Genomic DNA, 112,104 nt, shown 5'->3' with positions numbered 1-112,104 from the left:
TTATTACCGTGGCTGGGACAAGGATCGAGAACTCAGTGAAGTGCTCGCCTCTTCCTTGCAACGAGATCAGCACATGGGCCATACCCAGGCCGGACCACAACGCGCTGATTTGCGCCTGAGACTCGGCGCTCATAACGCCGCCGATATTTTGTCTCGGGGCCAGCAGAAACTTGTGGTCTGCGCGTTGCGTATCGCCCAGGGACATTTGGTCAGCCAGGCGCGGCGCGGCCAATGTATTTATCTAGTGGATGACTTGCCATCCGAGTTGGATGAGCAGCACCGTCGCGCACTTTGCCGCTTGTTGGAAGACTTACGCTGCCAGGTATTTATCACCTGTGTAGATCACGAATTATTGAGGGAAGGCTGGCAGACGGAAACGCCAGTTGCTTTGTTCCACGTGGAACAGGGCCGTATCACCCAGACCCACGACCATCGGGAGTGAAGGCATGAGCGAAAATCAAACGTACGACTCCTCCAGCATTAAAGTGCTGAAAGGGCTAGATGCCGTGCGCAAGCGTCCCGGTATGTACATTGGCGACACCGATGATGGTAGCGGCCTGCACCACATGGTGTTCGAGGTGCTCGATAACTCGATCGACGAGGCACTCGCCGGCCACTGTGATGACATTACCGTAATCATTCACCCAGACGAATCCATCAGTGTTCGCGACAACGGTCGCGGCATCCCAGTCGACGTGCATAAAGAGGAAGGCGTATCCGCCGCCGAGGTCATCATGACCGTCCTGCACGCTGGCGGTAAGTTCGACGACAACTCCTACAAAGTATCCGGCGGCCTGCACGGTGTAGGTGTTTCTGTGGTTAACGCCCTGTCCGAAGAGCTGATCCTGACTGTTCGCCGTAGCGGCAAGATCTGGGAACAGACCTATGTTCACGGTGTTCCTCAAGCTCCGATGGCCATCGTCGGTGACAGTGAAACCACCGGTACCCATATCCACTTCAAGCCGTCGTCCGAAACCTTCAAAAACATCCACTTCAGCTGGGACATCCTGGCCAAGCGGATTCGTGAACTGTCGTTCCTCAACTCCGGCGTCGGCATCCTCTTGAAGGACGAGCGTTCGGGCAAGGAAGAGTACTTCAAGTACGAAGGCGGTCTGCGTGCCTTCGTTGAGTACCTGAACACCAACAAGACCCCGGTCAACCAGGTGTTCCATTTCAGCGTTCAGCGTGAAGACGGCGTGGGCGTGGAAATCGCTCTGCAGTGGAACGACAGCTTCAACGAGAACCTGTTGTGCTTCACCAACAACATTCCGCAGCGCGACGGTGGTACCCACCTGGTCGGCTTCCGCTCGGCGTTGACCCGTAACCTGAACAACTACATCGAGCAGGAAGGTCTGGCCAAGAAGAACAAGGTTTCGACCACCGGCGACGACGCCCGTGAAGGTCTGACCGCGATCATTTCGGTTAAGGTGCCCGATCCTAAGTTCAGCTCGCAGACCAAGGACAAGCTGGTTTCTTCGGAAGTGAAAACTGCCGTGGAACAGGAGATGGGCAAGTACTTCTCCGACTTCCTGCTGGAGAACCCGAACGAAGCCAAGGCCGTCGTTGGCAAGATGATCGACGCCGCGCGTGCTCGTGAAGCAGCGCGCAAGGCGCGGGAAATGACTCGCCGTAAAGGCGCGCTGGATATTGCTGGTTTGCCAGGCAAACTGGCGGACTGCCAGGAGAAGGACCCTGCCCTTTCCGAACTGTACCTGGTGGAGGGTGACTCTGCAGGTGGTTCGGCCAAGCAAGGTCGTAACCGTAAGACCCAGGCCATCCTGCCGCTCAAGGGTAAGATCCTCAACGTCGAAAAAGCACGTTTCGACAAGATGATCTCGTCTCAGGAAGTCGGCACGCTGATTACTGCACTGGGCTGTGGTATCGGTCGCGAAGAGTACAACATCGACAAGCTGCGTTATCACAACATCATCATCATGACCGATGCTGACGTTGACGGTTCGCACATCCGTACCCTGCTGCTGACGTTCTTCTTCCGTCAGTTGCCGGAGCTGGTCGAGCGTGGCTACATCTATATCGCCCAGCCGCCACTGTACAAGGTCAAGAAAGGCAAGCAGGAGCAGTACATCAAAGACGACGAGGCCATGGAAGAGTACATGACCCAGTCGGCTCTGGAAGATGCCAGCCTGCACCTGGACGAATCGGCACCACCGGTTTCCGGCGTCGAGCTGGAGCGCCTGGTCAACGAATTCCGTACCGTGATGAAGACCCTCAAGCGTCTGTCGCGCCTGTATCCACAGGAACTGACCGAGCACTTCGTCTATCTGCCGGCCGTGTCCCTGGATCAGCTGGGCGACCACGCTGCCATGCAGGAATGGCTGGGCAAATTCGAAGAGCGTCTGCGCACCAGCGAGAAGTCGGGTCTGCTGTACAAGGCCAGCCTGCGTGAAGACAAAGAGCGTAATGTCTGGCTGCCGGAAGTGGAAATCACCTCCCATGGCCTGGCCAGCTATGTCACCTTCAACCGTGATTTCTTCGGTAGTAACGACTACCGTACCGTCACCGCCCTGGGCGCCCAGTTGAGCACCCTGCTCGGCGAAGGTGCCTATGTGCAACGTGGCGAGCGCAAGAAGGCGATCACCGAGTTCAAGGAAGCGCTCGACTGGCTGATGACCGAAAGCACCAAGCGTCACACCATCCAGCGCTATAAAGGTCTGGGTGAGATGAACCCGGACCAGCTGTGGGAAACCACCATGGACCCAACCGTGCGCCGCATGCTCAAGGTGACCATCGAAGACGCGATCGCTGCCGATCAGATCTTCAACACCCTGATGGGCGATGCAGTTGAGCCACGTCGTGAGTTCATCGAAAGCAACGCCCTGGCGGTGTCTAACCTGGACTTCTGATCAGGTGTAGGTTCGCCGAAAAGCTGCAAAAAAAAGCCCGCTTACGCGGGTTTTTTTTTGCGTTGATTTCCACTTGGTTCAGCGCGCGTCCTCCTCGTCCTTTACTTCAGTCCAACTGCTGTCGGGGTCGAAACGCGTAAACGCAGCCGCTAACTTGGCACTGTCTCGGCCGAGATCTTTTTGGAACAATTCGCCGTCGTGGCTGATCATGAAGCTCATCACGCCAGTGTCTCCGTAGTCCGTCGGCCAGGCGATCACGGCAAAACCGCGGGTCATGCGATCGCCGATCTTGTAGTTATAGGCGCCGCCCGGCGCCGAAGGGCCTTGGGCCGTGAGGATGCGATAGTGATAGCCGTGCCAGTCGTCACCCTTTGCGGCATCACCGAACAGCGGCCCGAGCGGACTTTCTTCGACGCCCTCCTCCTCCGGCCAGTACAAGCCGTCGAACTGCCCGTCACTACTGATGAATTTCTGCGCGTATTCGAGGACCCCATCGCCATTGCGATCAACCTCGGCGTAATCCATCTGCGCATCGTGATAGGCACGCGCTGCTTGAATGGTCGCCAGTTCGTTGCGCCCGATGCGGCGCAGGCGGATTTCCTTGGCGCCGGCTTTGGTGTCGAAGGCCCAGCCGCCAGCGCTGTGTCTGATGGGAATCGGGAATACCCAGGGCGTGTTGCCGACGACCAGGTGCGCACGCTCCGGGCTGTCGGCCTGAACCTGATGTTTTTCCTTGTAGAGGGCGAGAAAGGCGTCGACATCTTTACGGTCGACGTTCTTGGTCGGGATGTAACTTTTCCAGTCGTTGCCAAGCAAGTTCGCCAATTTTTGGTCATCGGCCTTTTCGCTACCAAGCGCCTGCACCAGCGCTTCGCCGGCAGCCTGCGCGTTGGGGAAATGCTTTTGAGCGTAACTGCTGGACGTCCAGAGCAGGAGCAGAACCAGCGCAATTCGACTTGCAGCATTCATGACTGACTCTCCTCTCAACGGCGACGGCCGCCGCCGCTGGATTGCATCCGCACGGGTCGTTGTACCTGATGGCCCGCAGACGCTGCGGGTCGGCTGGCGCTCCGTTGGCTGACCTGGCCACGATTGCTCGCGATGCGTGTCTGCGATGGGTTGCGCACACCGGCCAACGCATTGTTGCGGGGTGCCTGGGCGATAGCATGTTGCTGGCGGACTTGCTGGCGTACCTGTTGGTTGCGCACTGGCTGCTGTTGCTGGCGTTTCTGCACGGTCGCTTGCGCACGCTGGCGGGCCTGACCGTCATTCTTCAGTTGGCGGTCGGCCACCTGGGCGCGTTCGCGTGCGCTGCCGGACTGGTTGATGCCACGTTGTTCCAGGCTTTGTTGGGCTCGCTCGCGGTCGGCACTCTGCACACGTTGGCGGGCTTCAAGGTTACTGGTTGCCGGTGCTTCGATGCCACGCTGTGCGAGGCTTTCACGGGCTCGCGCGCGGTCTTCGACGCGGGCCGGCGTGTCACCGCGGTAGGCGGTGCGCTGTGCGCTGCCGGGTAGGCGCCGGTCGAACTGGGCTCGGCTGGCTTGGTCGCGGTACGGAACGCCGTCGCGATACGCAGGGTTATGGCGCCAGTTGTTCTGGTTGGCATCGAGCCTGCGGTTGACGTTGTTGATATTGTTGTAGCGATTGACGTCGATATCGACGTCATGGTCATCCCAGTCACAATCCCCCCACAGCGAATTGACGATTGCTACGCCAGCCCCGAAAGCCAGGCCGGTGGCCAATGCCGTACCGATGGCATATCCCGGTGACGGCGGGTAATACGCCGGTGGGGAGGATGGATAGGGCCAACTGCCGTACACCACTGAGGGGTTGTAGCTTGGGACGTATACAACCTGCGGGTTGGTCGGCTGGATAACGATGGTTTGTGCCGGCGCGGCACCTTGCACCACCGTGGTCGTGCCGCCTGCGGGGGCGCTTGACGGTTGCACGATAACGGTCTGTTGCTCGTTGGACTCCAGGTGGCCAGAGGCCTTGGCTTTAGCTCGCAGGCGCTGTACCGAGTTCATGACCGCGTCGGGCTGGGCGAGGAAGGCATCGCCGACTCGCTGTACCCAGACCGGGTCCTGGCCAAGGGTGGCCAGCACCTGTGGAAAAGCCACCAACGATTGCACGCTCGGGTCCCAGGGTTGGTCGGCGACCTGTTTGACTGCGGCATCACCACTGACGTTCGGATGCGCCTTGGACCAGGCAACCGCGTCGGCGACATTGCCTGGATAGGTGGTGGCCATCAGCACCTGAGCCAGCAAAGCGTCCGGATACAGCGCCAACGGCGCCAGCATTTGATCAAGCTGTTCGGTGCTGAACACTGCCTCGCTTGGCGTCGTCGGAGCGGCTGGTGCGGCTGGTGCGGCTGGTGCGGCTGGTGCAACAGGTGCGGTCGCTGCGGGCGCCGTGGCCGTTGCCTTGGGTTGCGCATCCTCATCGGAACAGCCGAAGAGCGCGAGCATGGCGATGGTGAGCAGGATCGCCCGGTGAAGGCAGGCAGACATGACGATGCTCCTGTGGGAGAAAAGACAGAGCGGAACGTCAGGCGCCCTTACACCCAACGGTTTACCGACTCGGCGATCGACGTACGCAAAGCCCTCCGCTGCGGCTGAGCAGTATCAGCGTAGAAGAAAAAATGCCCTGCCGGATGATCACGATCAAATGAAACCGTGTGTTTATCTTCGGTTCATGCCCTGCGGGATCAAAGCCCAAGTTCACGTAAGCGGCGGTAGAGGGTCCGCTCACTTAAGCCCAGATGCCGGGCCAACTCGCTGCGCGAGCCGTCAAAGCTCTCCAGGGCCTGGGCAAGCTGCCCAAGGTTTTCTTTGCTGCGCCGCCGCACTGACGCTTGCGGATTGTCCATCCCGCTGCGCAGGTCTGCCGGCAAGTGCTCGGCACGGATTACGCCGTCATCAGCAAACAACCGCGCCCGCTCGAGGATGTTACGCAGCTCGCGGATGTTTCCGGGAAAACTGTGCAGGCCCAACAGCTTTAGTACTTCGCCATCGACCTGAGGTGCCGTCTTGCCAGCCATTCGTTGCAGCAGGCTGTCGATCAGCAATGGCAGATCATCAACCCGCTCACGCAGCGCGGGTAAGCGAATGGGGAAGCCGCTGATGCGGTAATAGAGGTCTTCACGAAAGCTTCCGGCCGCCACCATTTCCTTCAACGGCTTGTGGGTGGCCGAGACCAGTCGGAAGTCCGAGTGGACGGTACGCAAGCTACCGACTGGCCGAAAGCTGCCGGACTCGATCAGGCGCAACAGTTTCACCTGCATGGCCAGCGGTACTTCGCCGATCTCATCAAGAAACAAGGTGCCGCCATGGGCCGCTTCGGCAAGGCCGATCTTGCGTTGTAGTGCACCGGTGAAAGCGCCCTTCTCGTAACCGAACAGCTCGCTTTCGAACAACGACTCGGTCAGGCCGGTGCAATCGACCACGACTAGCGGGCCGCTGGCGCGCGGGCTGCCAAGGTGTAACGCGCGGGCGAAGAGTTCTTTGCCGGTACCCGACTCACCCTGCAGCAGCACCGGAATCTGAGCAGGCGCTGCTCGCTGCAAACTGGATAACGAGTCTGTGAACGCTACTGAGCGCCCTACCAGGCCTTGTTGCTGTGGCTGGGCTGACGCCACGGCGATGCTGGTCAGACGCTCGACGAAGGCCACCACTTCACCGTGCTGATCCAGGATCGGGCGCAACTCAACGTCAACGTGCTCAGGCCCGCGTGGTGTGTGATGAACATGCAACACGCGTTCAGGCGCGCGGCTGTCCCAGGCCTTGCGCATCGGGCACAGCTCACCGGCCTGATCGCATGGCACCGCATAATGATGGGAAACCCGATGACATTTACCGCCGATCGGCGGCTGGCCTTCCACCGCGAACTGTCGTCGATAGGCAGCATTGGCGGCGAGGATGTTGTAGTCGGTATCCAGCACGATGGCCGGTTGAGCGTCGTGTTCGAGATACGACACCAGCGCCTGTACGGCAGGATCGGGAATAATTGGTGAAGAATAAGACATAAGGCACCAGGAGAAGCAGGCGAGCAGCTTAACTGAAGGCGAGAGGCACTGCCAAAAACTGCCAGAGACTGCCAATGCCTGACAGCCGGAACGGCAGTCCGCGTCAGGGCGAATCCCTGACAGCCAATGAAATCGGTGCTGGAGCGCAAAAAACGGTCAGTGCAACGATGGCACGCATCTTGATGACAGCCTGACCCATGCGCGCAAGGCTCAATGCCCTGGCACACGGAATTATCTGGAGAGCGGTAATGATCATCGGCGGCAACTTGTATGTGGAAGCGTTGTTCGACAGCGTAACTTCGACCATCAGCTATCTACTGATGGATCGTGGCAGCGGTGATTGCGCGTTGATCGACAGCGTACTGGACTACGACCCCAAGTCCGGTCGAACCGACAGTGCCTCGGCAGACAAGCTGATTGCCCGGGTTAACGAACTAGGCGGCAAGGTTCAATGGATTCTGGAAACCCATGTGCACGCTGACCATCTGTCTGCTGCGGCGTATCTCAAGCAGGCCCTGGGTGGCCAGATTGCCATCGGTAGCCAGATCACCCAGGTGCAGAAAGTCTTCGGCACGCTGTTCAATGCCGACAGTGGCTTCGCCCGCGACGGCAGCCAGTTCGATGTGCTGTTCGACGATGAACAGCTATTCACCATTGGCAACCTGCAGGCGCGTGCCCTGCACACCCCTGGGCATACGCCGGCGTGCATGACCTATGTGGTGGAAGTCGATGGCCAGAGCATCGCCTTTGTCGGCGACACCCTGTTCATGCCTGACTACGGCACGGCCCGTTGTGATTTTCCCGGTGCCAGCGCCCGCACCTTGTACCGTTCGATCCAGCGTATTCTCGCCCTCCCCGCTGATACCCGATTGTTCATGTGCCACGACTACCTGCCGGGTGGCCGCGAGCTGCGCTACATGACCACGGTGGCCGAACAGCGCGCCAGCAATATCCATGTTCGCGAAGGCATCAGCGAAGACAGTTTTGTGGCCATGCGCGAGGCCCGCGACGCCACCCTCGACATGCCGGTGCTGATTCTGCCTTCGGTGCAGATCAACATGCGCAGCGGCCAGCTACCCGAACCTGAAGACAACGGTGTGCGCTATCTGAAGATCCCGCTCAACGTGCTCTGAGCTGTACCCAGAATTATTATTAAAGGAACACCTTGCCATGCCTGCTCACACCACATCGTCGAAAGGCGATCATCACAAGGTCCTGATTGTCGGCGCGGGGGCTGCCGGTATCGCCGTGGCTTCAAGCTTGATGTGCCGCGACCCGTCGCTGGATATCGCCCTCATTGACCCGGCCGACACCCATTACTATCAGCCCGGCTGGACAATGGTCGGTGCCGGAATCTTCAATGCCCCCAGTACCGCGCGAAGCATGGCGTCGACCATCCCTTCCGGGGTTCGCTGGATCAAGGCCAGCGTCGAAAGCTTCGACCCTCAGGCGCAAGCGCTGACCCTGGATGATGGACGCTTGCTGAGCTACGAGCAGTTGGTGGTGTGTCCTGGTCTGAAGCTTGACTGGAAGGCCATCGATGGCCTGAGCGAAACCCTCGGCCGTAATGGTGTGACTTCCAACTATCGCTATGACCTGGCGCCCTACACCTGGCAGCTGGTGCAGAACCTGCGCGAAGGCCGTGCGCTGTTCAGCCAGCCGCCAATGCCGATCAAATGCGCAGGCGCACCACAGAAAGCCTTGTACCTGTCGTGCGATCACTGGTTGCGCACGGGGCGTCTGGGTAACATCCAGGCGCAGTTCTTCAATGCTGGCGCGGTGCTGTTCGGGGTGGCGGATTATGTTCCTGCGCTGATGGAGTACATCGACAAGTACGCGGTGGACCTGCAGTACTCCCATCGTCTGGTCGCAGTCGATGGCCCGGCCAGGCAGGCCACTTTTGTTCGAACCTTGCCCGATGGCAGTAGCGAAACCCGGGTTCAGCCGTTCGACATGCTGCATGTGGTGCCGCCACAAGTGCCTGCCGATTTCATCCGCAATAGTCCCTTGGCCGATGCTGCTGGCTGGATAGATGTCGATCCGGCGACCTTGCGTCATCGTCACTTCGCCAACATCCACGCCCTGGGTGACGGGATCAATACGACCAATGCCAAGACCGCTGCAGCCGCGCGCAAGCAGGCGCCGGTGGTGGCCAATAACGTGCTGGTCGCCTTGGGGCGGCTGCCGAAGCTGGCGCACTACGATGGTTACGGCTCCTGTCCGCTGACCGTCGAGCGCGGCAAGATCGTACTGGCCGAGTTCACCTATGGCGGCAAGCTGGCGCCGAGCTTCCCGCGCTGGCTGCTCGATGGGCGCCGCCCGACCCGCCTGGCCTGGCTGCTCAAGGCGCAGATCTTGCCGCCGCTGTACTGGCGCTGCATGCTCAAGGGCCGCGAGTGGCTGGCCAAACCGCAGACAGTCGTTGCTGAGGTTCAGCAGTGATCGAACAGCCATTTCTCGCTGCAGGACTAGGAGCGATCATTGGTGCGGTGCTGGCGCTGACCGGGGCTGGCGGCGGCATTCTGGCCGTGCCCTTGCTGGTCTTCGGTCTTGGTCTGTCGATGGTCGAGGCGGCGCCGGTCGGACTGCTGGCCGTCGGCATGGCCGCGGCGGTCGGTGCCGTCCTGGGGTTGCGCCAGGGGGTGGTGCGCTACCGGGCTGCGGCTTTTGTAGCGCTGATCGGTATCGTTGCTGCCCCGTTCGGACTGATGCTGGCGCACCAACTGCCCAACGCACCGCTGGCCCTGGCCTTTGCGGCAGTGCTGGTGTATGCCTGTGTGCGCATGCTGCTCAAGGCGCGCCGCGAGCTGCGCGGTGAGCCGCCACTGGGCAAGCGCCTGGTCATGCCCTGTGTGCTCAACCCGCTGCAAGGCCGCCTGCGCTGGACCCTGCCCTGTGCCCGAGCGTTGGCGTTTACCGGTACGTTGTCCGGGCTGCTCTCGGGATTGCTCGGTGTCGGCGGCGGCTTTGTGATCATCCCGGCACTGAGTCGTTACACCAACCTGGACATGAAAAGCATCGTCGCCACCTCGCTGGCAGTGATTGCCCTGGTGTCCACCGGCAGCGTGATCAGCGCCAGCGTCGGTGGGGTGATGCACTGGAGCGTGGGAGCACCGTTTGCCGGCGGTGCCGTGTTGGGGCTGCTGGTGGCCCGGCAGTTTGCCGGTCGCCTGGCCGGTCCACGGCTGCAGCAACTGTTCGCCACTGTCGGGATCTGTGCGGCAGTACTGTTGGCGGTGAAAACCCTGGGCGCTTGAGCCCTACTCTGCCAGCAAGGCGTCCTGCTCTTGCGCGCACAGCGCCAGGAGGAAATCCCAGACCACCCGCAAGCGTACTGACTTGTGCAGTTCGCGGCGGGTGCAGATCCAGTAGCTGCGCTGGATGGTTTCGCCGGGCAGTACCCGGACCAGCGCCGGGTCATGCCGGGCCATGTAGTTGGGTAGTACGGCAATCCCCAAGCCGGCACGCGCAGCCTGCTGCTGGGCGATTACGCTTGTGCTGCGAAACACTACATTCGGGGCGCGGCAGAAGCTGTTGAGGAACAGCAGTTCCTGGCTGAACAACAGGTCGTCGACATAGCCGATCCAGCTGTGCCTGGCCAGGTCTTCGCGGTGATGCAGCGCTGGTGCCTGCGCCAGGTACTCGGGGCTGGCGTACAACGCCAGGCGGTAATCGGTGAGTTTGCGGGTGATCAACAGGTCGGCATTCGGTCGTTCCAGGTGGATGCTGATTTCCGCCTCGCGGTTGAGGATGCTGACGAAGCGCGGCACCGCAACCAGTTCCACCTCCAGCCCCGGATAGCGTTCGAACAGGCTGCCCATGCGCGGGGTGAAGAACATGATGCCGATGCCTTCGGTGACGCCCAGGCGAATCTTGCCTAGCGGGGTGATGGCCTGAGTGATTTCTTCCTGGGCCAGCAGGGCGACGTTTTCCATGGCTTCGGCGTGCTTGAGCAGGGCCTGGCCGGAAGGTGTCAGTTCGTAGCCTTGAGCGTGCTGGACGAACAAAGCGGTGCCCAGACTCTGCTCGATATTGTCGATATGCCGGGCCACGGTGCTGTGGGTGGTATTGAGGCGCTTGGCAGCTGTCAGCAGGCGGCCGCTACGCTGCAACTCGAGAAAAAACCGCAGATCATTCCAGTCGAACATGCTTTTCCTTGTGAATCAGGTGTTCACGGACGTTGTGTTAAAACGCACAGCACTTGAGTGAAATCTAACGTTTTCATCTCGAAATTAATCAATAACATGGACCAGGACAAGAATAATAATCAGGCGCGAGGTTGCCCATGCCATCAGCCGATCCTGTCTACGATTACGTGGTCGTCGGTGCCGGTCCTGCCGGATGCCTGCTGGCCAATCGTTTGTCTGCCGACCCAAGCTGTCGGGTATTGCTGCTCGAAGCGGGCGGTAAAGACAACTATCCGTGGATTCATATTCCGGTGGGTTACCTGTATTGCATCGGTAACCCACGTACCGACTGGTGCTTCAAGACCGAAGCCCAGCCTGGCCTCAACGGGCGTGCCCTGGGTTATCCACGGGGCAAGGTGCTCGGCGGCTGTTCCTCGATCAACGGCATGATCTATATGCGTGGCCAGGCCGGTGACTACGACCGCTGGGCTGAGCAAGGCAACGCCGGCTGGGCCTGGAAAGACGTGTTGCCGCTGTTCAAGGCCAGCGAAAACCATTTCGCTGGTGCCAGTGATACACACGGCGATGAAGGCGAGTGGCGGGTCGAACAGCAACGTTATTCGTGGCCGATCCTCGATGCTTTCCGTGCAGCGGCCGCCCAGAGCGGAATTGAAAGCGTCGCCGATTTCAACGGTGGTGATAATCAGGGCTGTGGATACTTTCAGGTCAACCAGCGTTCCGGGGTTCGCTGGAACTCGGCCAAGGCCTTTCTTCGCCCGGCTCGTAACCGCCCTAACCTTACCGTACTGACTAATGTGCTGGTCGACCAGGTGATCCTCGACGCCGGTCGTGCCTCGGCGGTAAGAGCGCGCTGGCAAGGCGAATGGCAAAACTTCAGCGCCCGCCGCGAGATCATCCTCTGTGCAGGTTCGGTGGGCTCTCCCGGTATTCTGCAACGCTCCGGTATCGGCCCGCGTGGATTGCTGGAAAGCCTGGGGATAACTGTCCGGCACGAATTGCCGGGAGTTGGCGGCAACCTGCAGGACCACCTGCAACTGCGGCTGATCTATCAGGTCAGCGGTGCACGTACCCTCAATCAGGTCGCCAACAGTGCCTTGGGCAAGCTGGGCATGGGCCTGCGCTATCTGTATGACCGCAGTGGTCCGCTGGCCATGGCGCCGAGCCAGCTGGGGGCGTTTGTCCGCTCCGGGCCGGAACAGGCCACGGCCAACCTGCAATACCATGTGCAGCCGCTATCGCTGGAGCGCTTCGGCGAGCCGCTGCACCGCTTTCCGGCGTTTACCGCATCGGTGTGCAATTTGCGCCCGGCGAGCCGTGGGCGCATCGATATCCGCTCGGCCAACCCGGACGATTCACCGCTGATCGATCCCAACTACCTGAGCGACCCGGAAGATTTGCGCGTTGCCGCCCAGGCCATTCGCATCACCCGCAAGATCGTCCAGGCCCCTGCCCTGGCGGCGTTCAGCCCACGCGAATACCTGCCCGGGCCAGACCTGCAAAGCGAAGAACAGCTGCACGAAGCGGCAGGCCAGATCGGTACCACCATTTTCCATCCGGTCGGTACCTGCCGGATGGGCAACGGCCCGCTGGACGTGGTCGATGACCAGCTGCGCGTGCACGGCGTGCCGGGGCTGCGTATCGCTGATGCCTCGATCATGCCGCAGATAGTCTCCGGCAATACCTGCTCACCCACCTTGATGATTGCCGAAAAGGCGGCGCAACTGATTACCCGGGGAATGTTATCCACAGCTCGGATCGATGAAGAAAACGCAATACCGACGCCCTGACCAGGGTGCGTAGCAACAACGACACCGGACGCGGTCTGCCGGCGTCGACAGTGGAACAACAAGAATAATCACTGGGGCCTTGAGGCCGAGGACAGCAACGATGTCGGATTACATTCAGGAGCAGGGCGCGGCGACGGTCAGCAACAGTCGCCGTGAAGAGCGCAAGATCATTTTCGCGTCATCCCTCGGGACAGTGTTCGAGTGGTATGACTTTTTTCTCTATGGGGCACTGGCGGCGGTCATCAGCAAGCAGTTCTTTGCCGGGGTGAACGACACCACTGCCTTTATCTTCGCCTTGATGGCGTTTGCCGCGGGCTTCCTGGTACGGCCGTTCGGAGCACTGGTGTTCGGTCGTCTGGGGGATATGATCGGCCGCAAGTACACCTTCCTGGTGACCATCGTGCTGATGGGCCTGTCGACCTTTGCGGTCGGCCTGCTACCGACTTACGCCAGTATCGGCATCGCCGCACCGATCATTCTGGTGATCTTGCGTATGCTTCAGGGCCTGGCGCTGGGCGGTGAGTACGGCGGCGCGGCAACCTATGTGGCTGAGCATGCGCCACCGGGCAAGCGCGGCTTCCATACCGGCTTCATCCAGTCGACGGCGACACTGGGTTTGCTGCTGTCGCTGCTGGTGGTGCTCGGCAGCCGCTACATCAGTGGTGACCAGTTCGAAGTCTGGGGCTGGCGCTTGCCGTTCCTGCTGTCGATCGTGCTGCTGGCGATCTCCACCTGGATTCGCATGAGCATGCACGAATCGCCAGCCTTCGTGAAAATGAAGGCCCAGGGCAAAACCAGTAAAGCGCCGATTCGTGAGTCCTTCGGTTCCTGGGCCAACCTCAAGATCGTCCTCACTGCCCTGTTCAGCATCAACGCAGGACAAGCGGTGACCTTCTACACCGCGCAGTTCTATGTGCTGTTCTTCCTCACCCAGATGCTCAAGATGGACCCGGCCCAGGCCAATACCCTGCTGATTATCAGTGTGGTGATCGGCGCGCCGTTCTTCGTGTTCTTCGGCTGGCTGTCGGACCGCATCGGACGCAAGCCGATCCTGATGCTCGGCCTGTTGCTGGCTACCCTGCTCTACTTCCCGCTGTTCAAAGCCCTGAGCCATTACGCCAACCCGCAGATCGATGCTGCCAGCCGCCAGTCACCGATTGTGGTCATGGCCGATCCACAAAGCTGCACCTTCCAGTTCGACCCGGTCGGCAAGGCGCGCTTCGACAGTCCATGCGACAAGGCCAAGACCTTCCTGGTCAAGCAGGGCCTGCCCTACAGCTCTGAATCCGCCGCTGCCGGTAGCGAAGTGGTGGTGACCGTCGGTGACCAGCGTATCGACGGCTTCGATGAAGTGGCGCTGCGGGCTGCGATCGAAAAGGCCGGTTACCCGGCCAAGGCGGATCCTGCCAGCGTCAACGAAACCATGGTGGTGGTGCTGATCGTCGCCATGATCCTGATCGCGACCATGACCTACGGCCCGCTGGCGGCGGTGATGGTCGAGCTGTTCCCGACCCGGATCCGCTACACCTCGATGTCACTGCCCTATCACATCGGTAACGGCTGGTTCGGTGGATTCCTGCCGACGGTGTCGTTCGCCCTGGTGGTGTACACCGGCGACATCTTCTATGGGCTGTGGTACCCGGTGCTGATTACCGGTATCAGCCTGGTGGTCGGGCTGTTCTGCCTGAAAGAAACCCGTGATGTGGACATCGATAAGGTCTGATTTCCACAGGTACAAAAAAACCGGCGTAAGCGCCGGTTTTTTTATGCCGCGGAAAAACTTATGCACGATTTCAGGAAAACAGTCATACAGAGAAATAAGTAATTAAATTAATCACTTAGCGAATTTTTCAGCGAAAGATCCAAATACTGTACACAAGTTATCCACAGATCGTCAGGCAACGCCTTGCGCGGCGTTCGGGGCTTGAGCCGGCAACGAACCCATGTCGCGTTGAGTCTGTTCGTTCCAGGCCGCTGCCCGGTCGTTGAGCTCGGCAATCGCGCGAGGGCCAGTGCCTTCAGCGTACATCGGCGCACCGATCACCACTTCAATGGTGCCAGCCCGCTTGTTCCAACCCTGCTTGGGCCAGAACTTGCCCGCGTTGTGGGCAATCGGCAGGACCGGCAGACCAGCATTCACCGCCAGAGCGGTGCCACCGCGGGAGAATTTGCCGATCTGGCCGAACGGCACACGGGTGCCTTCCGGGAAGATCAGCACCCAGACGCCGTCCTTGAGCAGCTTGTCGCCTTCGCTGGCCACTTGCTTGAGCGCAGCCTTGGGGTTGTCGCGGTCAATCGCGATCGGCCGCAGCATGGCCATGGCCCAGCCGAAGAACGGCACGTACAGCAGTTCACGCTTGAGTACCTGGCTCAACGGCGAAAAATACGCCGAGAGGAAGAACGTCTCCCAGGTGCTCTGGTGATTGGAGAGGATCACACAGGGCTGCTTGGGGATGTTTTCCGCCCCGCTGACCTTGACCTTGATGTTCAGGAAGACCCGCACCAACACCAGCGCGAAACGGCACCAGTAGACATTGATGAAGCGATAACGGGCGCTGAATGGCAGAAACGGCGCAATAAAAAAGCTCAGGGTGCACCACAGCAAAGAGCTGGTACCCAGCAGCAGGTAAAAAAGAAAAATTCTGATCGCCTGCAGGATCGACATAGCGGCATGTACCGTTGCGGGCTTGCCCGCCTAGTAAAAGTGCGCCTGGTTCGCAGACGCCCTATTTGTGGATAAGTTCTCTGGCGATGGCTGCCAGATCATCGAAAATCAACGTGCCTTCGGGAATTCCCTTGCTCAGGGTTTTCTCGCCTTTTCCGGTTTTTACCAGAATCGGTTGAGCATCGACGGTCAATGCGGCTTCCAGGTCACCCTTACTATCACCGACAAACCACAACCCGGCCAGATCTGCCTGGTAATGCGCGGCAATGGTTCGCAGCATGCCCGGCTTGGGCTTGCGGCAGTCGCAGCCTTCATCCGGGCCGTGAGGGCAATAGACGATCAGGCCAACCTCGCCACCCTGCTCGGCCACCAGCATGCGCAGGCGCTCATGCATGGCCTCGAGGGTTGCCAGATCGTAGTAGCCGCGAGCGATGCCGGACTGGTTGGTGGCGACCGCCACCGTCCAGCCGGCTTTGCTCAACTGCGCGATCGCTTCGATCGAACCGGGGATGGGTATCCACTCGTCCAGCGACTTGATGTAGGCGTCGGAGTCCTGGTTGATCACTCCGTCCCGATCGAGAATCAGCAGCTTCAAGACTTACCCCAGCAGCGAAATGTCGGCCACGCCCAGGAACAGACCGCGCAGGCGGCTGAGCAAGGCATAGCGGTTGGCCCGCACATTGGCGTCGTCGGCGTTGACCATCACCGCCTCGAAGAAGGCGTCGACCGGTTCACGCAGGGCAGCCAGACGTGCCAGCGACTCGCTGTACTGACGCGCAGCGGCCATCGGTTGCACCGCCTGGTCGGCTTGCTGGATCGCCGAGTACAGGGAGAACTCGTTGGCATTGTCGAAGTACTTCGGCTCGACCGTGGTCGCCACCGCGCCTTCGGCCTTGCTCAGCAGATTCGACACGCGCTTGTTCACCGCGGCCAGGGCAGCGGCTTCAGGCAGCTGACGGAAGGCCTGTACGGCCTGTACGCGCTGGTCGAAGTCCAGGGCCGAACCAGGCTTGAGGGCACGTACCGACAGGTAAGTGGCAACGTCGATGCCTTCGTCTTCGTAACGGGCACGCAGACGGTCGAAGACGAACTCCAGCACCTGGTCAGCCAGGCCGGCGGCTTTGACCTTGCTACCGAACTGGCTGACAGCGAAGTTCACCGCTTCGTTCAGGTCCAGGTCCAGTTGCTTCTCGATCAGGATCCGCAGCACGCCCAGCGCTGCGCGACGCAGGGCATAGGGGTCTTTGCTGCCGGTTGGCAGCATGCCGATACCGAAGATACCGACCAGGGTGTCGAGCTTGTCGGCGATGGCCACGGCCGCACCGGTCAGGGTCGACGGCAGTTCGGCACCGGCACCGCGCGGCATGTACTGCTCGTTCAGGGCCAGGGCGACATCTTCCGGTTCGCCATCGTTGAGCGCGTAGTAGTAGCCGGCAACACCCTGCATCTCAGGGAATTCACCGACCATCTCGGTGGCCAGGTCGCACTTGGACAGCAGGCCGGCACGGGCTGCGCGCTGAGCGTCGCCACCAATGCGCTGGGCAATGAATGCGGCCAGCTTGGCAACGCGCTCGGCCTTGTCGAAGACGCTGCCCAGCTGAGCCTGGAACACCACGTTCTTGAGGCGTTCGTTGAAGCTTTCCAGGGGCTGCTTCTTGTCTTGCTTGAAGAAGAATTCGGCGTCGGTCAGGCGTGGGCGCACGACCTTCTCGTTACCTTCGACGATCTGCTTGGGATCGCGGCTTTCAACGTTGGCGACGGTGATGAAGCGCGGCAGCAGCTTGCCGTCGACGTCCAGCAGGCAGAAGTACTTCTGGTTGTCCTGCATGGTGGTGATCAGGGCTTCCTGCGGCACTTCGAGGAAACGCTCCTCGAACGAGCAGACCAGCGGCACTGGCCACTCGACCAGCGCGGTCACTTCATCGAGCAACGCTGGCGGCACGATGGCGGTGCCTTCCTGCTGCATGGCGAGTTCGGCGGTACGCTTGCTGATCAGCTCGCGACGCTCGGCGAAATCGGCCAGCACGTAGGCTTTGCGCAGGTCTTCCAGGTAGTTCGCCGGGGCGCTGATGCGCACGTCTTCCGGGTGGTGGAAGCGGTGACCACGGGAATCACGACCGGCCTTCTGGGCGAGGATGGTGCAGTCGACGACGTCGTCGCCGAGCAGCATCACCAGCCATTGGGTCGGACGCACGAACTCTTCTTTGCGCGCACCCCAACGCATGCGTTTCGGAATCGGCAGGTCGTTCAGCGAGTCTTCGACGATGGTTGGCAGCAGGCTGGCGGTGGCCTTGCCCGGGATGTGCTGGGAGAAGCGCAGCTTGGCGCCGCTCTGATCGATTTCCGCCAGCTCTACGCCGCACTTCTTGGCGAAGCCGAGGGCAGCCTGGGTCGGGTTGCCTTCAGCGTCGAAGGCGGCCTGACGGGGCGGGCCGTCGACGTTGATGCTGCGGTCCGGCTGCTGGGTGTCCAGCTGACGGATCAGCACGGCCAGACGGCGTGGTGCAGCGTAGACCTGCTTGCCGGTGTAGTTCAGGCCAGCGGCCTGCAGGCCTTTCTCGATACCGGCGAGAAACGCCTCAGCCAGGGCGCTCAGGGCCTTTGGCGGCAGTTCTTCGGTGCCCAGTTCAACCAGGAAATCTTGAGCACTCATTGTGCAGCCTCCAGCTTGGCCAATGCTTCATCACGCAATTCAGGGGACGCCATCGGGAAGCCCAGCTTGGCGCGGGCCGTCAGATAGCTTTGCGCCACGGCCCGGGCCAGGGTGCGTACGCGCAGGATGTACTGCTGACGTGCAGTCACCGAGATGGCGCGGCGGGCGTCGAGCAGGTTGAAGGTGTGGGATGCCTTGAGGACCATTTCATAGGTCGGCAGTGGCAGTTCCAGCTCGATCAGGCGATTGGCTTCGCTTTCGTAGAAGTCGAACAGTTCGAACAGTTTCTCGACGTTGGCGTGTTCGAAGTTGTAGGTCGACTGTTCCACTTCGTTCTGGTGGAACACGTCGCCGTAGGTCACCTTGCCGAACGGACCGTCGGTCCAGACCAGGTCGTAGACCGAGTCGACGCCCTGCAGGTACATGGCCAGACGCTCCAGGCCATAGGTGATTTCACCGGTAACCGGCATGCACTCGATCCCGCCCACTTGCTGGAAGTAGGTGAACTGGGTGACTTCCATGCCGTTGAGCCAGATTTCCCAACCCAGACCCCAGGCACCGAGGGTCGGCGACTCCCAGTTGTCTTCGACGAAACGGATGTCGTGCACCAGCGGGTCGAGGCCGATGGCCTTCAGCGAGCCCAGGTACAGCTCCTGGAAGTTCGCCGGGTTTGGCTTGAGCACCACCTGGAACTGGTAGTAGTGCTGCAGGCGGTTGGGGTTTTCGCCATAGCGACCGTCAGCCGGGCGACGGCTCGGTTGTACGTAGGCGGCGTTCCAGGTTTCCGGGCCGACGGCGCGCAGGAACGTGGCGGTATGGAAAGTGCCGGCGCCTACTTCCATATCGTAGGGCTGAAGCACCACACAACCTTGCTCGGCCCAGTAGTTCTGCAGGGCGAGGATCAAGTCTTGGAAGGTACGCACGGCTGGCGTAGGCTGGCTCACGAAATTCACCTGTTTCTAGGGCTGCGAATATAAAGAGCGGGAGTATAACCCGATTCGCCCACGCCTCTACCCTTGGAGCCTTATGCCACGTTGCTTTTGGTGTACCGACGATCCGCTTTACCAGGCGTACCACGATCAGGAATGGGGCACGCCGCAGCGTGAACCGGGGCAATTGTTCGAAATGTTGTTGCTCGAAGGCTTCCAGGCCGGGCTGTCGTGGATCACCGTGCTGAAAAAGCGCGAACGTTACCGTGAGGTGTTGTTCGGCTTCGACCCGCAGCGCCTGGCGCAGATGAGCGACGAAGAAATCGAGGAACGCATGCTCGATCCCGGCATCATCCGCAACCGCCTCAAGCTCAATGCTGCGCGGCGCAATGCCAAGGCCTGGCTGGCTTTGCAGAACCCTGCGGAGTGGCTGTGGTCGTTTGTCGGCGGTGTGCCGAAGATCAATCATTTCAGCCAGCGCAGTGACGTCCCGGCCGTGACCGATGAAGCCAAGGCGATGAGCAAGGCCCTGCAGAAAGCCGGCTTCACTTTTGTCGGCCCGACCATCTGCTATGCCTTCATGCAGGCCACCGGCATGGTCATGGACCACACCACCGATTGTGATCGCTACGCCGCTCTGCTGCGCTGAGGGGTACAATGGCCGGCTTGCAGAAAGAGGAACCAGCCTGTGGATAAATTCAAGGGCGCCTTGATGGTCGGGGCGTTGCGATTGTTTGCCAAGCTCCCTTGGGGCGCGGTACAGCGGGTCGGCGCGGCCATCGGCTGGCTCATGTGGAAGGTGCCGAACAGCTCGCGCGAAGTGGTACGCATCAACCTGGCCAAGTGTTTTCCGGAGATGGACCCGGTTGCCCGTGAGCAACTGGTCGGCCAGACCCTGATGGACATCGGCAAGTCCTTTACCGAAAGCGCCTGTGCCTGGATCTGGCCAGCCCAGCGTTCACTCGACCTGGTGCGCGAAGTCGAAGGCCTGGAAGTGCTGCAGGCCGCCCTGGCCTCGGGCAAGGGCGTGGTCGGCATCACCAGTCACCTGGGCAACTGGGAAGTGCTCAACCACTTCTATTGCAACCAGTGCAAACCGATCATTTTCTACCGTCCGCCCAAGCTCAAGGCGGTTGATGACCTGTTGCGCGAACAGCGCGTGCAGCTGGGTAACCGCGTGGCGGCTTCCACCAAGGAAGGCATCCTGAGCATCATCAAGGAAGTGCGTAGAGGCGGTCAGGTCGGTATTCCGGCAGACCCGGAGCCGGCCGAATCGGCGGGAATCTTCGTGCCGTTCTTCGCCACCAAGGCGCTGACCAGCAAATTCGTGCCGAACATGCTCGCTGGCGGCAAGGCAGTCGGGGTGTTCCTGCATGCCTTGCGCCTGCCCGACGGTTCCGGCTTCAAGGTGATTCTGGAAGCGGCGCCCGAGGCGATGTACAGCGAAGACACCGAAACCTCGGCGGCGGCCATGAGTCAGGTGGTCGAGCGCTATGTGCGGGCTTATCCGAGCCAGTACATGTGGAGCATGAAGCGCTTCAAGAAGCGTCCGCCGGGTGAGGCGCGCTGGTATTGATGGCCCTATCGCTGGCAAGGCCAGCTCCCACAGGATCGTGTTAAGCCACCACTTGTGGGAGCCGGCCTTGCCGGCGATGGACCGCGAAGCGGTCCTAAACAGCCTTGTCGAGCTTCTTCAGAAACACCGTCATCTCTTTCTCGGCCTGCTTGTCACCGTGGGCCTTGGCCGCTTCCAGCCCTTGTTCCCAGGCCAGACGCGCCGCCGCTTTGTCACCCTGCAGCTGATGCGCCTTGCCCAACAGCTTCCACGCCGCCGAATACTTCGGATCGAACTCGACACAGCGTTGCAGATGAACAGCCGCTTCGGCGCCGTTGCCTTCATCCAGCCAGGCCTTGCCCAGGCCGAAGCGCAGCAGGGCGTTATCCACACCCTTGGCCAGCATCTTTTCCAGTGATTCGCGCATCCCGGCTCTCCCTTAGAAGAAGCTCAACCCGACATGGAACAGCTTCTCGACATCACGGATGTACTTTTTATCCACAACGAAGAGGATCACGTGGTCACCGGCCTCGATCACCGTGTCGTCGTGGGCAATCAGTACTTCTTCATCGCGAATGATCGCGCCGATGGTGGTTCCGGGCGGCAAGGCGATGTCTTCGATGGCTTTGCCGATCACCTTGCTGGATTTCGAGTCGCCATGGGCAATGGCTTCGATGGCCTCTGCCGCACCACGGCGCAGTGAGTGCACGCTGACGATGTCGCCGCGGCGCACGTGGGCGAGCAAGGTGCCGATGGTGGCCAGCTGCGGGCTGATGGCAATATCGATATCGCCACCCTGGACCAGGTCGACGTAGGCCGGGTTGTTGATGATGGTCATCACCTTGCGCGCGCCCAGGCGTTTGGCCAGCAGCGAGGACATGATGTTGGCCTCGTCATCGTTGGTCAGGGCCAGGAAAATGTCGGCTTCGGCGATGTTTTCTTCGAGCATCAGGTCGCGGTCCGAGGCACTGCCTTGCAACACCACGGTGCTGTCCAGGGTATCTGAGAGGTAGCGGCAGCGCGCCGGGTTCATCTCGATGATCTTCACCTGGTAGCGGCTTTCGATCGCCTCGGCCAGACGCTCGCCAATCTGCCCGCCACCGGCGATGACCACGCGCTTGTTGGTCTCATCGATACGCCGCAGTTCCCCCATCACCGCGCGGATGTGGGCTTTGGCCGCGATGAAGAACACCTCGTCGTCGGCCTCGATCACTGTATCGCCCTGGGGCAGGATCGGCCGGTCACGGCGGAAGATCGCTGCCACGCGGGTGTCGACGTTGGGCATGTGCTCGCGGATCTGGCGCAGTTGCTGGCCGACCAGCGGACCGCCGTAGTAGGCCTTGACCGCCACCAGTTGGGCCTTGCCTTCGGCGAAGTCGATGACCTGCAGGGCACCGGGATGCTCGATCAGGCGCTTGATGTAGTGGGTTACCACCTGCTCGGGGCTGATCAGCACGTCGACGGGGATGGCGTCGTTGTCGAACAGGCCGGCGCGGGTCAGGTAGGCCGACTCACGCACCCGGGCGATTTTCGTCGGGGTGTGGAACAGGGTGTAGGCGACCTGGCAGGCGACCATGTTGGTCTCGTCGCTGTTGGTTACCGCCACCAGCATGTCGGCGTCGTCGGCGCCGGCCTGGCGCAGCACGGTAGGGAACGAGGCGCGGCCCTGGACGGTACGGATGTCCAGGCGGTCGCCGAGGTCGCGCAGGCGCTCGCCATCGGTATCGACCACGGTAATGTCGTTGGCTTCGCTGGCCAGGTGCTCGGCCAGCGTACCGCCGACCTGCCCTGCGCCCAGGATGATGATCTTCATCCGCTCTTCCCTTCTCTTGTTATCCGCGCGCGGCGGCGATTTTGATCAGCTTGGCATAGTAGAAGCCGTCGTGTCCGCCTTCCTGGGCCAGCAACTGGCGACCATGGGGCTGGCGCAGGCCGGCCTGGGTCGCAAGGTCCAGCTCGCGGGCACCCGGCGTGCGGGCGAGGAAGGCCTCGATCACTTCGGTGTTTTCCGTCGGCAGGGTCGAACAGGTGGCATACAGCAGGATGCCGCCGACTTCCAGGGTTGGCCACAGAGCGTCGAGCAGTTCACCCTGCAGGGCGGCGAGGGCCGGGATATCGTCGGCCTGACGGGTCATCTTGATATCGGGATGACGGCGAATCACCCCGGTGGCCGAGCAAGGTGCATCGAGCAGGATGCGCTGGAAACCCTTGCCGTCCCACCAGCTGGCGGTGTCGCGGGCATCACAGGCAATCAACTGGGCATCCAGGCTCAGACGGTCGAGGTTTTCCCGGACCCGGGTCAGGCGCTTGGCTTCGAGGTCGATCGCGACCACGGACTCCAGTTTCGCTTCGGCTTCGAGCAGGTGGCAGGTCTTGCCGCCGGGCGCGCAGCAGGCGTCGAGGACGCGCTGGCCGGGCGCCAGATCAAGCAGGTCGGCAGCCAGCTGCGCGGCTTCGTCCTGAACGCTTACCCAGCCCTGATCGAACCCCGGCAGACCGCGCACATCGCAGGCCTGGGCGAGGAGGATGCCATCAACGCTGTACTGGCAGGCAGTGGCTTCCAGTCCCGCTTCGTGCAACAGCTCCAGATAGGCTTCGCGGCTGTGATGACGGCGGTTGACCCGCAGGATCATCGGCGGATGGGCATTGTTGGCGGCGCAGATGGCTTCCCACTGCTCCGGCCAGAAGGCCTTGAGTGATTTCTGCAACCAGCGCGGGTGGGCAGTGCGCACCACCGGATCACGCTCCAGCTCGGCAAGGATCTCACTGCTCTCGCGTTGCGCGCGGCGCAGTACGGCATTGAGCAGAGCCTTGGCCCAGGGCTTTTTCAGCTTCTCGGCACAGCCTACGGTTTCACCGATGGCGGCATGGGCCGGGACGCGGGTGTAGAGCAGTTGATACAGGCCGACCAGCAGCAAGGCTTCGACATCGGCGTCGGCCTTCTTGAACGGCTTTTGCAGCAGACGCTCGGCCAGCGCCGAGAGCCGTGGCTGCCAGCGTGCGGTGCCAAACGCCAGGTCCTGGGTCAGGCCACGGTCACGCACTTCGACCTTGTCCAGTTGCGCGGGCAGCGAACTGTTCAGTGAAGCCTTGCCGCTGAGTACTGCCGCCAGGGCGCGGGCGGCTGCCAGACGTGGATTCATTGACCGAGCACCGTGCCGCTGGCGAATTTCTCGCGACGACTGTTGAACAGATCGCTGAAGTTCAGCGCTTTGCCACCGGGCAATTGCAGGCGGGTCAGGCACAGGGCCTGTGCACCGCAGGCGACGATCAAGCCGTCTTTGCTGGCGCCGAGGATTTCACCTGGCGCACCGCTGCCTGTGGATAAGCTGGCAGCGAGTACTTTCACTGCTTCGCCGTTGAGGGTGCTGTGACAGATCGGCCAGGGATTGAAGGCGCGAATCAGGCGCTCCAGCTCAACCGCTGGACGGCTCCAGTCCAGGCGCGCTTCGTCTTTGTTCAGCTTGTGGGCATAGGTGGCCAGGCTGTCGTCCTGGACTTCACCCTGCAGCGTGCCAGCAGCCAGCCCGGCCACGGCTTCAAGCACGGCTGGCGGGCCCATTTCGGCCAGGCGGTCGTGCAGCGTGCCGCCGGTATCAGTGGCGCTGATCGGGGTGCTGACCTTGAGCAGCATCGGGCCGGTATCCAGACCGGCCTCCATGCGCATTACGGTTACACCGCTTTCATTGTCGCCGGCTTCGACCGCGCGCTGGATCGGCGCGGCACCGCGCCAGCGTGGCAGCAGCGAGGCGTGGCTGTTGATGCAGCCCAGGCGCGGAATATCCAGCACCGCTTGCGGCAGGATCAGGCCATAGGCGACCACCACCATCAGGTCCGGCTTGAGGGCCGCCAGTTCAGCTTGAGCGTCAGCATTGCGCAGGGTCGGCGGTTGCAGGACCTGGATACCGTTATCCACAGCCAGTTGCTTGACCGCGCTGGGCATCAGTTTTTGCCCGCGCCCGGCCGGGCGGTCCGGTTGGGTGTAGACGGCCACCACTTCATAAGGGCTGTCGATCAAGGCCTTGAGGTGTTCGGCGGCAAACTCAGGGGTGCCTGCAAAGACAATGCGCATGGCGTTCTCGCTTAAAAAGAAAAAGGCTTGCCGGAGCAAGCCTTTGGAAAGAGGAGATCAAGCTTGCTGGCGATGCTGCTTTTCCAGCTTCTTCTTGATCCGGTCACGTTTGAGCGTCGACAGGTAATCGACGAACAACTTGCCGTTGAGGTGATCGCATTCGTGCTGGATGCACACCGCCAGCAGGCCTTCGGCAATCAGCTCGTAGGGCTTGCCATCGCGATCCAGCGCCTTGACCTTGACCCGCACCGGGCGGTCGACGTTCTCGTAGAAGCCGGGTACCGACAGGCAGCCTTCCTGGTACTGGTCCATTTCGTCGGTCAGCATCTCGAGCTCGGGGTTGATGAACACCCGCGGCTCGCTGCGATCTTCGCTCAGGTCCATGACCACGATGCGCTTGTGCACGTTGATCTGGGTTGCCGCCAGGCCAATGCCCGGGGCTTCGTACATGGTTTCAAACATGTCATCGATCAACTGGCGAACGCCGTCATCGACTTCGGTCACCGGTTTGGCGATGGTGCGAAGACGCGGGTCCGGGAATTCGAGGATGTTCAGAATGGCCATAAGCGTATGAGCTGCACTGTGCGATGAATTACAAACATGAGTACACATAATAAAGGGATTCGGCGCATTCGGCACCTGGCAAAGGTCAGCTAAGGTTTCAGGCAGCCCCCAGGCATGCCACCAAGGGACATTTTTCAACCGGTTGTCAAAGTATTATCAACAGAGTTATCCACAGCTTGTGCAGGGTGCATTCAACTCGTTCGATCAAGGATGATCGTTATGCCAGATCCAGCTTACCGTGCGTGTTCCCCCGCCGAACTCGAGGCGCGATTGCGCCTGCATCGTTTGCCCGGGCTCGGTCCGCAACGATTTCACGCGCTCCTGCAGGCGTTCGGCAGTGCATCGGCAGCGCTCAGTGCCCCGGCCAGTGCCTGGGGCTCGCTGGGCCTCCCCGGGGTGAGCGCCGAGGCCCGGCGCAGCCATGAAGTACGCGACGGCGCAGCGGCTGCATTAGCCTGGCTAGAGCGGCGCGATCAGCATTTACTGATGTGGGACGACCCCACCTACCCCGCTTTACTGGCTGAAGTGGATAGCGCTCCACCCCTGCTGTTCGTGGCCGGTAACCCGGCGTTGCTGGAGAAACCGCAGCTGGCGATTATCGGCAGTCGTCGGGCATCGCGTCCGGCGCTGGACACCGCCGGGGCCTTTTCCCGACACCTGGCCCGGGGTGGATTTGTCATTACCAGCGGCCTGGCCCTGGGAGTCGACGGTGCCGCTCATCAGGCTGCTCTGGATGTCGGTGGGCAGACGATCGGGGTGCTGGGTACCGGGTTGCAGAAATTTTATCCACAACGGCATCGGGCGCTGGCTGCGGCGATGATCGAGCAAGGCAGTGCCGTGGTTTCCGAGTTTCCTCTCGATGCAGGGCCGGTGGCGGGTAACTTTCCCCGGCGCAATCGGATCATCAGTGGCCTGTCGCTGGGAGTGCTGGTGGTCGAGGCGAGCCTGGCCAGTGGCTCGCTGATCACCGCACGGCTGGCGGCTGAGCAAGGGCGAGAGGTCTATGCCATTCCGGGTTCGATCCATCATCCGGGGTCCAAAGGCTGTCACCAGTTGATTCGCGATGGTGCCTTGTTGGTGGAAAACGTCGAGCAGATTGTCGAGACTCTGCAGGGATGGCAGCGTTTGCCATCGGTAGAGGGTGGCGAAGCTGCCGGCAGCCAGCATGTGCTTGAAGATTTGCTGCTGGCGGCGCCACAAACCAGCGAAGCGCTAGCCAATAGCAGCGGTTGGCCGCTGCCCAGGGTACTGGCGGCATTGACCGAGCTTGAAGTGGCCGGACGGGTTTGCAATGAAGCTGGACGTTGGTTTGCCCGGCCTGCCTAAGTACACTGCTGGTTAGCCTTAATGCGGAGTGAGTTCAATGGTGAGCAGTTGGCGTGTGCAACAAGCCGCGCGTGAAATTCGGGCCGGTGCGGTGATTGCCTACCCAACCGAGGCCGTCTGGGGCCTGGGCTGTGATCCCTGGAACGAGGAAGCGGTGGATCGCCTGCTGGCGATCAAGTCGCGCTCGGTCGACAAGGGCTTGATCCTGATCGCCGACAATATCCGCCAGTTCGACTTCCTGTTTGAGGATTTCCCTGAAATCTGGCTCGACCGTATGGGCAGCACCTGGCCTGGTCCGAACACCTGGCTGGTGCCGCACCAGAACATGTTGCCGGAGTGGATTACCGGGGTTCATGACACCGTAGCCCTGCGGGTCAGTGACCATCCGGTGGTGCGTGAGCTGTGTTCTCTGGTCGGGCCGCTGGTTTCGACTTCGGCCAACCCACAGGGGCGCCCGGCGGCGAAGTCACGTTTGCGCGTCGAGCAGTACTTCCGCGGGCAGCTGGATCTGGTCCTGGGTGGTGCACTGGGTGGGCGGCGTAACCCTAGTGTGATCCGTGACCTGGTGACCGGGGAAGTGGTTCGGGCGGGTTGATGACCCCATCGCCGGCAAGGCCGGCTTCCCACAGAGGGCGGTGTGAACCTGAACCTGTGGGAGCCGGCCTTGCCGGCGATGAACTCAACACAATCTCACGGCAACAGCACCGTAGATCCCACCGTCCTGCGCGCCGACAATTCGGTCTGCGCCTTGGCCGCCTCACTCAGCGGATAGCGCTGCTGGATATCCACCGTCAGCTTGCCGCTGGCGATCATCGCGAACAGGTCATCGGCCATCGCCTGGGTGTTTTCGGCATTGTTGGCGTAGCTGGCCAGGGTCGGCCGGGTGACATACAGCGAACCCTTTTGCGCCAGGATGCCCAGATTCACCCCGCTGACCGCGCCCGAGGCGTTACCGAAGCTGACCATCAGACCGCGCGGCGCCAGGCAATCCAGCGAAGTCAGCCAGGTGTCCTGACCAACGCCGTCGTAGACCACCGGGCACTTTTTGCCGTCAGTCAGTTCCAGCACGCGTTGGGCCACATCCTCATGGCTGTAGTCGATGGTCGCCCAGGCCCCCAGCGCTTTGGCGCGCTCGGCTTTTTCCGCCGAACTCACGGTACCGATCAATTTGGCACCCAGAGCCTTGGCCCATTGGCAGGCCAGTGAGCCAACGCCACCGGCAGCGGCGTGAAACAGAAGGGTGTCGCCCGGTTGCACGGCGTAGGTCTGTTTGAGCAGGTATTGCACGGTCAGGCCCTTGAGCATGACCGCCGCGGCCTGTTCGAAGCTGATGGCGTCGGGCAGTTTGACCAGATTGGCTTCGGGCAGCACATGCACTTCGCTGTAGGCACCCAGCGGGCCCCCGGCATAGGCCACACGGTCGCCGACCTTGAGCCGGGTGACCTGAGCACCGACCGCCTCGACTATCCCTGCACCTTCCGTGCCCAGCCCCGACGGCAATGCCGGAGGCGCGTACAGGCCGCTGCGAAAGTAAGTATCGATAAAGTTCAGGCCGATGGCCTGGTTGCGTACGCGGACCTGCTGCGGACCGGGTGCGGCAGGTTCGAAATCGACCAGTTGCAGGACCTCCGGGCCCCCATGCTGGCTGAACTGGATACGCTTGGCCATCTGCACTCTCCTGTCGGGCTGGGAAAACCCCTATCGGACGCCTTTGCTTGATCGCCGTCAACTGCGGCCAGCCAGCCGCCGGTGGTATGCTACGCGCCGAATTTGCTCATGCCCGCTTCCAGGTGATCTGATGACTAGCCGCACCGAGGCCGTGAAAGCCTACCTGCTCGACTTGCAAGACCGTATTTGTGCCGCCCTCGAAACCGAAGACGGCGGTGCCCGCTTTGTCGAAGACGCCTGGACGCGTGAAGCCGGTGGTGGTGGACGGACCCGGGTGATCGGTGAAGGCAAGGTCATCGAAAAGGGCGGCGTGAACTTCTCCCACGTCTTCGGCAGCGGCCTGCCGCCTTCGGCGAGCGCCCATCGGCCGGAACTGGCCGGGCGTGGTTTCGAGGCCCTGGGGGTATCGCTGGTTATCCACCCGCATAACCCGCATGTACCGACCTCGCACGCCAATGTGCGGTTCTTCATCGCCGAGAAAGAAGGCGAAGAAGCGGTCTGGTGGTTCGGCGGCGGTTTCGATCTGACCCCTTACTACGGCAACGAAGAAGACTGCCTGCACTGGCACCAGGTGGCCGAGCGCGCCTGTGCGCCGTTCGGTGCCGACGTCTACCCGCGTTACAAGGCCTGGTGCGACCGTTACTTCCACCTCAAGCATCGCGGCGAGCCACGCGGTATTGGCGGCCTGTTCTTCGATGACCTGAACGAGTGGGATTTCGACACCTGCTTCGCGTTCATGCGCGCCATCGGCGATGCCTACATCGAGGCCTACCTGCCGATCGTCCAGCGTCGCAAGGCCATGGCCTACACGGCCGAGCAGCGCGAGTTCCAGGAATACCGTCGCGGCCGCTATGTCGAGTTCAACCTGGTCTACGACCGTGGCACCCTGTTCGGCCTGCAATCGGGCGGGCGTACTGAATCGATCCTGATGTCGCTGCCACCGCAAGTGCGTTGGGGGTACGATTGGAAAGCCGCACCAGGCAGCGCAGAAGCGCGCCTGACCGAGTATTTCCTCCAGGACCGTGACTGGCTTGGCGAAGCCAAGGCCAGCCACTGAGCCGTTGTGGATAACTTTTCCGGCCCTGCCCGACCTTGACCCAGGAACCGCGTGAATGGACCAGTACGTTGTATTCGGCAACCCGATCGGCCACAGTAAATCGCCGCTGATCCACCGCTTGTTCGCCGACCAGACCGGCCAGCAACTGGAGTACAGCACCTTGCTGGCGCCGCTGGACGATTTCAGCATGTGTGCCCAGGGTTTCTTCAAGCAGGGGCTGGGTGCCAACGTCACTGTGCCATTCAAGGAAGAAGCCTACCGCCTGGTCGATAGCCTGACGCCACGGGCTCAGCGCGCTGGTGCGGTGAATACCTTGAGCAAGCTGGCCGACGGTACCCTGCAGGGCGACAATACCGACGGCGCCGGGCTGGTTCGTGACCTGACGGTCAATGCCGGTGTGCAACTGGCGGGCAAGCGCATTCTCCTGCTCGGCGCCGGTGGTGCTGTGCGCGGCGTGCTGGAACCGTTGCTGGCGCACAATCCGGCCTCGCTGGTGATTGCCAACCGCACTGTGGAAAAAGCCGAACAGCTGGCGCGCGAATTCGCCGACCTGGGCCCGGTGGCTGCCAGTGGTTTCAGCTGGCTGCAAGAGCCGGTTGACCTGATCATCAACGCCACCTCCGCGAGCCTTGCCGGTGAATTGCCGCCGATCTCCGCCAGCTTGATCGAGCCGGGTAAAACCGTGTGCTACGACATGATGTACGGCAAAGAGCCGACGCCCTTCTGCCGCTGGGCCAGCGAACACAAGGCCGCCAAGGTTCTCGACGGCTTGGGCATGCTCGCCGAGCAAGCCGCTGAAGCGTTCTTCATCTGGCGCGGCGTGCGTCCGGATACCGCTCCGGTACTGGACGAACTGCGCCGCCAGCTGGCTCGCGGTTAACCCTCGAAGCGGATCGGGCAGAATGCTGCCCCTTCCAGCTTATGTAATTCCTCAATCACTTGCGGACGCGCCCGATGCAGCGTCAGGCTGCCGCCTGCCCGACGCAATCGGCGGGCTTCGCGGTGGAGCATGTCGACGCCGGAAAAGTCGATGAAGTTGATCTGCCGGGCATCGATCACCACGTCGGGGCCCTGGCAGCGTTGCAGGCGCACCTGCAGGTAATGGCTGGCGCCGAAGAAAATCGAACCGCCGACACGCAGCACATCTGCGTCGCCTTCACGTGATTGCTGAATTCGTGGTCGTGACGTGCGTTTGAGGTAGAAGAACAATGACGCCAGCACGCCGGCGTAGATGGCGGTCTGTAGCTCCAGCAGCAAGGTTGCCGCAGCGGTCAGGGCCATGACCAGAAACTCCGAACGGCTGACCCGCAACAGCGCCCGCATCGCCCGATGATCGATCAGGCCCCAGCAGATCAACAGGATGCTGGCGGCCATCGCCGGGATCGGGATATGTGCAATCAGGCTGGCGCCGGCCACGGCGAACAGCGCGACCCAGAGCGCCGAGAAGACTCCGGCCAAGGGTGAGCGGGCACCGGCGTCATAGCTCAGCCCGGAGCGGGTGAAGGAACCTGACGACAGATAACCGGAGAACCAGCTGCCAACCATGTTCGACAGGCCCTGGCCGCGGATCTCCTGGTTGGCGTCGATCAATTGTTCCGAGCGCGATGACAACGAACGGGCTATCGACAGGCTGGTGACCAGCCCCAGCATGCCCACCGCCACGGCGCTGGGCAGCAAGCGCAGGATCAGTTCGAAGTCGAGCAGCGGCAATGGGCTCAGGGGCGGCAACTGGCCGGCGAATCCGGGTACCAATTGCACATGGGCGAATACTCCAGGCAGCAACCAGACCAGCAGGCTGGCAATCGTCAGGGTTATCAACAGGCCGGGCCAGCGCGGGCGCAGCAGCTTCAGCGCAACGCCCAGCAGCAACGTACCCAGACCCAGCACCAGCGAAGGCCAGTCTACTTCTCCTGCGTGTTCCAGCAGGCTTTCCAGGGTCTTCAACGCAGTGGCCTGGCTGGGCAGATCCAGCCCCAACAGACTCGGCAGTTGTCCCAGGGCGATGACCACTGCGGCGCCGAGGGTAAAGCCCAGCACCACCGAATGAGAGACAAAATTGACCAGTGCGCCGAAACGCAGCATTCCCAGCAACCACTGAAACACTCCGGCGAGGAACGTAAGCAACAGGATCAGGGTGATGTAGTCGTCACTGCCGCTGACAGCCAGGGGGCTGACGCTGGCATAGAGCACAATGGAAATCGCCGCCGTCGGCCCGCAGATCAGGTGCCAGGACGAACCCCAGAGGCAGGCAATCAGCACCGGGACAATCGCTGCATACAAGCCATATTCGGCGGGCAGGCCGGCGATTAATGCGTAGGCGATGGATTGCGGCAATGCGAGGATCGCCCCGCTCAGCCCAACCAGCAGATCGCGCCGCACACTGGCGCGGGTTTGCCGGGGCAGCCAGCTGAGAAACGGCAGCAGACGTTGGCGATCTGGCCAGGCCATGGACATGCTCTATCACGAATGGAAGCTGTTCAGGGTGCGATGTCCGGCGCCTGGGTGCAAGCCGTAAAGAGCAGGTGCGTCAGAAGACGAAGTTCACATGCTCGCCGTAGTGCAGTTTCAACTCCAGGGCATCGACCATGGCGGCAGCTACCCTGGCCAGGTGTTGCAACGGTTCGCGAAGGCCCGGCTCCAGGGTGCCGTGGGTCTGGTGGAAGTGTTCGATGCCCAGCCCGGCGACTTGCAGCGGGGTGTTGATCAAGGTCCAGTGCAGCGGGCTGCGTTGCAACAGGTCGACGATTTGATCGGCACAGGCCCGTTGTTGCTCGCTGTGACCTTCGCTATGGTCGAGCACGCTGAAATCGCCGACCAGCAACAGGCGGCGTATAGTTGTGCGAGACATGCCGGCAACCAGTGCCTGGCTCATGCGCAGCTGTGCGACGAAATCGTCGGGAGCCAGCGCCGCCAGCAGGCAGACCACCGCCGAGCCACCGGCTACGCTTTGCTCCGCTTGATCAACGCTGTTCAGCCCGCCTATCTTGAAGTGCAGGCCCGGGCGTGGCGCCAGGGTGTTCAAGTCGTCGACCACGGCGATCACTTCATGCTGGCGCTTGAGCAATTCGGCCATCAGGGCGCTGCCCAGGCTGCTCAAACCACCGACCAGGATCAGTTTGAACACTGGGGTTTCGGCATTTTTCACCAGGTCACTCCCTTTTCAGGCGGGTGATCATTTGACCCCGGGATGCCTTGGGGGTTCTTGTGATTCAGGAGTTTTCGTGCAAAGGATCAAGGGGTATCACGCCCATGTCTATTATGACGCCAGCACCATGGAGCAAGCGCGGCAGCTATGTGAAGAGGCTGCCAAACTGTTTGGGGTGACTATGGGCCGCATGCATCAGAAGCCGGTCGGTCCGCATCCGGACTGGAGCTGCCAACTGGCGTTCGGGCCGGAAGTGGTCGGGGTGGTGTTGCCCTGGCTAGCACTGTATCGCCATGGGCTGGTGGTGTTTCTGCATCCGCTGACCGGAGATGATCTGGCGGATCATCGCGATCATGCGATCTGGATGGGGGCGATCCGGCCGCTTGATCTGTCGATCTTCGAGCCTTCCTGATTCGGGTGGTGCTGCCATCGCCGGCAAGGCCGGCTCCCACAATAGCCCGGTGCAGACAGGTCCATGTGGGAGCCGGCCTTGCCGGCGATGAAGTCGCCGCGCAATCAAGCCTTGCGCGCGCCCCGCACACCCTGGGCCAGCGCCGAACACAGCTCCAGCACATCACCCACGGCCTGATCAGCCGACTTGGCCTGGGCAATCTTGTCGACCAGCGCCGAACCGACCACCACACCATCGGCCAGTTTGGCGATGGCTGCCGCCTGCTCTGGAGTACGGATACCGAAACCGACGCTGATCGGCAGGTCGGTATGCCGGCGCAGGCGCTCGATGGCGCTGCTGACCTGCTCGGTAGTGGCCGAGCCCGCACCGGTGACACCCGCTACCGAAACGTAATAGACGAAGCCGGAGCTGCGTTCCAGCACGCGCGGCAGGCGCACGTCGTCGGTGGTCGGGGTGGTCAGGCGGATGAAATCGATACCGGATGCCTGGGCCGGGGTAGCCAGCTCGGCGTCATGCTCAGGCGGCAGGTCGACGATGATCAGACCGTCGACCCCCACTTCCTTGGCCTGGGCGACAAAGGCTTCGGCGCCAAAGCGGTGGATCGGGTTGTAGTAGCCCATCAGCACGATCGGCGTGGTCTGGTTGTCGACGCGGAACTCGCGAACCATCTGCAAGGTTTTCGCCAGGGTCTGGCCAGCCTCCAGGGCACGCAAGGTCGCCAACTGGATGGACACGCCGTCGGCCATCGGATCGGTGAACGGCATGCCCAGCTCGATGACGTCGGCGCCAGCAGCCGGCAGGCCTTTGAGGATCGCCAGCGAGGCATCGTAGCCAGGGTCGCCGGCGGTGATGAAGGTGACCAGTGCAGAACGGCCTTCGGCCTTCAGTTCGGCGAAGCGTTGTTCGATCCGGCTCATGCCTGTTTCTCCTGGGCAGCCATATGGCTCATCACGGTTTGCATGTCTTTGTCGCCACGCCCGGACAGGCACACCACCATCAGGTGATCCTTGGGCAGGGTCGGGGCGCGTTTGATCGCTTCGGCCAGCGCGTGGGAGGTTTCCAGGGCTGGAATGATGCCTTCCAGGCGGCAGGTGGTATGGAACGCGGCCAAGGCTTCTTCGTCGTTGATGCTGACGTATTCGACGCGTTTCACTTCATGCAGGTAGGCGTGTTCAGGGCCGATGCCCGGGTAGTCCAGGCCGGCAGAAATCGAGTGGGCATCGGTGATCTGGCCGTCGGCATCCTGCAGCAGGTAAGTGCGGTTGCCATGCAGAACGCCCGGAACACCACCGGTGAGGCTGGCGGCATGCTTGTCGGTGTCGACACCGTGGCCACCGGCTTCGACGCCGATGATCTGCACGCTGGTGTCGTCGAGGAAGTCATGGAACAGGCCCATGGCATTGGAACCGCCGCCAACGCAGGCGATCAGGCTGTCGGGCAGACGGCCTTCTTTCTCCTGCAGCTGGGCGCGGGTTTCCTTGCCGATGATCGACTGGAAGTCGCGCACCATAGCCGGGTACGGGTGTGGACCGGCAACGGTGCCGATCAGGTAGAAGGTGTCTTCGACGTTGGTGACCCAGTCGCGCAGGGCCTCGTTCATGGCGTCCTTGAGCGTGCCGGTACCGGAGGTCACCGGGACGATCTCGGCGCCGAGCAGCTTCATGCGGAACACGTTGGCCTGTTGGCGCTCGATGTCGGTAGCACCCATGTAGATCACGCAAGGCAGGCCGAAGCGTGCGGCCACGGTGGCGGTGGCCACGCCGTGCATGCCGGCGCCGGTTTCGGCGATCAGGCGCTTTTTGCCCATGCGCTTGGCCAGCAGCACCTGGCCGATGCAGTTGTTCACCTTGTGCGCGCCGGTGTGGTTGAGCTCTTCACGTTTGAAGAAGATCTTTGCACCGCCACAGTGTTCGGTCAGGCGTTCGGCGAAGTACAGCGGATTGGGACGGCCGATGTAGTCGCGCTGGAAGTAGGCCAGTTGCTCAAGGAACTCAGGATCGGCTTTGGCGGCTTCGTACTCGCGGGCAAGGTCGAGCACCAGCGGCATCAGGGTTTCAGCCACGTAGCGGCCGCCGAATGCGCCAAACAGGCCATTGGCATCGGGGCCGGCGCGGAAGTTGGTCTGGGTCATGGGTCGCTCCAGGGCGTAGTGAAGACTGGGAATGGCTTTACTGTAACCACGACAGGCGCGGCTGAAAACCGATAAGATTGCTTGAACATGTCAGGAAAACTCACACGTTATGCGCCAGGACCTGCCACCCCTCAATGCCCTGCGGGCTTTCGAAGCCACTGCCCGACTCAACAGCGTCAGCCAGGCAGCCGAGCAACTGCACGTTACCCATGGCGCCGTCAGCCGGCAGTTGAAGGTGCTTGAAGAGCATCTGGGGGTCAGCCTGTTCGTCAAGGACGGGCGTGGCATTAAACTCACAGATGCCGGCTTGCGGTTGCGTGATGCCAGCTCCGATGCCTTCGAGCGCTTGCGCAGTGTGTGTGCCGAGTTGAGCCAGAGCAGTGCCGACGCGCCGTTTGTGCTCGGTTGCTCCGGCAGTTTGCTGGCGCGCTGGTTCATTCCACGACTGGGCCGTCTGAAGGCGGACTTGCCGGAACTGCGTCTGCATTTGTCCGCTGGTGAAGGCGACCTCGATCCGCGTCGTCCCGGCCTTGACGCCCTGCTGGTGTTCGCCGAGCCACCCTGGCCGGCCGATATGCAGGTGCATGTGCTGGCCCAGGAGCGCATCGGTCCGGTGCTCAGCCCGCACTTCACAGGCTTCTCCCGCCTGCAGCAGGCGCCAGCTGAGGCCTTGCTGGAAGAGACCCTGTTGCAGACCACCTCACGTCCACAGGCCTGGCCAAGCTGGGCGCAGCAACAGGGTATCAACCCTGAGGCGCTGCGCTACGGCCAGGATTTCGAGCATCTGTATTACTTGCTGGAAGCGGCTGTCGCCGGCCTGGGTGTGGCAATCGCGCCGCAGCCGTTGGTGGCCGATGACTTGCGTGCCGGGCGTCTGGCTGCACCCTGGGGCTTTTGCCAGACGCAGGCCGCCTTGGCGTTGTGGGTGCCGCGCCGCGCCGCGGATGGGCGCGCCGAGCAACTGGCCGGATGGTTGCGCGCGGAGCTGGCGCGCCAGAGCGATTAGTTATCGCGTCTGCACATCAGGTAGGCGGCGAGCAGGCCAAGGGCACCAATGGCAACGCCAGCGGTGGTCCAGGGGTGTTCCTGGGCGTAGTCGCGGGTGGCCAGGCCGGTCTGGCGGGTCTTGGTTTTCACCTCTTCATAGGCATCGCTGAGCAGGCTGCGCGAATGACGCAATGCGTTCTCGGCGTTGCCCTTGAGCGTCTTGAGGGTCTTGCGCGACTCATCCGAGGCATCGTCCTTGAGGCTTTCCAGCGACTTGAGCAGGCTTTCGATCTCCGCTTCCATACTTTGCAGCGACGCTTTACGCAGCGAATGGTTGGCCATGGTGGCTCTCCTTCGAGGTGTGAGTGAGCTGTTCTGGTTCCGACTTCGCCGCGGCGAGAAAGTGCCGTCCGAATTTCCCGGGTAATGACCTCTTGCAGGTAAATCAGGCGGGCGCTGCTAGGCTCAAAGTTCACCTTCGAAACGGAGACTGCTCATGTCGGATCATCACACTTACAAGAAAATCGAACTCGTCGGCTCGTCACCCAACAGCATCGAAGAGGCGATCAACAATGCCCTGGCCGAAGCGGGCAAAAGCATCAAGCACCTTGAGTGGTTCGAAGTGGTCGACACCCGCGGGCACATCAAGGACAACAAGGCGGCGCACTTTCAGGTAACGCTCAAGGTGGGATTCCGTATCGTCAACAGCTGAAGGCATGACACTGGCTTGTGCGGGTCAATTGAGTTACACAGTCCTGAGGCGCCCGGACGGGTTCCGGCGCCCTCCTCCACTTTGATCTGAACAAGGAAAGCGATCGATGAAGAAGTTGGTAGTGGCACTGGGTTTGATGGCGCTGGCGGGCACTGCCCTTGCCGCGGGCAAACCGTGCGAAGAATTGAAGAGTGAAATAGCCGCCAAGCTTGATGCCAAAGGCGTCAGCGGCTACTCGTTGGAGATCGTTGACAAGGGTGCAGCGGCGGACGGCAAGGTCGTCGGGACCTGCGAAGGCGGCACCAAGGAAATCGTCTACAAGCGTGGCTGATCGGACTTCATCGCTGGCAACGCCAGCTCCCACAGATGAGTGCCAAGGCAATCTTTGTGGGAGCCAGCCTTGCTGGCGATGGGGCCATTAGCTCTCGCGTATCACCTGCGCCAGCAGCTCATAGGACCGAATCCGGTCCGCATGCTCATACAGGTCGCAGGTGAAGATCAGCTCATCTGCCTGGGTTTGCTCCAGCAAGACATCTAGCTTGGCGCGGATCTTCTGCGGCCCGCCAACCATCGCCAGTCCCAGGAAATCGCCCACCGCCTCGCGTTCATGGGGCAGCCACAGGCCGTCCATGCTTTGCACCGGTGGCCGCTGTACCAGGCTCTGGCCGCGCATCAGGGCAAGAATTCGCTGATACACCGAGGTCGCCAGGTAATTGGCCTGCTCGTCAGTGTCGGCAGCAACCAGTGGCACTCCCAGCATCACATACGGTTTATCGAGCACTGCCGAAGGCTGGAAGTGGTTACGGTAGATACGGATAGCTTCGTGCATGTAGCGCGGGGCGAAATGCGAGGCAAAGGCATAGGGCAGGCCGCGCATGCCGGCCAGCTGGGCGCTGAACAGGCTGGAACCGAGCAACCAGATCGGCACGTTGGTGCCGTAACCGGGCACGGCGATGACTTTCTGCTCCGCGGTCCGAGGCCCCAGGTAGCGCACCAGCTCTTCGACATCGTCAGGAAAATCGTCAGCACTGCCGGAGCGTTCACGACGCAGGGCACGAGCGGTCATCTGGTCAGAACCCGGCGCACGCCCCAGGCCCAGGTCAATACGACCGGGATAGAGGCTTTCCAGGGTGCCAAACTGCTCGGCAATCACCAGCGGTGCATGGTTGGGCAGCATGACGCCACCGGCACCGACGCGAATAGTCGAAGTGCCACCGGCGAGGTAACTGAGCAGCACAGCGGTGGCCGAGCTGGCGATGCCGTCCATGTTGTGGTGCTCGGCGACCCAGAAGCGGTTGTAGCCGAATTTTTCCACGTGTTGCGCCAGGTCCAGCGAGTTGCGCAGGGACTGCGCCGGGCTGCCGTCGGCACGCACCGGGACCAGGTCGAGGGTGGAAAATTTAATGTCTGCAAGTCGCTTCATGGGCAGTTAAGCCTCCTCGGCAGTCAGTTGGCCGGCATTGCGCGATGGCCTTTTTAGCTCTGTATGGGCACTTCCTGAGGATTCAATGCCTGGGATGCAATCGAACTGAACTTGCTGGCGCAAGGGCGGAGGCAGAACCGGGATACCCGCTTGTGGTCAAATAGGTGTCGGCACAATCGCTGCCGTCACAAGGAGCTGTCCCATGATCCGTGTTGCAATTGCTGTGCTGGCTTCGCTGCTGGCGACTTCTGCGCTGGCTGCGCCAAAGAATTGCGAAGAGCTCAAGGCTGAGATCGAAGCGAAGATCCAGGCCAATAACGTGAGCTCCTACACCCTGGAAATCGTCAAGAACGAGGATGTTCACGACCAGAACATGGTCGTTGGCAGCTGTGAGGGTGGCACCAAGAAGATCATCTACCAGAAGAATGATCGCTAGGCGTCAGGGTATGCAGAAAATGTCGTTGGCTTCTTCGGCGACGACCTTGCGTTGCGCGTCGTAGAGATAGGCGCTGGGTCGCATGGCTGGTGCCCGCGCTTCGAGACGATAGCGCTGGCCGGCTTCGAAGTGGTCGTAGCGCACTTTCAGGTAGCAGGTGCGCTCTACCGGATCGACCGAGAAACCACTGGATTTCACCTCGAAATCGAAGCGTACGGTCAGCTCGTGCCTGCCCGGCGTGACCTGGAAGAAGCGTCCGTCGTTGAGGCGCTCGCCATCCAGGCGGTCGGCCATCAGCAACTTGCCGGGTGTCATGGTGTAGAGGTCGATCCAGGCCTGTTTGCTATCAACGGGCGGCAAGGGGCTGGCGCAAGCCCCCAGGGTACTGAGGGCAATCAGCATCATTGGCTGGCGCATGGCAAACTCCCGCTTGCAACCTACAAAGCACAAGCATAGCGCCATTCGCGCTATCAGGTGCGCTGGCAGCCCGCCGGTAGCCCTTTACTGACCAGATTGCGCTGCTCGTCATACAGCTTGGCCCATGGCCGAAAGCCGATGCTGCCGGCTTCGAGCTGATAGCGTTGTCCGGCACTGAAATCCTTGAATTTCACATTCAGTTGGCAATCGCGCCACAGCGGTTCACTGACCGGGCCGATATTGCTCGGCGTTACCGGAAACAGGTAGCGCACGGTCAACTCGTGGCTGCCTGGCGACACTTCGAAATAGCGTTTGTCGGCCCAGGCCCGGTCGTCCACTTCCACGGCATGCAAGGTATCGTCCTGGCCGGTGGCGAGGTCGATCCAGGCCTGGTTGGGGTCGGGATGAGGCAACAACAACCCGGCACAGCCGGACAGAAGCAGAAGAGCACTGATGACAAGCAGTGTACGCATGGCAAAACTCCAGCCGGGCAGGATAGTCTTGAAGCTGATGAGCCTTTGAGCGGATGACGGGACGCGGATGCTTCGACTATTTCTTTTATTGCGCTCAAGTCATGGGGCACTCGACCATTTTTTTCGCTACTTGGTTCCCTTGTTGGCGTTCGGGCTGCTCAACGGTTGTTCCAGCATCAGTTACTACGGGCAACTGGCCAGCGGACAGTTGCAGCTGTTGCAGGCCCGTCAACCGGTGGCCGAGCTGGTAGCGGACCCAGCCACCCCGGCCAAACTGCGCCAGCATCTGCTTCAGGCCGAACAGGCACGGGCTTTTGCCAGCGCACAACTGAAGCTGCCGGATAACCGCAGCTATCGGGTGTATGCCGACATTGGCCGCCCGTTCGTGGTGTGGAATGTGTTCGCCACCCCGGAGTTTTCGCTCGAACCCCAGACCCATTGCTTCCCGATTGCCGGTTGCGTCGCCTATCGCGGTTACTACAGCCAGGGTGCTGCCCGCGGGGCCGCGGCGTTGCAGAAACAGCAGGGGCTGGATGTCTATGTCGGTGGGGTGGAAGCCTATTCGACCCTGGGCTGGTTCGACGACCCGATCCTCAGCTCCATGCTTGGGTGGGGCGACGAGCGATTGGCCAGCGTTATCTTCCATGAACTGGCGCATCAGCGCCTGTATGTGCAGGACGACACCGCGTTCAATGAGTCCTTTGCCACCTTCGTCGAGCAGCAAGGCGCTCGCCAGTGGCGGGCTGCTCGTGGCCTGCCGGCGCAGACCCAGGACGACAGTCAGCAGCGCGACCAGTTCGTTGCGTTGGTGCTGGCCAGCCGGGAGCGGCTCAAGACGCTGTATGCAGCACCGCTGAGCGAGTCAGGCAAACGCGCCGGCAAACAGGCCGAATTCGAACGCTTGCGCCGTGATTACCGGACGCTGCGCGATAGTCAGTGGGGAGGCAAAGGGCGCTATGACGCCTGGATCAATGCGCCGATGAACAACGCCAAGCTGCTGCCATTTGGTTTGTATGACCAGTGGGTGCCGGCGTTTGCGGGATTGTTTACCCAGGTGGGCGGGGATTGGGAGGTGTTTTATGAGCGGGTCGAAACCTTGGGCAGGCTGCCGCTTGAACAGCGGCATCAGGCCTTGAAAAGCATCGCCGGCAAGACCAGCTCCCACGGAGGCAAGTGATCGGCCCTGATTGTTGTGGGAGCTGGCCTTGCCAGCGATGAGGCCTTCAGGCGCGCTGAAAGGCTTTGTGCAGTTCGGCCAACGTCGCAAAGTGATAAGTCGGCTGCTCCGCCGTCAGCTCCTCATGGCTGCCAAACCCATAACCCACCGCCACCGCCTCAAGACCATTGCTGCGGGCCCCGATCAGGTCATGTTTGCGGTCGCCGATCATCAGTGTCTGGGCCGGGTCCAGCGCTTCTTCAGCCAGTAGATGGGCGATGAGTTCGACCTTGTTGGTACGGGTGCCGTCGAGCTCGCTGCCGTAGATCATCTTGAAGTGATGATCGAACTGGAAATGCCGGGCGATCTCGCGGGCGAACTCCCAGGGTTTGGAGGTGGCGATGTACAGCGTCCTGCCCTGCCCGTTCAAGGCTTCAAGTAATGGCTGGACGCCGTCGAACATCTGGTTCTCGTACAATCCGGTGATCTTGAAACGCTCACGATAGAAGTTCACCGCGTCCCAGGCCTTGGCTTCGTCGAAGCCATAAAACTGCATGAACGCCTGCAGCAAGGGCGGGCCGATGAAGTGCTCCAGGCGTGCCAGGTCCGGCTCATCGATGCCGAGTTTGGCCAGGGCGTACTGAATCGAGCGGGTAATGCCCAGGCGCGGGTCGGTCAGGGTACCGTCGAGGTCGAAGAGGATGTTTTGCTGGTGCATGACTGTCTCGATAAGGGCTGTAGGCACGTTCACTCAGGCAAGTGGTAGCCTTCGGCAAGGTGCTGGTCTTTGAGTTTCACGTAGTTGCTGGCGCTGTACGGAAAGAACGCGCGTTCTTTTTCGGTCAGGGCACGGGCCTGTTTCACCGGGCTGCCGACATACAGAAAGCCACTTTCCAGGCGCTTGCCAGGTGGAACCAGGCTACCTGCACCGATGATCACCTCGTCTTCGACCACCGCGCCGTCCATGATGGTAGTGCCCATGCCGACCAGGATCCGGTTGCCCAGGGTGCAGCCGTGCAGCATGACTTTGTGACCAATGGTTACTTCATCGCCGATCAACAGCGGGAAACCGTCCGGGTTGAACGGCCCGGCATGGGTGATATGCAGCACGCTGCCATCCTGCACGCTGGTGCGCGCACCGATGCGGATGCGGTGCATATCGCCGCGGATCACCGTCAATGGCCATACCGAGCTGTCGGCGCCAATCTCGACATCCCCCAGGACCACGGCGCTGCGGTCGACGAATGCGCGCTCGCCCAAGCGGGGTGAATGGTTCTGGAAGCTGCGGGTGGCCATGATAGGGGTTCTCTTTGGTATTGATAGGGCTGCGGTCGGCGTCGATTGTAATTAAGATGGTCCCATGTTTCTTCTGCCAAGGTGTTTAACCGTGAGTGCGAACAACCCGTTACTGCAGTCTTATGACTTGCCGCCCTTCTCGGCGATCCGTGCCGAGCATGTGCAGCCGGCGATTGAACAGATCCTGGCCGACAACCGTACTGCCATTGCCGACATCCTCAAGACCCAGGGCCAGAATCCAAGCTGGGCCGGCCTGGTGCTGGCCATGGACGAACTCAACGACCGCCTGGGCGCTGCCTGGAGCCCGGTCAGCCATCTCAACGCGGTGTGCAACAGCGCCGAGTTGCGCGAAGCCTACGAGGCCTGCCTGCCGGCACTGAGCGCGTATGCCACCGAACTGGGCCAGAACCGTGAGCTGTTCCAGGCTTACGAAGCGCTGATCGCCAGCCCTGAAGCGGCGGGCTTCGATGTCGCGCAAAAGACTATTCTCGAACACGCCCTGCGTGACTTCCGCCTGTCGGGTATCGACCTGCCGGCCGATCAGCAGCAACGTTATGCGCAAGTACAGAGCAAGCTCAGCGAGCTGGGCAGCCGTTTCTCCAACCAATTGCTCGACGCCACCCAGGCCTGGACCAAGCACGTTACCGACGAAGCGGCGCTGGCCGGGCTGACCGATTCGGCCAAGGCGCAGATGGCTGCCGCCGCCCAGGCCAAGGGCCTCGATGGCTGGCTGATCAGCCTGGAATTCCCCAGCTACTACGCGGTGATGACCTACGCCGAAGACCGCGCCCTGCGCGAAGAAATCTACGCTGCCTACTGCACCCGCGCCTCCGATCAGGGCCCGAACGCCGGTCAGTTCGACAACGGCCCGGTAATGCGCGAGATCCTCGACCTGCGTCAGGAGCTGGCTGAGCTGCTCGGTTATGCCAACTTTGCCGAGTTGAGCCTGGCCACCAAAATGGCCGAGTCCAGCGATCAGGTGCTGAGCTTCCTGCGTGACCTGGCCAAGCGCAGCAAACCGTTCGCCGCCCAGGACCTGGCCCAGCTCAAGGCCTATGCCGCCGAGCAGGGTTGCCCGGACCTGCAGAGCTGGGACAGCGGTTTCTACGGTGAAAAACTTCGTGAGCAGCGCTACAGCGTTTCCCAGGAAACATTGCGCGCCTACTTCCCTATCGACAAGGTGCTCTCCGGCCTGTTCGCCATCGTCCAGCGCCTGTACGGCATCGAGATCGCCGAGCTCAAGGGTTTCGATACCTGGCATCCAGACGTGCGCCTGTTCGAGATCAAGGAACACGGCCAACACGTCGGACGTTTCTTCTTCGACCTTTACGCCCGCGCCAACAAGCGCGGCGGTGCCTGGATGGACGGTGCCCGTGATCGTCGCCGCACCGAGGCTGGCATGCTGCAGAGCCCGGTGGCCAACCTGGTGTGCAACTTCACCCCGGCAGCACCCGGCAAGCCGGCGCTGCTGACTCACGACGAAGTCACCACCCTGTTCCACGAGTTCGGTCATGGCCTGCATCACCTGTTGACCCGCATCGATCATGCCGGGGTCTCCGGGATCAACGGCGTGGCCTGGGATGCGGTCGAGCTGCCCAGCCAGTTCATGGAAAACTGGTGCTGGGAGCCGGAAGGCCTGGCGCTGATTTCCGGTCATTACGAATCCGGCGCCGCCCTGCCTCAGGACCTGCTGGAGAAGATGCTGGCGGCGAAGAACTTCCAGTCCGGGCTGATGATGGTCCGCCAGCTGGAGTTCTCGCTATTCGACTTCGAACTGCATGCCAGCCATGGCGACGGCCGCAGCGTACTGGAGGTGCTCGAAGGCATTCGCGACGAGGTTTCGGTCATGCGTCCACCGGCGTACAACCGCTTCCCCAACAGCTTTGCGCATATCTTCGCCGGCGGTTATGCCGCGGGTTACTACAGCTACAAATGGGCTGAAGTGCTCTCGGCCGATGCCTTCTCGCGTTTCGAGGAAGAAGGCGTGCTCAACGCTGAAACCGGCCGCGCGTTCCGTGAAGCGATCCTGGCCCGTGGCGGTTCCCAGGAGCCAATGCTGCTGTTCGTCGACTTCCGTGGCCGTGAGCCTTCAATCGATGCACTCTTGCGCCACAGTGGCTTGAGTGAGGAAGCGGCGGCATGAGTGATGGGCCTGTGATAACCAAGAAACGCTTCATCGCCGGGGCGGTCTGCCCGGCGTGCAGCGAGCCGGACAAGCTGATGATGTGGAGCGAAGACAGCGTTCCGCATCGTGAGTGCGTGGCGTGCGGGTTCTCCGACACCCTCAATGAACAGGGGTTGTCGGTGCCCAAAGAGCTGGGTACCCGGGTCAACAAGGTCGAGGTCAAACCGGCCGAGGCCAAGGTGCAGACGGTGCAGTTCTTCCCTAATCCCAAGCTGAAAAAGCCGGCTGAATAAGGCTGGCGCGGTGCCCCGATAGCACATCGGGGCGCCGATCTGCGGTAGATAAATAGACGAGTCTGTACACTCCCTGGCGGTAGGTTGCGGGTCCTGCCATCCATTCAAGGAGTGAATCATGACCCGTGCCAACCCCCTGCTACAGCCATTCGACCTGTTCCCCTACGCAAGCGTACAGGTAGAGGACCTTCTGCCCGCAATACAGCAAATTGTCGAAGAGAACCGCAGCGCGTTGACGCTAATCATCGAGCGTGAGGCCGATACCCCAAGCTGGAACGGTCTGGTGCTGGCCGTTGAGGCGCTCGATAAACGCCTGGAAGACACTTTTTACCCTTTGGTGCCATTGGCATTTACCAGCGATGAGTGGAATTCTGCTGTCGGTGAGTGCGATGCTGAGCGCAGGGCCTATCGCACAGACAAGTATCAGAATCAGCAGCTGTTCAGCGCTTATCAACGACTCGATCCTTCTGACCTCAGCGATGAACAGGTGGCAGTACTCAAGCGCATCCTTCGCGACTTTCGTCTCGAGGGGGCGAATATTGACCGCTCTGGTCGCCAGCAATTTACTACTCAGGAAACAGCTATTGTCGGCCTTGAAGGGGAGTTTCGGGAGAAGCTTCGCGCCGCGACAGAGCACTTGAGCAAGCACATAACCGACGTCGAAGCATTGGCAGGCATACCTGCTGCGGACCTGGCGGACATGCAGCACAAAGCGCAAGCCAGCGGGCTCAGTGGCTGGTTGTTGACGCTTGAAGAGCCGGTGTGCAAAACCGTCCTGCAATATGCCGATAGCCGCGATCTGCGCAAAGAGATTTATCTGGCTTATGTGACGCGCGCTTCCGATCAGGCCGCCGGGCAATCCCAGCACGACAATGGTCCAGTGTTGCAGGCACTGCTACGGTTACGCCACGAAAAGGCACAGCTTTTGGGCTTTGTCGATTTTGTCGAACTGAGCCTGCAAACCAAGGCTGCGCAATCGACAGCTGAAGTCGAAACGTTCTTGAGCACGCTGATAGCGCGTGAACGGCCACGCCTTGAGCGGGAGGCCGATCAGTTGCGTTCGTTTGCCAGGGAACAGGGCTGCGATGATCTGCAGCCTTGGGACTATGAGTTTTATGCGCAGAAGCTGCGTCAGCATGAGGGGCGCGATCCAGATCAAGCCTTGCGCGAATACTATTCGTTCGAAACGGCCCTAAGCGGGCTGATTGGCTTGGTCGAGCAGTTGTATGGCATATCGATAAAAAAAGTTGAGGCCGAAGTCTGGGATGACAACGTACAGGTGCTGCAAGTTGCCGAAGCTGGCGATGTCTTGGGTCATATCTACCTCGACGCTTTTATCCGTCCAGGCAAGCCGGCCTGGCCGTGGTCACTTGCCATTCGCAATCGACATGTAGATGCCGATGGTACTTTGTCGCGACCCGTCGCAGCCTTGTTTGGTTACTACGAGCCAAGGGGGATACAGCTAGGCCACAAGGACCTGTGCAAACTGTTCCATGAGTTTCATCATTGCCTCCATCAAGTACTGATGGCCAACTCCAATAGGCGTTTAAACAGTATTCATGAATTGGGTCACGACTTTTCGGAGTTCGCCGGCAAGCTCCTGGAGCAATGGTGCTGGTCAGCTCAGAGCCTGCAATCTGTATCCGCGCACCGAACCGGCGGCGAGCGCGCTTCTCTGGCTGAAGTGCAGCGCTGGCTGGAAGCGAGAGAAACGCAGCGGGGTCTGGAGAAGGCCGACGGTCTGAAGAAGGCGCTGCTCGATTTTGAACTGCATCGTAGTTACGGCAATGATCGCAGCATCGAGCAAGTGGTTGCGGATGTCTATGCCCGCACTCAGGTGCTACCGCTGGCAAGCAATGATCGTTTTGCCAACGGCTTTGACTACATGGTTACAGGTTATGAAGCGGGCTTTTACTGCTACCTGTGGGCTGAAGAGCACGCCACTGATGTGTTTGCCTGGTTCAAGGACCAGGGTGTTTTCGACTCGCGCCTGGGGCAGGCCATGCGGGGTGAGCTGCTGGCGCCGGGGGCGTCGCGATCAATGTCGGCATCCATCCAGGCGTTCATTGACCGTGCGCAATCAATCGTCAGCGCCGACTGACAGCTCAGCGGTACTGGAAACTTGAATTCACCCCGGGTACTGTACATAAAAACAGTATACGGGGTTTCTATTGATGTTCACTCCTCAAGGACCGCTACGGGGGCGTGGCACCACCAACAACCCCGACAACCGCTTCGCCCCTCATCATACGGTGGCCGAGGATGACGGCTGGTACCAGGAGGTGCCGCTGACCCAAGGTACCGAGGTGCGAAGCGAAACCGCCAAGAGCATCATTACCCGCAACAACTCTCCCGACCTGCCCTTCGACCGCTCGATCAATCCCTATCGCGGTTGTGAGCACGGCTGCATTTACTGTTATGCGCGCCCCAGTCATGCCTATTGGGACCTCTCCCCCGGGCTGGACTTCGAAACCAGGCTGATCGCCAAGACCAACGCTGCCGAGGTGCTGGAGCAGCAACTGAGCAAGCCAGGTTATGTCTGCGCGCCGATCAACCTGGGTTCCAACACCGATCCTTACCAGCCCATCGAACGCGAGCAGAAGCTGACCCGACGCCTGCTCGAAGTACTGCTGCGCTATCGTCACCCGGTCACCATCGTCACCAAGGGTTCGCTGATCCTGCGTGACCTGGACCTGCTCGCCGAGTTGGCGCAGCAGCGTCTGGTGGTCGTGATGATCAGCCTCACCACACTCGATGACGAGCTCAAGCGCACCCTCGAGCCGCGCGCCGCAGCGCCCAAGGCCCGGTTGCGGGCAATTCGCGTACTCAGCGAGACCGGAATACCCGTGGGGGTGTTGTGTTCACCGATGATCCCGATGATCAACGACAGTGAGCTTGAGCATCTGCTGGAGGCCGCCAAGGCCAATGGAGCCCTCAGTGCTGCCTACATGATGTTGCGGCTGCCGCTGGAGGTCGCGCCATTGTTTGAGCAGTGGTTACAGGATCACTACCCGCAACGGGCCAACCATGTCCTGAGCCTGATCCGCCAGAGTCGTGGCGGCGAGTTGTACGACAGCCGTTTCGGTGCGCGCATGCGCGGCGAAGGGGTATTTGCCGAGTTGCTGGCGCAGCGCTTTCGCAAAACGATTCGTCGACTCGGGTTGAACCAGCGCGAAGGCTACTCCCTTGATTGCACAGCCTTTTGTCCGCCGGGCAGACAGATGTCACTGCTCTGATTTCAATACTGGGTATTGGCCATTGATGTTTTTTTGATATTATCCAGGCAACTCTTTGAATCTCTGGAACGCCCGTTCTAGAGCCTCGCAATTCAGTTTGAGTTAAGTTTCGCCGAGTAGCGTAGGAATTCAGCCAACAACTGATGTGATTGTTGGTGCGCGTCATACATCCAAATGTCATGCGCTGTTTGAATCATCAACCCGGTAAAATGGACTTAACCTAAAACGTCAAAGAGGATGAAGCATGCCCGTCAAGGACCCATCCAAGGCCGTTCCGGAAGTACCCGCCGAGAGCGCCGATGCCGCCCTGAAGCATATCGTCGACGGCTTTCTGCGGTTTCACCACGACGTCTTCCCTGAACAGCAGGAGCTGTTCAAGAAGCTCGCCACCGCACAAACGCCTCGGGCGATGTTCATCACCTGTGCCGACTCGCGCATCGTGCCCGAGTTGATTACCCAGAGCTCCCCTGGCGACCTGTTCGTCACCCGTAACGTGGGCAACGTCGTACCGCCCTACGGGCAAATGAACGGTGGCGTTTCCACCGCGATCGAATATGCGGTCCTGGCCCTTGGCGTACACCACATCATCATTTGCGGTCACTCCGATTGTGGTGCCATGCGCGCGGTACTCAATCCACAGAGCCTGGAGAAGATGCCGACGGTCAAGGCCTGGCTGCGTCATGCCGAAGTCGCCCGTACGGTGGTCGAGGACAACTGCTCCTGCGGCAGCGAGCATGAAAGCATGCAGGTACTGACCAAGGAAAACGTCATTGCCCAGTTGCACCACCTGCGCACTCATCCTTCGGTAGCCTCGCGCCTGGCGGCCGGCCAGCTCTACATCCATGGCTGGATCTATGACATCGAAACCAGCCAGATCGAGGCCTACGACGCCGCCAGCGACAGTTTCCTGCCCCTCGCTGCAGGTCAGCCGATCCCCTGCGCAACCCCGAGAGGACGCTACTAAGCGTCCCTGACACCCCCGTTACAAGCTGATTGACGGCTGCACCTGCCTGGTGCGGCCTGGTCATCGGCTGCCTTGAATTTCCCTGACTGCCTTGCCGGCTCGCTGGCGGTTTGCGCCTGCTCGTGTGTCAGGGGGTGTGCCAGCGGCCATAGGAATGGCCTTGAACTTGAGAGAAGGAGTTACACGGTGAACAAGACACAGATCAAAGCGGCATTGCCGCGTGAATTGCTGGCCTCGGTGGTGGTGTTTCTGGTCGCCCTGCCCCTGTGCATGGGCATCGCCATTGCCTCGGGCATGCCGCCCGCCAAAGGCCTGATCACCGGGATCATCGGCGGTATCGTGGTCGGTTGGCTGGCGGGTTCGCCGTTACAGGTCAGCGGGCCGGCGGCTGGCCTGGCGGTGCTGGTGTTTGAGCTGGTGCGCCAACACGGTGTGGCGATGCTCGGACCGATCCTGTTGCTGGCCGGTTTGCTGCAGCTGTTGGCCGGGCGCTTGCGCCTGGGTTGCTGGTTCCGGGTCACGGCACCGGCGGTGGTGTACGGCATGCTGGCCGGTATCGGTGTGCTGATCGTACTGTCGCAAGTGCATGTGATGTTCGACAGCGCACCGCAGCCGTCAGGCCTTGCCAATCTGCTGGGTTTTCCCGCAACGGTCAGCCAGGCGCTACCGCTGGAAAGCCAGGGCAATGGCTGGAAAGCAGCGGCATTGGGATTTGGCACCATCGCGGTGATGTGGAGCTGGGAGCGTTTGCGCCCGCAGTCGTTGCGTTTTGTCCCCGGTGCATTGCTCGGAGTGGCGTTGATGACCGCGCTCAGTCTGTGGCTGGCGCTACCGGTCAACCGTGTTCAGGTGCCTGCGGACCTGAGCCAGGCCATCGACTGGCTGCGGCCGGCTGATCTGCTCAACCTTGCCGACCCGAACCTGCTGGTTGCCGCCTTTGCCCTGGCTTTCATCGCCAGTGCCGAGACCTTGCTCTCGGCTGCTGCGGTGGACCGCATGCACAATGGTCAGCGCTCGGACTTCGACCGTGAACTGTCGGCGCAAGGTGTCGGCAACATGCTCTGTGGTGTGCTCGGCGCGCTGCCGATGACCGGGGTGATCGTGCGCAGCTCGGCCAATGTTCAGGCCGGTGCCCGCACGCGCCTGTCGGCGATTCTGCATGGGCTCTGGTTGCTGGCTTTTGTCGTGGTACTCAGCAGCGTCCTGCAACAGATACCGGTGGCGAGCCTGGCGGGTGTGCTGGTGTACACCGGCATCAAACTGGTCGACTTCAAGGCCTTTCGCGGTCTGGGCCGCTATGGGCGGATGCCGATGTTCACTTACGCGGCGACGGCGCTGGCAATCATCTTCACCGATCTGTTGACCGGAGTGCTGCTGGGCTTCGCCCTGACGTTGCTGAAGCTGGCGCTGAAGGCGGCGCGTCTGAAGATCAGTGTGGTCAGCCGCGAGGCGCCGGGTCACCTGGAGCTGCGTTTGAGCGGCGCGGCGACCTTTCTCAAGGTGCCGGCGCTGGCTCAGGTACTTGAAGGCATTCCCGCCGGTACCACGCTGCATGTGCCGCTGGCCAACCTCAGCTACATCGACCATTCCTGCCTTGAACTGCTTGAGGATTGGGGCCGGGCCAATGTCGGCAAGGGCTCGAGGCTACTGATCGAGCAGCGTCGGCTCAAGCGCCGGGTCGAAGGCCGGGTTCGCACCACGGCTGGATTGGGCGCGTGACGCTATCGCGGGGCAAGCCCGCTCCCACAGGTGATCTCAGTGGGAAGCTTGCCCCGCGATGCAGTTGAACCTCAAGCCGACTGATCCAGCTCCAGACCCACACCCAGTTGCCGCGACAGGCACGGCCAGCGTTTCCACGCGGCGCCTGTGTCCGGGCTGCTGAGTTTGTCGCGGTATTGCTCGACCGACTCCAGGGCAAAGCTCTCTTCATTAAGCATTTCATCCACAGAGTGGTGCACCACTTCATCCAGCTGGTTGGCGAATTCTTCGCCGATCAGTTGGTGGGCAATCAGGTTGGCCACGGTGGTGTCCAGCGGGATCAGCGGCTGATTGAAGTGCTTGATGTACAGGTCGTTGACTTCTTCCACCAGGCGATGTGCCAGGTAGGCTTCGTCCAGCAGGCATCCCAGGCCCAGATGGGTATTGGTGATGGCTGGCGGTTGCAGGAAATACTGTTCAGCGATTTTCAGCACCGGCTTGATCTGCGATTCGATACCGGCTTCGCGGGCCACTGCATTGGCGGCCTCGAGCATTTCCGGAACCTGTTCAATGTAGGCGCTGACGAAGCGTGCCAAGGCGCCATGGGCGTCGCTTTCCGGTAGCTGGATCGAAGGATGCAGGTGCGGCAGTTGTTTGATCAGTTGTTCTTTCAGTTGGCCGGTTTCGGTCTCATGTTGATGGGCACGGGTGATCTGCTCGCGCAAAGCGGCGATGTTCATGACAACTCCAGGGTAAAGGCGTGACAAACGGAAGACATAAGGTAGCTCGGTTCTGCAATCCGCTAAGACGTATTTGGCATAAACCGGGACCACTTATAGTCAGTGATTATATCGAAATGCCATCATTGTGCTCCCACCCCAGACAAACCGCGGCCTGCCGCGCAAACGTTCAACTGCAGCGGTTTGAATTCCTTTATCGCATTGCGTGGTCAAGGTCGCTGTCTATACTCCGGTTTGAAAGTGATTCGCTGATGAGGCCCGACTGCAGTTCGCAGGGGCTCGGTCGTCGAAGTTCGCAGTCTTGGCCGCCGTACCCTTAGCCGTAGGTCCACGCCTCCGGGATAACAAGAACGATAAGGGGAACCCGCAATGATGCGACATCCACACGTCTGGATGGGCCTCCTGTTGTGGTCGGTATTCGGTCAGGCCAACGCCGCCTGGACCGTGAACATGGCGCCAGGGGCGACTGAAGTCAGCAACGCAGTGTTCGACCTGCACATGATCATTTTCTGGATATGCGTGATCATTGGCCTGGTGGTCTTTGGCGCGATGTTCTGGTCGATGATCATCCACCGTCGTTCCACCGGCCAGCAGCCTGCGCATTTCCACGAGCACACCTGGGTCGAGATCATGTGGACGGTGGTGCCGTTCCTGATCCTGGTGGCGATGGCCATTCCGGCGACCAAGACCCTGATCGATATCTACGATGCCAGCGAGTCGGATGTGGATATCCAGGTCACTGGCTACCAATGGAAGTGGCATTACAAATACCTGGGCCAGGACGTCGAGTTCTTCAGCAACCTGGCCACCCCCGCCGAGCAGATCCACAACAAAGCCCCCAAAGACGAGCATTACCTGCTCGAAGTCGACCAGCCACTGGTGTTGCCGGTGGGGGCCAAAGTGCGCTTTCTGGTCACTGCCGCCGACGTCATTCACTCCTGGTGGGTGCCGGCCTTTGCGGTCAAGCGTGATGCCATTCCCGGCTTCGTCAACGAGGCCTGGACCCGGGTCGAGAAGCCCGGCATCTACCGGGGCCAGTGCACTGAACTGTGCGGCAAGGACCACGGCTTCATGCCGGTGGTGGTCGAGGTCAAGTCCAAGGCCGATTACGACACCTGGCTTGCCGAGCGCAAGGCCGAGGCGGCCAAGCTCAAGGAGCTGACCAGCAAGGACTGGACCCTGCAAGAGTTGGTCGAGCGCGGCGACAAGGTTTACCACACCACCTGCGTGGCCTGCCACCAGGCCGAGGGCCAGGGCCTGCCGCCGATGTTCCCGGCACTCAAGGGTTCGAAGATCGCCACCGGTCCCAAGGAAGATCACCTGAGCATCGTCTTCCACGGCAAGCCCGGCACCGCCATGGCCGCGTTCGGCAAGCAGCTGTCGGAAGTGGATATCGCCGCCGTGGTGACCTACGAGCGTAACGCCTGGGGCAACAACAAAGGCGACATGGTCACGCCAAAAGATGTGCTGGCGATCAAACAGGCAGAAAGCAAATGAGCCGGCCTGACAGGTATTCCCGCACCAGCCACCGGACTGCAGGAGACAGGACATGAGCGCAGTGATCGACGACCACAGTCATGGTCATGAGCACGCCCACGGACCGGCCAAGGGCCTGATGCGCTGGGTGCTGACCACCAACCACAAAGACATCGGCACCATGTACCTGTGGTTCAGTTTCATGATGTTCCTGCTCGGTGGCTCGTTCGCCATGGTGATCCGCGCCGAGCTGTTCCAGCCCGGCCTGCAGATCGTTCAGCCGGAGTTCTTCAACCAGATGACCACCATGCACGGCCTGGTGATGGTCTTCGGCGCGGTGATGCCGGCCTTCGTCGGCCTGGCCAACTGGATGATCCCGCTGATGATCGGCGCGCCGGACATGGCCTTGCCGCGGATGAACAACTTCAGCTTCTGGCTGCTGCCAGCGGCGTTCCTGCTGCTGGTTTCGACCCTGTTCATGCCCGGTGGCGGGCCGAACTTCGGCTGGACCTTCTATGCGCCGTTATCGACCACCTACGCCCCGGAAAGCGTGACCTTCTTCATCTTCGCCATCCACCTGATGGGTATCAGTTCGATCATGGGCGCGATCAACGTCATCGCCACCATCCTCAACCTGCGTGCCCCGGGCATGACCCTGATGAAGATGCCGCTGTTCGTCTGGACCTGGCTGATTACCGCCTTCCTGCTGATTGCGGTGATGCCGGTGCTGGCCGGTGTGGTGACCATGATGCTGATGGACATCCACTTCGGCACCAGTTTCTTCAGTGCTGCCGGTGGCGGTGACCCGGTGTTGTTCCAGCATGTGTTCTGGTTCTTCGGTCATCCCGAGGTGTACATCATGATCCTGCCGGCGTTCGGCGCGGTCAGCTCGATCATCCCGGCGTTCTCGCGCAAACCGCTGTTCGGCTACACCTCGATGGTCTATGCCACCGGCGCGATTGCCTTCCTGTCCTTTATTGTCTGGGCGCACCACATGTTCGTGGTCGGCATCCCGGTGGTCGGCGAGTTGTTCTTCATGTACGCCACCATGCTGATCGCGGTGCCGACCGGGGTGAAGGTATTCAACTGGGTCAGCACCATGTGGGAAGGTTCGCTGACCTTCGAGACGCCGATGCTGTTCGCCATCGCCTTCGTCATCCTGTTCACCATCGGCGGCTTCTCCGGGTTGATGCTGGCCATCGCCCCGGCGGACTTCCAGTACCACGATACCTACTTCGTGGTTGCCCACTTCCATTACGTGCTGGTGCCTGGGGCGATCTTCGGGATTTTCGCCTCAGCCTATTACTGGCTGCCGAAATGGACCGGGCACATGTACGACGAAACCCTGGGCAAGCTGCATTTTTGGCTGTCGTTCATCGGCATGAACATGGCCTTTTTCCCCATGCACTTTGTCGGCCTGGCCGGCATGCCGCGCAGGATTCCGGACTACAACCTGCAGTTCGCCGACTTCAACATGGTCTCCTCGATCGGTGCCTTTACCTTTGGCGCCACGCAGATCTTCTTCCTGTTCATTGTCATCAAGTGCATTCGCGGCGGTGCTCCGGCACCGGCCAAACCCTGGGATGGTGCCGAGGGGCTGGAGTGGTCGGTGCCGTCACCGGCGCCCTATCACACCTTCCAGACCCCACCGGAAGTGAAATGAACGGCAAACGCCGGAGGAAGAGCCATGAGTGAAGGGACCTCGCTCAAGCGCCTGGTGTTGCGGTTGATGCTGCTGACCGTGGTGATGTTCGCATTCGGCTTTGCCCTGGTGCCGATCTACGACGTGATGTGCAAGGCGTTCGGCATCAACGGCAAGACCGGCGGGCAATATCAAGGCAGTCAGGTCAGCGATATGAACCGCAGCGTAAAAGTGCAGTTCATGTCGACCAATGCCAGCGACATGGTCTGGGAGTTCTATTCCACTGCCGATCAGATCGACGTCAATCCCGGTGCGGTCAACCAGATGGTGTTCATCGCCCGTAATCCGACCGACAAGCCGATGAGCGCCCAGGCGATCCCGAGCATTACCCCGGCGGAAGCGGCAGCGTACTTTCACAAGACCGAATGCTTCTGCTTCACCCAGCAGGTGCTGCAACCGGGAGAGCGCATCGAAATGCCGGTGCGCTTCATCGTCGACCGCGACCTGCCCAAGGATGTGAAACACCTGACGCTGGCTTACACGCTGTTCGATATCACCGCTCGCCACCCGCCGGTTGCACACCTGGCGGGCCAGGCCACACAGGGCGCCCGATAAGGAGAACACTCAATGGCTTCGCATGAGCACTATTACGTACCGGCGCAAAGCAAGTGGCCGATCATTGCCACGATCGGCATGTTCATCACGGTGTTCGGCCTGGGTACCTGGTTCAACGACCTCAAGGCCGGGCGCCCAGAATCCCATGGGCCATGGATCTTCTTCCTGGGCGCGCTGTTCCTGGCCTACATGTTCTTCGGTTGGTTTGGCGCGGTGATCAAGGAGAGTCGTGCCGGGCTTTACAGCCCGCAACTGGACCGCTCGTTCCGCTGGGGCATGTCCTGGTTCATCTTTTCCGAGGTGATGTTCTTCATCGCCTTCTTTGGTGCGCTGTTTTATGTGCGCAACCTGGCCGGGCCCTGGCTCGGCGGTGAAGGCGCCAAAGGCGTGGCGCACATGCTCTGGCCGAATTTCGAGTTTGCCTGGCCGCTGCTCAACACGCCTGATCCCAAGCTGTTTCCGCCACCCAAAGAAGTCATCGATCCCTGGCACTTGCCACTGATCAACACCATCCTGCTGGTCAGTTCCAGCGTCACGGTTACCATCGCCCACCATGCGCTGCGCAAGGATCACCGTGGTGCCCTGAAATTCTGGCTGGCGCTGACCATCCTGCTGGGGATCGGCTTCCTGATATTGCAGGCCTACGAGTATCACGAAGCTTATACCGAGCTGGGCCTGACGCTGGGGTCAGGCATCTATGGCGCGACCTTTTTCATGCTCACCGGGTTTCATGGCGCTCACGTGACCATGGGCACAATCATCCTGTTCGTGATGCTGATGCGGATTATGCGCGGGCACTTCAACCCCGACAAACACTTCGGTTTCGAGGCGGCCAGCTGGTACTGGCACTTCGTCGATGTGGTCTGGGTCGGGCTATTTATCTTTGTGTATGTGCTGTAGCCGGATTCAGAACGGCGCGTGGGACACCAACTGGCCGCTATAGAAGCCCCAGGTGATCAGCGCCAGAGTCAGCGCAGCCAATGTGACCCGTACGGTCAGGGCTTTGAGCAGACGCGTGGAATGTCCGTCGTCCTTGACCAGAAAGAACAGGCCACTGAACAGGCTGGCGATGGTGGCCAGCAGCATCAGGACAATCGCGGCTTTAAGCATGGCGAAACTCCGGGGGGATGCATCGATGACCTTAAGTATAGCGACCGAGCATGGGGTGACCGGGTGAAGCCATTTCGCCCAGGTTGGGTGCCGACCCTGGTGGTGCTGATGCTGTTGCCTGGGCTGGTTGCCCTGGGCTGCTGGCAGTTGACGCGGGCGCAGGAAAAGCGCGAGTTGCTCGCCAGCTATGCCGAGCGCCAGGCCGGTGAAGCCTCGGGCGCCGCACAGTTGCCTCAATTGAAGGACCCGGCTTATCGCCGGGTGCACCTGTTCGGTCAGTTCGATGCCGAGCACAGCCTGTTGCTGGACAACCGCATGCGCGATGGCCAGGTCGGCGTCGAACTGCTGCAACCCTTCCTCGACCAGGCCAGCGGACTCTGGCTGCTGGTCAATCGCGGCTGGCTGCCGTGGCCGGACCGGCGTATCCCGGTGCAGTTCAGCACCCCGGCACAGACATTGAGCCTGGATGCCTGGGTTTACGTCGCCCCCGGGGCCACCTTCCAATTGCATGCCGACCCGCAAGGCGGCAGCTGGCCGCGTCTGTTGACGGCCATAGATGCCAGCCATCTGTGGCCGCAGTTGTCGCGTGAAGGCTTCGCTTACGAATTGCGTCTGGAGCCAGGCCCGGCCAGCTACCGGCTGGACTGGCCGGTAGTCGCCATGGGCCCGGAAAAACACCTGGGCTACGCCGTGCAGTGGTTCGCCCTGGCGCTGGCGTTGGTCCTGCTCTACCTCTACTTCGGCTGGCATAACAACAAGGAGAAACAGCATGGGAGCCGTCACGAGTCCACTCAACATGTCTGAAGGCAAGGCGCCAACCGGGCGCGCTCGCGGGCGCCTGCAACTGATCCTGATCCTGCTGGTGGTCCTCGGCCCGATGCTGCTGGCCACCGCCATGTACAAGTTGCAGTTCTGGGTCCCGGACAGCCGCAGCTATCACGGTGAAATGCTCGGCACCGGCCAGAGCCGGGCCGACCTCGGCGTCAGTGCCGACGAGCAGCGCTGGCAGTTGCTGGTCAGCACCCCAAAAGAGTGCGGGCTGGACTGCCAGCAACTGGTGTACCTGGCGCGGCAGATCCAGATCGGCCTGGGGCGCGATGCCAGCCGCGCCAGTCATGCCCTGGCCACAGCGCAAGCGCTGGGCGCTGACTACCAGGCCCGGCTCGATCGCGAATACCCACAGCTGCAGCGCTACCCGCTGGACCTGAGCAAGTACGCTGAGATGAGCCAGGGCAAGCAGGATGCACAGCTATGGATTGTCGATCCTCATGGCAACCTGGTGCTGCGCTACGACGCCAGGGTCAAGGGCAAGGACTTGCTCAATGACCTGCGCCATCTGCTGAAGCTGTCCAACATCGGGTAGGACATCACCATGGCCAGACCTGGATTTCGCCTTGCTGTGTTTGCCACCGTGCTGGCACTGGTGGTTGTCCTGCTCGGAGCCTACACCCGCCTCACCCATGCCGGCCTTGGTTGTCCGGACTGGCCGGGTTGCTACGGCTTCATCAGCGTGCCCAAGACCGAAGCGCAGCTGGCCCATGCCGAGCGACACTTTCCCGATACGCCGGTAGAGGAACACAAGGGCCGCAACGAGATGGTACATCGCTACTTCGCCGGAACCCTGGCCTTGGTGATCACCCTGCTCGCTTTCCAGGCCTGGCGTCGTCATGGCCGTGACGGTCAGCCTTACCGCCTGCCCTTGCTGCTGCTCGGGGTGGTGTTCGCCCAGGCAGCCTTCGGCATGTGGACGGTGACCCTCAAGCTGTGGCCGCAGGTGGTCACGGCACATTTGTTAGGCGGCTTTGCCACCTTGAGTCTGTTGTTCCTGTTGAGTCTGCGTTTGTCGCGGGCGTTCGCCCCGCTGCCCAAGCTACCACTGAGTGTGCGGCGGGTGGCGGCACTGGCGTTGCTGGTGGTGATCGGCCAGATCGCCCTGGGCGGCTGGGTCAGCGCCAACTACGCGGCAGTGGCTTGTGTCGATCTCCCCACCTGTCATGGTCAGTGGTGGCCACAGGCGGATTTTGCCAACGGCTTTCACCTCACCCAGCACATCGGCCCCAATTACCTGGGCGGACAGCTGGACAGTGATGCGCGTACCGCGATTCATCTAAGCCACCGCATGGGCGCATTGCTGGTGACCGGTGTGCTGTTGCTGCTGAGCTGGAAGCTGCATCGTCATGGACTCAGCAAACTCGCCCGCCTGGTGCTTCTGGCGCTGGCGGTACAGATCGGCCTGGGCATCAGCAATGTGCTGTTCCACCTGCCATTGCCGGTGGCCGTGGCCCACAACGCCGGGGGCGCGATGCTGTTGCTGTGCATGGTGCTGGTCAATTACCGCATTCGCCTGGTGGCCAGGGCGAAGGCACGTCGGGTCAGCCAGGGCTGGCGCCTGACACCGCTGGGCAGTGGCGGTGTCGTTCATTATCTGGGAGATAACTCATGGCGACGCTTTTAAGCGGACGCAGGCTCCAGGCGGGCTGGCGCGACTACCTGGAGCTGACCAAGCCCAAGGTCGTGGTGCTGATGCTGGTCACGTCCCTGGTCGGTATGTTTCTCGCCACTCGCGCGGGCGTGCCCTGGACCATCCTGCTGTTCGGCAACCTCGGTATCGCCTGTTGTGCCGGCGGCGCCGCAGTGGTCAACCACGTGGTGGACCGGCGCATCGATGCATTGATGGCCCGCACCCACAAGCGTCCCCTGGCCGAAGGCCGGGTAGCGCCTGCCGCGGCTTTGACCTTTGCCTTGTTGCTGGCGTTGCTGGGCATGGCCTTGCTGCTGGTCTTTACCAACGCCCTCACCGCCTGGCTGACCCTGGCCTCGCTGCTCGGTTATGCGGTGATCTATACCGGCTTTCTCAAGCGGGCCACGCCGCAGAACATCGTGATTGGCGGCCTGGCCGGCGCGGCGCCGCCGTTGCTGGGCTGGGTGGCGGTCAGTGGGCATATCAGCGCCGAGCCGCTGCTGCTGGTGCTGATCATTTTCGCCTGGACCCCGCCACACTTCTGGGCCCTGGCCATTCACCGCAAGGAAGAGTACGCCAAGGCGGATATTCCGATGTTGCCGGTGACCCACGGCGAGCACTACACCAAGGTGCACATCCTGCTTTATACCCTGGTATTGCTGGCGGTCAGCCTGTTGCCCTACGTCATTCACATGAGCGGGCCGCTCTACCTGGTCTGTGCCCTGGTGCTGGGCGTGCGCTTCCTGCAATGGGCCTGGGTGTTGTACCGTGGCAGTCGGCCGCACGCGGCGATCAAGACCTTCAAGTACTCTGTCTGGTACCTGTTGCTGTTATTCATTGCCCTGCTTGTTGATCATTACCTACTGTTGAACCTATGACTCGAACCCAGAAAACCGTCTTCATCCTCGTTGCCCTGGTCGCCGTGATCCTCGGGCTTACTGTCAACAAGGTGCTCAATGGCCGCAGTGAGGGCAACCCGACCGAACTGATCGATGCCGGCATCATCCTGCTGCCGCAGAGCCGCACGGTGCCTGCGCTGGAAATGACCGACGAGAACGGCCAGCCAGTAATGATGGATGAGCTCAAGGGCAAGTGGTCGTTGTTGTTCTTCGGTTACACCTTCTGCCCGGACATCTGCCCGACTACACTGGCGCAATTGCGTCAGGTAAAAAGCGAGCTGCCGAAAGAGGCCGTGGAGCGGCTGCAGGTGGTGCTTGTCAGCGTCGACCCGAATCGGGACACACCGACCCAGCTCAAACAGTATCTGGGCTATTTCGACAAGGACTTCCGCGGCGTGACCGGCTCACTGGACAACCTGCAGAAGCTGGCCAATGCGGTGAGCATCCCGTTCATTCCGGCCGATACCAGCAAGCCGAACTACACGGTGGATCACAGTGGCAACCTGGCGCTGCTGGGGCCGGATGGCAAGCAGCGTGGGTTTATTCGTGCGCCGTTCAACAACCAGAAGCTGGTGGCTCAACTGCCTGGGTTGGTTAAGCGGGACTAAAAGCATCGCCGGCAAGGCCGGCTCCCACAACAACCCTGTGGGAGCCGGCCTTGCCGGCGATAGAGGCGACGCGGTAGATCAGAACGCCGGCTTGACCGCGCCCTTGTACTTCTCTTCGATGAACTTCTTCACTTCCGGAGTGTGCAGGGCTGCAACCAGCTTCTTCACTGCCTCGGCATCCTTGTTGTCTTCACGGGTAACCAGAATGTTCACGTAAGGCGAGTCAGCGCCTTCGATGACCAGTGCATCAGACTCAGGGTTCAGCTTGGCTTCCAGCGCGTAGTTGGTGTTGATCAGCGCCAGGTCGACCTGGGTCAGCACGCGCGGGATGGTCGCCGCTTCCAGCTCACGGAATTTCAGGTTCTTGCTGTTCTCGGCGATGTCTTTGACGGTCGAGAGGATGTTGGTGTTGTCCTTGAGCTTGATCACACCGGCCTTGTCCAGCAGCAGCAAGGCACGACCGCCGTTGGTGGCGTCGTTGGGGATCACCACGGTGGCGGTCGATGGCAGCTCATCGAGCTTCTTGTACTTGCTCGAGTAGGCGCCCAGCGGCTCCAGGTGCACACCGGCAACGCTGACCAGCTTGGTGCCCTTGGCCTTGTTGAACTCATCCAGATACGGCTGGTGCTGGAAGAAGTTGGCGTCCAGGCGTTTTTCGGCAACCTGTACGTTCGGCTGGATGTAGTCGGTGAACACCTTCACCTTCAGGTCCACGCCTTCTTTGGCCAGGGCCGGTTTGACGAACTCGAGGATCTCGGCGTGCGGCACCGGGGTAGCAGCAACCGTCAGGGTATCGGCCTGGGCGGAGAAGGCCGCGACGGCGGCGACAACAGCAAGCAGCTTTTTCATCAAATCACTCCTTGTGAGGGCCGGTCCGGCCCCCGGTGCGTCGGCGTCGCCGACCCATGGGGTTACTTACGGGAAAAATGCACAACCAGTTTGTCGCCCACGCTCTGCAGTACTTGAACCAGTATCAGCAGCAGGACCACGGTGACTACCATCACATCGGTCTGGAAGCGTTGATAGCCGAAGCGGATCGCCAGGTCACCCAGGCCGCCCGCGCCAACCACACCCGCCATCGCGGTGTAGGACACCAGGGTAATGGCGGTGACGGTGATGGCTGCAAAGATGCCCGGGCGGGCCTCAGGCAGCAAGGCATTGGTGATGATCTGGCGGGTAGTGGCGCCCATCGACTGGGTCGCCTCGATAATGCCGCGATCAACCTCACGCAAGGCGGTTTCCACCAGACGCGCGAAGAACGGCGTAGCCCCCACCACCAGCGGCGGGATAGCCCCGGCGACGCCCAGCGAGGTGCCGGTGATCAGCACGGTGAACGGAATCATCACGATCAGCAGGATGATGAACGGCAGCGAACGCAGTACGTTGACCACCAGCGACAGCAGCGCATACACGCCCTTCTGCTCGAACAACTGGCGCGGACCGCAGAGGAACAGCAGCACGCCCAGTGGCAGGCCGAGCAGCACGGTGAAGAACAGCGAGCCGAACAGCATGATCATGGTGTCGATGGTCGCCAGCCAGATTTCGGCCCAGTCGACGTTGGCAAAGAAACTCAAGGCGTCCATTAACGCAGTACCTCCATATGAACATCAGCCGCCGTGAAGCGGGCGAAGGCCGCTTCCATGTCGCCGCCAGTGACGGCCAGGGTCAGCTGCCCATACGGGGTGTCTTTGATACGGTCGATGCGGCCAGCGAGGATGCTGTAGTCCACGCCGGTTTCGCGGGCCACAGTGCCCAGCAGCGGCGCGTAGGTGGAATCGCCCTGGAAGGTCAGGCGCACGATGCGCCCCGGTACATGGGCGAAGTCGTCGCGCTGTTCGTTCTCGTCGATCTGCTCGTCTTCCTGGACGAAGCGCTTGGTGGTCGGGTGCTGCGGGTGCAGGAATACATCAGCCACCGGACCATGCTCGACGATCTGCCCGGCATCCATGACCGCAACCCGGTCACAGACCCGGCGGATCACGTCCATCTCGTGGGTGATCAGCACGATGGTCAGTTTCAGTTCGCGGTTGATCTCTGCCAGCAATTGCAGGACCGAAGCCGTGGTCTGCGGATCGAGCGCACTGGTGGCTTCGTCGCAAAGCAGGATTTTCGGCTTGGTGGACAAGGCGCGGGCAATACCGACGCGTTGCTTCTGGCCGCCGGACAACTGCGCCGGATACTTTTTCGCGTGCTCGGACAGGCCGACACGGGCCAGCAGTTCGCTGACGCGGATGTCGATTTCCTTGCGCGACAGTTCGCCGGCCAGGGTCAGTGGTAGCGCGACGTTGTCGGCCACGGTCTTGGACGCCAGCAGGTTGAAGTGCTGGAAAATCATCCCGACTTGCTGGCGGAAACGCCGCAGGTCGTTGGCGTCGAACGCGGTGACATCTTCACCGTCAACGATGATCTTGCCGCCGCTTGGGGCTTCCAGGCGGTTTATCAGGCGCAGCAGGGTACTTTTGCCGGCACCGGAGTGGCCGATCAGTCCGAATACCTGGCCGTTTTCGACACTCAGGTTGGTCGGGTGCAGCGCGGGGATGTCCCTACCGGCGACGCGGTAGGTTTTATGCACATTTTGAAACTCGATCACGTAGCGAACCTTGTGGGGCGCATGGAATTTGGGTCAGCGGTTAGCCGGGGCGCGCATTTTAGCCTGTTCGTATAGAGGTTCTTAGCATTTATTTCGCAATTGACCAATGCTACGGGAATAACGCGATCAGTGGTCAATCGGAATGAACGCTCGCTGAGCCTGGCCAGTCACTACTGAAAGGACCCGTCGTGGGGTCGAACCGAGACTGACTCGAGGAGAGCGTTCCAATGCCCAGCAAGAAGAATCCGCCCAAGGAAAGTCAACTGGCCGGCACCCAGACCCCGGACCGGGCCAACACCAACGCCAAGCTGCAAAGCCTGGAAGCCTTTCGAACTGATGCCACCGGCCAGGCCTTGCGTACCAACCAGGGCGTCAAGGTCGCCGACAACCAGAACAGCCTGCGCGCTGGAGAACGTGGTCCGTCGCTGCTGGAAGACTTCATCATGCGTGAGAAGATCACGCACTTTGACCATGAGCGTATTCCCGAGCGCATCGTGCATGCCCGTGGCAGCGGCGCCCATGGTTACTTCCAGACTTACAAATCCCATGCAGCACTGACCAAGGCCGGATTTCTTCAGGACCCGGAGAAGATTACCCCGGTGTTCGTGCGCTTTTCCACGGTGCAGGGGCCGCGCGGGTCTGGAGACACCGTGCGCGATGTGCGCGGCTTTGCCGTCAAGTTCTTCACCGATGAAGGCAACTTCGACCTGGTTGGCAATAACATGCCGGTTTTCTTCATCCAGGACGCGATCAAGTTTCCCGACTTCGTCCACGCGGTCAAACCCGAACCGCACAACGAAATGCCCACCGGAGGCTCAGCTCATGACACCTTCTGGGACTTTGTCTCGCTGGTGCCGGAGTCGGCGCACATGGTGATCTGGGCGATGTCGGATCGGGCCATTCCGAAAAGCCTGCGCACCATGCAGGGCTTTGGTGTGCATACCTTCAGGTTGATAAACGCTGAAGGCAAGTCGAGCTTCGTCAAATTCCACTGGAAGCCCAAGGCTGGTGTCTGTTCGCTGCTTTGGGATGAAGCACAGAAACTGGCCGGCAAGGACGCCGACTACCATCGCCGCGACCTCTGGGAAGCAATCGAGACCGGCAATTATCCGGAGTGGGAGTTCGGTGTGCAGATCGTCGCCGAAGAGGATGAGCATAAATTTGACTTCGACCTGCTCGACCCGACCAAGATCATCCCGGAAGAGCTGGTGCCGGTGACACCATTGGGCAAGATGGTGCTCAACCGTAACCCGGACAATTTCTTCGCCGAAACCGAACAGGTCGCCTTCTGCCCCGGGCATATCGTTCCGGGCATCGACTTTTCCAATGATCCGCTGCTGCAGGGCCGGCTGTTTTCCTACACCGATACTCAGATCAGCCGCCTCGGCGGTCCGAACTTTCACGAGATTCCGATCAACCGGCCACTGGCGCCTAACCACAACGGTCAGCGCGATGCCCAGCACCGGGTCACCCTGGATAAGGGGCGGGCTTCTTACGAGCCCAATTCCATTGATGGCGGCTGGCCGAAGGAAACGCCGCCTGCGGCCAGCGATGGTGGCTTCGAGTCGTATCCAGAGCGGATCGAGGCGCACAAAGTGCGGCAGCGCAGCCCGTCCTTTGCCGACCACTTTTCCCAGGCGCGGCTGTTCTTCCACAGCATGAGCCCGACCGAACAGGAGCACATCATCAGTGCCTACAGCTTTGAGCTGGGCAAGGTCGAGCGAGCGTATATCCGCGAGCGCGAAGTGAATGAGATCCTGGCCAATATCGACCTGAAACTGGCGGCGCGAGTGGCGACCAATCTTGGGCTACCTGCGCCGAAAAAAGGCACGGTCGATGTGCCTGTGTCAGGTTTCAAGCAATCACCGGCCTTGAGTCAGATGAACCTGTTGGGCGAAGGCATCAGGGGGCGCAAGGTGGCTCTGCTGGTGGCTGATGGTGTTGATGGCGAGAGCGTCGATGCGTTGGTCAAGGCATTGGAAGCTGAGAGTGCACAGATCAAACTGCTGGGGCCCACCTCGGCTCCGGTGAACACTGCCCAAGGCAAGCAGTTGGCGGTGGACGCGGCGATGGAAGGTCTGCCTTCGGTGGTTTTCGATGCAGTCTGGGTGCCGGCCGGCAAAGCATCGGTCCAGGCATTGATGACCAGCGGCGTGGCGCTGCATTTTCTACTGGAAGCCTACAAGCATCTCAAGCCAATGGGGCTGGCCAGTGAGGCGCGGCCGTTGCTCGACAAACTGGGTTTGAAGGCCGATAGCGGCTTGTTGCTGGGCAACGACGCGAAAACCTACAAAGCCTTCGTCAAGGCAATAGGCAAGCATCGGGTGTGGGAACGGGAGGCTGCGGCGCAGGCGATTCCAGCCTAGCTGCAGGATTCGGGTGCCCGCCTGGGCACCCGTTCACTCAAGGACGACGCGGAATCAGCACCGCCTGGGCAGGCTGGTTGCGATGGATTTCGTGGGATTGCTGCAGGGCGAACTCGCTGTCGAGCTTATGCACGCGCTTGCCCAGCAGGGTCTTGAGCCACGGGGCGTCATCCTTGCGTGGCACCTGGAACACCACGTCGCACTGGTAGTTCACTACATCAGTGGCGATGTCATCCAGTTGCCGGCGCATTTCGCGAATATTGGTGGTTTTCAATGCCACGACGGTGCTCGGCGCGGCCGGATCGACAAGCTTGGCCTTGGGACGAGCTTCAGCCGCCTTGAGGGCCGCTTCGGCTTTTTCCAGTTCAGCCTTGCGGGCCTGGGCGATGGCGCCATTGACGCCGCCGGTCAGGGCCGGAGCCTTGGGCATCAGCGCGCGGGCACGGCTCAGGGCGGTGGCGGCGGCATTGACGTCGCCCTTTTGCAGGACGATCTGGCTGCGTTGCAGGTAGGCCTCGGCCAATTGCCGTTGGTGCTGCTCGACCCGGCTGTCATTGGGATACTGGGCCTGCAGGGCGGCCAGCTGATCTTCGGCGGTGGCCAGCTCACTGCTGGCGATACTTTGCTCCAGCTGCTGCCAGGCATCGGCCTGGGCAGGAGTGCCAGTGTTGTCGCTCGGGGTGCTGGAGCACGCAGCCAGAATCAGCGAAAACGCGGCAAGGAGCAGATAACGGAAGGCGAACGGCTTCATTCCTGCGACTCTCTATTTGCGCAAAAAGCGAGCAAGTCTACACCCAGTCCGTAGACTCGAAAATAAATCTTCAGGGCCCTGCGTGATTTAACTGTCGCAGAGTGCAACCGCCTTGGCTGCACCCTGCGGCTCAGCGCCGGGGCCAGGCCAGGCTCAGCAAGAATAGCACCGCAGCACAGACCACGATCGACGGGCCGGCCGGGGTGTCTTTGAACCACGACAATGCCAGGCCCCCGCACACTGCGGTAACCCCCAGCAGGCTGGCGCCCAGGGCCATCTGCTCGGGCGAGCGGGCGTGACGCTGCGCCGCAGCGGCCGGGATGATCAGCAGCGAGGTAATCAGCAGCACCCCGACGATCTTCATCGCCACGGCAATCACCACCGCGATCAACAGCATCAATGCCAGACGCAGCGCCGCCACCGGCAGGCCCTCGACCATCGCCAGTTCTTCATGCACAGTCACCGCCAGCAACGGGCGCCAGAGCACCACCAGCAACAGCAACACCGCCGCACTGCCGCCGAGGATCCAGGCCAGGTCGCCGGGGCTGATCGCCAGCAGATCACCGAACAGGTAAGCCATCAGGTCGATGCGCACATCGTGCATGAAACTCAGTACCACCAGGCCAAGCGACAGGGTGCTCGGGGCGAGAATACCCAAGAGGGTGTCGGAGGCCAGTGGCTGGCGCTGCTGCAGGGTGACCAGCAGCAGCGCCAGCAGCAGGCAACCGACCGTTACCGCCAGCGCCGGGCTGATGTCCAGCACGAAGCCCAGGGCTACGCCGAGCAGGGCGGCATGCGAAAGGGTGTCACCGAAATAGGCCATGCGCCGCCAGACCACGAAGGATCCCAAGGGACCGGCGACCAGGGCCAGGGCCAAACCTGCGAGCAGGGCGTAAAGCAGAAAATCAGCCATGCTTGCAGTGTTCTCCGTGTACGTGGCCGCCTTGGGCCGGGGCAACCACCGAGCCATGCAGGTCGTGGGCATGGTCGTGATGGTGATGGTAGATCGCCAGGCTTGGCGCATTGCTGCCGAACAGTTCGACGAAGGCCGGATCGCCGCTGACCTGTTCCGGATGGCCGGAGCAGCAGACGTGACGGTTCAGGCAAACCACCTGGTCGGTGGTGCTCATCACCAGGTGCAGGTCGTGGGAGACCATCAGCACGCCGCAGCCATGGCGGTCGCGCAAACGCGTGATCAGGCTGTACAACTCGGCCTGGCCGGCGACATCGACGCCTTGCACCGGCTCATCCAGCACCAACAACTCGGGCTCGCGCAGCAGCGCCCGGGCCAGTAGTACGCGCTGCATTTCACCGCCGGAAATACCCTGGATCGGGCTGTCGATCACCTGCTCGGCACCGACTTCCTGCAAGGCACTGAGGGCTGCGGCGCGGTCGACACCGGGCACCAGGCGCAGAAAACGCAGCACCGACAGTGGCAAGGTGGCATCCACATGCAGCTTCTGCGGCATGTAGCCGATGCGCAGGCGCGGCTTGCGCCAGACCTTGCCGGTGTGGGGCTTGAGCAAGCCAAGCACGGCGCGCACCAAGGTGGTTTTGCCGGCACCGTTGGGGCCGATCAGGGTGACGATCTGCCCGGGTTCGACGGCCAGGTCGATGCTGTCGAGCACGGCTTGACCGGAGAAAGCCACGCCGACCTGTTCGAGGCGAATCAGCGCATTGCTCATCAGGCGCTCCGGCAGTTGCCGCACAGACCGACCACTTCGACGGTTTGCGCTTCGACGCTGAAGCCGACGTCCTTGGCGCTGGCGACAATGGCGTTGCTGATGCTGGTCTGCTCCAGCTCGATCGCCACATGGCACTCCCGGCAGATCAGGAACTGCCCCTGGTGGGCATGCTCGGGGTGACTGCAGCCGATGAAGGCGTTGAGCGAGGCGATACGGTGCACCAGGCTGTTTTCCAGGAGGAAATCCAGGGCCCGGTAGACAGTCGGTGGTGCTGCGCGACGACCGTCCTGCTCGCTCAATACCGCCAGAATGTCGTAGGCGCCCAGCGGTTTATGGCTCTGCCACACCAGCTCCAGCACGCGCCGACGCAGGGCGGTCAGGCGCAGGCCTTTGCGTGCGCACAGCACATCGGCCTCGGCCAGGGCGCTGTGGACGCAATGGGAATGGTCGTGGGGGCGATTGGCCAACGGGGTTTTAGGCATGAGCGGCGACGGTTCTGATTAGAGACGTTATTATGTTACCTGTTCCTGCCCCTTTGAGTGGTCATCGTGTCCCGATTTTTTGCCCTTTTTGTCGCTTTTATCACCACTCTGGTGATGGCCCAGGCACAGGCCGAGGTCCGTGTCCTGACCAGCATCAAGCCCCTGCAGCAGATTGCCGCGGCAGTTCAGGATGGCGTTGGCAGCCCTGAAGTGCTGCTGCCGCCAGGCGCCTCCCCGCATCACTACGCTCTGCGTCCCTCCGACGTACGGCGGGTGGGTGACGTCGAGCTGCTGTACTGGATCGGCCCGGACATGGAAGGCTTCCTGCCGCGGGTGCTCAAGGGCCGCAGCAAACCCAGTGTCGCGGTGCAGGACCTGCCCGGCTTGCACTTGCGCCACTTTGGCGAAGATAGCCACTCGCATGACGAAGATGGCGACGAACACGATCACGACCATCGCCCAGGCAGTCTCGATGCCCACCTCTGGCTGTCGTCGGCCAATGCCCGGGTGATTGCGGCGAAGATGGCTGCAGACCTCAGCGCAGCCGATGCGGCCAATGCCGCACGCTACCAGAGCAACCTGAAAGCCTTTGGCGAACGCCTGGATGCTCTGGATGCGCGTTTGAAAAAGCGCCTGGCCGGTATCAGCGGCAAACCGTTTTTCGTGTTCCATGAGGCGTTCGATTACTTCGAGTCGGCTTATGGCCTCAAGCACACCGGGGTGTTCAGCGTGGCGGCCGAAGTGCAACCGGGTGCTCAGCATGTGGCAGCGATGCGCAAGCGCCTGCAGGAAGTGGGCAAGACCTGTGTGTTCAGTGAGCCGCCACTGCGCCCGCGCCTGGCCGAGACGCTGACCGCAGGATTGCCGGTGACCCTGGCTGAGCTGGATGCGCTGGGCGGGACAGCGCCGGCCAGTGCTCAGGGCTATGAGCAGTTGCTGGAGAAGCTGGGGAATGATCTGGCGGGGTGTCTGGAAAAGCTGTAGCGCCTTTTTCGCGGGGCAAGCCCGCTCCCACCGTGGGAGCGGGCTTGCCCCGCGATAGCTTACAAAGCAAACGGAAGGGCGATTTCCACCTGCTGGCGCGCCGCCAGGCGCACCTCAAAATCGGCCGGATCGTGAATCAGCACGTCCATCCCGGCAAACGACTCGGCAGCGATCAAGCGCGACAGCCAGAAGCGCACACAGGCAATGCGCAACATCACTGGCCACAGCTGCGCTTCTGCCGAGGTGAAGGGACGCAGCGCCGCATAAGCGCCCAGCAATGCCCGCGCACGCGCTCCATTGATCTGCCCGGCATCGTCACAGCACCAGTCATTGAGGGTGATCGCCAGGTCATACAGCATCGGCCCCGAGCAGGCGTTGTAGAAGTCGATCAGACCGGTCAGGTGGGTGCCTTCGAACAGCACGTTGTCGCGGAACAGGTCGGCGTGCAGGTTGGCGCGCGGCAGGGCCATGATCTGCGCGTGGTGCTCAGCGATCTCGTCCAGGCAAGCCTGAAGCAGCTGGCGTTGCTCGGCGTTCAGGCGCGGCATCAGCTCGGCACCGGTCTCCAGCATCCAGTCCAGGCCGCGGTCGGTCTTGCGCTCCAGGACCTTGTCACGGGTGGCCAGGTGCAGATGGCCGAGTAGCTCGCCGATCTGCACGCAGTGCTGGTTGTTGACGTCCTTGATGTGCTTGCCGGGCAGGCGCGGTTGCAGCAGCGCCGGTTTGCCGGCCAGCTCGCGCAGCGCCACGCCGTCATTGCCACGCAAGGCGTAAGGCACCGGCAGGTCAGCGTCGTGCAGTACATCAAGCAACTCGATGAAGAACGGCAGGTCCTGGATCGGCCCGCGTTCGACCAGCGTCAGCACGTACTCTCCCTGTTCCAGACTGACAAAGAAGTTGCTGTTCTCGGTGCCGGCGGCAATGCCCTGGAAGTCCCGCAGGCGGCCCAGGCCGTAAGGCGCCAGAAAGGTTTCCAGCTCAGGCCGGGTCAGGGGGGTGAAGACTGACATGATCAAAAATTGCCCATACGGGCACTTCAGCAGGGAAGTGCCGGGTTGATGTAAAGGGTACGCCTTACCACTCGAAGATTTTCCACGAAGGGATCAGCATATCCGGATAGTCGGAGCGAATGAAATTGCCCTCCGAACCATCAGCGCGTACCAGGAAATAAGGTTTACCGACTTTCGGGGTGACCTTGATTGCATACAGGAAGCCATTCTGACGGTACTCCTGGATGGTTTTGTCGCCTTCCGTGCGAATGGTTACTTCCGGATCAGCCGATGGCGCGTCTTCCGCTGCCAGGGTGACGACCGGAGTGACTGCCAGCAGGCTGAGCAGCAACAGGCGATTTAGTCTACGCATGATAACCTTGTCCCTTTGTCGTCAATGTTCCGGACATTCTAGCGCCGGGCCCGTCGAAAAGGTTGATTCTGCTCATGAGCCAAGCTCCCCTCGTCCTGGTGGACGGTTCCTCATACCTCTACCGTGCCTTTCACGCGCTGCCGCCGCTGACCACCTCCAAGGGCATGCCGACCGGTGCGGTCAAAGGCGTGCTGAACATGCTCAAGAGCCTGCGCAGGCAATACCCGGACAGTCTGTTCGCGGTGGTATTCGACGCCAAGGGCGGGACCTTTCGCGACGAAATGTTCGCCGAGTACAAGGCCAACCGCCCAAGCATGCCGGACGATCTGCGGGTGCAGGTCGAGCCGTTGCACGCCAGCGTCCGCGCCCTGGGATATCCACTGCTGTGCGTCGAGGGCGTTGAAGCCGACGATGTGATCGGTACCCTGGCCCGCAGTAGTGCCGCAGCCGGTCGTCCGGTGATCATCTCCACGGGCGACAAGGACATGGCGCAGTTGGTCGATGGCCACATTACGCTGGTCAACACCATGACCGGTACTGTCCTCGATGTGCCTGGCGTACACGAGAAATTCGGCGTCGGTCCTGAGCACATCATCGATTTCCTCGCCCTGATGGGTGACAAGGTCGACAACATCCCGGGTGTGCCAGGCGTGGGTGAAAAAACCGCCGTCGGCCTGCTCACCGGCATCGGTGGCGGCCTGCGCGAGCTGTACGAGAACCTCGACAAGGTTCCGGGCCTGGCCATCCGTGGCGCCAAGACCCTGCCTGCCAAGCTTGAGGAGCACCGTGATGCGGCCTTCCTCTCCTATGAACTGGCGACCATCAAGATCGATGTGCCGCTGGAGGTTGAGGTGGATGAGCTGGTCTGCGGCGAACCGGACCGTGATGCGCTGCTTGAGCTGTATACGGAGATGGAATTCAAGAGCTGGATCGACGAGGTGCAGCGCGACGCCAAGCGCGCCGGTCAGGAAATCGTTGTCGAGGCGCCCGAGGAAACTGTCGAAGCGAAGTATGAAACCATCCTCGATCAGGCCCGCTTTGACGTCTGGCTGGAAAAGCTGCGCAACGCGCCACTGTTCGCCTTCGATACCGAGACCACTGGCCTGGATGCGCAGCAGGCACAGCTGGTCGGCCTGTCGTTCGCAGTGCAGGCCCATGAGGCCGCTTATGTGCCGCTGACCCACAGTTACATGGGCGTACCTGAGCAACTGGACCGCGACACGGTGCTGCTGGCGCTCAAGCCGCTGCTCGAAGACCCGAAAAAGCTCAAGGTCGGGCAGAACGCCAAGTACGACATGAACATCCTCGCCAACTGCGCCATCGGCGGTGATATCGCCAACTGCATCCTGATGCAGGGCGTGGCCTACGACACCATGCTTGAGTCCTATGTGCTCGACTCGACGGCTACCCGTCACGACATGGACAGCCTGGCGCTCAAGTACCTGAACCACACCACCATCGGTTTCACCGACATTGCTGGCAAAGGCGCCAAACAGCTGACCTTCGACCAGATCAGCCTTGAACAGGCCGGCCCCTACGCCGCGGAAGACGCCGATGTGACCCTGCGCCTGCACCAGGCGCTGCAACAGAAACTGGCCAAGACCCCAAGCGTGCTGCCAGTGCTGAACGATATCGAGATGCCGCTGGTGCCGATTCTGGCGAAGATCGAGCGCCAGGGTGCGCTGGTCGATGCCAACCTGCTCGGCATCCAGAGTGTCGAGCTGGGCGACAAGCTGGTGCAGTTGGAGCGTGAGGCCTTCGACATTGCCGGTGAGGAGTTCAACCTCGGCTCGCCCAAGCAACTGGGCGTGATCCTCTACGAAAAGCTGGGCATGCCGGTACTCAACAAGACCGCCAAAGGCCAGGCTTCGACGGCCGAAGCAGTGCTGGCGGAGCTGGCCGAGATGGACTTCCCGCTGCCCAAGGTGCTGATGCAGTATCGCTCCCTGAGCAAGCTCAAAAGCACCTACACCGACCGCTTGCCGGAGCAGATCAACCCGCGCACCGGGCGTATCCACACTTCCTACCAGCAGGCGGTGGCAGCCACCGGCCGTTTGTCGTCCAGTGACCCGAACCTGCAGAACATCCCGATCCGTACCGCCGAAGGCCGGCGAATCCGTCAGGCCTTCATCGCCGCGCCCGGCTACAAGCTGTTGGCGGCCGACTATTCGCAGATCGAACTGCGGATCATGGCGCACCTGGCCAAAGACGAGGGCTTGCTGCACGCTTTCCGCAACGACCTGGACGTACACCGGGCAACGGCTGCCGAGGTGTTTGGCGTCGACCTGGCCGATGTCACCACCGACCAGCGGCGCAGTGCCAAAGCGATCAACTTCGGCCTGATCTACGGTATGAGCGCCTTTGGCCTGGCCAAGCAGATCGGTGTCGACCGCAAGCAGTCCCAAGCCTACATCGATCGCTATTTCGCCCGTTACCCCGGCGTACTGGCGTACATGGAGCGCACCCGGGCACAAGCTGCCGAGCAAGGTTTCGTCGAAACCCTGTTCGGTCGTCGCCTGTACCTGCCGGAAATCAACGCGAAGAACCCGGCCTTGCGCAAAGGCGCGGAACGCACAGCGATCAACGCGCCGATGCAGGGCACGGCGGCAGACATCATCAAGCGCGCCATGGTGGCTGTGGATAACTGGCTGACCGAGTCGGGGCTGGACGCCCGGGTGATCCTGCAGGTGCACGACGAACTGGTGCTGGAGGTGCGCGAGGACCTGGTTGAGCAGGTGCGTGAACAAATTCGTCCACACATGAGCAATGCCGCAGCACTCGATGTACCGCTGCTGGTTGAGGTCGGTGTGGGGGCAAACTGGGACGAAGCGCATTAAAAATGCGGTTAAATGCGGGGAAAAGCTGCGGCATATCGTCGCGGCTTTTTACCGGTCCAGAGGCTTGGTAGTAAAAAATATCTGCCCTATCGCAAATAGTTTTCAAACCTTTGGAACTAAACCGGTGAACCACGACTCAGAGTAACTGAATGGCTGGTGAAGCCCTTCGATGCTCCTATGTTGTGTTAAGTGTTGGCAGATATCTGGACCCCGCCCTAGCGGTCCGGAACTTGAACCCCGAACTTCCCCCTCCCCATACGAAGTCCGGGGTTTTTTTTGCCCGGCGTTTGCCGGGCAGCCCTTATTCTGCGGGCTTGTCCGCCAGTTCCATCCAGTTTGCCAACACCCCGTAGGCCTCTTCCAGGCCCTGGCGCTTGGGCGCCGAGAACAGCTGGATGGTCACCGTATCGCCCCAACCTTTGCGGATTTCCGCCTGCACTTTGAGCAGGGTGTTCTTGGCCGCGCCGAAGGTCAGCTTGTCGGCCTTGGTCAGCAGGATGTGCATCGGCATGCCGGCCGCCTGGGACCAGTCGAGCATCATCTTGTCGAAGTCGGTCATCGGATGGCGCACGTCCATCATCAGGATCAGGCCCTTGAGGCACTCGCGGCTGCCCAGGTAGGCTTCCAGGTGCTTCTGCCAGTGCTGCTTGAGCGGAATCGGCACTTTTGCATAACCGTAGCCCGGCAAGTCGACCAAACGCCGTTCATCGTCCAGACTGAAGAAATTCAGCAGCTGGGTGCGCCCCGGGGTTTTCGAGGTGCGGGCCAGGCTGGCGTGGGTCAGGGTATTCAGGGCGCTGGACTTGCCGGCGTTGGAGCGGCCGGCAAAGGCCACTTCATAGCCCTGGTCGTCCGGGCACTGGTCGACCTTGGCAGCGCTGAGGGCGAATTTGGCCTGTTGGCAGAGACCGAGGATGGGGTTTTTGACTTGCATGGTTTATCCGGTTGGGCGTTGCGCGAGGGGTCTCGGCAAGCGGTGTCGTTTCCGTTTCAGTAACGGGAGTATATAATGCCCCAGTTTTTGTGTGCGCATTATCCCGGCGTAGGAGGATGTGCACGGGGGCGGTTGATTCAAGCTTGCGCAGTAGAACGCAGTGCAACCCCCAACCCTGAAAGGTCGTTCGTATGACGAAATGGCTGCTTGCTGCAGGTGTCTTGATACCGTTGTTCAGCGCTCAGGCTACACAGGATCCCCAGGCAGTGTACAAGCGAGCATGTGCCGCTTGCCATGCCGGACAGCTACCGCAGGCACCGCAACCGGGTGACCGGGCAGCATGGGAGCCGCGGCTGGCGCAGGGGATGGAGACGCTGGTGAAGCATGTCACACAGGGTTTCAAGGCTATGCCGCCGCGTGGATTGTGCATGGACTGCAGTGCCGAGGACTACCAGGCGATCATCCAGTGGATGAGCCGGAGTCCCGATACATAACTCTTTCACCCTTAGCCGTAGTTGGATTAGCTGATGAACAAACTACTCGTGAGTCTGCTGTTGACCTTGGGCGTCACCGGTGCAGCCAATGCCGCAGAGCCTATCAAAGGGGATGCCGCTGCTGGTCAGGCCAAAACTGCTGTATGTGGCGCGTGTCACAATCCGGACGGCAACAGCCTGGCGCCGAATTTCCCGAAACTTGCAGGCCAGGGTGAGAAGTACCTGGAAAAACAATTGCACGACATCAAGTCGGGCAAGCGTACCGTGTTGGAAATGACCGGCATGCTCGCCGCCTTCAACGATCAGGACATGGCCGACATCGCCGCCTACTTCGCCAGCCAGAAAGGCAGCGTCGGTGCTGCTGATCCGAAGCTGGTCGAACGCGGACGTGCCCTGTTCAACGGTGGTGACATCGAGAAAGGCCTGCCGGCCTGCACCGGTTGCCATTCGCCGAACGGCGCAGGTCTGGCCCTGGCCGGCTTCCCGCACCTGGGTGGCCAGCATTCGCAGTATGTGGCCAAGCAACTGACCGACTTCCGCGAAGGCAACCGTACCAACGATGGCGATGCCACCACCATGCGCACCATCGCGTCCAAGCTGAGCAACAAGGACATCGAAGCACTGTCCAGCTACATCCAGGGTCTGCACTGATCCGCGCTTTAACGCTGGGTTAATACTGCGGCGTAAAGATGAAAAGGGTGGCTTCGGCCACCCTTTTTTGTGCCCGCTGCCGTTACACTAACGAACTCGGGCCCGCTTCGACCTGTCTTATGGCAGGTCGCGTCGAGGCGACCAAATAGATTGCTCAGGAGTGAAGCATGCGTAATTTGATTCTCAGCGCCACGCTGGTCGCCGCCAGTGTATTCGGCATGACTGCCCAGGCTGCCGATCCTATTGTGGAGGGCAAGGAGTATGTCCAGCTGAGCAACGCGGTACCGGTGTCGGTGCCAGGCAAAATCGAAGTGGTCGAGCTGTTCTGGTATGGCTGCCCACATTGCTACAGCTTCGAGCCAGTGGTTAATCCTTGGGCTGAGAAGCTGCCGGCCGACGTCAACTTCAAGCGCATTCCCGCCATGTTCGGTGGCCCATGGGACGCCCATGGCCAGATGTTCCTGACCCTCGAAGCCATGGGTGTCGAGCACAAGGTTCACGGGGCAGTGTTCGAAGCCATTCAGGTTCAGCGCAAAAAACTGACCTCGCCTGACGAGATGGCCGAGTTCCTGGCGACCCAAGGCGTCGACAAGGACAAGTTCCTCGCCACCTTCAACTCCTTCGCCATCAAAGGCCAGGTACAGAAGGCCAAAGAGCTGGCCAAGAAGTATGAAATCACCGGCGTTCCAAGCATGGTCGTCAACGGTAAATACCGCTTCGACCTCGGCACCGCCCAAGGTCCACAAGGCGTCCTGAACGTCGCTGACCAGCTGATCGCCAAGGAGCGCGCCGCCAAGTAAGCGGCGACCATCATGCGCCGCTGGAGAGCTGAGCGAGGCGTTGGCCTGCACGATCCGCGAGTCAACGAACATCACCTGCAGGCTAACGGCCTGCCAGAGGATGGCCGACTGCGCCTGCTCAGTTTCAATATCCAGGTGGGCATCAGCACCGAACGTTACCGGCATTACCTGACCAAGAGCTGGCAGCACCTGCTGCCGCACACCGGGCGTGCCGGTAATCTGCAAAAGATCGGAGAGCTGCTCGGCGACTTCGATCTGGTGGCCCTGCAGGAAGCCGATGGTGGCAGCCTGCGTTCCGGCTACGTCAATCAGGTCGAACACCTGGCCCAGCTGGGCGCCTTCCCGTACTGGTACCAGCAGCTCAACCGTAACCTCGGTCGTTTTGCCCAGCACAGCAATGGCGTACTCAGCCGCCTCAAGCCGCAACTGCTTGAAGATCACCCCCTGCCCGGCCCGGCTGGCCGTGGCGCGATCCTGGTGCGTTTCGGTGAAGGCGAAGACGCGTTGGTGGTGGTCATGATGCACCTGGCGCTGGGCTCCAAGACCCGTGCCCTGCAGTTGGCCTACATCCGCGAGTTGATTGGGGGTTACCGCCATCAGGTTCTGATGGGCGACATGAACACCCACGCCAACGACCTGCTTGAACGCTCTCCTCTGCGCGATTTGGGCCTGGTCGCACCCCAGGTCCAGGCCACCTTCCCCAGTTGGCGCCCGCAGCGTTGCCTTGATCACATCCTGCTCAGCCCGAGCCTGACCCTGGAACGGGTCGAGGTACTGGCCCAGCCTATTTCCGATCATCTTCCGGTCGCGGTTGAGATTCGTTTGCCTGATGCCCTCGCTGTGGATACGCTGCCCGCTTTGAGCTAATTGCCATCACCCCTCTGCGGACCCAGGCATGACCGACGAAGCCCAGCGCTGGAAAGAAAAGTACCTCAAGAGTATCGAACAGCAAGAGAAGCTCGAGCGCCGTTGGGAAGCCCGTCTCGACCTGTTGCGCCGTGGTCTGGTGCGCAGCACCCTGGCCGCTGAAGGCAGCGACCGGGCGGTGGATCAGTGCATGAAGGAGATGCGCGAGGTCATCCGCACCGACAACATGGACGCCGCCCTCGCCGGGTTGATCCCGCGCCTGGAAAAAGCCGTGCTCGATTCCGAGCAACGCCGCGAGACCCGTATCGCTCAGGTCAGCACCGCCCTCACCTCGCTGGTTACCCAGTTGCAGACCTTGCCGTTGCCCAGTGACGTCCGCCGGCCGCTGAAGAAGTTCGCCAAACAGGTCGAGGCCCGCGCCAGTCAGTCCCGCGAGGTGCCGTTGCTGTTGGGTGAGTTGAGCGGCTTGCAGAGCCAGGCCCTGTCTGCGCTTGAGCGCCCTGAAGAGGCACAGCGCCCTGGGTTGCTGCAGCGCCTGTTCGGTGGTCGCGACGCTGAAGCGCCAGCGCTGCAACCGGCCCTGGCGGGCGCCGTGGTGTTTGCGCCAGAGGCCATCGAGCCGCCGGTACCGGTAGTGCATGCTCATCAAGACGTTGAGCCACAGGACGAGGCTGTTGTCGATATCGACGAGTTGCAACCGCTGGAGGTTGTCACCGAATCGTTGGCGCCAACGCCGGTCGAAGCTGAAGCTGAAGCCGAAGCCGAAGCCGAAGCCGAAGCCGAAGCCGAAGCCGAAGCCAGCGAGGCAGCGGAAGTCGAGCCTGGCCCGGCTGTCGACTTGCCAACGGCGCTTGAAGCCGAAGTGCCAGCACCGCTTGAGCTTCCCCCGGCAGCGAACGAGCCCGAACTGCCGGCGTTGCCTGAGCCCGGCCCGGACGAGCCTGAGGATGATCAGCCGGAAGTCGCCCAAGCGTTCGATGAGGACCCTCACTACGCCCTGCCCGACGGCACCGAGCCGACCTACAGCTCGGTCGCCGCGCATATCGAGGAAACCCTGCTGGGCCTGCTCGATGACCTGACCCTGCCCGAACGTCACAAGGCTCAGGCGCAATCGATGCGCGAACGTCTGGAGCATGGCCTGAACTGGTACGAGTTGTTGCCGGTGCTCGATGACCTGGCCGTGCTGATGCTGGCGATCAACGACAGTGGCCAGCATGAGTTTGAAGCTTATCTGCAACAACTCAACGAGCGCCTGGAGTCGTTCCAGAGCCATTTGCATGAAGCCAGCGAAGGCCATGCCGACAACACCTCCGCGGCACGTGACCTGGACAGCCAGCTGCGTGAACAGGTCGATGGCCTGCAAAGCAGTGTGCAGGGCGCGGCCGATCTGGACAGCCTCAAACACATCCTGGAAAACCGCCTCGAAGGCTTGCTCGGTACCATGGACGAGCATCAGCAGCAGCGTGACCAGCGCGAACAGGACATGGCCAACCGCTTGCAAGGCCTGGCTGAACGGGTGGCGAACATGGAGCAGGAAGCCATGGGTTACCGCGAACACCTGGAAGAGCAGCGCCAGAAAGCCCTGATCGATCCGCTCACCGGTTTGCCCAACCGGGCCGCCTGGTCAGAGCGGGTCGATCAGGAAGTGCTGGAATGGCAGGAAAGCGGTGGTCACCTGCTGATGGCGATCCTCGATCTCGATCACTTCAAGCGCATCAATGACAGCTACGGTCACCTGGCCGGCGACAAGGTCCTGAAAATTGTTGCCAACGTGTTGCGCAAACACCTGCGCAGCCGGGATTTCATCGCCCGCTTCGGTGGTGAAGAGTTCGTCCTGCTGATCCCGCAGACTGCCATGCCTATCGGTTACCAGCTGGCGGAAAGGCTGCGTGCGGCCATTGAGGCCTGCCCGTTCCACTTCAAGGGCGAGCGGGTGACCATTACCTTGTCGATCGGCATCAGTGCTTTTCGCAGTGGCGAGCGCAGCGAGATAGTCCTCAAACGCGCCGATGAAGCGCTGTACCGGGCGAAACATCTGGGCAGAAATCGGATCGAACAGGGGTAAGTGGCAGCTGCATGGATACGTTATGCTATTGCATTGCAGATCATCACATGTGCCCGTCCCCATGAAAGCCATCATTACCGCGCTCCTGCTGTTGACCCTGGCAGGTTGCAGCAGCGGCTTGCGCATCGACCGCAGCCATACCTCCGTCAACCAGGACGGCCGTATCCAGTTTGTCGTGTTGCACTACACCAACGCGCCGCTTGAGCGTTCTCTCGATTTGTTGACCCATGGTGAGGTCAGCAGCCATTACCTGATCGGTGACTCACCGGCGACCGTGTATCAACTGGTCGACGAAAGCCGTCGTGCCTGGCATGCCGGTGACAGTCAGTGGGATGGCCGGACCTGGCTCAACTCCAGCTCCATTGGTATCGAGATCGTCAACCCCGGTTTTATCGATACCCCGACAGGACGGGTGTGGCAGCCGTACACCGAGGCACAGATCGAAGCGCTGATCGCGTTGCTCAAGGACATCGTCAAACGCAACAATATCCAGCCCCGTTACATCATTGGCCACAGTGACATCGCACCGGCGCGCAAACTGGATCCGGGCCCGCTGTTCCCCTGGAAGCGCCTGGCCGATGCCGGGCTGGGGGTCTGGCCGGATGCGCGCGCGGTGGCTCAGCAGCAGGCGCGGTTCAGCGTCAATCCACCGAGTATCAGCTGGTATCAGCAGCAACTAGCGCGTTTTGGTTATGCCATCGAACAGACTGGCGTCTATGACGTCAGCACCAGGCATGTGCTCGCGGCATTCCAGATGCGCTTCCGTCCCCAGCGATTTGACGGTGTGGCGGACGCTCAAACGGCAGCGATGTTGCAGGTACTCAACAGCCGCTGAGTAACGGCGCCGCCAAACGGGCAGGCTGACTCGTCCGGCAGTTGCTATACCTCTTGGTATTCAACTGGATGCTTTTAATGTCAGCTGCCCTCTCCGTGCTGCGCCACTTGCTCTACCGTCCCTGGTTACTGGCCACACTTGCGGCTTCGGCCAGCGCAGTACTGTTGCTGGTCGCCAGCATCGGTGTAGCCATGCACCAGATGCAGCAAAGCGAAAGTGAGCAGATGAACGCCAAGGGCGAGCGCTTCCTTGAGCGTCTGGAGCAGATTTTCGGGCAGTTGCGCGAAGGTGTCGACGAACTTCAGGCGCAACCCCTTCGCGGCTGTGATGCAGCGATGCTGGGTGTCCTGCAACAGATAGGCTTTCGCTACCGCTTCGTCTATGAAGCCGCCTATGTTGATGGCAACGTTGCCTGCTCCAACCGCATTGGCACGCGCACCATCAAGCCTTTGCGGCCCCCGGACATTCAGGGGCCGACGTACAGCTACTGGCTTAATACCACAACCGAACCGGATGACAATCTCGCCGCGTTGATGCTTGGCCGCGGCAAGTTCGTGGTTGCGACCTCACGTGGGCATTTGACGGATGTGGTCGACTTGCCGCCGGAAGGCAGTTTGCTGGTGGTGCTGGATAACGGTACGCGTGCAGTGCCGGTACTTGGCCCGCCTCAGGCCTGGCCGCCCTCGGCCGATTGGCCTCCGAAATCCAAAGATGCCCTGCTGGAGTTGCCCGACCGCTTGATCTACCGCATGCCGACCAAATCGCCAGACTATCAGCTGGTTTTGATTGCCCCGCGTGCCAGTTTGCCGTTGAAGATGAATGGCGTGCTCTGGCTGTTGTTTCCCGGCAGCCTGGTGCTGGCCTGGTCCCTGGGTTGGCTGGTGCTGCAACTGGTACGTCAACGTCGCTCGATGAGTTCCGAACTGCAGGGGGCGTTGCGTCGCGGCGAGTTGCAGGTCTTGTACCAGCCCATCTTCGAACTCAACAGCCGCCGCTGTGTCGGGGCCGAAGCGCTGGTGCGCTGGCGCCGGCCGGACGGCACCCTGACCAGCCCTGATCTGTTTATCCCGTTGGCGGAAAATACCGGCCAGATCCGGCAGATAACCGACTTCGTCCTGCAGCGCGTGCTCGAGCAGTTGGGGCAGCTGTTGCGGGCCAACCGACAACTTTATGTATCGATCAACCTGGCTGCCTGCGATGTCATGGTGCCGCGGATTGGTCGGGTGGCGGCGCGTTTGCTGGCGTTGCACCATGTCTCTGCCAGCCAGATCGCATTCGAGGTCACCGAGCGCGGGCTGATTGATGTGGTAGTCGCCCGCGACAACTTGCAAGCCTTGCGCGCGGTGGGCCATCAGGTATTGATCGATGACTTCGGTACCGGTTACTGCAGCCTGGCGTACTTGCAGACCCTGCCGGTCGACTGCTTGAAAATCGACAAGGCGTTTATCGACGCCCTGGGTCACGATGCAGCCAGCAGCGGTGTGGCGCCGCATATCATCCGCATGGCGCATGCCCTGCAGTTGCGGGTGATTGCCGAGGGAATCGAGTATGAAGACCAGGCCATGCTGCTCAACAGCGAAGGGGTGAATTACGGTCAGGGATGGCTGTTTGCGCATCCGCTCAGTGCCCGTCAGTTCGTTGAGCTGATTACCCGTGGGCGACGGATCGTCCCGCGGCGGATCGATGATGAGGCTTGATACTGTGAGGCTTCAGACCGGCAGGGCCATGTAGAACTGAGTGCCTTGTCCGGGGCGTGAATAAACCCCCATGCGCCCGCCATGCAACTGGACGATTTCCTTGCACAACGCGAGCCCCAGTCCAGCCCCGCCTTTTTTGCGTCCGACCTGGACGAACGGTTCGAAGATCCGTCCCTGCTGGCTGTAAGCAATGCCTTCGCCGCTGTCTTCAACACTGATGATGACCCGTTCGGCATGCCATCGCGCGTGCAGGCGAATGCTGCCGGCCACCGGGGTGTGGCGCACAGCATTGTCCAGCAGGTTATCCATGACCCGGTCAAGTTGCGCTGCATCCGCCTGGATGTGCGGCAGCGGCGATGCCAGCTCCAGCTGCAGCTCGATCTGTTTATCACCCGCAGGGCCGGCAAAGCGTTCGCAGGCACGCGTCAGTAGGTCGTCGACGGCGCAGGGCATCAGTTCGAGCTTTTGCTGGCCGCTCTGGTAGCGGGAGAAGTTCAGCAGGTCGTTGATCAACTGGGTCAGGCGCTGCATTTCCTCACCGACGGTTGCTAGCAGGTCGGCCTCACGCGTCTGTGGCGCAAACTCCAGGCGCTCGCGCAACAGTCCGAAAGCCATGTGCATGCCCGTGACCGGGGTGCGCAGCTCATGCGAGGCGCGCAAGACAAACTCGCTGCGCACGCGCTCGAAGGCACGTTGCTCGGTGACGTCGTGCAGCACCATGACTGCGCCGAGAATCTGCCCGTCGGGGTGGCAGACCGGGGTCAGGCTGTAAGCCAGTAAACGAAGTTCTTCATCCACCTCCAGGCTCAGGTCCTCCGGTACCCGATCCAGGGGGGCGCCACGCAGCACCAGACGCAGTTGTTCATCCAGCTCCGGGCGCTGCAGCGCCTCACCAAGCCCACGGCCCAGGCGGCTTTCGTTCCAGCTCAGTTGCCGCTGAGCGACTGGATTGATGTGTTCCAGATGGCCCTGGCGGTCGATGATCAGCAGGCCGTCATCAATGCTGTCGAGTACCGCTTGCAGGCGTTGCTGGCCGGCGAGCAGTTCATCGACGTTGGTTGCCTGATGTTTGCGCAACGCTTCAGCCATCAATCCAAAACGCCGGGTCAGCAGGTTCATCTCCAGGGCCTGGGAGACCGGCAAGGTCACCTCGAAATCGCCCTGACCTATCTGGTCGGCCGCTTTGGCCAGGGCTTCGATCGGCTGGCCAAAGCGCCGAGCGATACCATGGGCGGTGACAAATCCCAGGATCAGCACGCTCAGGCCTACCAGGCCGAGCAGGCCGGAGATCAACAATGCGCGATTGTAGGTCAACTGCTCGCTCTGGTTGATGTGCTCAAGGGCGCGCTTGTGAGCGTCGAGGAGATCATTGCGCAGCACGCCGAAAGCTTTACCCAGAGGTTGCTCGGTGCCCAGGCCACGTGCCGGAACAGGGGTGTCGCGAAAAGCCTGAAGGTAGCGCTGATAATGACGCTTGGTGTCGGCGAAGTCTTTACCGGCATTGTCATCGCTTTGCTGATTGAGGCCTTCGTCCAGCAAGCGCTGGAATTGAGACTGCAGGCCCTCAAGCGTCTGCAGATCTGCTGGCTCGTTGAGCATCAGCGTCAGTTGTTCACCGAGGTTCTGCCGCAGTTTCAGGCCCAGATCGAGGGTCGCGGTGTTTTCGCGGATCAGGGCCTGCTGCGACCTGGCCATCTGCAGGACGCTGACCAGGCCTAGCAGCAAGCCCAGCAAGGCCACGGTAATGAGCGCCGAAATGCTGAGAAAAAGCCGCGTACGCAGCTTCATCGTCCACTTCATAGGTTGTACTGCTTACGCTTGCGATACAGGGTCGAGGCATCGATTCCCAGGGTCTTGGCTGCCTGGTCCAGGGTTTCACTGGTGGCCAGCACCGCCTCGATATGGGCGCGTTCCAGTTCGTCCAGGCTCATTGCCGCGCCGATGCGCGGGGCATTGCTGATGGTCTGTTCGGCCATGCCCAGGTGGCCGATGTCGACCCGCTCCTGCGGGCAGATGATGCTGGCCCGCTCGACCACATTACGCAGTTCGCGAATGTTCCCTGGCCAGCGGTAGTTGAGCAGCGCCGCCTGCGCTTCGTCGCTGAAGCCGCGGGCGGGCCTTGAGTACTCTTTGACGAAGCGTGCGAGGAAACGGTCGGCAAGGTGCAGGATGTCTTCGCTGCGCTCCCGCAACGGCGGCAGGTGCAAGGTGATGACATTCAGACGATACAGCAGGTCTTCACGAAAGCGCCCATCGCGCACCATGTCTTCAAGATTGAGGTTGGTCGCAGCCAGGATACGTACATCGGCGCGGCGGGTGACCGGGTCACCGACCCGCTCGTATTCCTTGTCCTGGATGAAGCGCAGCAGCTTGGGCTGCAGCGTCAGTGGGAAATCGCCGATTTCATCAAGGAACAAAGTGCCGCCATCGGCCTGATTGACCCGCCCCAGGGTGCTTTCACTGGCCCCGGTAAACGCCCCGCGGCTATGCCCGAACAATTCGCTTTCCATCAGCTCGGTGGTGAGTGAAGGGCAGTTGATGGTGACGCAGGCTTTACGGGCGCGTTTGCTCCAGCCGTGAATCGCTCTGGCCAGCTCGCCCTTGCCGGTGCCGGACTCACCAAGAATGAGGATATTGGCATCGGTGGTGGCAACCTGGCGTGCAGTCTCCAGCACCACCATCATCGCCGGGCTGTGCGAGTCCAGGCCGTCTTTGGGTTTGTTGACTTCACCTTCCAGTGCCTCCAGGCGTGCCGACAGCTGGCGCACTTCCAGCTGTTTGGCTGCAGCCAGGCGCAGTTGGTCAGGGCTGCAGGGTTTGACCAGGTAGTCGGCCGCACCCGCCTGGATGGCGTCGACTGCGGTATCGACCGCTGAGTGGGCGGTGATGATGACGATGCGCATCCAGGGCGCCTGGATACGCATCTGCGCCAGTACATCCAGGCCATTGTCTTCACCCAGGCGCAGGTCGAGAAAGCACAGGTCGAAGACCTGGCGCTGCAGCAAGGTATCGGCCTGGGCCGCACTGTTGGCCGTGGCCACGGTATAGCCTTGATCTTCCAGGCAGTAACGGAAGGTACGCAGGATGGCGGATTCGTCGTCGACCAACAGGATTCGGCCTTGATGTTCCTGGGTTGACTCCATTTCCTGCGCTCCTTCTAAGAATGTTCTCTATTAGTGCCGGAGAAATCGGGCAAGTTGCATGTTTTTTTCCGATTTGTTCCGTTCACTGCAGGGTAGCTCATCATGCAAATCGCACGACCCCCTGCTGGGTATCGTGCAGGATGCGCTCCGGCGAAGTCTGTGCTTCTTGGCATGTAGCTGATTTTATTGAATATTTTTTCAACGAATGGCTGGCATGCACGCTGCAATGACTACTGCAGACAACAATCAATGCAGCAGGAGGAGCTCGGCATGATCCGCCAAATCGCCACCCTGGCGCAGATTTCTCCACTTCAGGTGCGCCAGGGCCTGTTCTTCAGTCTGGCGCTGCTGCTGACCCTCATTGCCGGCCAGCTCCATCACAGCTGGCAGCTTGTACAGGATGCTCGCGCAGTAGCTACCCAGGCCGCCCTGGTGATAAGGACTCCCGTGCCTGCCCAGAGGGCGCTGATGCAATCGCAGCCTGCGGCGGTCGGCAGCGTCTCGACTGAAGCCCGTGCGCCGCGTGATCGTTGGGTGTTCTGAACGTCACCAGAGGAATTCTTTCAACAACAGTAAGGAGAATCACCATGTTGAGTTGGGCTATCACCTTTCTGATTATCGCCATTGTCGCCGCTGTGCTGGGCTTCGGTGGTATCGCCGGCGCCGCTACCGGAATCGCGAAGATCCTGTTCATCGTCTTCCTGGTGCTGTTCGTGGCTTCTTTCTTCTTCGGCCGTGGTAGAGGCTGAGTCAAACTAGGTACTGAATGCGACTGGGCATTCACGTACATATATAGAAGCTGAACCTTTTTCCGTTCCAGGCTTCTATGTTGTGCCCGCCTGAGGAAGGCCGGCACACGACCAAGGGGCCGGGCTGCTCTGATTGTTTCAGGATCGGAGGGGCCTAGGGGTACAAGGAGTGCCTCCGATGAGGGCCGGGTCGGGTGAAGCGGTGGCGGAAGTTCCAGGTCGGGTGGGTCCTCTCGGAGGGAAACGCTTGATCTGACTTCCGCCTCGCTTTGGCAATCGTTCGCTTCCTACCGTTCTTTTCCGACTTTCCTACCAGGCGTGTCGACGCATATTTTTGCGCGACCGTACATCGATATTTTTTCAGCCTGCCCAGGTGTTCGAACCGAGGCGATTTCACGCATTCGGATTGTCGAACAATGGCTTTATGCATTCAGCTGGATACGTCCAAATCTGCCGGAATGTGGCGCTTTGGCCATCGTCGGAATTCCGAACGGTCGTCGGGCAACCCATTGTGACGTACGTTTTGGCCGATAAACCTCATGCCGATTCGGCATAGGGTAGTCGTTTACGGCATTAGACGGAGTCCCCCCACGTCGGAATAGTTGCGCCTTTTTTCGCTGGCCTGAGCGTTCCTACGCTCGCTTGCGGTGACCTTTTACGGTGTCACCGGCGGATAGCCAAAATCGATACGGATCGCTGGCAACAGCTCTGGATTGCGGTTATCAGCCTGGTGATCGTTTCCACTTGAAGAAAAGGTAACGACATGAAGAAGGCAAAGCTAAGCCTCGCCTGGCAGATCCTCATCGGTCTGGTACTGGGGATTGCAATCGGCGCTTTACTGAACCATTTCAGTGCAGAAAAGGCATGGTGGATCAGCAACGTCCTGCAACCTGCTGGTGATATCTTCATTCGCCTGATCAAGATGATCGTCATCCCGATCGTGATTTCGTCGCTGATCGTGGGTATCGCCGGGGTTGGCGATGCGAAAAAACTCGGCAGTATCGGCCTCAAGACCATCATTTACTTCGAGGTGGTCACCACCATCGCGATCGTGGTCGGTCTGGTCCTGGCCAACCTGTTCCATCCGGGTGCCGGTATCGACATGAGTACCCTGGGTACCGTCGATATTTCCAAGTATCAGGCCACTGCGGCTGAGGTTCAGCATGAACACGCGTTCATCGAGACCATCCTCAACCTGATTCCGTCGAACATCTTCGCAGCGCTGATGCGTGGCGAAATGCTGCCGATCATCTTCTTCTCGGTGCTGTTCGGCCTGGGCCTGTCGAGCCTGCAGGCAGAGATTCGCGATCCGCTGGTGAAAACCTTCCAGGGCGTTTCCGAAGCCATGTTCAAGGTCACTCACATGATCATGAACTACGCGCCAATCGGTGTGTTCGCGCTGATCGCCGTGACCGTTGCCAACTTTGGTTTCGCTTCGCTGCTGCCGCTGGCCAAGCTGGTCCTGCTGGTTTACTTCGCCATCGCCTTCTTCGGCTTCATGGTGCTGGGCCTGATCGCACGCCTGTTTGGCTTCTCGATCCTGAAGCTGATGCGTATCTTCAAGGACGAGCTGGTCCTGGCTTACTCCACCGCCAGCTCCGAAACCGTGCTGCCGCGCGTGATCGAGAAAATGGAAGCCTACGGCGCGCCGAAAGCCATCTGCAGCTTCGTGGTACCGACCGGTTATTCGTTCAACCTTGACGGTTCGACCCTGTACCAGAGCATTGCGGCGATCTTCATTGCCCAGCTGTACGGTATCGACCTGTCGATCAGCCAGCAGCTGCTGCTGGTACTGACGCTGATGGTGACCTCCAAGGGTATTGCCGGTGTTCCGGGCGTGTCCTTCGTGGTGCTGCTGGCCACCCTGGGCAGCGTTGGTATCCCGCTGGAAGGTCTGGCCTTCATCGCCGGTGTCGACCGCATCATGGACATGGCCCGTACCGCTCTGAACGTTATCGGCAACGCCCTGGCAGTGCTGGTAATCGCTCGCTGGGAAGGCATGTACGACGATGCCAAAGGCCAGCGCTACTGGAACTCGCTGCCACACTGGCGCAGCAAAGAAGCTGCACCTGCTGGCAAGACTGCCAACCACTAAGGTGCAGTCTGGTTAAATGAAGAGCCCCGACCTGGTCGGGGCTTTTTTTTGTATCGCGGGGCAAGCCCGCTCCCACCGGGATGGTACTGCAGCGGTGGGAGCGGGCTTGCCCCGCGATTTTCAGTGTCGGTGCATTGCTCGGCCGCTACCGCTATCATTCGTCGCAACTTTGTGGGGGAACAACGGATGCTCAACGGCCTTTGGCTTGGCTTTTTCCTGGTCGCGGCCATCTCCGCGCTGGCGCAATGGCTGGTAGGCGGCAATGCCGGCATTTTTGCCGCGATGGTCGAGAGCATCTTCGCCATGGCCAAGTTGTCGGTCGAGGTGATGGTCTTGCTGTTCGGCACCCTTACCCTGTGGCTGGGCTTTCTGAAGATTGCTGAAAAGGCCGGCGTCGTCGACTGGCTGGCCAAAGTACTCGGCCCGCTCTTTGCCCGCCTGATGCCGGAAGTACCGCCCGGCCACCCGGCTCTGGGCCTGATCACCCTGAACTTCGCCGCCAATGGCCTGGGCCTGGATAACGCCGCCACACCCATTGGCCTCAAGGCCATGCGCTCGCTGCAGGAGCTCAACCCCAGTTCGACCACTGCCAGCAACGCGCAGATCCTGTTCCTGGTACTTAACGCTTCGTCGCTGACCCTGCTGCCGGTGACCATCTTCATGTACCGCGCTCAGCAAGGCGCACCGGACCCGACCCTGGTATTCCTGCCGATCCTGCTCGCCACCAGTGCCTCGACCCTGGTCGGCCTGCTGTCGGTGGCGGTGATGCAACGCTTGCGTCTGTGGGATCCGGTGGTCCTGGCTTATCTGGTGCCGGGCGCCCTGCTGTTGGGCGGCTTCATGGCGTTTCTGGGGACCCTCTCTGCCACCGCTTTGGCCGGCTTGTCGTCGATCCTGGGCAACCTGACGCTGTTCGGCCTGATCATCCTGTTCCTGGTGATTGGTGCGTTCAAGCGGGTGAAGGTCTATGAAACCTTCGTAGAGGGCGCCAAGGAGGGTTTTGACGTTGCCAAGAGCCTGCTGCCGTATCTGGTCGCCATGCTCTGCGCCGTCGGCGTGCTGCGCGCCTCAGGCGCTCTGGAGCTGAGCCTGGACGGTATCCGCCATGTGGTGGAATGGCTGGGGATGGATACGCGCTTCGTCGAGGGATTGCCTACCGCGCTGGTCAAGCCGTTCTCGGGCAGCGCGGCACGGGCGATGCTGATCGAAACCATGCAGACCCATGGCGTCGATAGCTTCCCGGCGCTGGTGGCAGCGACCATCCAGGGCAGCACCGAAACCACCTTCTACGTGCTGGCGGTGTACTTCGGTGCTGTCGGTATCCAGCGCGCCCGCCATGCGGTGGGCTGCGCGCTGCTCGCCGAGCTGGCCGGGGTGATCGCGGCCATTTGCGTCTGCTACTGGTTCTTTGCCTGAGCCTGGGTGGCCTGGGCCAGTGTCCAGGCCACCAGTTGCGTCATCAGTTGGTCACTGGCGCTGCCGAAACCGTTGACCACTGCCGGCACTTGCTTGTCGCTCAGCGGCTGACGCACTTCAAAGCGGCGGCTGGCGAGGATGCGCTGGCTGCGTCCTTGCACCAGTCGTGCGTCATAGCGGATCACCACGGCCAGGCCGTCGGCGCTGTACTCGCTCTGGAACGCCTGTAGCTCGCCAGCCAGTTCATAATCGGCTTGCAGGTTGCTGTCATCGGCACTGAGCCGGGGTACACGGCCATCGCGCTGGAAGGCATCGAGCATGCGGTTGCGCAGCAGCAAGGGGGCCGGATCGCTCCAGCGCGCGCCTTTGTAGTTACTGATCAGGTTGCCTTGAGGGACCACGGCAATTTTCGGGTTGTTCAGGGCATCACTGGCCAGCGGCTTGTTCAGGCGCAGCGACCAGCTGGCTACAGCGCTCGCAGATGTGGCCTGGCTGGTTTGCGCTGCAGGCAGGCGATAGACATCAGCAGGTTCGGCCTGCGGCAGGATCGAGCAGGCACTGCCCAGGCTCAGCGCCACAGCCAGGGCCAGGTAGCGGCAGGTATGACTCATGGCGTGAACTCCTTGTTGCTATCTCGGCCGAGCAGGTAGCCGCTGGGGTTGGCTTCCAGGCGCTGGGAAATCGCCTTCAGCGAGTTGAGGGTCTCGCGCAGCTCGCGGATGGCCGGGGCCAGCTGGTTCAGGCCCTGGGCGCCACCATCGAGGGCTTCGCGGTTGTCGTTGAGCAGGCTGTTGATGGTGGCTGTGCTCTGCGCCAGCGACTGCATGGCCTGTTCGGCACTGCCGAAAGCTTGCTTGCCCTGGTTGTTGAGCAGGCCATTGGCATTGCGCATCAGTTCGCTGGTCTGCTCGAGCATGGAGCTGGCCTGGTTACCGACCTGGGCCAGTTGCTGGATCGCGGTGCGGATATCCCCGCGTTGCTCGCTGAAGGCTGCCGAGGTCTGTTCCAGATGAGTCAGGGTATTGCTCAGGCTCTTGGCGTTGTCCTCGGAGAACAGCTGGTTGGCGTTATGCACCAGCATGTTGATGTTGGTCAGCAGGTCGCTGCCGTCATCGAGCAGCCGGGCAATCGGCGAAGGCGAGGCAACGATCACTGGCAGTTTGCCGTCTTTGCCCTTGAGCTCCGGGCTTTGCGGCGTACCGCCACTGAGCTGGATGAAGGAGGTGCCGGTGATGCCGGTCAGGGTCAGTTTCGCGCGGGTGTCTTCCTTGACCGGGGTATCGGCGCTCAGGCGCACCTGGGCCAGGACCCGGCGCGGGTCCTTGGGGTCCAGGCGCAGGCTGGTGACGTCTCCCACCTTGATGCCGTTGTATTGCACCGAGCTGCCCCGGGACAAGCCGGAGACTGCCTCGTTGAATATCACCTGGTAATCCTTGAAGGTGCTGTCGACACTGGACTTGGTCAGCCACAGGCCGAACAGCATGGCACCGGTGACCACAATGACCGTGACCAGGCCGATCAGCACATGATGTGCACGGGTTTCCATCTCAGAGCTCCTTTGCCGCTGTGGCGGCCTGATACGCCGCACGGCCACGCGGGCCATGAAAGTATTCGTGAATCCAGGCGTCGTCGGTGTCTTCGACCTGGGCAATCGGACCTGCCACCAGGACTTTCTTCTGCGACAGCACCGCCACCCGGTCGGTGATGGTGTAGAGGGTGTCGAGGTCGTGGGTGATCAGGAACACGCTCAGGCCCAAGGCGTCGCGCAGGGTCAGAATCAACTGGTCGAAGGCGGCCGCACCGATCGGGTCGAGGCCCGCCGTGGGTTCATCGAGAAACAGAATGTCCGGGTCCAGGGCCAGGGCGCGGGCCAGGGCGGCGCGTTTGATCATGCCGCCGGACAGTGATGAGGGGTATTTGTCGGCGGCGGAAATCGGCAAGCCGGCCAGCGCCAGTTTGACCCCGGCCAGGTGCTCGGCGTCGGCGCGGGACAGGCCGGCATGTTCGATCAGCGGCAAGGCAACGTTCTCGGTTACCGTCAGCGAAGAAAACAGCGCACCCTTCTGGAACAGCACGCCAAAGCGTCGTTCGACCTTCGAGCGCTGCTCGTCGTTTACACCGCTGAGGTCCTGGCCGAACACCTTGACCTGCCCTTCGTTCGGTCGCCGCAGGCCGACGATGCTGCGCAGCAGTACCGACTTGCCACTGCCCGAACCACCGACCACGGCGAGAATTTCGCCGCGGTACAGGTCCAGGTCCAGTTGTTCGTGCACGCTCTGGGTACCGAAGCGGTTGCAGATGCCACGCGCTTCGATCACCGCCTCGCGGCGCTCGGGGGTTGTCTGGCTCACCAGCCCATCTCCATGAAGAACAGCGCAGCCACCGCATCGAGGACGATCACCACGAAAATCGACTGCACCACGCTGGAGGTGGTGTGGGCCCCCACCGACTCGGCGCTGCCGCTGACTTTGAAGCCTTCCAGGCAGCCAATGGCGGCGATCAGGAAGGCAAAGAATGGCGCCTTGGCCAGGCCAACAAGGAAATGCTGAACACCGATGTCGCTTTGCAACAAGGACAGGAACATGGCGGGCGAGATATCCAGCGACAACGCGCAGACCACGCCGCCACCGATGATGCCGCAGATCATCGCGAGGAAGGTTAGCAGCGGCAGTGCAATCAGCAGGGCCAGCACCCGAGGCACCACCAGCAGCTCTACCGGATCCAGACCGAGGGTACGAATGGCGTCGATCTCTTCATTGGCTTTCATCGAACCGATCTGTGCGGTGAAGGCACTGGCGGTACGACCGGCCATGAGGATGGCGGTCAGTAGCACACCGAATTCGCGCAGGAAAGAGAACGCAACCAGGTCGACGGTGAAGATACTGGCGCCAAACCCGGCGAGTACCGTGGCGCCGAGGAAGGCCACCACCGCGCCGACCAGGAAGGTCAGCAGGGCAACGATGGGTGCGGCATCCAGACCGGTCTGTTCGATGTGCGCGACGACCGCAGTGACCCGCCAGCGCCGTGGCTGAAACAGGCGCAGTACCAGGGTTTGCAGGATCAGGCCGACAAAACCGAGGATCTGCAGGGTGTCTTGCCAAAGGGTGTCGACCGCGCAGCCAATGCGGCTGAGCAGCTGGATCAGTACCGACTTCTCGGGCTGCTTTTCCGGGATGCAGAAGTCCTGCACCGAGCAGTAGACCGTCTGCAGCAGGGCCCGGCTGGCTTCAGGCAGTTGGGCGGTCTCGGTCAGCCGCGATAAGCGCTCGGCACCGAGCAGTTCAGCCAGCAGTGAAGCGCCAGCGGTATCCAGCTGGCCCAGCTGTTCAAGATCGATCTCGGTGCGCTGGTCATACTGGCCGGCCAGGCGCTCGCTGCTGCGCTTGAGGCTGGCGTAGTTGGCCAGGGTCCAGTCACCGACAATCCGCAGGCACGCCGGGTTGCTCGTGGTGTCCAGGGTTGCGCTGGCTTGTGTAGTCATAGGCTCCATGCAGTCGACCGACAGTTTCGCAGCCTCAGAGCATAGCGTTACTCGGCCTTCGGCGCTTGACCATCGTCAACCACCCGGAAGCGCAGCACCCCGATGACCTGGCCATCTTCGGTCAGCACCCTCACCTGCCAGCGGCCCACCGGGTTGGCGGGGAAGTTTTGCTTATGCGTCCAGGCCCGATAGCCTTCCTTGCGGCCACCGTGGATGTCCAGGGCAATGCGATCGACTTCTTTGCCGTTGAACTGCCAGACGTGATAAATCCGCTCGTTCAGCCCGCGCGGTGCATTGATAGCGGTAAAGGCGTAGAGCCCCGCGCGGATCTCGCTGGCCTTGACCTCACTCAGGCTCTTGCCTGGCGTGCGGTTCTCCAGCTGGGTGCTGACCGCTACGTCAGTCATCCACAACGTGGCCGGTGGTACCCAGGAGCGCAGCATCCAGCCGCTGGCACCAACGGCCAGGGTCAGCACCACTAGCATGATCCCACGCCGCCAGTGCTGAATGGGAAAGCTACTGGCCAGGCTTGGGAACGACAGCAGCATGGCGGTCACCAGGGCCAGCTTGAAGCTTTGCGAGGTGGTCAGGTGCAAAATGATCGGTAGCGCGGTGAGCAACGCCGCGAACAGGGTCAGGGTATGCAGCGCGAGAAACAGCCAGCGCCGCGGGGCCAGCCATTTGTAGTACAGGGGATCGATGATCGATATCAGCCCGGCGGCGCCCAGCAGGCCGGTGAACACCAGTTGGCCGCTGTTCCAGGTGGTGGTGACGAAAAAGAACGGCAGGACGAAGAACAGGCTTTCCTGGTGAATCATCTGCGTGGCATAGCGCAGCAGCGGCTGCGGGATCTCGCGCTTGAACACCTTGGCGAACAACTGGGTGAAGGTGTTTTCCAGCATCAGCCAGATCCAGCTGATCAGCATCACGATGGCGATCCAGCTGGCCAGGCCTTCCTGGCGGTCGACCAGGATGAAGCTGGCGATCCCGGAGATGAATCCGCCGAGGGCGATGACGCCGGGGTAGCGCTTGATCAGTTCGATCAGCCGCTGGAGATAATGAGGCATGAGGTGTTCGCAGGGTGAGGTTAAAACCGCTACAGGATACCTCGCTTTGTACTGGCCAGCTGCCTTGTCTTGCTATTTCGCCGGGGCCTTCCTGTGTCTGCGTCGGCTCCAGACCAAGCCGCCGGCCAGAACCCCTGCCAACCCCAGTGCCACCAAGCCATACAACTGGTCATAACTGATCAACGGCTGCTCGACTCGCACAAACCCGGGCCTGGCCAGCAGCTGCCGCAGCGCCTGATTGGCATCACTCAGGCTGACCCGGCGCATGGCGCGCACCGGGTCGGCAAAGCGGCCGTCGAGGTAATCGTTCAGCGCGCCCCAGTAGTAGTCCGCCAGTGCCGCGTTGCCCTGAGTGGTCCAGGCTTCGCGATCGATTGCCGCCTGCTTGACCCGCTCGAAGGTGGCCGGGTCCAGGCCGTGCTTGCGCAATTGCTCAAGCATGTCGCTCACGGCCTGCTCGGCTTCCTTGATGTCGGTGCGGTCGAGGTCCGCATTGAGGCTCATCACGCCGGTGTCGCCGAAACTTTCCCGTTGGCTGAACGGCCCGTACGACAGCCCGTGCTTGAGCCGCAACTGTTCATACAATGCCCAGTCCAGATAGCGCTGCAGCAGGTCGTAGGTCTGGCTGTGATCGTTGTCCAGCACCGGTTCGAGGAACAGCCAGTGCAGACGGGCACTGTCGCCAAGCCAGCCGCGGATCAGTTCACGACGGGCTTCGGCCTTGTGGGTAACGCCTTCCAGTGTGCGGCGCTTGCCGGGTTCGGCCGGCTGCAGTTCGCCATAGCTGCGTTCCAGGTAGGCTGGCAGCAGGCGATCGAGGCCGCCGACCACGATCAGGCTCATGTTGTTGGCGGCGTACCAGTGCTGGCGCACATCCTTGACCTGTTCCACGGTCATGTCGGCCACCGCCGAGCGCTCGGCGCACTTGAGCCCCAGTTCCACCGCCAGCTGGTCGCTGGCGCGGTGGCCGAGGTCCTGGCGGTCCAGCCAGCGCTGCAGGTGGGAATAGTGGCCGCCATCTTCGCGCTCGACGATCTTCTTCGACAGCGCCAGGGCCTTTTCGTCGATCTCGGTGTCCTTGATCACTGCCAGCAGCAGGTCGAGCACCTTGCGCTGGTTGCGGGCCGGGGCTTCGATGACAAAGGTGGTGTCGGCACTGCTGGTGTAGGCGTTCCATTCACCGCCCAAGGCCTGCATGCGCGCTTCCAGACCGCCTTCGCCGCTGCCGTCGAGGCCACTGAACAGCACGTGCTCGAGCAAGTGCGGCAGCTCTTGCTGTTGACAGGGAAAATCATCGAAGCCAACCCCGACCACCAGCCGTATCGACACATGATTGCGCTCATAGCCCGACTTGAGCAGCACCTGCAAACCATTGGGCAGCAGGTAGCCTTCGACCTGCGAGCGGTCGAGGGCAAAGCCGGGCATGGCCCCCAGCAGCAGGCACAGGAACATCAGGCAACGCATGGCAAGCTTCCTTGCGGGGGTTGTGCGGTAGCGGTCAAGGTGAATGGGCATCGTCCGGGACACTGTCGAGCAGTAAACCGCCGGTATCGGAACCACCCAATACTACATAGGCACTGCTGCAGAACAAGGAGTTCAGTCGTTTCATATCGGCAATCAGTTCCAGGTGCAAGGCGCTGGTTTCGATACTTTGCACCACTTTACGTTGCAGGCGGCTGACATGGGCATGGGCCAGGCGCCGCTCTTGAGCGCGAAAGCGGCGTTTTTCCCGTAACAACTGGCGGGCACTTTCCGGGTCGGCGCTGAGAAAGACCGACAGCCCCAGGCGCAGGTTGGCGAGCAACTGGCTGTGCAGGCCGGTCAACTCTTCCAGGCCGACGTCAGAAAACTCGCGGCGTTGAGACGTTTTCTGCTGCTGCACCTTGCGCAGCATGCGCTCGATCAGGTCGCTGGCCAGCTTGAGGTTGATCACCAGTTCGATGATTTCCGCCCAGCGCTTGCTGTCCTGAGTGCTGAGGTCCTCGCGGGGCATTTGCGCCAGATACAGTTTGATTGCGTTGTTCAGCGCTTCGACGTCTTCGCCCAGGCTGCGCACCTGCTGCGTCATCGCTGTGTGGGTGCCCAGCAGCACGCCGTGCATGGCGTCGAGCATGTTGTCGATCAGGTCGCCCACGCGCAGGGTCTCACGCACGGCGTTGGCCAGGGCCAGGCTCGGGGTGCTCAGCGCCGCCGGGTCCAGGTGACGCGGCCGGGCCCGGCCGTTGGCCTCTGCCCGCTCCGGTAGCAGCCAGCTGCAGACGCGGGCCATGGGTTTGACCGTCGGCAGCATGATCAGGCAACGCAGGGTGTTGTAGAGCAGGTGAAAACCGATCACCAGTTCCTGGGCACTGAACGTCAGGCTGTCCATCCAGCGCACCAGCGGATCGAGCACCGGGATGATCAGGATCAGGCCGATCAGCTTGTACAGCAGGCTGCCCAGGGCCACCTGGCGCCCGGCGGCGTTCTGCATGCTGGTGCTGAGGAAGGCCAGCAGGCCGCTACCGATGTTGGCGCCAATGACCAGGCCGATGGCCACTGGCAGGCTGATCAGCTCGGCGCCGGCCAGGGTCGCGGTGAGCAGTACGGCGGCCAGGCTTGAGTAGGAAATCAGCGCAAACAACGCACCGACCAGAGCGTCGAGGAGGATATCGCCAGTCAGCGAGGCGAACAGCACTTTCACACCCTGGGCCTGGGTAATCGGTGCAGCGGCTTCGACGATCAGCTGCAGGGCGAGAATGATCAGGCCCAGGCCGATACCGACGCGGCCCAACTGTCCGGCCCGGGTCTGTTTGCGCGAGAGAAAAAAGATCACCCCGAGGAAGATCAGTAGCGGCGACAGCCACGACAGGTCGAAAGTCAGCACCCGCGCCATCAGTGCCGTACCGACATCGGCACCGAGCATGATCGCCAACGCCGGGGTCAAGGACATCAGCCCCTGACCGACAAAGGAGGTCACCAGCATTGCCGTTGCGTTGCTGCTCTGGACCATGGCGGTCACCAGGATCCCGGCAAGGAAAGCCAGAGGACGCCTGGACATGTTCTGACTCAGCACGCGCCGCAGGTCGGAGCCATACACCCGCAGGATGCCGGTACGCACAATGTGCGTGCCCCAGATCAGCAGCGCCACGGCGGAAAGCAGATTGAGCAGGGTCAGCATTGAACAGGCCCCCTGTTGATCGTGCCCCAGTGGGACAAATGGATGGTGCCGTGAGCCTGGCCTGATCGCAGGCGGTTTTTCCCAGTGCTCACTTAAGCTGTAGTCGGCCCAAGGGCTTGGCGCCAGCATCGCATAGCCAGCGCGAGCTTTGAAACAAAACCGTCATGAAATCAAATGAAAAAAGGGCCCCGCAGGGCCCTTTCAACAGATGCTCCAGGTTTACTGACCCGGAATATCCTTGCGAAGTTTCACCGGTTCGCCTTGTTCCTGGTTTTTCTTGCGGGCCATGGCGGTGCGCATCTTGATGTTGATGGCCTCGACTGCCAGAGAGAAGGCCATGGCGAAGTAGACGTAGCCCTTCGGCACATGCACTTCGAAGGCTTCGGCGATCAGCACGGTACCGACGACGATCAGGAACGACAGGGCGAGCATCTTCAGCGAAGGATGCTTGTCGATGAAGTTACTGATGGCACCGGCGCAGAGCATCATCACCAGTACAGCGACCACGATTGCGGCGATCATCACCGGAACATGGGAGACCATGCCGACTGCGGTGATCACCGAGTCCAGGGAGAACACGATGTCGATGATGGCAATCTGGATGATGGTGTAGAGGAACTTGCCGCCTTTACCGGCAGGCTCGTCGTGGGTTTCATCCTCGCCTTCCAGGCCGTGGTAGATCTCCTGCGAGCTTTTCCACAGCAGGAACAGGCCACCGAAGAACAGGATCAGGTCGCGACCGGAGATACCCTGGTCGAACACCACGAACAGGTCGGCCGTCAGGCGCATCACCCAGGTGATCGACAGCAGCAGCAGAATGCGGGTGACCATGGCCAGGGCCAGGCCGAAAATCCGGGTGCGTTGCTGCATGTGCTTGGGCATGCGGCTGACCAGGATCGAGATCATGATGATGTTGTCGATGCCGAGAACGATCTCAAGAGCCGTCAGGGTAAAAAAGGCAACCCAGATTTCTGGGCTGGTCAGCCATTCCATGTGTATTCCTTCGTGCGATAAATGCAGAACGCCCGGGCAAGGGGCGTGCTGCGGTTGTATGAAGCTGTTGTCTTATAGGCTGCTGAACAGTGGGAAAATTCCCATGAGCAGCGCGGCGAGCATTATGCACAGGCAGACCAGCACTGCCCACTTCAAGGTGAAGCGCTGATGATCGCCGAAGTCGATGCCAGCCAGGGCCACCAACAGATAGGTAGAGGGTACCAGCGGGCTGAGCAGATGCACGGGTTGGCCGACGATCGACGCGCGGGCCATTTCCACTGGCGAGATGCCGTAGTGGCTGGCGGCTTCGGAGAGTACCGGCAGCACCCCGTAGTAGAAGGCGTCGTTGGACATGAAGAAGGTGAACGGCATGCTCACGATCGCGGTGATCACCGCCAGGTACGGGCCCAGGGCTTCAGGAATCACTGCCAGCAGGCTCTTGGACATGGCTTCGACCATGCCGGTACCGGACAGAATGCCGGTGAAGATACCCGCAGCGAAGATCAGCCCGACCACCGCCAGCACACTGCCGGAATGCGCGGCAACGCGGTCTTTCTGCATTTGCAGGCAAGGATAGTTGACGATCATGGCAATACTGAAGGCAACCATGAACAGCACCGGCAGCGGCAGCAGGCCGGCGACCAGGGCAACCATCAGCGCGCTGGTCAGAGCACCGTTGAACCAGATCATTTTCGGACGACGAGCATCGGGGAACTGCGAAACGCTGATTTCGCTGTGGTCGATTTCGTCACCTGGCAGGTGCAACTCGCCCAGGCGGGCACGTTCACGCTTACCGTACATGTAGGCAATCGCAAGAATCGCTACTACACCTGCCAGCATGGCCGGGATCATCGGCACGAAGATGTCCGAAGGGTCGACATGCAGGGCGCTGGCTGCACGCGCGGTCGGGCCGCCCCAAGGGGTCATGTTCATCACTCCGCCAGCGAGAATGATCAGGCCGGCCATGATCCGTGGGCTCATGCCCAGGCGGCTGTACAGCGGCAGCATGGCCGCCACGCAGATCATGTAGGTGGTGGCGCCGTCGCCGTCCATCGACACGACCAGAGCCAGCACAGCGGTGCCCACCGAAACTTTCAGCGGGTCACCTTTGACCATCTTGAGAATCTTGCGCACGGCCGGATCGAACAGACCGGAATCGATCATCAGACCGAAGTACAGGATGGCGAACATCAGCATCACCCCGGTCGGGGCCAGCTTGGTGATGCCTTGCAGCATCATCGGTCCGATATCGCCGGAGAAGCCACCGAACAGGGCGAAAATGATCGGTACCAGGATCAGGGCGATCAAGGCCGACAGGCGCTTGGTCATGATCAGGTACATGAAGGTGATGACCATGGCAAAGCCGAGGAAGGTCAGCATAGGAGTACTCCAGGCGTATCGCGTCGAAAAAGGAACGAGTCGGGCGGATCAGCGCGCGAGGCGCGGCGCATGGAATAGCGGAGGGTGTGCAGCGGGGAGGCGGTTGTAAGCAAACATCAGAATCACCATTGTTGTTGTTAATTGGGCCGGGCGCTGTACAGGAAGTCAGGTGCCCTGGCTGACCGGTCTGTGCCGGTAGTGGCGGTCATCCTAAGCCGGCAAGCTTTCAGCCAGCTTTCGCTGGCCCAATGGCGACGAGAGGTGCATTGTTGGCGTCAGGCCACAGGCGCTGGAGGGACAAGTGATGGGCGATACATACGAAGGCGGCTGCCATTGCGGCGCCTTGCGCTACCGGGTTCGAGGGCCGTTGACGGACGTCGCCCACTGTCATTGCTCGGTGTGTCGACGGGTCAGTGGCGGGCTGCTGGTGACCTGGGCGACCCTGCCCTGCGCTGATTTCCAGTGGTTGAACGGTACGCCGCAACGCTACGACTCTTCACCCAGTTGCGTGCGCTACTTCTGCAGCCGATGCGGGGCACAGGTGGCGCTGACCACCGACCTGAGCCCGGAAACCATCGACATCACCATCACCACGCTGGATCAGCCTGAGCTGGCCCGGCCGCAACGGCATATCTGGACCAGCAGCCGCCTGCCCTGGCTGCATCTGGATGAGCATTTGCCGGGTGAGTCTGAAGAAACCCTCTAGGCAAGTTGCTCAGGGTAGCTGCAGACCACCGGCGGCCTTGTGCAGGGCGCGCAAATGTTCGCCAACCTGCTTGATGTTGGCTTCGACCGCGGCAATTTCAGCTGCCCTGGCCGGGCCGAGCAGCGCACGTACTTCCTTGTCCAGATCGGCACTGAGCGTTTGCAGCTGCTTTTGCCGCTGGCTGGACTCGCTGATCAGCAGCTTGCGTTCCCCTGCCTGTGGCAAGCCGTAGCCGCTGCTACCCAGCAGCTCCGCCGGCCGACTGAGAAAACCACTGTTGGCAAGAATCTGCTGCAGCGTGCCATTGGCCTTGGCCACGCTGGCATCATTCGCTGCCCGGCCCGTCAGGTAGCGCTGTTTAACTTCGTCCTGGGCCAGCAGCAGTTGCTTGCGCAAGCTCGCCTGCTCAAGCAGGAGCAACGCTGCACTGGTGCGCAGATCCGCCTGTGAGAACCACTGCTGGCGTTGCTTGGCAGATTGATCCAGCCAGGCTTCGACACTGTCCTGGGGGATTGGCAACTGCTGTTTAAGCACCAGGAACATGGCCTGGTAGCGGTCACGGTAGGAATCGAAGCGGTAACCCAGGCGCAGCGCCTCGCGGGGATCATCGAGCACGCTGACATCGGCCAGCCCACGTCCCTGCAGCACTTCCAGCAAGCCATTTGGCACGATGCTGTCCAGATCGGCCAGGCGCGGGTTGGCGGTGCCGCTGCGCAACAGCTTGAGGGTTTCCACCGCACAGTTGTTGGACAGAAAGTAGTAGTTGCCGTCGTAGCTCCAGTGCATCTCGGCCGCCTGGCGCACCAGGCTTTCCAGCTCATTGCGCTCAAACTTGAGGGGGATCGAGGCAAGGCTGCGCAGTTCGGTCTTGGTGTACTCGTCGATGACCTGGGCCAGGGGCAGGACGAACAGACGTGAAGGGTAAGCCCCGGTCAGGCCGTCCCAGCTCGATAGCTGCACATCATTGACGAAGGCGCGGTACGACAGCACCAGGTGTTGGTCGAGGTCGAGCCGGCAGTCAGGGCCGCGCGGGCGTCCGGGGGCGCAGATGACCAGACGCAGCATGCTGTGGCCCCAGCGGCTGACCCAGTTCTGGTTGGCTTCGGCCAACAGGTAGTCCACGGCGTACACGCGCTCCGGGTCGATTTCGCCCAGTGGTGCCTTGGCAAAATCATTACCGGCGTTTAGAAACGGCAGCGCTTGCGGGCAGGCCGGATGTTCCGGCGCCCAATCGAAGTGCTCTTTCAGATAGCTCTGCAGTGCTGGCCGCCGGCAGGCGAAGCTCGGGTCAAGGAGGAAATACTCCATGTTGACCGCGATGAACTCCTTCGGGCTGCTCAGCTCATAACTGTCGGGGCTGCGAGCTACCTGACGGTTATGTTGTTCGCGCTCCCCTCGCCTGCCGACATATTGCGGCCAGCCGGCCAGGTCGAGCAGGCGCGGATCATCGCTGAGGGTAAAGCGCCGCTCGGTCTGCCCGCGGCACTGTTCAGGCAGGCCAACCTTGCCCTGACTGCTCAAATGCCGGGCGCACTGGTTGATCAGGCGCCGTTCGCTGCCCTGCCAGAGGCGGGCGCGATCGTAGATATGCGTCAGCTCGTGCAGCACGGTGGCCAGCAGCTCCTGGCGCACTGTGCCGTGGGGGCGACCGGTTTTTTGGCTGGCTGCGCTGCCATCGGTGAGGCCGGGCAGCAGCCGGCGATTGAGTTCAAGCGTTGATACCAGCGATGCCTGGCCGTAGGCATCTTCAGGCATCTTCGTGCTCCAGCTGACCCGCACGCGCCGATCCAGTCGCGCCTTGAAGCTCGGTGGCAGCGCCTGCATGGCTTCATCCAGCAGTGCCTGGCTGGCACGTTGCTGTGCAGGCTCAAGCCCCTCTGTCTGCAGTTGCAACTGCAGGTCGGCCAAGGCTGGGCTGCCGAGTAGCGTCAGCAGGCCACCCAGCAACCAGGCGCGCAGGGTGTTCACAGGGCGAGAATGGCTTCAGCCAGGGCTTGATCGCTGGCCTGACGTGCTTCAGGAACACGCTGGCGCAAGGTATCGAAGGCGGCTTCCAGTTGCGCACCACGGATTTCACCGCTGCTGGCGACGTAACTGGCGGCATCGTCACGGGCTTCGCGGACGACTTTGGAGTCGCGAATCGAGGTGGTGGTATCGGAAGTGAAGTCGAGCGAGCGGCCGAACGCGCGCACGATGATGTTGCTGGTGGCCACCAGGGTTTGTGCCTGGGCAACATCGGCCAGCAACAGAAGGCCAAGGGTGGCGGCAATCAGCGGGTTACGCATGGAGCATCTCCGGAAGAACGGGGGTAATCATTGGACGAGAATTGCCTGCGCCAGTTCAAAGTCGGCGACAGCAAGTTCAGGGTGGGTCTCGCGCAACCGGCTCAGGGCGGCCTGCAGTCGGACACTGTGTATCTGGCCGTCGCTGGCGACAAACGCGGCGGCATCATCCTGGGCATTGAGCAGCAGTTTGCGATCGAAGGGCGCCGAGGTCACCTTGCTGGTGACGTAACCGCTGACGACAAGATTGTTGGTGGTGAGGTCCACGGCCTGGGCAGCACCGGTCCAGCACAACACAAGCAACAGTAATGACAGATAACGCATGGGTCTCGTTAGGCTGGCGAATCAGACGGCAAAGGCTATCCCAATGCGCTGGCAAGGACCAGCGCAGGGCACCCGGCTTCTTTGCATGTTGTTACATGCTGAAGCCGGAAACAGACGAACTCAGAGCGCCAGGATGGCCTGGGCCAGTTGTGCGTCGCTGGCCTGCAGGCTTGGTGCCTGCTGACGGATGTGGGCGAAGGCACTTTCGAGCTTCACGCCGCGGATCTCGCCGTGGCTGGCAACGAAGCTGGCAGCGTCGTCACGGGCGGCGCGCACGATCTTGTCGTCACGGAACGATGAGGATACGTCGGAGGTGGCATCGGTGGACGCCGCGACGCCGCGAACGATAGTGTCAGTGGTTACGACGAAGCTGGTGGCGTTGGCAGTGGAAGCCAGAGCCAGTACCAGCGCGGCGCCAAACAAGCGAGTACGGAACATGGTCGATCTCCTGGTTGAAGCGGGTTCTTTGTGTCAGACGCACGCTCAGCCGGTTGCGCTACTTTTTACCAGACTGGGTGTCCTAAGGGTATCACGCGATCGGCGTCTGCGAATTGGACAAGGTTGCGGCAAGATTTATCAACTGTACCTATAAAAAATAACTCTTCGCAAACTGTACCTGTCGTGCCCGTAGCCGCTCTATCTCGCGGCTTCAAAACGAAAAAACCCGTCAGCAGTAACCTGCGACGGGTTTTCGGAATTCGAGGTGCCGGCCTTGGCCGGCGAGCCCTGCATTAACGCCAGAACGGCTTGCTCAGCTCTTCGTAGCGTTGTGCTTCGCTGATCCCGGCGTCGGCCAGCAGGCGCGAATCCAGACGGGCCAGTTGGTGGCGGCTGGCGATGCGACGTTGCCACAGCATCAGGTTGGCCAGCAGGCGCAGTGGCAGCGCGGCCTTGGATTGTTCGTTGGAGCGTTCGAAAACCAGATCGGAACTGAGGGTACGTTCCATGATGTCATCCTTCCGCTTGTGGCGGCATTAGGTAGTGATTTAACTGATGCCAATGATCCTCCTCTGTCGTCCATAACAGTAGATACAGTTCACCTACATTGTGATGGGCCAGTTAACTGTTTTAGGGCACTGTTGCACTCCGAATAGGCGCAACTGTACTGGTCTGCACTTAAGTGGTGCGTTTTTGCGTGAGGGGCGAGTGCGGCGAGGGAAAATCGAGGTGAAAACACCGGTACAGTAGAACAGTTTATGCTGGATCAAGGTTGCCAACTGTTCAGCCGGTGAGCATTGCGCACCACCGGCTGAAAACTGTGTGGCTTAGCTGGCGAGCATGCGCCCGGTTTCTTCCAGGTTTTCGTGCCAGGCCAGGGCTTCGCGCAGGATATGCGGAGTATGACCACCCTTCTCGCAGGCGCGAGTGAAGTAGTCATTCAGCGCTTCGCGATAGTCCGGGTGCACGCAGTTGTCGATGATCACCCGTGCACGTTCACGCGGTGCCAGGCCACGCAGGTCGGCCAGGCCTTGCTCGGTGACGAGGATATCAACGTCGTGCTCGGTATGGTCCACGTGGCTGACCATAGGCACAACGCTGGAGATCGCGCCGCCTTTGGCGATGGACTTGGTGACGAAGATTGCCAGGTGGGCGTTGCGGGCGAAGTCGCCGGAGCCACCAATGCCGTTCATCATCCGCGTGCCGCAGACGTGCGTGGAGTTGACGTTGCCGTACAGGTCGAACTCAAGGGCGGTGTTGATGCCGATGATGCCCAGGCGGCGCACCACTTCAGGGTGGTTGGAAATTTCCTGCGGGCGCAGGACCAGTTTGTCCTTGTAGCGCTCCAGGTTGCCGAACACGTCGGCGTTGCGGCGGCTCGACAGGGTGATGGAGCTGCCCGAGGCAAAGCTCAGCTTGCCGGCGTCGATCAGGTCGAAGGTCGAGTCCTGCAGTACTTCGGAGTACATGGTCAGGTCTTCGAACGGCGAATCGATCAGGCCGCACATTACAGCGTTGGCGATGCTGCCGATACCGGCCTGCAGCGGGCCGAGCTTGTTGGTCATGCGCCCTGCGTCCACTTCCTGCTTGAGGAAGTTGATCAGGTGGTTGGCGATGCCCTGGGTTTCATCATCGGGCGGCAGCACGGTGGACGGCGAGTCCGGTTGCTCGGTGATGACGATGCCGACAATCTTGGCCGGGTCGATCGGGATCGCGGTGCTGCCGATGCGGTCATCGACTTTGACCAGCGGGATCGGCGTGCGGGTTGGCCGGTAGGTCGGGATATAGATGTCGTGCAGACCTTCCAGGTTGGCGTTGTGGGCCATGTTGATCTCGACGATCACCTGTTTGGCGAAGATCGCGAAGCTGGCCGAGTTCCCCACCGAAGTGGTCGGTACGATATGGCCTTGCTCGGTGATGGCAACCGCTTCGATGACCGCGATGTCCGGCAGCTTCAGTTGCTGGTTGCGCAGCTGTTCCACGGTTTCCGACAGGTGCTGGTCGATGAACATGACTTTGCCATCGTTGATGGCTTTGCGCAGCGTGCTGTCGACCTGGAATGGCATGCGACGGGCCAGAACGCCGGCTTCGGTCAGTTCTTTGTCCAGGTCGTTGCCCAGGCTGGCACCGGTCATCAGGCTGATCTGCAGCGGAGATTGCTTGGCACGTTCGGCCAGTGCATGCGGCACCGCCTTGGCTTCGCCGGCGCGGGTGAAGCCGCTCATGCCGACGGTCATGCCGTCCTCGATCAGGCCAGCGGCATCAGCCGCACTCATTACCTTGCTGTGCAGGGAGGACAAGCGGATACGATCACGGTACATGGATTGTTATCTCAGGCTACTAAAGCTAGATGCGCAGTCTAGTGATTTAGCAGCCCGGCGTCCCGCGACCAAGGTCGAATGCGAAGCCAGGAAATAGAGCCTTCTGTCGGCGGGCCGGGCATTAAAAAGCCCCAGCCGGTACCGCGCTGGGGCTAATTGTCACAGCCTGACAACGACTTAGTCGACGGCTTTGACCATGTCCTCGATGACCTTCTTGGCGTCGCCGAAAACCATCATGGTTTTGTCCAGATAGAACAGTTCGTTATCAAGCCCCGCATAGCCACTCGCCATGGAGCGCTTGTTGACGATGATGGTCTTGGCCTTGAACGCTTCAAGGATCGGCATACCGGCGATTGGCGATTTCGGATCGTTCTTCGCTGCCGGGTTGACCACGTCGTTGGCGCCGAGCACCAGCACCACGTCGGCCTGGCCGAACTCGGAGTTGATGTCTTCCATCTCGAACACCTGGTCGTACGGCACTTCGGCTTCGGCCAGCAGTACGTTCATGTGCCCAGGCATGCGCCCTGCCACCGGGTGAATCGCATACTTCACGGTGACGCCGTTGTGGGTCAGCTTCTCGGTCAGTTCCTTCAGCGCGTGCTGGGCACGGGCCACTGCCAGGCCATAGCCTGGAACGATGATCACGGTGTCGGCGTTGCTCAGCAGGAAAGTGGCGTCATCGGCCGAACCGGATTTCACCGGGCGGGCTTCCTGCGCACCGGCTGGACCGCCGGCGTCTGTAGCACCGCCGAAACCGCCGAGGATCACGTTGAAGAACGAGCGGTTCATCGCCTTGCACATGATGTACGAGAGGATGGCACCCGACGAACCCACCAGCGAACCGGCAATGATCAGCATCGAGTTGTTCAGCGAGAAGCCGATACCGGCCGCCGCCCAGCCCGAGTAGCTGTTGAGCATCGACACTACGACCGGCATGTCGGCGCCGCCGATCGGGATGATGATCAGCACGCCCATGACGAACGCCAGGATCAGCATCAGGGCGAAGGCGCTCAAGTTGCCGGTAAAGGTGAAGACCAGACCCAGGCCGATGGTAGCCAGGCCCAGAATCAGGTTCAGCTTGTGCTGGCCGGTGAACTGTACCGGTGCGCCCTGGAACAGGCGGAACTTGTACTTGCCAGAGAGCTTGCCGAAGGCAATCACCGAACCGGAGAAGGTGATCGCACCAATGGCGGCACCGAGGAACAGCTCCAGGCGGTTACCGGTCGGGATCGGATCGCTGATGCTGGAAACGATACCCAGCGATTGCGGCTCGACCACTGCGGCGATGGCAATGAATACCGCGGCCAGACCGATCATGCTGTGCATGAAGGCCACCAGCTCGGGCATCTTGGTCATTTCAACGCGCTTGGCCATGATCGAACCGGCGGTGCCGCCGACCAGCAGGCCGACAATCACATAACCGATACCGTCAGTGGCCAGCTCCGCACCCAGCTTGTAGATCAGGCCGACGGTGGTGACGATCGCCAGCGCCATGCCGAGCATGCCGAACAGGTTGCCGCGCCGCGAGGTGGTCGGGTGCGACAGGCCCTTGAGCGCCTGGATGAAGCAAATCGAGGCGACGAGGTAGAGAAGTGTTACCAGGTTCATGCTCATGTTTACTGCTTCCCCTCAGCCTTTACGGCTTTCTTCTTGAACATCTCCAGCATGCGCCGGGTGACGAGGAAACCACCGAATACGTTGACCGCTGCCAGGGCCACCGCGAGGGTGCCCATGGTTTTGCCCAGCGGCGTTACGGTCAGCGCGGCAGCCAGCATGGCGCCGACGATGACGATGGCGGAAATGGCGTTGGTAACCGCCATCAGAGGGGTATGCAGTGCCGGGGTGACGTTCCACACCACGTGGTAACCGACATAGATCGCCAGCACGAAAATGATCAGGTTATAGACGCCGTGAGAGATCAGCATGTCTTCCATTGTCTGGCTCCTTATCCGTTCTTGCGGATGATCTGGCCGTCGCGGCACATCAGGCACGCGGCGACGATATCGTCTTCGAGGTTGATCACAAGCGCACTGTCCTTGTCGAACAGCAGCTTCATGAAGTCGAGCAGGTTGCGTGCATACAGTGCCGAAGCATCCGCCCCAACCTGCGCTGGCAGGTTGGTCGGGCCGACGATGGTCACGCCATTTTCGATCACCACCTGGTCGGCGACGGTCAGCGGGCAGTTGCCGCCCTGGGCTGCGGCCAGGTCAATGACTACCGAGCCCGGTTTCATTTGCGCGACGGTCTCGGCGCTGAGCAGCGTCGGTGCCTTGCGCCCAGGAATCAGGGCGGTGGTGATGACGATATCGGCCTGCTTGGCGCGCTCGTGCACGGCTTGGGCCTGGCGCTGCATCCAGCTGGCGGGCATTGGCCGGGCATAGCCGCCGACACCTTCGGCGCATTCGCGTTCTTCATCGGTCTCGTAAGGGACGTCGATGAACTTGGCGCCCAACGATTCGATCTGCTCTTTCACCGCCGGACGCACGTCCGAGGCTTCGATCACCGCACCCAGGCGCTTGGCCGTGGCGATGGCCTGCAGCCCGGCCACGCCGGCACCGAGAACCAGCACGCGAGCGGCTTTCACGGTCCCGGCTGCGGTCATCAGCATCGGCATGAAGCGCGGATAGTGATGAGCCGCCAGCAATACCGCTTTGTAACCGGCAATGTTGGCCTGCGAAGACAGTACATCGAGGCTCTGCGCCCGGGAGGTGCGCGGCGCCGCTTCGAGGGCGAAGGCGGTAATCCCGCATTCAGCCATCTTGGCGATGATGTCGTTGTTGAACGGATTGAGCATACCCACCAGTACGGTGCCGCTCTTGATCTGGGCCAGTTCGCTATCGTCGGGAGCCACAACTTTCAGAACAAGCTGTGCACCAAACGCATCGGCAGCGCTGCCAATAGTGGCGCCTGCTGCTTCATAGGCACTGTCCGGAACGCTGGCGTTGATGCCGGCGCCGCTCTGGACGGTGACCTGATGCCCCTGACCAATCAGTTTCTTGATGGTTTCCGGGGTTGCAGCAACCCGTGTTTCGCCCGTCTGCGTTTCGAGTGGAACACCAATGTGCACGTCAAATCTCCTGCGTGATCTTTTGTAGGTAAACCAGTGCACTGCGGATGGTGCTTCTGGGGCGGCCGATCAGCACGATCCCGCCGAATTCCGGCGGGGCGCGGCATTTTGCAGGTGATTCCTGAATTGCTTCAACCAGTTTTGAAGGGTGACGTTAATCAAACTACAAGTCACCCTGTGACCGAATGTCGCAAGAACAGGCCTGGAGCCCGCAAACTATGGGCTTCAGGGAGATTACGGTAAATTTTGAAAAAATTCCGCCGAATTCTCTGAAAGCGCTGATCAAAACGTGATTTATGCAGTGAAGGCCGCATAAACAGCAGGGTTAAGAGGTGCTGGAGGGGGTGGCAAAACAGTTGTGCAAATTGCGACATTTACGTACATCTGTAGGGCTCCATTTTTGCTGACTACGGGGTCAGGTTATGGCTGTCGTCCTTGTGTGCCGCGGCATAGTGCTCGGCTTCAACCACCAGCCAATCGCGAAACGCACGCAGCGAGGCGGACTCTACCTTGCGTTCCGGGATCATCAGGTAATACGCCTTGATGCTCGACAACCCGTGTCGGTTGGCCACAACCAGGCGCCCTTCTGCCAGTTCACGCTGAATAAGGAACGGTGGAATCAGCGCCACACCCATCTCGTGCATGGCGGCCTGTGCCAACATCGAGAATAGCTCATAGCGCGGGCCAGTCATGTCGCGCGCAACGTTCATCTCCAGGCTGTTGAACCATTGGCGCCAGGCGTAGGGGCGCGTGGTTTGCTGAAGCAGGGGCAGCTGGGCGATCTGTTCGCCATCCAGCTGCCCTGCTCCGCCCAGCAAGCCCGGGCTGCAGACCGGTACCGGGTTCTCGCCCATCAATCGATGGGAGTGCGTACCGGACCAATCGGCATCGCCGAAATAGATGGCGGCATCGAAAGGGGTGTCGGCAAACAGGAACGGCCGGGTGCGGTTGGTCAGGTTGACCGTGACTTCCGGATGACGTTGCTGAAAGTCCTTGAGCCTGGGCAGCAGCCATTGGGTGCCGAAGGTCGGAACCACGGCGAGTTCAATGACGTTGGCACCCTGCTGGCCCATCACCGACAAGGTATCGCGTTCCACCGCATCCAGTTGCGTGGCTACCCGGCGGCTGTAGGAGAGCCCGGCTTCGGTGAGCTTTACCCCGCGACGCGAACGGCGAAACAGTTCGACATTGAGAAACTCCTCCAACCCGGCAATTTGCCGACATACGGCACCCTGAGTGAGGGACAGCTCGTGTGAGGCCTTGGTGAAGCTCTCGTGGCGGGCGGCGGCCTCGAAGCAGACCAGGGCCGCAGTGCTGGGGATCTTCCGTCGCATGTACGTCAATCTCACTAATGGTGCGTAAGGATGGGCTTTTTGCTCGTTACGGAGTGAGAAATTATCACAAGACTATGCGCATTCCTCGTTTGTCTCGTCGGCTGATCAGGCCTAGGATCAATGCACAACAACTCTGGTCCCATTTTTCGAGGATTCGCTCATGGCCGGTAAAGCAAGCTTCAACTGGATCGACCCACTGTTGCTCGACCAGCAGCTCACTGAAGAAGAGCGCATGGTGCGTGACAGCGCGTATCAGTTCGCCCAGGACAAGCTGGCCCCGCGCGTGCTGGAAGCCTTCCGTCATGAGCAGACCGATCCTGCGATCTTCCGCGAAATGGGCGAAGTCGGCCTGCTCGGCGCGACCATCCCTGAGCAATACGGTGGCAGCGGCTTGAACTACGTTTGCTACGGCCTGATCGCCCGTGAAGTGGAGCGCATTGATTCGGGCTACCGCTCGATGATGAGTGTGCAGTCTTCCCTGGTCATGGTGCCGATCAACGAGTTCGGCTCTGAAGCAACCAAGCAGAAGTATCTGCCCAAGCTTGCCAGTGGCGAATGGATCGGTTGCTTCGGCCTGACCGAGCCTGATCATGGTTCCGATCCGGGCTCGATGATCACCCGGGCGAAGAAAGTCGACGGCGGCTATCGCCTGACCGGCAACAAGATGTGGATCACCAACAGCCCGATCGCCGATGTCTTCGTGGTCTGGGCCAAGGACGATGCCGGCGACATCCGCGGTTTCGTGCTGGAGAAAGGCTGGCAGGGTCTCAGTGCTCCGGCCATTCACGGCAAGGTCGGCCTGCGCGCTTCGATCACCGGCGAAATCGTCATGGATAACGTTTTTGTGCCGGAAGAGAACATCTTCCCGGATGTACGAGGCCTGAAAGGTCCGTTCACCTGCCTGAACTCGGCCCGCTATGGCATCTCCTGGGGTGCGCTTGGCGCCGCTGAGGCCTGCTGGCATACCGCTCGCCAGTACACCCTGGATCGCAAGCAGTTCGGCCGCCCACTGGCAGCCAATCAGCTGATCCAGAAGAAGCTGGCCGACATGCAGACCGAGATTACCCTGGCCCTGCAAGGCTGCCTGCGCCTGGGGCGGATGAAGGATGAAGGTACTGCAGCGGTAGAGATCACTTCGATCATGAAGCGCAACTCTTGCGGCAAAGCCCTGGATATTGCGCGCCTGGCGCGGGACATGCTCGGCGGCAACGGTATCTCCGACGAATTCGGTGTAGCCCGTCATCTGGTCAACCTGGAAGTGGTCAATACCTATGAAGGTACTCACGACGTGCACGCGCTGATCCTCGGTCGCGCACAAACCGGCATCCAGGCCTTCTACTAATAAGGAGCCAGCCCATGGGCGCGCTATCTCATCTGCGGGTGCTGGATTTGTCGCGAGTGCTGGCCGGACCGTGGTCCGGGCAGATCCTCGCCGACCTCGGGGCCGAAGTGATCAAGGTCGAGCGCCCGGGAACCGGCGATGACACGCGTGCCTGGGGGCCGCCCTTCCTCAAGGACGCCTATGGTGAGAACACCAGTGAGGCGGCCTACTATCTATCGGCCAACCGCAACAAGCGCTCGGTGACCATCGACTTCACTCAACCCGAAGGCCAGCGCCTGGTGCGTGAGCTGGCGGCGAAGTCCGATGTGGTCATCGAGAACTTCAAGGTCGGAGGCCTGGCGGCTTACGGCCTGGACTATGAAAGCCTGAAGGCGCTCAATCCACGGCTTATCTATTGCTCGATCACCGGCTTCGGCCAGACCGGGCCCTATGCCAAGCGTGCAGGCTACGACTTCATGATCCAGGGCCTGGGTGGGCTGATGAGCCTGACCGGGCGTCCCGAGGGTGATGAAGGTGCCGGGCCGGTCAAGGTGGGGGTGGCGCTGACCGACATTCTTACCGGCCTGTATTCCACCGTGGCGATTCTGGCCGCCCTCGCCCATCGTGATCATGATGGCGGTGGCCAGCATATCGATATGGCGTTGCTCGATGTTCAGGTGGCTTGTCTGGCCAATCAGGCGATGAACTACCTGACTACCGGCGCACCGCCCCGGCGTCTGGGCAATGCGCATCCCAACATCGTGCCTTACCAGGACTTCCCCACTGCCGACGGTGATTTCATCCTTACCGTGGGTAACGACGGGCAGTTCCGCAAATTCGCCGAAGTGGCCGGGCAGCCGCAATGGGCGGATGATCCGCGCTTTGCTACTAATAAGCAGCGGGTAGCCAATCGTGCCGAGCTGATTCCGCTGATCCGCCAGGCCACGGTGTTCAAGACTACCGCTGAATGGGTGGCGCAGCTGGAGACGGCGGGTGTGCCTTGCGGGCCTATCAATGACCTGGCGCAGATGTTTGCCGACCCGCAGGTCAAGGCGCGCGGCCTGGCTATCGAAATTCCGCATCCGCTGGCTGGCAAGGTGCCGCAGGTGGCAAGCCCTATACGCCTTTCCGAGACGCCGGTGGAGTACCGCAATGCGCCACCGCTGCTGGGGGAGCATACCCAGCAGATACTTGGCGAAGTGCTTGGCCTGGATGCAGCGGAGATCGAGCGACTGCAGGCAGCCAAGGTGGTCTAGTTGCCTTCCCTTCTATATAGCTAAGGCGCGTTAAGGGCTTATTGTCATAAGTTTGAAATAAGTCCTTGACGTGCCTGTGGATCTCTCTATAATTCGCCCCACTTCCGGCGCAGTCGGAACGGAAAACTCCTTGAGATTCAACGAGTTAACTGTTCCAGGTAATGCCGGAAGGGCTTCGATCGAAAGATCGGCAGCGGTGAAAAAGGTGGTTGACAGCGGATTGAAACGCTGTAGAATTCGCCTCCCGCTGACGAGAGATCGCAGCGAGTTAAGCGGTTGAAGTTGAAAGAGAAATTCTGAAAAACTTCAAAATAAACGCTTGACAGGCTCTGAGGAAAGCGTAGAATGCGCGCCTCGGTTGAAGCGAAAGACTTCAACCACCGCTCTTTAACAATCGAATCAAG

The 112,104-nt window shown here is 61.1% G+C and carries 109 protein-coding genes (1 of these 109 only partly in view); 51 read left to right on the top strand and 58 right to left on the bottom strand.

All coding sequences use genetic code 11. The features are described 5' to 3' along the window. A protein-coding gene (gene recF / locus AC07OF_RS00545) for a DNA replication/repair protein RecF (protein ID WP_157190617.1) crosses the window boundary here: on the top strand, positions 1 to 442 show its 3' portion. Its footprint begins 662 nt before the window's first position; 442 of the gene's 1,104 nt are visible here — the last part of the coding sequence; its start codon lies off the left edge, out of view; it ends in the stop codon at positions 440 to 442. Between the two features lie 4 nt (positions 443 to 446). Further along, the gene (gene gyrB / locus AC07OF_RS00540; protein ID WP_157190618.1) at positions 447 to 2,864 is read left to right on the top strand and encodes a DNA topoisomerase (ATP-hydrolyzing) subunit B; all 2,418 of its coding nucleotides are present in this window, start codon (positions 447 to 449) and stop codon (positions 2,862 to 2,864) included. 78 nt (positions 2,865 to 2,942) lie between these two features. On the opposite strand, the gene AC07OF_RS00535 is transcribed toward gyrB, so the two are convergent. From AC07OF_RS00535 to AC07OF_RS00525, 3 genes are all read right to left on the bottom strand, one after another. Further along, the gene (locus AC07OF_RS00535) at positions 2,943 to 3,833 is read right to left on the bottom strand and encodes a DUF2950 domain-containing protein (protein WP_495072470.1); all 891 of its coding nucleotides are present in this window, start codon (positions 3,831 to 3,833) and stop codon (positions 2,943 to 2,945) included. Between the two features lie 14 nt (positions 3,834 to 3,847). Next, complete coding sequence (locus tag AC07OF_RS00530; protein WP_495072469.1) at positions 3,848 to 5,377, bottom strand: DUF3300 domain-containing protein; 1,530 nt, start codon at positions 5,375 to 5,377, stop codon at positions 3,848 to 3,850. 197 nt (positions 5,378 to 5,574) lie between these two features. Then, a complete protein-coding gene (locus AC07OF_RS00525) occupies positions 5,575 to 6,891 on the bottom strand; it encodes a sigma-54 interaction domain-containing protein (protein ID WP_476446314.1) in 1,317 nt (438 codons plus the stop codon). 248 nt (positions 6,892 to 7,139) lie between these two features. Here AC07OF_RS00525 and AC07OF_RS00520 point away from each other — a divergent pair, with 248 nt between their 5' ends. From AC07OF_RS00520 to AC07OF_RS00510, 3 genes are read left to right on the top strand one after another with little or no spacing between them, the layout of a single operon-like run. After that, on the top strand, positions 7,140 to 8,024 hold the full coding sequence (locus tag AC07OF_RS00520) for an MBL fold metallo-hydrolase (protein WP_495072468.1): 885 nt from the start codon (positions 7,140 to 7,142) through the stop codon (positions 8,022 to 8,024). Between the two features lie 37 nt (positions 8,025 to 8,061). Continuing rightward, complete coding sequence (locus AC07OF_RS00515) at positions 8,062 to 9,333, top strand: NAD(P)/FAD-dependent oxidoreductase (protein ID WP_157190621.1); 1,272 nt, start codon at positions 8,062 to 8,064, stop codon at positions 9,331 to 9,333. Beyond that, positions 9,330 to 10,148, top strand: coding sequence for a sulfite exporter TauE/SafE family protein (locus AC07OF_RS00510; protein WP_495072467.1), 819 nt, complete (start codon positions 9,330 to 9,332; stop codon positions 10,146 to 10,148). The genes AC07OF_RS00515 and AC07OF_RS00510 overlap by 4 nt, the downstream gene beginning before the upstream one ends. 3 nt (positions 10,149 to 10,151) lie before the next feature. On the opposite strand, the gene AC07OF_RS00505 is transcribed toward AC07OF_RS00510, so the two are convergent. Next, complete coding sequence (locus AC07OF_RS00505) at positions 10,152 to 11,039, bottom strand: LysR family transcriptional regulator (RefSeq protein ID WP_157190623.1); 888 nt, start codon at positions 11,037 to 11,039, stop codon at positions 10,152 to 10,154. 137 nt (positions 11,040 to 11,176) lie between these two features. On the opposite strand from AC07OF_RS00505, the gene AC07OF_RS00500 reads away from it, so the two are divergent. Both AC07OF_RS00500 and AC07OF_RS00495 read left to right on the top strand, forming a co-directional pair. Continuing rightward, positions 11,177 to 12,826: a GMC family oxidoreductase gene (locus AC07OF_RS00500; protein WP_495072466.1), complete on the top strand. Its 1,650-nt coding sequence runs from the start codon at positions 11,177 to 11,179 to the stop codon at positions 12,824 to 12,826. 100 nt (positions 12,827 to 12,926) lie between these two features. Further along, a complete protein-coding gene (locus AC07OF_RS00495) occupies positions 12,927 to 14,549 on the top strand; it encodes an MFS transporter (protein ID WP_157190625.1) in 1,623 nt (540 codons plus the stop codon). A gap of 171 nt (positions 14,550 to 14,720) precedes the next feature. Here the strand turns inward: AC07OF_RS00495 and AC07OF_RS00490 are convergent, their stop codons facing one another. The 4 genes from AC07OF_RS00490 to glyQ form a co-directional block, all read right to left on the bottom strand. Beyond that, positions 14,721 to 15,491 carry a lysophospholipid acyltransferase family protein gene (locus AC07OF_RS00490; RefSeq protein WP_157190626.1) on the bottom strand — a complete coding sequence of 257 codons (771 nt, stop codon included), beginning with the start codon at positions 15,489 to 15,491 and terminating at the stop codon, positions 14,721 to 14,723. A gap of 61 nt (positions 15,492 to 15,552) precedes the next feature. Beyond that, positions 15,553 to 16,086, bottom strand: a complete 534-nt coding sequence (gene gmhB / locus AC07OF_RS00485; RefSeq protein ID WP_157190627.1) for a D-glycero-beta-D-manno-heptose 1,7-bisphosphate 7-phosphatase — start codon at positions 16,084 to 16,086, stop codon at positions 15,553 to 15,555. 3 nt (positions 16,087 to 16,089) lie between these two features. After that, positions 16,090 to 18,144: a glycine--tRNA ligase subunit beta gene (glyS, locus tag AC07OF_RS00480; RefSeq protein ID WP_157190628.1), complete on the bottom strand. Its 2,055-nt coding sequence runs from the start codon at positions 18,142 to 18,144 to the stop codon at positions 16,090 to 16,092. After that, positions 18,141 to 19,088 (bottom strand): glycine--tRNA ligase subunit alpha, encoded by a 948-nt coding sequence (gene glyQ, locus AC07OF_RS00475; protein WP_157190629.1) that lies wholly within the window; start codon positions 19,086 to 19,088, stop codon positions 18,141 to 18,143. Before glyQ ends, glyS begins: the two co-directional genes overlap by 4 nt. Positions 19,089 to 19,170: 82 nt before the next feature. Between glyQ and AC07OF_RS00470 the strand changes: the two genes are divergently transcribed. Together AC07OF_RS00470 and AC07OF_RS00465 are read left to right on the top strand one after the other, a co-directional pair. Beyond that, positions 19,171 to 19,722, top strand: coding sequence for a DNA-3-methyladenine glycosylase I (locus AC07OF_RS00470; RefSeq protein ID WP_157190630.1), 552 nt, complete (start codon positions 19,171 to 19,173; stop codon positions 19,720 to 19,722). A gap of 39 nt (positions 19,723 to 19,761) precedes the next feature. Further along, positions 19,762 to 20,649, top strand: a complete 888-nt coding sequence (locus AC07OF_RS00465) for a lysophospholipid acyltransferase (RefSeq protein WP_038605120.1) — start codon at positions 19,762 to 19,764, stop codon at positions 20,647 to 20,649. A gap of 94 nt (positions 20,650 to 20,743) precedes the next feature. Here AC07OF_RS00465 and AC07OF_RS00460 read toward each other — a convergent pair whose 3' ends face one another. The 5 genes from AC07OF_RS00460 to def are packed head-to-tail and all read right to left on the bottom strand — an operon-like array spanning position 20,744 to position 25,264. Next, positions 20,744 to 21,055, bottom strand: a complete 312-nt coding sequence (locus AC07OF_RS00460; protein ID WP_157190631.1) for a hypothetical protein — start codon at positions 21,053 to 21,055, stop codon at positions 20,744 to 20,746. Between the two features lie 12 nt (positions 21,056 to 21,067). After that, positions 21,068 to 22,441 (bottom strand): Trk system potassium transporter TrkA, encoded by a 1,374-nt coding sequence (gene trkA, locus AC07OF_RS00455; RefSeq protein ID WP_038605126.1) that lies wholly within the window; start codon positions 22,439 to 22,441, stop codon positions 21,068 to 21,070. A 19-nt stretch (positions 22,442 to 22,460) separates the two neighbouring features. Further along, on the bottom strand, positions 22,461 to 23,771 hold the full coding sequence (gene rsmB, locus AC07OF_RS00450) for a 16S rRNA (cytosine(967)-C(5))-methyltransferase RsmB (RefSeq protein ID WP_495072465.1): 1,311 nt from the start codon (positions 23,769 to 23,771) through the stop codon (positions 22,461 to 22,463). Further along, complete coding sequence (gene fmt / locus AC07OF_RS00445) at positions 23,768 to 24,700, bottom strand: methionyl-tRNA formyltransferase (protein ID WP_495072464.1); 933 nt, start codon at positions 24,698 to 24,700, stop codon at positions 23,768 to 23,770. Before fmt ends, rsmB begins: the two co-directional genes overlap by 4 nt. Positions 24,701 to 24,757: 57 nt before the next feature. Further along, on the bottom strand, positions 24,758 to 25,264 hold the full coding sequence (gene def / locus AC07OF_RS00440; RefSeq protein ID WP_038605133.1) for a peptide deformylase: 507 nt from the start codon (positions 25,262 to 25,264) through the stop codon (positions 24,758 to 24,760). Between the two features lie 219 nt (positions 25,265 to 25,483). Here def and dprA point away from each other — a divergent pair, with 219 nt between their 5' ends. Both dprA and tsaC read left to right on the top strand, forming a co-directional pair. Then, positions 25,484 to 26,590 carry a DNA-processing protein DprA gene (gene dprA / locus AC07OF_RS00435; RefSeq protein WP_476446318.1) on the top strand — a complete coding sequence of 369 codons (1,107 nt, stop codon included), beginning with the start codon at positions 25,484 to 25,486 and terminating at the stop codon, positions 26,588 to 26,590. A gap of 37 nt (positions 26,591 to 26,627) precedes the next feature. Further along, positions 26,628 to 27,185, top strand: a complete 558-nt coding sequence (gene tsaC / locus AC07OF_RS00430) for an L-threonylcarbamoyladenylate synthase type 1 TsaC (RefSeq protein WP_038605138.1) — start codon at positions 26,628 to 26,630, stop codon at positions 27,183 to 27,185. A gap of 95 nt (positions 27,186 to 27,280) precedes the next feature. On the opposite strand, the gene AC07OF_RS00425 is transcribed toward tsaC, so the two are convergent. Next, positions 27,281 to 28,258: an NADPH:quinone reductase gene (locus AC07OF_RS00425; RefSeq protein ID WP_495072463.1), complete on the bottom strand. Its 978-nt coding sequence runs from the start codon at positions 28,256 to 28,258 to the stop codon at positions 27,281 to 27,283. 130 nt (positions 28,259 to 28,388) lie between these two features. Here AC07OF_RS00425 and hemF point away from each other — a divergent pair, with 130 nt between their 5' ends. After that, positions 28,389 to 29,315 (top strand): oxygen-dependent coproporphyrinogen oxidase, encoded by a 927-nt coding sequence (gene hemF, locus AC07OF_RS00420; protein WP_157190636.1) that lies wholly within the window; start codon positions 28,389 to 28,391, stop codon positions 29,313 to 29,315. A 55-nt stretch (positions 29,316 to 29,370) separates the two neighbouring features. Beyond that, positions 29,371 to 30,195, top strand: a complete 825-nt coding sequence (aroE, locus tag AC07OF_RS00415) for a shikimate dehydrogenase (RefSeq protein WP_157190637.1) — start codon at positions 29,371 to 29,373, stop codon at positions 30,193 to 30,195. On the opposite strand, the gene AC07OF_RS00410 is transcribed toward aroE, so the two are convergent. Together AC07OF_RS00410 and AC07OF_RS00405 are read right to left on the bottom strand one after the other, a co-directional pair. Then, positions 30,192 to 31,763 carry a SulP family inorganic anion transporter gene (locus AC07OF_RS00410; RefSeq protein ID WP_495072462.1) on the bottom strand — a complete coding sequence of 524 codons (1,572 nt, stop codon included), beginning with the start codon at positions 31,761 to 31,763 and terminating at the stop codon, positions 30,192 to 30,194. The two genes, aroE and AC07OF_RS00410, sit on opposite strands and share 4 nt — an antisense overlap. Before the next feature lie 79 nt (positions 31,764 to 31,842). Continuing rightward, positions 31,843 to 32,460: an NAD(P)-dependent oxidoreductase gene (locus AC07OF_RS00405; RefSeq protein WP_157190639.1), complete on the bottom strand. Its 618-nt coding sequence runs from the start codon at positions 32,458 to 32,460 to the stop codon at positions 31,843 to 31,845. A 76-nt stretch (positions 32,461 to 32,536) separates the two neighbouring features. On the opposite strand from AC07OF_RS00405, the gene AC07OF_RS00400 reads away from it, so the two are divergent. Continuing rightward, positions 32,537 to 32,872: a DOPA 4,5-dioxygenase family protein gene (locus AC07OF_RS00400; RefSeq protein ID WP_342623785.1), complete on the top strand. Its 336-nt coding sequence runs from the start codon at positions 32,537 to 32,539 to the stop codon at positions 32,870 to 32,872. A gap of 104 nt (positions 32,873 to 32,976) precedes the next feature. Here AC07OF_RS00400 and trpA read toward each other — a convergent pair whose 3' ends face one another. Next, positions 32,977 to 33,789, bottom strand: a complete 813-nt coding sequence (gene trpA, locus AC07OF_RS00395) for a tryptophan synthase subunit alpha (RefSeq protein ID WP_342623786.1) — start codon at positions 33,787 to 33,789, stop codon at positions 32,977 to 32,979. Next, the gene (trpB, locus tag AC07OF_RS00390) at positions 33,786 to 35,003 is read right to left on the bottom strand and encodes a tryptophan synthase subunit beta (protein ID WP_038605164.1); all 1,218 of its coding nucleotides are present in this window, start codon (positions 35,001 to 35,003) and stop codon (positions 33,786 to 33,788) included. Before trpB ends, trpA begins: the two co-directional genes overlap by 4 nt. 109 nt (positions 35,004 to 35,112) lie before the next feature. Here trpB and AC07OF_RS00385 point away from each other — a divergent pair, with 109 nt between their 5' ends. Further along, the gene (locus AC07OF_RS00385; RefSeq protein WP_476446325.1) at positions 35,113 to 36,009 is read left to right on the top strand and encodes a LysR family transcriptional regulator; all 897 of its coding nucleotides are present in this window, start codon (positions 35,113 to 35,115) and stop codon (positions 36,007 to 36,009) included. Here AC07OF_RS00385 and AC07OF_RS00380 read toward each other — a convergent pair. After that, positions 36,006 to 36,332, bottom strand: coding sequence for an ElaB/YgaM/YqjD family protein (locus AC07OF_RS00380; protein ID WP_038605170.1), 327 nt, complete (start codon positions 36,330 to 36,332; stop codon positions 36,006 to 36,008). The genes AC07OF_RS00385 and AC07OF_RS00380 overlap by 4 nt on opposite strands. A 154-nt stretch (positions 36,333 to 36,486) precedes the next feature. Here AC07OF_RS00380 and AC07OF_RS00375 point away from each other — a divergent pair, with 154 nt between their 5' ends. Next, positions 36,487 to 36,702: a dodecin gene (locus AC07OF_RS00375; protein WP_038605173.1), complete on the top strand. Its 216-nt coding sequence runs from the start codon at positions 36,487 to 36,489 to the stop codon at positions 36,700 to 36,702. Positions 36,703 to 36,808: 106 nt separating this feature from the next. Continuing rightward, complete coding sequence (locus AC07OF_RS00370; protein WP_191833195.1) at positions 36,809 to 37,033, top strand: DUF1161 domain-containing protein; 225 nt, start codon at positions 36,809 to 36,811, stop codon at positions 37,031 to 37,033. An 87-nt stretch (positions 37,034 to 37,120) separates the two neighbouring features. Here AC07OF_RS00370 and AC07OF_RS00365 read toward each other — a convergent pair whose 3' ends face one another. Further along, positions 37,121 to 38,125 (bottom strand): LLM class flavin-dependent oxidoreductase, encoded by a 1,005-nt coding sequence (locus AC07OF_RS00365; RefSeq protein ID WP_157190645.1) that lies wholly within the window; start codon positions 38,123 to 38,125, stop codon positions 37,121 to 37,123. Positions 38,126 to 38,327: 202 nt separating this feature from the next. Between AC07OF_RS00365 and AC07OF_RS00360 the strand changes: the two genes are divergently transcribed. After that, the gene (locus AC07OF_RS00360) at positions 38,328 to 38,561 is read left to right on the top strand and encodes a DUF1161 domain-containing protein (RefSeq protein WP_038605181.1); all 234 of its coding nucleotides are present in this window, start codon (positions 38,328 to 38,330) and stop codon (positions 38,559 to 38,561) included. A gap of 3 nt (positions 38,562 to 38,564) precedes the next feature. Here AC07OF_RS00360 and AC07OF_RS00355 read toward each other — a convergent pair whose 3' ends face one another. Together AC07OF_RS00355 and AC07OF_RS00350 are read right to left on the bottom strand one after the other, a co-directional pair. After that, a complete protein-coding gene (locus tag AC07OF_RS00355) occupies positions 38,565 to 38,978 on the bottom strand; it encodes a PA0061/PA0062 family lipoprotein (RefSeq protein ID WP_157190646.1) in 414 nt (137 codons plus the stop codon). A gap of 53 nt (positions 38,979 to 39,031) precedes the next feature. Further along, positions 39,032 to 39,451, bottom strand: coding sequence for a PA0061/PA0062 family lipoprotein (locus AC07OF_RS00350; RefSeq protein WP_038605186.1), 420 nt, complete (start codon positions 39,449 to 39,451; stop codon positions 39,032 to 39,034). Positions 39,452 to 39,518: 67 nt separating this feature from the next. Between AC07OF_RS00350 and AC07OF_RS00345 the strand changes: the two genes are divergently transcribed. Further along, the gene (locus AC07OF_RS00345; protein WP_495072461.1) at positions 39,519 to 40,628 is read left to right on the top strand and encodes an aminopeptidase; all 1,110 of its coding nucleotides are present in this window, start codon (positions 39,519 to 39,521) and stop codon (positions 40,626 to 40,628) included. A gap of 46 nt (positions 40,629 to 40,674) precedes the next feature. Here AC07OF_RS00345 and AC07OF_RS00340 read toward each other — a convergent pair whose 3' ends face one another. Together AC07OF_RS00340 and AC07OF_RS00335 are read right to left on the bottom strand one after the other, a co-directional pair. After that, positions 40,675 to 41,325, bottom strand: a complete 651-nt coding sequence (locus tag AC07OF_RS00340) for an HAD family hydrolase (protein ID WP_495072460.1) — start codon at positions 41,323 to 41,325, stop codon at positions 40,675 to 40,677. A 29-nt stretch (positions 41,326 to 41,354) separates the two neighbouring features. After that, entirely contained in the window at positions 41,355 to 41,903 is a 549-nt protein-coding gene (locus AC07OF_RS00335; RefSeq protein WP_476446327.1) for a gamma carbonic anhydrase family protein, read from the bottom strand. A 91-nt stretch (positions 41,904 to 41,994) separates the two neighbouring features. Here AC07OF_RS00335 and prlC point away from each other — a divergent pair, with 91 nt between their 5' ends. From prlC to AC07OF_RS00305, 6 genes are all read left to right on the top strand, one after another. Then, positions 41,995 to 44,046 (top strand): oligopeptidase A, encoded by a 2,052-nt coding sequence (gene prlC, locus AC07OF_RS00330; RefSeq protein ID WP_495072459.1) that lies wholly within the window; start codon positions 41,995 to 41,997, stop codon positions 44,044 to 44,046. Then, on the top strand, positions 44,043 to 44,321 hold the full coding sequence (locus AC07OF_RS00325) for a YheV family putative zinc ribbon protein (RefSeq protein WP_038605199.1): 279 nt from the start codon (positions 44,043 to 44,045) through the stop codon (positions 44,319 to 44,321). The genes prlC and AC07OF_RS00325 overlap by 4 nt, the downstream gene beginning before the upstream one ends. Before the next feature lie 118 nt (positions 44,322 to 44,439). Then, a complete protein-coding gene (locus AC07OF_RS00320) occupies positions 44,440 to 46,422 on the top strand; it encodes a M3 family metallopeptidase (protein WP_157190650.1) in 1,983 nt (660 codons plus the stop codon). 73 nt (positions 46,423 to 46,495) lie between these two features. After that, positions 46,496 to 47,557, top strand: coding sequence for a PA0069 family radical SAM protein (locus tag AC07OF_RS00315; protein WP_495072458.1), 1,062 nt, complete (start codon positions 46,496 to 46,498; stop codon positions 47,555 to 47,557). A gap of 244 nt (positions 47,558 to 47,801) precedes the next feature. Next, on the top strand, positions 47,802 to 48,521 hold the full coding sequence (locus tag AC07OF_RS00310) for a carbonic anhydrase (protein ID WP_038605207.1): 720 nt from the start codon (positions 47,802 to 47,804) through the stop codon (positions 48,519 to 48,521). Between the two features lie 186 nt (positions 48,522 to 48,707). After that, positions 48,708 to 50,240: a SulP family inorganic anion transporter gene (locus AC07OF_RS00305; RefSeq protein WP_495072457.1), complete on the top strand. Its 1,533-nt coding sequence runs from the start codon at positions 48,708 to 48,710 to the stop codon at positions 50,238 to 50,240. 71 nt (positions 50,241 to 50,311) lie between these two features. Here AC07OF_RS00305 and AC07OF_RS00300 read toward each other — a convergent pair whose 3' ends face one another. Beyond that, positions 50,312 to 50,959: a hypothetical protein gene (locus AC07OF_RS00300; protein ID WP_157190653.1), complete on the bottom strand. Its 648-nt coding sequence runs from the start codon at positions 50,957 to 50,959 to the stop codon at positions 50,312 to 50,314. A 369-nt stretch (positions 50,960 to 51,328) separates the two neighbouring features. Between AC07OF_RS00300 and coxB the strand changes: the two genes are divergently transcribed. From coxB to AC07OF_RS00280, 4 genes are read left to right on the top strand one after another with little or no spacing between them, the layout of a single operon-like run. Further along, complete coding sequence (gene coxB / locus AC07OF_RS00295; protein WP_157190654.1) at positions 51,329 to 52,456, top strand: cytochrome c oxidase subunit II; 1,128 nt, start codon at positions 51,329 to 51,331, stop codon at positions 52,454 to 52,456. Between the two features lie 52 nt (positions 52,457 to 52,508). Beyond that, a complete protein-coding gene (ctaD, locus tag AC07OF_RS00290) occupies positions 52,509 to 54,098 on the top strand; it encodes a cytochrome c oxidase subunit I (RefSeq protein WP_157190655.1) in 1,590 nt (529 codons plus the stop codon). A 24-nt stretch (positions 54,099 to 54,122) separates the two neighbouring features. Next, positions 54,123 to 54,692, top strand: a complete 570-nt coding sequence (locus tag AC07OF_RS00285; protein ID WP_157190656.1) for a cytochrome c oxidase assembly protein — start codon at positions 54,123 to 54,125, stop codon at positions 54,690 to 54,692. A gap of 12 nt (positions 54,693 to 54,704) precedes the next feature. After that, entirely contained in the window at positions 54,705 to 55,592 is an 888-nt protein-coding gene (locus AC07OF_RS00280) for a cytochrome c oxidase subunit 3 (RefSeq protein ID WP_157190657.1), read from the top strand. 6 nt (positions 55,593 to 55,598) lie between these two features. Here the strand turns inward: AC07OF_RS00280 and AC07OF_RS00275 are convergent, their stop codons facing one another. Further along, entirely contained in the window at positions 55,599 to 55,802 is a 204-nt protein-coding gene (locus AC07OF_RS00275) for a twin transmembrane helix small protein (protein ID WP_028942629.1), read from the bottom strand. Positions 55,803 to 55,865: 63 nt separating this feature from the next. Between AC07OF_RS00275 and AC07OF_RS00270 the strand changes: the two genes are divergently transcribed. From AC07OF_RS00270 to AC07OF_RS00250, 5 genes are read left to right on the top strand one after another with little or no spacing between them, the layout of a single operon-like run. Next, positions 55,866 to 56,606, top strand: a complete 741-nt coding sequence (locus tag AC07OF_RS00270; protein WP_157190659.1) for an SURF1 family protein — start codon at positions 55,866 to 55,868, stop codon at positions 56,604 to 56,606. Continuing rightward, positions 56,572 to 57,165 (top strand): PA_0111/PP_0108 family redox-active disulfide protein, encoded by a 594-nt coding sequence (locus tag AC07OF_RS00265; protein ID WP_157190660.1) that lies wholly within the window; start codon positions 56,572 to 56,574, stop codon positions 57,163 to 57,165. Before AC07OF_RS00270 ends, AC07OF_RS00265 begins: the two co-directional genes overlap by 35 nt. Positions 57,166 to 57,174: 9 nt before the next feature. After that, a complete protein-coding gene (locus tag AC07OF_RS00260) occupies positions 57,175 to 58,257 on the top strand; it encodes a COX15/CtaA family protein (protein ID WP_157190661.1) in 1,083 nt (360 codons plus the stop codon). Then, a complete protein-coding gene (gene cyoE / locus AC07OF_RS00255; protein ID WP_495072456.1) occupies positions 58,242 to 59,141 on the top strand; it encodes a heme o synthase in 900 nt (299 codons plus the stop codon). The genes AC07OF_RS00260 and cyoE overlap by 16 nt, the downstream gene beginning before the upstream one ends. Beyond that, a complete protein-coding gene (locus tag AC07OF_RS00250; RefSeq protein ID WP_157190663.1) occupies positions 59,138 to 59,770 on the top strand; it encodes an SCO family protein in 633 nt (210 codons plus the stop codon). Before cyoE ends, AC07OF_RS00250 begins: the two co-directional genes overlap by 4 nt. 78 nt (positions 59,771 to 59,848) lie before the next feature. On the opposite strand, the gene AC07OF_RS00245 is transcribed toward AC07OF_RS00250, so the two are convergent. The 3 genes from AC07OF_RS00245 to AC07OF_RS00235 form a co-directional block, all read right to left on the bottom strand. Next, entirely contained in the window at positions 59,849 to 60,619 is a 771-nt protein-coding gene (locus AC07OF_RS00245) for a MetQ/NlpA family ABC transporter substrate-binding protein (protein WP_038605234.1), read from the bottom strand. 62 nt (positions 60,620 to 60,681) lie between these two features. After that, positions 60,682 to 61,353: a methionine ABC transporter permease gene (locus AC07OF_RS00240; protein ID WP_038605236.1), complete on the bottom strand. Its 672-nt coding sequence runs from the start codon at positions 61,351 to 61,353 to the stop codon at positions 60,682 to 60,684. Then, positions 61,353 to 62,360 carry a methionine ABC transporter ATP-binding protein gene (locus tag AC07OF_RS00235; RefSeq protein ID WP_157190664.1) on the bottom strand — a complete coding sequence of 336 codons (1,008 nt, stop codon included), beginning with the start codon at positions 62,358 to 62,360 and terminating at the stop codon, positions 61,353 to 61,355. Before AC07OF_RS00235 ends, AC07OF_RS00240 begins: the two co-directional genes overlap by 1 nt. A gap of 227 nt (positions 62,361 to 62,587) precedes the next feature. Here AC07OF_RS00235 and katE point away from each other — a divergent pair, with 227 nt between their 5' ends. Further along, positions 62,588 to 64,726, top strand: coding sequence for a catalase HPII (katE, locus tag AC07OF_RS00230; RefSeq protein WP_476446332.1), 2,139 nt, complete (start codon positions 62,588 to 62,590; stop codon positions 64,724 to 64,726). 37 nt (positions 64,727 to 64,763) lie between these two features. Here the strand turns inward: katE and AC07OF_RS00225 are convergent, their stop codons facing one another. The 4 genes from AC07OF_RS00225 to zur all read right to left on the bottom strand — a co-directional run bounded on the left by AC07OF_RS00225 (position 64,764) and on the right by zur (position 67,644). Next, on the bottom strand, positions 64,764 to 65,477 hold the full coding sequence (locus tag AC07OF_RS00225; protein ID WP_157190666.1) for a PA5502 family lipoprotein: 714 nt from the start codon (positions 65,475 to 65,477) through the stop codon (positions 64,764 to 64,766). Between the two features lie 130 nt (positions 65,478 to 65,607). After that, positions 65,608 to 66,390, bottom strand: a complete 783-nt coding sequence (gene znuB, locus AC07OF_RS00220) for a zinc ABC transporter permease subunit ZnuB (protein WP_157190667.1) — start codon at positions 66,388 to 66,390, stop codon at positions 65,608 to 65,610. Further along, positions 66,383 to 67,162: a zinc ABC transporter ATP-binding protein ZnuC gene (gene znuC, locus AC07OF_RS00215; RefSeq protein WP_038605244.1), complete on the bottom strand. Its 780-nt coding sequence runs from the start codon at positions 67,160 to 67,162 to the stop codon at positions 66,383 to 66,385. The genes znuB and znuC overlap by 8 nt, the downstream gene beginning before the upstream one ends. Next, entirely contained in the window at positions 67,162 to 67,644 is a 483-nt protein-coding gene (gene zur, locus AC07OF_RS00210) for a zinc uptake transcriptional repressor Zur (RefSeq protein ID WP_038605245.1), read from the bottom strand. Before zur ends, znuC begins: the two co-directional genes overlap by 1 nt. A 66-nt stretch (positions 67,645 to 67,710) precedes the next feature. On the opposite strand from zur, the gene AC07OF_RS00205 reads away from it, so the two are divergent. Beyond that, on the top strand, positions 67,711 to 68,628 hold the full coding sequence (locus tag AC07OF_RS00205) for a zinc ABC transporter substrate-binding protein (RefSeq protein ID WP_075226618.1): 918 nt from the start codon (positions 67,711 to 67,713) through the stop codon (positions 68,626 to 68,628). Positions 68,629 to 68,687: 59 nt separating this feature from the next. Here AC07OF_RS00205 and AC07OF_RS00200 read toward each other — a convergent pair whose 3' ends face one another. After that, positions 68,688 to 69,638: a homoserine kinase gene (locus tag AC07OF_RS00200; protein ID WP_038616167.1), complete on the bottom strand. Its 951-nt coding sequence runs from the start codon at positions 69,636 to 69,638 to the stop codon at positions 68,688 to 68,690. Between the two features lie 64 nt (positions 69,639 to 69,702). After that, on the bottom strand, positions 69,703 to 69,990 hold the full coding sequence (locus AC07OF_RS00195; RefSeq protein ID WP_157190668.1) for a DUF2782 domain-containing protein: 288 nt from the start codon (positions 69,988 to 69,990) through the stop codon (positions 69,703 to 69,705). Between the two features lie 74 nt (positions 69,991 to 70,064). Here AC07OF_RS00195 and polA point away from each other — a divergent pair, with 74 nt between their 5' ends. Beyond that, entirely contained in the window at positions 70,065 to 72,827 is a 2,763-nt protein-coding gene (gene polA / locus AC07OF_RS00190) for a DNA polymerase I (protein ID WP_495072455.1), read from the top strand. A 301-nt stretch (positions 72,828 to 73,128) separates the two neighbouring features. Here the strand turns inward: polA and yihA are convergent, their stop codons facing one another. Then, positions 73,129 to 73,761: a ribosome biogenesis GTP-binding protein YihA/YsxC gene (gene yihA, locus AC07OF_RS00185; RefSeq protein WP_038605252.1), complete on the bottom strand. Its 633-nt coding sequence runs from the start codon at positions 73,759 to 73,761 to the stop codon at positions 73,129 to 73,131. 191 nt (positions 73,762 to 73,952) lie between these two features. On the opposite strand from yihA, the gene AC07OF_RS00180 reads away from it, so the two are divergent. The 7 genes from AC07OF_RS00180 (at position 73,953) to AC07OF_RS00150 (ending at position 81,170) form a co-directional block, all read left to right on the top strand. Then, positions 73,953 to 74,255 (top strand): c-type cytochrome, encoded by a 303-nt coding sequence (locus AC07OF_RS00180; RefSeq protein WP_038605254.1) that lies wholly within the window; start codon positions 73,953 to 73,955, stop codon positions 74,253 to 74,255. 33 nt (positions 74,256 to 74,288) lie between these two features. Continuing rightward, a complete protein-coding gene (locus tag AC07OF_RS00175; RefSeq protein ID WP_157190671.1) occupies positions 74,289 to 74,906 on the top strand; it encodes a c-type cytochrome in 618 nt (205 codons plus the stop codon). Between the two features lie 167 nt (positions 74,907 to 75,073). Next, entirely contained in the window at positions 75,074 to 75,706 is a 633-nt protein-coding gene (gene dsbA / locus AC07OF_RS00170; RefSeq protein WP_495072454.1) for a thiol:disulfide interchange protein DsbA, read from the top strand. Positions 75,707 to 75,715: 9 nt separating this feature from the next. After that, positions 75,716 to 76,573, top strand: coding sequence for an endonuclease/exonuclease/phosphatase family protein (locus AC07OF_RS00165; protein ID WP_167335131.1), 858 nt, complete (start codon positions 75,716 to 75,718; stop codon positions 76,571 to 76,573). 28 nt (positions 76,574 to 76,601) lie between these two features. After that, a complete protein-coding gene (locus tag AC07OF_RS00160; protein ID WP_495072453.1) occupies positions 76,602 to 78,638 on the top strand; it encodes a diguanylate cyclase in 2,037 nt (678 codons plus the stop codon). A gap of 61 nt (positions 78,639 to 78,699) precedes the next feature. After that, on the top strand, positions 78,700 to 79,473 hold the full coding sequence (locus AC07OF_RS00155) for an N-acetylmuramoyl-L-alanine amidase (RefSeq protein ID WP_157190674.1): 774 nt from the start codon (positions 78,700 to 78,702) through the stop codon (positions 79,471 to 79,473). A gap of 77 nt (positions 79,474 to 79,550) precedes the next feature. Continuing rightward, the gene (locus AC07OF_RS00150; RefSeq protein ID WP_157190675.1) at positions 79,551 to 81,170 is read left to right on the top strand and encodes an EAL domain-containing protein; all 1,620 of its coding nucleotides are present in this window, start codon (positions 79,551 to 79,553) and stop codon (positions 81,168 to 81,170) included. A gap of 12 nt (positions 81,171 to 81,182) precedes the next feature. On the opposite strand, the gene AC07OF_RS00145 is transcribed toward AC07OF_RS00150, so the two are convergent. After that, positions 81,183 to 82,970 carry a KinB sensor domain-containing domain gene (locus AC07OF_RS00145; protein ID WP_157190676.1) on the bottom strand — a complete coding sequence of 596 codons (1,788 nt, stop codon included), beginning with the start codon at positions 82,968 to 82,970 and terminating at the stop codon, positions 81,183 to 81,185. Next, entirely contained in the window at positions 82,967 to 84,313 is a 1,347-nt protein-coding gene (gene algB, locus AC07OF_RS00140; RefSeq protein ID WP_157190677.1) for a sigma-54-dependent response regulator transcription factor AlgB, read from the bottom strand. Before algB ends, AC07OF_RS00145 begins: the two co-directional genes overlap by 4 nt. Positions 84,314 to 84,583: 270 nt before the next feature. On the opposite strand from algB, the gene AC07OF_RS00135 reads away from it, so the two are divergent. The 4 genes from AC07OF_RS00135 to AC07OF_RS00120 all read left to right on the top strand — a co-directional run bounded on the left by AC07OF_RS00135 (position 84,584) and on the right by AC07OF_RS00120 (position 88,573). After that, complete coding sequence (locus tag AC07OF_RS00135; protein WP_495072452.1) at positions 84,584 to 84,856, top strand: hypothetical protein; 273 nt, start codon at positions 84,584 to 84,586, stop codon at positions 84,854 to 84,856. Positions 84,857 to 84,900: 44 nt separating this feature from the next. Next, positions 84,901 to 85,062 (top strand): DUF1328 domain-containing protein, encoded by a 162-nt coding sequence (locus AC07OF_RS00130; RefSeq protein ID WP_003252966.1) that lies wholly within the window; start codon positions 84,901 to 84,903, stop codon positions 85,060 to 85,062. 763 nt (positions 85,063 to 85,825) lie between these two features. Next, positions 85,826 to 87,157, top strand: coding sequence for a glutamate/aspartate:proton symporter GltP (gltP, locus tag AC07OF_RS00125; RefSeq protein ID WP_038605269.1), 1,332 nt, complete (start codon positions 85,826 to 85,828; stop codon positions 87,155 to 87,157). A 186-nt stretch (positions 87,158 to 87,343) separates the two neighbouring features. Then, positions 87,344 to 88,573, top strand: a complete 1,230-nt coding sequence (locus tag AC07OF_RS00120; protein WP_157190679.1) for a nucleoside recognition domain-containing protein — start codon at positions 87,344 to 87,346, stop codon at positions 88,571 to 88,573. Here the strand turns inward: AC07OF_RS00120 and AC07OF_RS00115 are convergent. The 9 genes from AC07OF_RS00115 to AC07OF_RS00075 all read right to left on the bottom strand — a co-directional run bounded on the left by AC07OF_RS00115 (position 88,555) and on the right by AC07OF_RS00075 (position 98,651). Continuing rightward, entirely contained in the window at positions 88,555 to 89,184 is a 630-nt protein-coding gene (locus tag AC07OF_RS00115; RefSeq protein ID WP_157190680.1) for an ABC-type transport auxiliary lipoprotein family protein, read from the bottom strand. The genes AC07OF_RS00120 and AC07OF_RS00115 overlap by 19 nt on opposite strands. After that, positions 89,181 to 90,119: an MlaD family protein gene (locus tag AC07OF_RS00110; protein ID WP_157190681.1), complete on the bottom strand. Its 939-nt coding sequence runs from the start codon at positions 90,117 to 90,119 to the stop codon at positions 89,181 to 89,183. Before AC07OF_RS00110 ends, AC07OF_RS00115 begins: the two co-directional genes overlap by 4 nt. A gap of 1 nt (position 90,120) precedes the next feature. Next, on the bottom strand, positions 90,121 to 90,891 hold the full coding sequence (locus AC07OF_RS00105; RefSeq protein WP_408635442.1) for an ABC transporter ATP-binding protein: 771 nt from the start codon (positions 90,889 to 90,891) through the stop codon (positions 90,121 to 90,123). A 29-nt stretch (positions 90,892 to 90,920) separates the two neighbouring features. Further along, a complete protein-coding gene (locus AC07OF_RS00100) occupies positions 90,921 to 92,063 on the bottom strand; it encodes an ABC transporter permease (RefSeq protein ID WP_157190683.1) in 1,143 nt (380 codons plus the stop codon). Positions 92,064 to 92,101: 38 nt separating this feature from the next. After that, positions 92,102 to 93,121, bottom strand: coding sequence for a DUF5924 family protein (locus tag AC07OF_RS00095; protein ID WP_157190684.1), 1,020 nt, complete (start codon positions 93,119 to 93,121; stop codon positions 92,102 to 92,104). A gap of 72 nt (positions 93,122 to 93,193) precedes the next feature. Then, positions 93,194 to 94,585 (bottom strand): M16 family metallopeptidase, encoded by a 1,392-nt coding sequence (locus AC07OF_RS00090; protein ID WP_157190685.1) that lies wholly within the window; start codon positions 94,583 to 94,585, stop codon positions 93,194 to 93,196. Positions 94,586 to 94,619: 34 nt separating this feature from the next. After that, the gene (locus AC07OF_RS00085; RefSeq protein ID WP_495072451.1) at positions 94,620 to 96,278 is read right to left on the bottom strand and encodes a Na/Pi cotransporter family protein; all 1,659 of its coding nucleotides are present in this window, start codon (positions 96,276 to 96,278) and stop codon (positions 94,620 to 94,622) included. Positions 96,279 to 96,497: 219 nt separating this feature from the next. Further along, positions 96,498 to 97,271, bottom strand: a complete 774-nt coding sequence (locus AC07OF_RS00080; protein WP_157190687.1) for a TerC family protein — start codon at positions 97,269 to 97,271, stop codon at positions 96,498 to 96,500. Positions 97,272 to 97,343: 72 nt separating this feature from the next. Next, a complete protein-coding gene (locus tag AC07OF_RS00075; RefSeq protein ID WP_157190688.1) occupies positions 97,344 to 98,651 on the bottom strand; it encodes a CitMHS family transporter in 1,308 nt (435 codons plus the stop codon). Between the two features lie 304 nt (positions 98,652 to 98,955). On the opposite strand from AC07OF_RS00075, the gene AC07OF_RS00070 reads away from it, so the two are divergent. Next, positions 98,956 to 99,357, top strand: coding sequence for a GFA family protein (locus tag AC07OF_RS00070; protein WP_157190689.1), 402 nt, complete (start codon positions 98,956 to 98,958; stop codon positions 99,355 to 99,357). 9 nt (positions 99,358 to 99,366) lie between these two features. On the opposite strand, the gene AC07OF_RS00065 is transcribed toward AC07OF_RS00070, so the two are convergent. From AC07OF_RS00065 to AC07OF_RS00020, 10 genes are all read right to left on the bottom strand, one after another. Continuing rightward, positions 99,367 to 101,325, bottom strand: a complete 1,959-nt coding sequence (locus AC07OF_RS00065) for a DUF7844 domain-containing protein (RefSeq protein WP_157190690.1) — start codon at positions 101,323 to 101,325, stop codon at positions 99,367 to 99,369. After that, positions 101,322 to 101,642: a DUF2388 domain-containing protein gene (locus AC07OF_RS00060; RefSeq protein WP_038605304.1), complete on the bottom strand. Its 321-nt coding sequence runs from the start codon at positions 101,640 to 101,642 to the stop codon at positions 101,322 to 101,324. The genes AC07OF_RS00065 and AC07OF_RS00060 overlap by 4 nt, the downstream gene beginning before the upstream one ends. Positions 101,643 to 101,669: 27 nt before the next feature. Continuing rightward, the gene (locus tag AC07OF_RS00055) at positions 101,670 to 101,963 is read right to left on the bottom strand and encodes a DUF2388 domain-containing protein (RefSeq protein ID WP_157190691.1); all 294 of its coding nucleotides are present in this window, start codon (positions 101,961 to 101,963) and stop codon (positions 101,670 to 101,672) included. Between the two features lie 120 nt (positions 101,964 to 102,083). Then, positions 102,084 to 102,401, bottom strand: coding sequence for a DUF2388 domain-containing protein (locus AC07OF_RS00050; RefSeq protein WP_157190692.1), 318 nt, complete (start codon positions 102,399 to 102,401; stop codon positions 102,084 to 102,086). Between the two features lie 293 nt (positions 102,402 to 102,694). Beyond that, positions 102,695 to 102,910: a DUF1127 domain-containing protein gene (locus AC07OF_RS00045; RefSeq protein WP_038605311.1), complete on the bottom strand. Its 216-nt coding sequence runs from the start codon at positions 102,908 to 102,910 to the stop codon at positions 102,695 to 102,697. A 318-nt stretch (positions 102,911 to 103,228) separates the two neighbouring features. Further along, positions 103,229 to 104,722: a succinyl-CoA:acetate CoA-transferase ScpC gene (scpC, locus tag AC07OF_RS00040; protein WP_038605313.1), complete on the bottom strand. Its 1,494-nt coding sequence runs from the start codon at positions 104,720 to 104,722 to the stop codon at positions 103,229 to 103,231. 177 nt (positions 104,723 to 104,899) lie between these two features. Beyond that, complete coding sequence (locus AC07OF_RS00035; protein ID WP_157190693.1) at positions 104,900 to 106,336, bottom strand: NAD(P)(+) transhydrogenase (Re/Si-specific) subunit beta; 1,437 nt, start codon at positions 106,334 to 106,336, stop codon at positions 104,900 to 104,902. 2 nt (positions 106,337 to 106,338) lie between these two features. Then, positions 106,339 to 106,656 (bottom strand): NAD(P) transhydrogenase subunit alpha part 2, encoded by a 318-nt coding sequence (locus AC07OF_RS00030; protein ID WP_157190694.1) that lies wholly within the window; start codon positions 106,654 to 106,656, stop codon positions 106,339 to 106,341. 11 nt (positions 106,657 to 106,667) lie between these two features. Further along, positions 106,668 to 107,789, bottom strand: coding sequence for a Re/Si-specific NAD(P)(+) transhydrogenase subunit alpha (locus tag AC07OF_RS00025; protein WP_191833957.1), 1,122 nt, complete (start codon positions 107,787 to 107,789; stop codon positions 106,668 to 106,670). Between the two features lie 407 nt (positions 107,790 to 108,196). Beyond that, positions 108,197 to 109,123 carry a LysR family transcriptional regulator gene (locus tag AC07OF_RS00020; protein WP_495072450.1) on the bottom strand — a complete coding sequence of 309 codons (927 nt, stop codon included), beginning with the start codon at positions 109,121 to 109,123 and terminating at the stop codon, positions 108,197 to 108,199. Positions 109,124 to 109,283: 160 nt separating this feature from the next. On the opposite strand from AC07OF_RS00020, the gene AC07OF_RS00015 reads away from it, so the two are divergent. Together AC07OF_RS00015 and AC07OF_RS00010 are read left to right on the top strand one after the other, a co-directional pair. Continuing rightward, the gene (locus AC07OF_RS00015) at positions 109,284 to 110,465 is read left to right on the top strand and encodes an acyl-CoA dehydrogenase (protein WP_157190697.1); all 1,182 of its coding nucleotides are present in this window, start codon (positions 109,284 to 109,286) and stop codon (positions 110,463 to 110,465) included. Positions 110,466 to 110,479: 14 nt separating this feature from the next. Further along, positions 110,480 to 111,700 (top strand): CaiB/BaiF CoA transferase family protein, encoded by a 1,221-nt coding sequence (locus tag AC07OF_RS00010; protein ID WP_495072449.1) that lies wholly within the window; start codon positions 110,480 to 110,482, stop codon positions 111,698 to 111,700. 137 nt (positions 111,701 to 111,837) lie between these two features. Here the strand turns inward: AC07OF_RS00010 and AC07OF_RS00005 are convergent. After that, on the bottom strand, positions 111,838 to 112,104 hold a 267-nt coding region (locus tag AC07OF_RS00005), incomplete at its 5' end, for a hypothetical protein (RefSeq protein ID WP_495072448.1).

This window comes from Pseudomonas sp. GW821-FHT10B02 (genome assembly GCF_059415665.1).
This window is presented reverse-complemented; position numbering and strand designations above follow the sequence as displayed.

Excerpts from the sequence above, each read along its gene's own strand:
- def (WP_038605133.1), bottom strand. The coding sequence starts at position 25,264 with ATGGCCATTCTGAACATCCTCGAATTCCCGGACCCGCGTCTTCGCACC.
- AC07OF_RS00260 (WP_157190661.1), top strand. The coding sequence starts at position 57,175 with ATGGCCAGACCTGGATTTCGCCTTGCTGTGTTTGCCACCGTGCTGGCA.
- glyS (WP_157190628.1), bottom strand. The coding sequence starts at position 18,144 with ATGAGTGCTCAAGATTTCCTGGTTGAACTGGGCACCGAAGAACTGCCG.
- AC07OF_RS00285 (WP_157190656.1), top strand. The coding sequence starts at position 54,123 with ATGAGTGAAGGGACCTCGCTCAAGCGCCTGGTGTTGCGGTTGATGCTG.
- AC07OF_RS00035 (WP_157190693.1), bottom strand. The coding sequence starts at position 106,336 with ATGAGCATGAACCTGGTAACACTTCTCTACCTCGTCGCCTCGATTTGC.
- AC07OF_RS00195 (WP_157190668.1), bottom strand. The coding sequence starts at position 69,990 with ATGCGTAGACTAAATCGCCTGTTGCTGCTCAGCCTGCTGGCAGTCACT.
- AC07OF_RS00115 (WP_157190680.1), bottom strand. The coding sequence starts at position 89,184 with ATGAGTCATACCTGCCGCTACCTGGCCCTGGCTGTGGCGCTGAGCCTG.
- AC07OF_RS00055 (WP_157190691.1), bottom strand. The coding sequence starts at position 101,963 with ATGCGTTATCTGTCATTACTGTTGCTTGTGTTGTGCTGGACCGGTGCT.
- znuC (WP_038605244.1), bottom strand. The coding sequence starts at position 67,162 with ATGAGCAATGCGCTGATTCGCCTCGAACAGGTCGGCGTGGCTTTCTCC.
- AC07OF_RS00425 (WP_495072463.1), bottom strand. The coding sequence starts at position 28,258 with ATGGCCAAGCGTATCCAGTTCAGCCAGCATGGGGGCCCGGAGGTCCTG.
- AC07OF_RS00070 (WP_157190689.1), top strand. The coding sequence starts at position 98,956 with ATGGGCGATACATACGAAGGCGGCTGCCATTGCGGCGCCTTGCGCTAC.
- AC07OF_RS00120 (WP_157190679.1), top strand. The coding sequence starts at position 87,344 with ATGCTCAACGGCCTTTGGCTTGGCTTTTTCCTGGTCGCGGCCATCTCC.
- AC07OF_RS00515 (WP_157190621.1), top strand. The coding sequence starts at position 8,062 with ATGCCTGCTCACACCACATCGTCGAAAGGCGATCATCACAAGGTCCTG.
- AC07OF_RS00535 (WP_495072470.1), bottom strand. The coding sequence starts at position 3,833 with ATGAATGCTGCAAGTCGAATTGCGCTGGTTCTGCTCCTGCTCTGGACG.
- trkA (WP_038605126.1), bottom strand. The coding sequence starts at position 22,441 with ATGAAGATCATCATCCTGGGCGCAGGGCAGGTCGGCGGTACGCTGGCC.
- trpA (WP_342623786.1), bottom strand. The coding sequence starts at position 33,789 with ATGAGCCGGATCGAACAACGCTTCGCCGAACTGAAGGCCGAAGGCCGT.
- AC07OF_RS00525 (WP_476446314.1), bottom strand. The coding sequence starts at position 6,891 with ATGTCTTATTCTTCACCAATTATTCCCGATCCTGCCGTACAGGCGCTG.
- aroE (WP_157190637.1), top strand. The coding sequence starts at position 29,371 with ATGGACCAGTACGTTGTATTCGGCAACCCGATCGGCCACAGTAAATCG.
- AC07OF_RS00505 (WP_157190623.1), bottom strand. The coding sequence starts at position 11,039 with ATGTTCGACTGGAATGATCTGCGGTTTTTTCTCGAGTTGCAGCGTAGC.
- AC07OF_RS00250 (WP_157190663.1), top strand. The coding sequence starts at position 59,138 with ATGACTCGAACCCAGAAAACCGTCTTCATCCTCGTTGCCCTGGTCGCC.
- AC07OF_RS00155 (WP_157190674.1), top strand. The coding sequence starts at position 78,700 with ATGAAAGCCATCATTACCGCGCTCCTGCTGTTGACCCTGGCAGGTTGC.
- tsaC (WP_038605138.1), top strand. The coding sequence starts at position 26,628 with ATGGTGAGCAGTTGGCGTGTGCAACAAGCCGCGCGTGAAATTCGGGCC.
- algB (WP_157190677.1), bottom strand. The coding sequence starts at position 84,313 with ATGGAGTCAACCCAGGAACATCAAGGCCGAATCCTGTTGGTCGACGAC.
- AC07OF_RS00180 (WP_038605254.1), top strand. The coding sequence starts at position 73,953 with ATGACGAAATGGCTGCTTGCTGCAGGTGTCTTGATACCGTTGTTCAGC.
- znuB (WP_157190667.1), bottom strand. The coding sequence starts at position 66,390 with ATGGCTGATTTTCTGCTTTACGCCCTGCTCGCAGGTTTGGCCCTGGCC.
- AC07OF_RS00010 (WP_495072449.1), top strand. The coding sequence starts at position 110,480 with ATGGGCGCGCTATCTCATCTGCGGGTGCTGGATTTGTCGCGAGTGCTG.
- AC07OF_RS00050 (WP_157190692.1), bottom strand. The coding sequence starts at position 102,401 with ATGTTCCGTACTCGCTTGTTTGGCGCCGCGCTGGTACTGGCTCTGGCT.
- AC07OF_RS00100 (WP_157190683.1), bottom strand. The coding sequence starts at position 92,063 with ATGGAGCCTATGACTACACAAGCCAGCGCAACCCTGGACACCACGAGC.
- AC07OF_RS00355 (WP_157190646.1), bottom strand. The coding sequence starts at position 38,978 with ATGCGCCAGCCAATGATGCTGATTGCCCTCAGTACCCTGGGGGCTTGC.
- AC07OF_RS00500 (WP_495072466.1), top strand. The coding sequence starts at position 11,177 with ATGCCATCAGCCGATCCTGTCTACGATTACGTGGTCGTCGGTGCCGGT.
- AC07OF_RS00075 (WP_157190688.1), bottom strand. The coding sequence starts at position 98,651 with ATGCTGACCTTCCTCGGCTTTGCCATGGTCATCACCTTCATGTACCTG.
- AC07OF_RS00375 (WP_038605173.1), top strand. The coding sequence starts at position 36,487 with ATGTCGGATCATCACACTTACAAGAAAATCGAACTCGTCGGCTCGTCA.
- polA (WP_495072455.1), top strand. The coding sequence starts at position 70,065 with ATGAGCCAAGCTCCCCTCGTCCTGGTGGACGGTTCCTCATACCTCTAC.
- dsbA (WP_495072454.1), top strand. The coding sequence starts at position 75,074 with ATGCGTAATTTGATTCTCAGCGCCACGCTGGTCGCCGCCAGTGTATTC.
- AC07OF_RS00245 (WP_038605234.1), bottom strand. The coding sequence starts at position 60,619 with ATGAAAAAGCTGCTTGCTGTTGTCGCCGCCGTCGCGGCCTTCTCCGCC.
- AC07OF_RS00060 (WP_038605304.1), bottom strand. The coding sequence starts at position 101,642 with ATGCGTAACCCGCTGATTGCCGCCACCCTTGGCCTTCTGTTGCTGGCC.
- AC07OF_RS00335 (WP_476446327.1), bottom strand. The coding sequence starts at position 41,903 with ATGGCCACCCGCAGCTTCCAGAACCATTCACCCCGCTTGGGCGAGCGC.
- AC07OF_RS00030 (WP_157190694.1), bottom strand. The coding sequence starts at position 106,656 with ATGGAAGACATGCTGATCTCTCACGGCGTCTATAACCTGATCATTTTC.
- AC07OF_RS00410 (WP_495072462.1), bottom strand. The coding sequence starts at position 31,763 with ATGGCCTGGCCAGATCGCCAACGTCTGCTGCCGTTTCTCAGCTGGCTG.
- scpC (WP_038605313.1), bottom strand. The coding sequence starts at position 104,722 with ATGTACCGTGATCGTATCCGCTTGTCCTCCCTGCACAGCAAGGTAATG.
- gltP (WP_038605269.1), top strand. The coding sequence starts at position 85,826 with ATGAAGAAGGCAAAGCTAAGCCTCGCCTGGCAGATCCTCATCGGTCTG.
- AC07OF_RS00520 (WP_495072468.1), top strand. The coding sequence starts at position 7,140 with ATGATCATCGGCGGCAACTTGTATGTGGAAGCGTTGTTCGACAGCGTA.
- AC07OF_RS00110 (WP_157190681.1), bottom strand. The coding sequence starts at position 90,119 with ATGGAAACCCGTGCACATCATGTGCTGATCGGCCTGGTCACGGTCATT.
- AC07OF_RS00145 (WP_157190676.1), bottom strand. The coding sequence starts at position 82,970 with ATGAAGTGGACGATGAAGCTGCGTACGCGGCTTTTTCTCAGCATTTCG.
- AC07OF_RS00135 (WP_495072452.1), top strand. The coding sequence starts at position 84,584 with ATGATCCGCCAAATCGCCACCCTGGCGCAGATTTCTCCACTTCAGGTG.
- AC07OF_RS00320 (WP_157190650.1), top strand. The coding sequence starts at position 44,440 with ATGACCCGTGCCAACCCCCTGCTACAGCCATTCGACCTGTTCCCCTAC.
- AC07OF_RS00045 (WP_038605311.1), bottom strand. The coding sequence starts at position 102,910 with ATGGAACGTACCCTCAGTTCCGATCTGGTTTTCGAACGCTCCAACGAA.
- AC07OF_RS00365 (WP_157190645.1), bottom strand. The coding sequence starts at position 38,125 with ATGAAGCGACTTGCAGACATTAAATTTTCCACCCTCGACCTGGTCCCG.
- AC07OF_RS00460 (WP_157190631.1), bottom strand. The coding sequence starts at position 21,055 with ATGCGCGAATCACTGGAAAAGATGCTGGCCAAGGGTGTGGATAACGCC.
- AC07OF_RS00495 (WP_157190625.1), top strand. The coding sequence starts at position 12,927 with ATGTCGGATTACATTCAGGAGCAGGGCGCGGCGACGGTCAGCAACAGT.
- gyrB (WP_157190618.1), top strand. The coding sequence starts at position 447 with ATGAGCGAAAATCAAACGTACGACTCCTCCAGCATTAAAGTGCTGAAA.
- AC07OF_RS00310 (WP_038605207.1), top strand. The coding sequence starts at position 47,802 with ATGCCCGTCAAGGACCCATCCAAGGCCGTTCCGGAAGTACCCGCCGAG.
- AC07OF_RS00020 (WP_495072450.1), bottom strand. The coding sequence starts at position 109,123 with ATGCGACGGAAGATCCCCAGCACTGCGGCCCTGGTCTGCTTCGAGGCC.
- AC07OF_RS00345 (WP_495072461.1), top strand. The coding sequence starts at position 39,519 with ATGCTTCGACTATTTCTTTTATTGCGCTCAAGTCATGGGGCACTCGAC.
- AC07OF_RS00090 (WP_157190685.1), bottom strand. The coding sequence starts at position 94,585 with ATGCGTTGCCTGATGTTCCTGTGCCTGCTGCTGGGGGCCATGCCCGGC.
- ctaD (WP_157190655.1), top strand. The coding sequence starts at position 52,509 with ATGAGCGCAGTGATCGACGACCACAGTCATGGTCATGAGCACGCCCAC.
- AC07OF_RS00300 (WP_157190653.1), bottom strand. The coding sequence starts at position 50,959 with ATGAACATCGCCGCTTTGCGCGAGCAGATCACCCGTGCCCATCAACAT.
- katE (WP_476446332.1), top strand. The coding sequence starts at position 62,588 with ATGCCCAGCAAGAAGAATCCGCCCAAGGAAAGTCAACTGGCCGGCACC.
- AC07OF_RS00150 (WP_157190675.1), top strand. The coding sequence starts at position 79,551 with ATGTCAGCTGCCCTCTCCGTGCTGCGCCACTTGCTCTACCGTCCCTGG.
- AC07OF_RS00530 (WP_495072469.1), bottom strand. The coding sequence starts at position 5,377 with ATGTCTGCCTGCCTTCACCGGGCGATCCTGCTCACCATCGCCATGCTC.
- AC07OF_RS00385 (WP_476446325.1), top strand. The coding sequence starts at position 35,113 with ATGCGCCAGGACCTGCCACCCCTCAATGCCCTGCGGGCTTTCGAAGCC.
- yihA (WP_038605252.1), bottom strand. The coding sequence starts at position 73,761 with ATGCAAGTCAAAAACCCCATCCTCGGTCTCTGCCAACAGGCCAAATTC.
- AC07OF_RS00280 (WP_157190657.1), top strand. The coding sequence starts at position 54,705 with ATGGCTTCGCATGAGCACTATTACGTACCGGCGCAAAGCAAGTGGCCG.
- AC07OF_RS00080 (WP_157190687.1), bottom strand. The coding sequence starts at position 97,271 with ATGGAATGGCTGACCAGCCCAGAAATCTGGGTTGCCTTTTTTACCCTG.
- hemF (WP_157190636.1), top strand. The coding sequence starts at position 28,389 with ATGACTAGCCGCACCGAGGCCGTGAAAGCCTACCTGCTCGACTTGCAA.
- coxB (WP_157190654.1), top strand. The coding sequence starts at position 51,329 with ATGATGCGACATCCACACGTCTGGATGGGCCTCCTGTTGTGGTCGGTA.
- AC07OF_RS00275 (WP_028942629.1), bottom strand. The coding sequence starts at position 55,802 with ATGCTTAAAGCCGCGATTGTCCTGATGCTGCTGGCCACCATCGCCAGC.
- AC07OF_RS00200 (WP_038616167.1), bottom strand. The coding sequence starts at position 69,638 with ATGTCAGTCTTCACCCCCCTGACCCGGCCTGAGCTGGAAACCTTTCTG.
- AC07OF_RS00130 (WP_003252966.1), top strand. The coding sequence starts at position 84,901 with ATGTTGAGTTGGGCTATCACCTTTCTGATTATCGCCATTGTCGCCGCT.
- AC07OF_RS00490 (WP_157190626.1), bottom strand. The coding sequence starts at position 15,491 with ATGTCGATCCTGCAGGCGATCAGAATTTTTCTTTTTTACCTGCTGCTG.
- dprA (WP_476446318.1), top strand. The coding sequence starts at position 25,484 with ATGCCAGATCCAGCTTACCGTGCGTGTTCCCCCGCCGAACTCGAGGCG.
- AC07OF_RS00325 (WP_038605199.1), top strand. The coding sequence starts at position 44,043 with ATGAGTGATGGGCCTGTGATAACCAAGAAACGCTTCATCGCCGGGGCG.
- cyoE (WP_495072456.1), top strand. The coding sequence starts at position 58,242 with ATGGCGACGCTTTTAAGCGGACGCAGGCTCCAGGCGGGCTGGCGCGAC.
- AC07OF_RS00315 (WP_495072458.1), top strand. The coding sequence starts at position 46,496 with ATGTTCACTCCTCAAGGACCGCTACGGGGGCGTGGCACCACCAACAAC.
- fmt (WP_495072464.1), bottom strand. The coding sequence starts at position 24,700 with ATGCGCATTGTCTTTGCAGGCACCCCTGAGTTTGCCGCCGAACACCTC.
- AC07OF_RS00085 (WP_495072451.1), bottom strand. The coding sequence starts at position 96,278 with ATGCTGACCCTGCTCAATCTGCTTTCCGCCGTGGCGCTGCTGATCTGG.
- AC07OF_RS00470 (WP_157190630.1), top strand. The coding sequence starts at position 19,171 with ATGCCACGTTGCTTTTGGTGTACCGACGATCCGCTTTACCAGGCGTAC.
- trpB (WP_038605164.1), bottom strand. The coding sequence starts at position 35,003 with ATGACCCAGACCAACTTCCGCGCCGGCCCCGATGCCAATGGCCTGTTT.
- AC07OF_RS00240 (WP_038605236.1), bottom strand. The coding sequence starts at position 61,353 with ATGGACGCCTTGAGTTTCTTTGCCAACGTCGACTGGGCCGAAATCTGG.
- AC07OF_RS00225 (WP_157190666.1), bottom strand. The coding sequence starts at position 65,477 with ATGAAGCCGTTCGCCTTCCGTTATCTGCTCCTTGCCGCGTTTTCGCTG.
- rsmB (WP_495072465.1), bottom strand. The coding sequence starts at position 23,771 with ATGAATCCACGTCTGGCAGCCGCCCGCGCCCTGGCGGCAGTACTCAGC.
- AC07OF_RS00370 (WP_191833195.1), top strand. The coding sequence starts at position 36,809 with ATGAAGAAGTTGGTAGTGGCACTGGGTTTGATGGCGCTGGCGGGCACT.
- AC07OF_RS00175 (WP_157190671.1), top strand. The coding sequence starts at position 74,289 with ATGAACAAACTACTCGTGAGTCTGCTGTTGACCTTGGGCGTCACCGGT.
- AC07OF_RS00160 (WP_495072453.1), top strand. The coding sequence starts at position 76,602 with ATGACCGACGAAGCCCAGCGCTGGAAAGAAAAGTACCTCAAGAGTATC.
- AC07OF_RS00015 (WP_157190697.1), top strand. The coding sequence starts at position 109,284 with ATGGCCGGTAAAGCAAGCTTCAACTGGATCGACCCACTGTTGCTCGAC.
- AC07OF_RS00380 (WP_038605170.1), bottom strand. The coding sequence starts at position 36,332 with ATGGCCAACCATTCGCTGCGTAAAGCGTCGCTGCAAAGTATGGAAGCG.
- AC07OF_RS00350 (WP_038605186.1), bottom strand. The coding sequence starts at position 39,451 with ATGCGTACACTGCTTGTCATCAGTGCTCTTCTGCTTCTGTCCGGCTGT.
- AC07OF_RS00340 (WP_495072460.1), bottom strand. The coding sequence starts at position 41,325 with ATGCACCAGCAAAACATCCTCTTCGACCTCGACGGTACCCTGACCGAC.
- zur (WP_038605245.1), bottom strand. The coding sequence starts at position 67,644 with ATGCCTAAAACCCCGTTGGCCAATCGCCCCCACGACCATTCCCATTGC.
- AC07OF_RS00095 (WP_157190684.1), bottom strand. The coding sequence starts at position 93,121 with ATGCCTCATTATCTCCAGCGGCTGATCGAACTGATCAAGCGCTACCCC.
- AC07OF_RS00265 (WP_157190660.1), top strand. The coding sequence starts at position 56,572 with ATGGGAGCCGTCACGAGTCCACTCAACATGTCTGAAGGCAAGGCGCCA.
- AC07OF_RS00360 (WP_038605181.1), top strand. The coding sequence starts at position 38,328 with ATGATCCGTGTTGCAATTGCTGTGCTGGCTTCGCTGCTGGCGACTTCT.